This window comes from Pantoea sp. X-Soil-MYKO-1785 (genome assembly GCF_059730675.1).
On the sequence record NZ_AP036000.1, the window covers coordinates 1,145,997 to 1,259,328 of the forward strand.

A 113,332-nucleotide genomic window follows, 5' to 3' on the forward strand; every position below is an offset into this window, starting at 1 on the left:
GTGCTGGATGGCGCGGACCTGCTGGTGTTGCCTGCCGCGTGGGTTAAAGGACCGCTGAAAGAGATGCACTGGGAGCTGCTGAACCGCGCCCGGGCGCTGGAAAATACCTGCTACGTGGTGGCCGTCGGGGAATGTGGTCCGCGCAATATCGGCAACAGCCTGGTGGTCGATCCGCTGGGCGTGGTGATCGCTAATGCGGCAGAGTCGCCGACGCTGATGTTTGCCGATATTGATCCTGAACGCATCGCCTACGCCCGCCGCGTGCTGCCGGTGCTGGAGAATCGTCGTTTCGCCCGTCCCGAGCTGAACTGACACCCTGACCCTGGAGGAGGAACCATGATTAACCGCGTAACCGCCTTAACGCTGGCGCTGAGTCTGGCTGCCAGTCTGGCGCAGGCTGCCGACACCCTGCCGACCCAGACTGTCGATCAGGCTTTACATGACCGTCTGCCCGATCAGATCAAAAAAGCGGGCCGGATGATTTCGGTCAACAATGGATCTTTCCCGCCGTATGAGATCGTCAATGGCCCGCACTCGATGGAGGGCGCATCGGCGGATCTCACGACCGCACTGGCGCAGCTGCTGGGTGTGAAGATCGATCACGCCACGGTGAGTGGCCTGTCCGGCGTGCTGACCGGCATTAACGCAGGCCGCTATCAGCTGGCGATTGGCCCGATAGGCGACTATCCGGATCGTCAGCAGAAGGTGGACTTCATCGATTTTGTGCAGGAATTCGTGGTGTTCGGCGTCCAGAAGGGCAACCCGGCGCAGATCAACCAGCTTGATGATACCTGTGGCAAACGGATCGCGGTGATGGCGGCTGGCTCTGCGGAGCAGGTAATCCGTCAACAATCGGCGCGCTGTACCGCCGCCGGCAAACCGGCAGTCACGGTGCAGGCATTTACCGATCAGCCTTCGTCGATCCTCGCGGTGCGCTCGAAACGCTCAGATGCTTTTTTCTCCTCCCAGGCGCCGCTGACCTGGTTTGTTAATCAGGCCAAAGGCCAGCTCGAGCTGGCGGGCAAAGGGCATAAGAATGGCTTCGGTGACATTTTCCAGGGCACCGTGGTGCCAAAAGGATCGCCGTTAAGCGGCGTGGTGCTGGATGCTTATAAGGTGCTCTATCAGAACGGAACCTATGCCGCCATCATGAAGAAATGGCAGCTGGAGGACAACATGACCGCCGCGCCGGGGCTGAACCTGGCAAAACAGGAGGCTAAATGAGCCTGAGCCGCCACGATTCGCCGATCGGGGAACCGCAGCGTGATGAGGCGCAACTGCGCGACGTGGCTTTCGCCCGCAGCGCGCCGGCCTATGGACGCTGGATCAGCTGGATTGTGGTGCTGGTGGTCGGCTCTGACCTGCTATGGCTGGTGATGACCAACCCCAATTTTGAATGGCAGGTGGTGCTGAAGTGGTTCACCGAAGGCTCGGTGCTGAAAGGGTTGCAGGTTACGCTGGGGCTGACGCTGGTTTCGATGGTACTGGGTACGCTGCTGGGGCTGCTGTTAGGCGTCTGGCGGCTGTCGGACAACCGACTGTTGCGCGGTATTGCCGGGCTTTATATCTGGTTCTTTCGCGGAACGCCGCTGCTGGTGCAGCTGATCTTCTGGTACAACCTCTCAACTCTGTTTCCTGAGTTATCCCTGACGGTGCCGTGGACCGACATTACGCTGGCGCGCTGGAATACCAACGATCTGATTACCCCGCTGACCGCCGCCATCGCCGGGCTGGCGCTCAACGAAGCCGCCTATATGGCTGAAATTATCCGCGCCGGCCTGCTGTCAGTGGATAACGGCCAGGTTGAAACCACCCAGGCGTTTGGTATGAGCCGGGCGCGGGCGCTGCGGCGGATTATTATTCCGCAGGCGATGCGTTCGATTATCCCGCCCACCGGTAATCAGCTGATCAGCATGATCAAGGCGACCTCGCTGGTGAGCGTGATTGCCATGGGCGATCTGCTCTACTCGGTGCAGGCGATCTACAACCGCACCTTTGAAATTATTCCAATGCTGATGGTCGCGGTAATCTGGTACCTGCTGATTACCTCAATCCTCAACCTCGGTCAGTCCGCCATTGAGCGCTATTACGCGCGTGGCACCCGGCGGGTGGCCAGCGTGGCGAAGCGCCCAGGCGCGCTGGCGGCCACCGCACAGCAACAGAAGGAGGAGCAATGAGCCAGGCTGAGCCGTTAGTCTGCGCCCGTAACGTGCAGAAGCGTTATGGCGACAATCAGGTGTTGAAAGGGATCGATCTTGATGTCTGGCCCGGTGAGGTGGTGGTGATCCTCGGACCTTCAGGCTCGGGTAAATCGACCTTTCTGCGCTGCATCAACCATCTCGAAGAGATGAATGGCGGATCGATACGGGTCGGCGATCAGCAGATCGGCTACGTGCTGAAACGCAACCTGCTGCATCGCCTCTCCTCACGTCAGATCGCCCGTCAGCGCCAGAAGATTGGCATGGTGTTTCAGCAGTTCAACCTCTATCCCCACATGACGGTACTGCAAAATATTATTGAGGCACCTATCGGCGTGCATAAATTTCCGCGTCAGCAGGCTCTGGCGCATGCCCGGTCACTGCTGGCAACGGTGGGATTGAGCGATAAGGCGGATGCCTGGCCACGCCATCTGTCGGGCGGCCAGCAGCAGCGTGTGGCGATTGCGCGCGCCTTAGCCATTAAGCCGCAGTTGATGTTGTTTGATGAACCAACGTCGGCGCTGGACCCGGAACTGGTAGGTGAAGTTCTGGCGACCATGCGGACGCTGGCCGATCAGGGACTGACAATGATTGTGGTAACCCATGAGATCAGCTTCGCCCGTGAGGCGGCCGACCGGGTGGTGTTTATGGATGGCGGCGTGGTGGTGGAGCAGGGGACGCCGGAACAGGTGATTGCTAATCCGCAGCATCCGCGTACTCAGGCTTTCCTCAGCCGTTTTATCTGATAAAATCGCCGCTCCGATCTTACTCTGTTACAGATTGCAGTTGTGGCAGCACGCAAACTGCGCGTAAATAACAGTCACCGTTATTCGCTGAAGTTGAAAGGTTAAATATGGAAGGTATCAGTATTGCCAAACTGCTGATCATCGGTGCGCTTATCGTACTGCTTTTTGGCACCAACAAGTTACGCTCTCTGGGTGGCGATCTGGGCTCCGCAATCAAGGGCTTCAAGAAAGCCATGAAAGATGAAGACACCAGCGCAGCCCGCACTCCGGCTGAAGAAGTCCCGGCTGAACGCGTCGTTCATAAAGATTAATCAGTTATTCACTGAAAATAATTGTTACTTTTTATGTCAGAGCGACATTAAAAAACCAGACTGTTGTCAGTCTGGTTTTTTTGTCTTCAGGCACTGGTGCTGTCGTACATAACAGCGCAGCCGGCTTATTTAACTTCAAGCCCTTTGGCCTGCATATCCGCATGATAAGAAGAGCGGACAAACGGACCGCACGCCGCATGGGTAAAGCCCATCGCCATGGCTTCTTCTTTCATCTCGTCAAATTCCGCCGGACTGACGTAGCGCTGAACCGGCAGATGGTGACGGCTGGGCTGCAGATACTGGCCGAGCGTCAGCATGGTGACGCCGTGACGACGCAGATCGCGCATCACTTCGACGATTTCCGCATTGGTTTCGCCCAGACCCACCATCAGACCTGATTTGGTCGGAATATGCGGGTGCGCTTCTTTGAAACGCTCCAGCAGCTTCAGTGACCACTCATAGTTAGCACCCGGACGAACCTGACGGTAAACGCGCGGCACGTTTTCCAGGTTGTGGTTAAACACATCCGGCGGGGTGGCGGTCAGAATGTCCAGCGCCCGATCCATCCGGCCGCGGAAGTCAGGCACCAGCGTTTCGATTTTGATGGTCGGATTCTTTTCACGGATCGCACTGATACAGTCGGCAAAATGTTGAGCACCGCCATCACGCAGGTCGTCCCGGTCAACCGAGGTGATCACCACATAACGCAGGCCCATGTCGGCGATGGTTTGCGCCAGTTTGCCGGGCTCATTCGCATCGGGTGCGTTAGGGCGGCCATGCGCCACATCGCAGAATGGGCAACGGCGGGTACAGATAGCGCCGAGGATCATAAAGGTGGCGGTGCCGTGGTTGAAGCATTCGGCCAGGTTAGGACAGGAGGCCTCTTCACAGACTGAGTGAAGTCCATTTTTTCGCATCGCGGCTTTAATGCCCTGAATACGACTGGAGTCAGCAGGCAGCTTGATTTTCATCCATTCCGGCTTACGCAACATCTCTTGCCGTTCAACGGCCACGGTTTTCACCGGGATCAGCGCCATTTTGTCTGCGTCACGATATTTGACGCCGCGTTCCATCTGAATTGGTTTACTCATAAATCAGCAGGTTCCGGTCGGATTGCGATTTGAAAGCGTTCTCACTCAACCCGAGAAGGGTGCTTTCAACTTTATTTGAAAAAAGTGCAAAAATTATATCATCTCATCGCCCGGGAAGCAGCCACCGTCAGCGCGGATAGGTTACATATTTGTAAATTCGCATTCAGCGTTAAGGCTGAAGCGGCAAATCTTGGTCTGTCCATTGAACATTTTCATACCCTGTCAGGCGGGCAAACGCCGCTACCAGCGGGGCCTGCACCTGTTCCAGCCGTACGTCCGGCTGAAAATGCTGTAATTGGGTCATGCTCATACCGGCATAGCCACAGGGATTAATGCGCGAGAAGGGGGCCAGATCCATGGCGACATTCAGCGCCAGGCCGTGAAACGAGCAGCCTTTGCGGATCCGCAGCCCGAGTGAGCAGATTTTTTGCTCGCCGACATAAACGCCTGGCGCGTCGGCTCGTGCCCGGGCGCTGACACCAAAACCGGCCAGCGTAGCAATCACCGTCTCTTCCAGCGCCGTCACCAGCTGGCGAACGCCAATTTTGCGTCGTTTGATATCGATCAGCACGTACATCACCTGCTGACCCGGCCCATGATAGGTGACCTGACCGCCGCGGTCGCTCTGCACCACCGGGATATCGCCGGGCATCAGCAGATGTTCCGCCTTGCCCGCCTGGCCCTGGGTAAAAACCGGAGGATGCTCAACCAGCCAGATTTCATCACGGCTCAGGCTGTCGCGCCGATCGGTGTAGTGATGCATGGCATCGGAGACGGTTTGCCAGTCGCGTAAACCTGACCGGCGGACGAGAAGGGTATCAACTGACAAAACGATGGCCCGCTTTAACAAAGTAAGCTGAGAATAATGTCGGCAAACCGTCAGGAAAGGGCGCTTCGCCGACCCGGCAAATCAGAGCACCATGCGTACGATTTCGATTTTACCCAGCTCTTCATACAGGCGTTCAACCTGTTCAATATGGGTGGCGGTAATGGTGATATTGACGGAGTGATAGTTGCCCTTGCTGCTCGGCTTAACTTCAGGACTGTAGTCGCCGGGCGCATGGCGTTGCACCACTTCAACCACTTGATCAACCAGCTCCGGTTGCGCCAGACCCATTACCTTATAGGTAAACGGGGTAGGAAATTCGAGCAGTTCATTCAGTTTGGTTTTCATATTAACTCCGGTGCATAAAAAACAGACTCCCGCCTGAGCGGGAGCATCATAATAACCTGTAATGGGGGCGATGGGGCGACTTTTCAATCACCCGCCACGCTTAGCCGAACCAGTGATGGAACATCAGTTTGATGTAGTCAACGATGCGGCTGAAGAATCCGCCTTCCTGGATCTCATTCAACACCACCAGTGGGCGCTGTTCGATGGTTTTGCCATCCAGCTGGAAGTTAATGCTGCCGACCACCTGATTTTTCTTCAGCGGCGCGTGCAGTTCGGTGTTGTTCAGCACATAGCTGGCTTTCAGATCTTTCATCCGGCCGCGTGGAATGGTCAGGTAGGCATCTTTTTCAACGCCAAGCTGGACGCGATCGTTGTCGCCAAACCATACCGGCTCAGAGGCGAACTCTTTGCCCGCTTTCAGCGGTGCCACGGTTTCAAAGAAACGGAAGCCCCAGGTCAGCAGTTTTTTGCTTTCGGTCTCGCGGCCTTTGTAGGTGTGACCACCCATTACCGCAGAGATCAGACGCATCTGGCCTTCGGTAGCCGATGCCACCAGGTTGTAACCTGCTGCATTGGTATGACCGGTTTTAATGCCATCCACGTTCAGGTTGGTATCCCACAGCAGACCGTTACGGTTCATCTGACGGATGTTGTTGAAGGTGAACTCTTTCTCTTTATAGACGGCGTACTCTTCCGGTACGTCGCGGATCAGCGCCTGGCCAATCAGCGCCATGTCGCGCGCCGAGCTGTACTGACCTTCAGCATCCAGGCCGTGTACCGTCTGGAAATGAGTGTTCTGCAGGCCAATCGCTTTAACGTAGTTGTTCATCAGGTTAACGAATGCATCCTGACTGCCGGCGACATAGTCCGCCATGGCGACACAGGCGTCGTTACCCGACTGCAGCACAATCCCACGCGTCAGCTGAGAAACCGGCACCCGATCGCCTGGCTTGAGGAACATCAGCGATGAACCTTTAAACACCGGGTTACCGGTAGCCCAGGCATCCGGACCGACGGTGACCAGATCGTCCTGATGGATTTTGCCGGCTTTGACCGCCTGACCAATCACGTAGCTGGTCATCATTTTGGTCAGACTGGCGGGATCGCGGCGTGCATCAGCGTTTTTCTCGGCCAGCACTTTGCCCGAGTTGTAGTCGATAAGGACATACGCTTCGGCATCAATGTCCGGTACGCCCGGAATCATGGTTTTGAGATTGACGTCATCAGCAATAGCGGCATGGCTGAGAGAGAAGGCGATCAGTGATCCCACTGTCAGGCGTTTCAGCAAACGAGATGATTTCAGCGTGTTCATGTGTAGGACTACAACATCCGTGGTTTTGAGGTTTAAAAAGTCACTCATCATACCCAATGGCTGGTTTTCCGGCATCGGGCATGATGATTGGGTTGTTAGCAGACGTAACGGTAACCGTTCAATCAGCGAGCTGTATTGGTAATAAATGAGGCAGCCTGGCCGTCACTGCTCAGGCGCTGTTGCAGCGCGGCCGCTTCGGCACGGGTCGGATAACCGCCGAGCTGGACACGATACACATTGCCCGCCGTCTCCACTTTGCCGGGCACGCCATAACGCTGGCTCAGGCTTTCCATCAGTTGCTGCGCGCGCGCCGGATCGTTCAGCGCGCCGACCTGCACCACATAGCCGGTGGCCGTCTGCGCCGGGCTGGTAGCGGCGGGGGCGGTGCTGGCAGGCGCGGCCGTCACGGCGGGTGCGCTGGCCGCCGCTTCATTGCTTTCCAGTACGCCGCTGGCTAACGGCTGGGGTGCGCCGAGAAAACCACTGCTCTGCACCGGCGCGCCCATGTTGTCACTGCTCTGCAAGGTGCTGTTGCTGACCGCCTCAACATCTTGTGGCGGTACCGGCTGTGAAGCCGCCGCGCTGCCGCCGCTCATCACCGAGCCGCCGCTAAGATCCGGGCGGGCCGGCAGAGAATAGCTCTGTTTCGCCACCACCGTTCCGATGGTGCCGGGACCGGAGAGCGTACCATCCGGGGCGACCTTAATGTAATCGACCCGGACCCGCGAATTATTGGAGATGTTCAGACGATCGCCGGCGGCGCGCGACAGGTCGATGATACGGCCGGGCGTGTACGGGCCACGATCGTTGACCCGCACCACAATCTGGCGGCCATTGGCAATATTGGTGACGCGCACGTAGCTCGGCAGCGGCAAAGTCGGATGGGCGGCGGTCAGGGCATCAGGATCGTAAGCTTCGCCGGTGGCGGTGCGGTTGCCCTGCGCCTCTTCGCCGTACCAGGTGGCGAGGCCGACTTCGCTGTAGTTCGACGGATCTTTAATGATGCGGTAATTTTTGCCGTTGACGCTGTAATCCTGACTGGTGCCGGGATTGATTGGCTCATAGCGTGGCTCAACGCCGGGTATTTCTACCACCGGGCCATTATAGGCCGGTTGCGGCGGCGCGGTATTTTGGGGTTCGGGCGTGGTACAGGCCGCCAGAACCAGTGATGCCAGTGCAACGCCAAGCCATTCCTTACGCATCTGCAGCCTCTTAAACACTTTTAGATAACATTTTTCGGTGAGTATGGATCGACATCACAATGCCAAATCCCGCCATGAGCACGATAAGCGCGGAGCCGCCATAACTGACCAGCGGCAGCGGCACGCCAACTACCGGTAAGATACCACTAACCATACCAATGTTAACGAAAACATAAACGAATAAAATCAGCATTAAACCGCCCGCCATTACCCGGCCAAAGGTGGTCTGGGCGCGGGCTGCAACAATCAACCCCCGCATGATCAGCAGCAGATAAAGCGCCAGCAGCACCAGTACCCCAACCAGCCCTAACTCCTCCGCCAGAACCGCGAAGATAAAGTCAGTGTGGCGTTCCGGCAAAAACTCCAGCTGTGACTGGGTGCCCTGCAGCCAGCCTTTACCCCGCAGGCCGCCAGAACCAATCGCAATCTTCGACTGAATGATGTGGTAACCGGCACCCAGCGGGTCGCTTTCCGGATCGAGCAGCATCATCACGCGGTCACGCTGATAGTCATGCATCAGAAAGAACCACAGGATCGGGATAAACGCCGCCACCAGCAGCACTGCGACGCCAATCAGTTTCCAGCTCATGCCGGACAGGAACAGCACAAACAGTCCGGAGGCGGCAATCAGAATCGAAGTACCGAGATCGGGCTGAGCCGCCACCAGCAGGGTGGGCACAAAAATCAGGATCAGCGCGATGCCGGTATTTTTCAGCGTCGGTGGACAGACATCGCGGTTGATAAAGCGTGCCACCATCAGCGGCACGGCAATTTTTGCGATCTCTGACGGCTGAAAGCGGACGATACCGAGGTCAAGCCAGCGCTGAGCGCCTTTACTGATCTGCCCGAACGCATCTACCGCAATCAGCAGAATGACGCAGATGATATAGAGATAGGGCGCCCAGCCTTCGTAGACGCGCGGCGGCACCTGCGCCAGCACAATCATGATCACCAGCCCCATGGCGATCTGGCCGATTTTACGCTCCATCATGCCCGGGTCCTGGCCACTGGCGCTCCAGATCACCACGGCGCTGTAAATCAGCAGGCCGAGAATCACCAGCATAAACAGCGGATCGATATGGATGCGCATCCAGATCGATCGTTTCTGCGGACTATCGTTCATCGACATGTTTATTCACCTTCGTAGCCGGGCGGCACCGGGGCTGCGTCCGGCAGGACTGTATTGTTATCACCTAACATGATGTGATCCAGAATCTGACGCATCACGGTGCCGACAGCCGGTCCGGCGCCGCCGTTTTCCAGGATAATGGTCACCGCGACCCGAGGTTTGTCATAAGGAGCAAACGCGGTCATCAGCTTATGGTCGCGTAATCGTTCGGCAATTTTATGTGCGTTATAGGTTTCATTCTCTTTCAGGCCAAACACCTGCGCCGTCCCTGATTTGGCGGCGATTTTATACGGCGCGTCAGCAAAGCTCTTGTGCGCGGTTCCGTTAGGGCGATTCGCCACGCCATACATGCCGTCTTTGGCAATTTCCCAGTAGCCGGAATGGATGTCGCCAATCGGCGCCGCAGGCGGCTGGCGATAAGGCACCAGGGTGCGTCCTTCACGGGTGGCGCGCAGCATATGCGGCACCCGGATAACGCCATCGTTAATCAGGATCATCATCGCTTTGTTCATCTGCAGCGGCGTTGCGGTCCAGTAACCCTGACCGATGCCCACCGGGATGGTGTCGCCCTGATACCACGGCTTTTTGAAACGTCTGAGCTTCCAGTCACGGGTCGGCATGTTGCCCGCGCTCTCCTGCGGCAAATCGATGCCGGTGCGGCTGCCGTAACCAAATTTGTTCATCCACTCCGACAGCCGGTCGATGCCCATGTCATAGGCGACCTGATAGAAGAAGGTATCGGCGGACTCTTCCAGCGCTTTGGTAACGTTCAGGCGGCCGTGGCCCCATTTTTTCCAGTCGCGAAAGCGCTTCTCAGAGCCGGGCAGCTGCCACCAGCCGGGATCGAACAGGCTGGTATTGCGGTTAATCACGCCGGCGCTCAGGGCAGAGACCGCAACGTACGGTTTGACCGTTGAGGCCGGTGGATAAGCGGCCTGGATGGCGCGGTTATACAGCGGACGGTTTTCATCGCTGAGCAGGCCGCGATAATCCTTGCTGGAGATACCGTCGACAAACAGATTCGGGTCGTAGCTCGGCGTTGAAACCATCGCCAGAATTTCGCCGGTACGCGGATCGCTGACCACTACCGCGGCGCGACTGCCGGTCAGCAGCGTTTCGATATACTGTTGCAGCTTAAGATCGATGGTCAGATAGATATCACGACCGGCCTGCGGTGACTCTTCATGCAGCTGACGGATCACCCGGCCACGGTTGTTCACTTCAACCTCTTCAAAGCCGGTTTTGCCATGCAGCAGATCTTCGTAATAGGCCTCAATGCCGAGTTTGCCGATATCGTGGGTCGCAGCATAGTTAGGCCATTTTCCCTCTTTATCGAGGCGAGCAACGTCACGATCGTTAATTTTGGACACGTAACCGACCACGTGCGTCAGGGTCTGGCCATACGGATAGTAACGGCGCTGATACCCTTTGACTTCGACGCCGGGGAAGCGGTACTGATTCACCGCAAAGCGCGCGACCTGCACTTCATTCAGGCCGGTTTTTACCGGAATAGAGGTAAAGCGACGCGAGCGTTTACGCTCTTTTTGAAAGTTTTCGAGGTCGTCGTCGGTCAGTTCGAGAATCGGACGCAGGTTATCCAGCGTCTGTTGCAGATTATCGACTTTTTCCGGCACCAGTTCGGCCTGATAGATGGTGCGGTTGAGTGCCAGCGGCGTGCCGGTGCGGTCATAGATGATGCCCCGGCTGGGCGCGACCGGAACCAGCTTAATGCGGTTTTCGTTTGAGCGGGTGCTGTAATCGTCAAAGCGTAAAATTTGCAGGTGGTAAAGATTAACCACCAGCACCGAGGAGAGCAGTAAGATACCGACGAAAGCGATAAACGCCCGACGGACAAAAAGTTTCTGTTCGGCGCTGTAATCGCGAAAGGCGTTGCTTTGTAATTTCATCCGCTACTTGTCATGTCTGATGTGGGCTGATCGGTCATTCACGATGATAAGGATGATTTGTCGTTATGCTCCAGGCACGATACAGGCTTTCGGCCACCAGCACGCGCACCAGCGGATGGGGCAACGTCAATGCTGACAGTGACCAGCTCTGTTCTGCCGCCGCTTTACAGGCCGGCGCCAGTCCTTCAGGACCGCCGATCAACAGGCTGACATCGCGACCATCTAGCTTCCAGCGCTCAAGCTGCTGCGCCAGCTGTGGGGTTTCCCACGGATGGCCGGGAATATCCAGCGTGACGATGCGATTGCCTTTGCCGACCGCCGCTAACATCGCTTCACCCTCTTTTTCAAGGATGCGTTTGATATCAGCATTTTTGCCGCGTTTACCCGCGGTCACTTCGGTCAGCTCCAGCGGCATATCTTTCGGGAAGCGGCGCAGATACTCCATGAAACCGGTCTGCACCCAGTCAGGCATTTTAGTGCCGACGGCAACAAGTTGCAGTTTCACCGGTTAGCCCCAGAGTTTTTCCAGCTCGTACAGCTGGCGACTCTCTTCCTGCATCACATGCACAATGACATCACCGAGATCGACAACCACCCAATCTGCTGCGCTCTTGCCTTCAATGCCTAACGGCATCAGGCCGGCCGCACGGGACTCCTGCTCAACGTGCTCGGCGATGGAGGTGACGTGACGCGTGGAGGTGCCGGTGCAGATGATCATGAAATCGGTGATGCTGGATTTGCCCTGAACGTCGATGGTGACAATGTCCTGGCCTTTGAGATCATCAATCTTATCAATAACGAACTCTTGGAGTGCTTTACCTTGCAAAAGGTTCCCCTCTAAAACTGGTGGTGACGAGCCGGCTGTAAGCCCGGATTATGCAGCCAAAAAATTAAGCGGCGCAGTATAGCATGCCCGGATCAGTCGCGATATAAGCCTGCGCGGTCGATATAGTCGATAACCGCAGCGGGCAGCAGAGCATCGCAGGACTGGTTGTGATGGCGACGGCGACGGATCTCGGTGGCGGAGATGTCGACCAGCGGCGTTTCTGCCAGCCAGATGTGGCCGGCAGGCTGATGATGAAGCTGTTGTACGTGGTGCGCAAGATGCTGATCGAGCCAGCGCTGCATTTCGGGCGACGACATCTGCGTCGGATAGCCCGGCCGCTGACACACCAGCAGGTGGCAGAGTGACAGCAGATCCTGCCAGCGATGCCACTTTGACAGGTTCAGCAGCGAATCCTGACCGATAATGAAGCCCAGCGGCTGCTGAGCGCCGCGTTCGGCGCGCAGATTTTCCAGCGTGGTCACGGTCCAGGAAGGCGTGTCGCGTTCCAGTTCACGGGTATCAATCTCAAACAGCGGCAATCCGGCGATGGCGCAGCGCAGCATTTCTACCCGCTGGGTGGCGCTGGCTTCCGGCTGCGGACGGTGCGGCGGCACATTGTTCGGCAGCAGCGTCACTTTTTTCAGCCCGGTCTGCTGCGCCAGTGCTTCAACCGGACGCAGATGCCCGAAATGGATCGGATCGAAGGTGCCGCCAAACAGCGCGTGTAACTCAGACATGGGCGAAACTCGCGGGAAACGCGCGGCTGCTGAGCAGCAGCGTCAGGGTTTGCAACTGCGGCCATACCGGCTGGCCGTAATCCTGCTTCAGGGTGATCTCAATCTGGCTCAGCAGATGGATTGCCCGCTGCAAACGCGCCGCATCCAGCCGTTGTAGCGCTTCGGTAAACAGGGCGCGGCGGTTCTGCCAGATGCGCTGTTGATCCATCAGGTTACGCAGCGGCTGTTGCGCCTGGTGACGTTGCAGATGCAGCAGCGTCAGCAGATCGCGTTGCAGGGTACGCAGCAGGATCACTACCTCGCTCTCTTCCCGCTCCAGCTGATGCAGGATATGCAGAGCGCGGCGGCTTTTGCCCGCCAGCACCGCGTCGACCCAGTGGAAAGGGGTGAAGTGCGCCGCATCGCTGACCGCTTCTTCAACCCGCGGTAGCGTCAGTTTGCCGTCTGGCCACTGTAGCGACAGCCGCTCCAGCGCCTGTGCCAGCGCCAGCAGGTTGCCTTCATAGCAGTAGCACAACAGCTGAATGGCAGCGTCATCAACCGCCAGCTTCAGCGCTTTGGCGCGGTTCGCCACCCAGCGCGGCAGCTGCGCCTGCTCGGGAGTCTGACAGGGCACTAATACGGCGGAGGCCGAAAGCGCTTTAAACCAGGCGCTGTTTTCCTGCGCTTTGGTCAGCTTCGGCATCCGGCAAATCAGCAGAATATCGGCGTGCAGCAGTTGCGACAGCTTAACCAGCTGCTCAGCTATCGCGGCATTCGGACCATTGTCGGGGAAGTGCAGGGTGAGCGTCTGACGCTGGGCGAACAGGCTCAGCGACTGACAGCTGACAAACAGGCTTTCCCAGTCGGTCTGGGCATCGAGGGTGACGCTGAAGTGTTCTTCGAATCCCTGAGTCGTCGCTGCCGCGCGGATCGCGTCGGCGCTCTCCTGCAGCAGCAGGGGTTCGTTACCGGCCAACAAATAACAGGCGCGCAGCCCCTCACGGAGCTGCGCGCTGAGTTGTTCAGGATAAATCCTGATCATTGCAGACTGGTGGCAGAGGAAGAAGGGACTTCCTCTGAGTCCTGACCCGGCACCGGAATAGCCGACTGGCGCAGGGTATCTTTATTGTTCAGCTGTGCCGCATGGACCGTCAGCAGTTTACGCACCAGCTGCTCGGCAGCACGCTGACGCATCTCCTGCACAATCATGTCCTGCTCAGCATCTTTCGCCAGCGCCGCATTCGGGTTATCGAAGAACGAACGATAAACCGTGGTGCTGATCGGATAGATGCCTTTGCCCGGCAGCAGCACCTGGGCGGTCAGGGTCATCACCAGCTGGTACTCAGCGGTTCCGCCATTGATAAAGACCGATGCGGTGTCGCGGCCCTGCAATTCGCTACCCAGACGTAAGGTCGGGATATCGGTGCGGTTCTGCTTGCTGTCCTCAACAATGTGCACATTGTTGATACGCAGCTGCTGTCGCACGGTACGCGCCAGTGGACCGTAAGGATCGCCGGTTGAAACAATCAGGGTTTTCAGTTCGGTTGGCACCTGAGTGGTGCCGCGCGGATGAAAACCACAGCCAGCGGTGATCACCACCGCCAGCATGACAAACAGCCTGATAATCGGATGTCGCACAGTTCCTCCTGAACTTAACCTACGACCAGGTTAAGCAGTTTGCCCGGTACATAAATGACTTTACGAATCGTCACGCCGTCCAGGTACTTCGCCACCAGATGCTCCTGAGCGGCGCGTGCCTGAACCTGTTCCTGAGTGGCATCGGCCGGTACGGTAATTTTACCGCGTACTTTACCGTTTACCTGCACCACCACCAGCAGTGAATCTTCCACCATTGCGGCTTCATCAGCAACCGGCCAGCTGGCTTCATCAATCGTTCCTTCGCCGCCCAGCGTCTGCCACAGCACATAGCTGGCATGCGGAGTGAACGGATAGAGCAGACGGACAATCGCCAGCAGAGCTTCCTGCATCAGCGCGCGATCCTGCTCGCTCTCCTGCGGCGCACGTGCCAGTTTGTTCATCAGTTCCATAATGGCGGCGATGGCGGTGTTGAAGGTCTGACGACGGCCAATGTCATCCGCCACTTTGGCGATGGTTTTGTGCAGATCGCGACGCAGCGACTTCTGCTCATCATTAAGGCTGGCGACGTCGAGCGCCACGGTTGCGCCTTTCTGGCTGTGGTCGAAGACCAGCTTCCAGACGCGTTTCAGGAAGCGGTTAGCGCCTTCTACGCCCGATTCCTGCCACTCCAGCGTCATATCGGCCGGGGAAGCAAACATCATGAACAGACGCACGGTATCCGCGCCGTAACGCTCGACCATCAGCTGAGGATCGATGCCGTTGTTCTTCGACTTCGACATTTTGCTCATGCCGGCGTAAATCACTTCGCGGCCCTGGGTGTCAACCGCCTTGACGATGCGGCCTTTCTCATCGCGTTCCACGTTCACATCGACCGGCGACACCCAGTTACGCTCACCGTTGGCACCGAGGTAATAGAAGGCGTCTGCCAGTACCATCCCCTGACACAGCAGGCGCTTAGCCGGTTCATTGGAGTTAACCAGACCGGCGTCACGCAGCAGCTTGTGGAAGAAGCGGAAATACATCAGGTGCATAATGGCGTGTTCAATACCGCCCACATACTGATCGACCGGCAGCCAGTAGTTCGCCGCTGCCGGATCCAGCATGCCTTCGTTGTAGCTGGCGCAGGTGTAGCGCGCGTAGTACCAGGAAGACTCCATAAAGGTGTCGAAGGTGTCGGTTTCACGCAGCGCTGGCTGACCGTTGACGGTGGTTTTTGCCCACTCCGGGTCGGCTTTAATCGGGCTGGTAATGCCGTCCATCACCACATCTTCCGGCAGGATCACCGGCAGCTGATCTTCTGGCGCTGGCATAACCGTGCCATCTTCCAGCGTGACCATCGGGATGGGGGCGCCCCAGTAACGCTGACGTGAAACACCCCAGTCGCGCAGGCGATAGTTCACTTTACGCACGCCCACGCCTTTGGCGGCCAGCGCGTCAGCAATCGCATTGAAGCCTGCGACGTGATCCAGACCGTTAAACTCACCTGAGTTAAACAGCGCGCCTTTCTCGGTCATTGCCGCGGCGCTGACGTCTGGCTCGCTGCCGTCAAGGTTCAGCACCACCGGCTTAATCGGCAGATGGTATTTGGTGGCAAATTCCCAGTCACGCTGATCGTGTGCCGGAACCGCCATCACCGCACCGGTGCCATATTCCATCAGCACGAAGTTAGCGACCCATACCGGGATTGGCTCGCCGGTCAGTGGATGGATAGCGGACAGGCCGGTGGCCATGCCTTTCTTCTCCATGGTCGCCATTTCCGCTTCAGCCACTTTGGTGTTGCGGCATTCGGCGATAAAATCAGCCAGCGCCGGATTATTCACCGACGCCTGGGTGGCCAGCGGATGACCAGCAGCGACTGCGACATAGGTCGCGCCGATAAAGGTGTCCGGACGGGTGGTATAGACGGTTACTTTCTCTTCGCTGTCCGCGACGTCAAAGGTGATCTCTACCCCTTCAGAGCGGCCAATCCAGTTACGCTGCATGGTCTTGACCTGCTCAGGCCACTCTTCCAGCGTATCGAGATCGTTCAGTAACTCTTCCGCGTAGTCGGTGATTTTAATGAACCACTGCGGGATCTCTTTGCGTTCAACTTTGGTATCACAGCGCCAGCAGCAGCCGTCAATCACCTGCTCGTTAGCCAGTACTGTCTGATCGTTCGGGCACCAGTTCACCGCTGAGGTTTTCTTATACACCAGACCTTTTTCATACAGTTTGGTGAAGAACCACTGTTCCCAGCGATAATATTCCGGTTGGCAGGTCGCCAGTTCGCGGCTCCAGTCATAACCAAAACCCAGCAGCTTAAGCTGGTTTTTCATGTAGGCGATGTTGTCGTAGGTCCAGGGCGCCGGCGCGGTATTGTTTTTGACCGCCGCGCCTTCCGCAGGCAGACCGAAAGCATCCCAGCCAATCGGCTGTAGCACGTTTTTGCCGAGCATACGCTGATAACGCGCGATTACGTCACCGATGGTGTAGTTACGAACGTGGCCCATATGCAGGCGGCCAGAAGGATAGGGCAACATGGAGAGGCAATAGTATTTTTCTTTACCTTCCTGCTCAGTCACTTTAAACGTTTCGTTTTCATCCCAGTGCTGCTGCACGCGGGATTCAATCTCTTCCGGGCGGTATTGCTCTTGCATGGCTGCCTGTGGTCCTTAATGAATAACACTTTGCTGACGTTAAGATCCGCATAGCATACCCATAAGGCCGCGCATCAACAACATTTCCCACTTTCGCTGGCGCGATTTGTGTCGAAAGGGTCAACGCCTTCACCCTTTTGTAATTCAACTGACAGACGACACGGCAAACACCATAAAGCGACTAAACTTACTCCAGCGATGACCTACATAAAGGAGAACAAAATGAATAAAGTGGCTCAGGAATATCGCGAGTCGTTAGCGGTACTGACCGAGCGTCTGCGTCAGGGCGATCGCAATATTGATAGTCTGATTAGCGAGCGACGCAGCCAGCTGCTGGCACGTCCGGATCTGACGCCCGCTGAGGTCGATCAGGCGCTCAGCTCGGTGCGCCGCGATTTGGAAGAGTTTGCACGCAGCTATACCGATGTTGAAGAGCCGCTGGCCGATTCGCTGTTTATGCGCATCATCCGGGAAAGCGTCTGGAAAGAGCTGGCGGATATCACCGATAAAAGCCAGCTTGAGTGGCGTGAGGTGTTTCAGGATCTGCATCACCACGGCGTCTATCAGAGCGGTGAAGTGGTGGGGCTGGGCAATCTGGTGTGTGAGAAATGTCAGTTCACCCGGGCGATCTACACGCCGGAAACGCTGTCGCGCTGCCCGGAGTGTGGTCACGATCAGTTCCAGCGTCAGCCTTTCGAACCCTGAAAATCTGGCGGGCACCGGGCCTGATGCTGGGCAGTTAAGCGACGGGTGATAACGCAGTCTGGTGCCGCCCAGGGGCTGGCGGTCCTCGCGCCGCTGCGCGGTTCCTTCACTTCATTCCTCTGCCTGACGGACCGCCCGGGATGGCACATCCTGTGCCGCCCCGCCTTTCGCCCGCGTCCTGCGGGCTCTCCTGGCAGACTCATTCTGCGCAGCGCTGCGGATTGCCTGTCCCTGATCGACCCCAGCCTGCTCTGAAACTTCAGTGTGTATTGTTAAAAAGGGCACAATAGTGGAGGCCTGAGCGCCTCTGCTGCTGAAAGGGCTATCCGCAGCGCTGAGGCGTGGCGTTGGGCCAGAACTCCACGCCGGGAAGCGTAGAGAGTTCGGGGCCTGCCAGGGAGGGCCGATCCGCGAACGGTTCGTCGGCACGACGTCAAAGCCGAAGGCACGGCGTCAGCGGCGCGAGGACGGCCCGGCAGCAGCAGAGGTGCTCAGGCCCGCACCCCGGCCCGCTCGCGCAGAAAAAAAGGCTGCCACGTTTGACCGTGGCAGCCTTTGCAAATTTAACCTTAACTGACCAGCATCAGGGCAGCCGGGCCCGCCTTTTTTAGTGCAAAAGATTAGTGCAGAATTTTTGCGAGGAAGTCTTTGGCTCGGTCAGATTGCGGGTTATTAAAGAAGTCATCTTTGTTGGTGTCTTCGATAATTTTGCCTTCATCCATGAAGATCACGCGATTGGCAACTTTACGGGCGAAGCCCATTTCATGCGTCACCACCATCATCGTCATCCCTTCATGCGCCAGTTCAACCATCACATCCAGCACTTCGTTAATCATCTCGGGATCAAGCGCGGAGGTCGGTTCGTCAAACAGCATCGCAATCGGGTCCATGCAGAGCGCACGGGCAATCGCCACACGCTGCTGCTGGCCGCCCGACAGCTGACCGGGAAACTTATCGGCGTGCGCCGATAACCCCACCCGGTTGAGCAGCTTCAGCCCTTTATCCCGCGCCGCGGCTTTATCGCGCTTCAGCACTTTCACCTGCGCCAGCACCAGATTATTGATAATGCTGAGGTGCGGGAACAGTTCGAAGTGCTGGAACACCATGCCGACCTTGCTGCGTAGCTGGGCGAGATTGGTTTTTTTGTTGTTCACTTCGGTGCCGTTCACCGTGATAACCCCTTGCTGAATCGGCTCCAGGCCGTTCACTGTTTTAATCAGGGTCGATTTACCGGAACCGGACGGTCCGCATACCACCACCACTTCACCTTTTTTAACCTCGGTAGAGCAGTCGGTCAGCACCTGAAAGTGACCATACCACTTAGAAACGTTTTTCAGGCTAATCATTTAAACCGTCCTTTTTCTTTTTAGATAACTGACCAGCAGTGACGCGCTCAGGCTGATAACGAAGTAGACCAGACCGGCAAACAGAACCATTTCAACCTGGGTACCGTCGCGTTCACCAATGGTGGACGCCGTCCGGAAGAAGTCCGCCAGGCTTAAGACATAGACCAGTGAGGTATCCTGGAACAGTACGATCCCCTGAGTCAGCAGCAGTGGCACCATGGCGCGGAACGCCTGCGGCAGGATAATCAGTTTCATCGACTGCCACTGAGTCATGCCCAGCGCCAGGGCCGCGTTCCCCTGACCGCGCGAAATACTGATGATGCCGGCGCGGATAATTTCAGAGTAATAGGCCGCTTCAAACAGCGAGAAGGCCACCATGGCGGAGATCAGGCGGATATCGGTTTTCGGCGATAATCCCAGCACCTGCTGCAGGAAGCTCGGTACCACCAGATAGAACCACAGCAGCACCATTACCAGCGGCACCGAGCGGAACAGGTTGACGTACAGTCTGGCGAACCAGCTGACCGGCTTGAGGGTCGACAGGCGCATCACTGCCAGCAGCGTGCCCCAGATAATGCCGAATACCACAGCGGTAATGGTGATCTTGAAGGTGATCACCAGGCCGTTAAACAGATAGGGCAGGCTGGGGGTAATTGAACTCCAGTCAAACTCGTACATTACTTGCCTCCCCCATTGCCAGGCAGACGCACTTTGCGTTCCACCAGGCTCATTAACAACATGATCACCAGGTTAATCGCGATGTAGGCCAGCGTTATGGCGGTGAAAGATTCATAGGCGTGTGCGGAGTAGTCCAGCAGTTTGCCCGCCTGCGCCGCCATATCGACCAGCCCGATAGTCGAAGCGATGGCGGAATTCTTCACCAGGTTGAGCATCTCTGAAGTCATCGGCGGCACAATCACCCGATAGGCGTTGGGCAGCAGCACGTAGCGGTAGGTCTGTGGCAGGGTTAAGCCCATCGCCAGACCGGCATTCTTTTGACCGCGCGGCAGTGACTGAATCGCGGCACGCACCTGCTCACAGACGCGGGCGGCGGTAAACAGACCCAGGCAGATCACCGATGAGACGAAGAACTGAATGTTGGGGTCCAGCTCAGACTTAAACCACATGCCCAGCTTTTCACCCACCAGTTCCGGGGCCACCAGATACCAGAAGAAGAACTGCACAATCAGTGGAATGTTGCGAAACAGTTCGACATAGCAGGTGCCAATGGTCGCCAGCAGGCGATTAGGCACGGTACGCAGAATGCCGAAAAGTGAACCTACGCAGAAGGCAATAATCCAGGCGCAGCAGGAGACGGCAATCGTCACCTGAAAACCGGACCACAGCCAGCCGAGATAGGTCGTGTTACCGAACGGGGCCTGTTCGAGAAAAATGCCCCAGTTCCAATCGATACCCATAACGAGCTCCGGTAAAAAAGGGTAGCTAAGCTACCCTGAAGATTGATGAACGGCGTTTTATCTCCTGCACCAGGGGAACGACCCGGTTCAGTCTGTCTGTCCGCGCCGCGGTTTCAGCAATCGAGAGGGCAGCCTGGCCGCCCTTGTTATACCCGCCGTCTTTCAGGCTGCATTTTTGTTGGCTACGCTCACACCCGAATCACTTACCTGAGCAGGCTCATCGGGATTCATTCTCTTGCCGCCTCAATGCAACCTGAAATCCATTGGGTATTTTGTTGTTAGTTCAGTGCTTTATCATTCGGCGTTTTGAACAGTGCTTTCATGTCATCCGACAGTTCAAAGTTCATGTTCAGGTTCTTCGGTGGGATCGGCTGTTTGAACCAGGTGTCGAACCATTTTTCAGCCTGGCCTGAGGTCTGGGCTTTGGCGATGGTTTCATCCACTAAAGTTTTGAACTGCGGATCGTCTTTACGCAGCATGCAACCGTAAGCCTCTTTGGACTGCGGCGTGCCTAAGATTTCCCAGTTATCGGGTTTTTTCGCTTTGGCGCGTTCACCGGCCAGCAGCGCATCATCCATCATAAAGGCCACGGCACGCCCGGTTTCCAGCGTACGGAAAGAGTCGCCATGATCCTTCGCGCTGATAATGCGCATCTCCAGTTTCTGCTCGTCGTTCAGTTTGTGTAACAGTACTTCAGAGGTGGTCCCGGAGGTCACCACCACGGTTTTGCCTTTCAGGTCGGTGAAATCTTTGATCGGACCGCCTTTTTTCACCAGCAGACGGGTACCAATGACGAAAATGGTGTCAGAGAAGGCTGCCTGTTTCTGGCGCTCAAGGTTGTTGGTGGTGGATCCACACTCAAAATCGTAGGTGCCGTTTTGCAGCAGCGGGATACGGTTCTGCGAGGTAATCGGAATCATTTTGATCTGCAGGTCAGGCTTGTTCAGCTTCGCTTTAATGGCGTCCACAATGGCAGCGGAATAGGCCTGTGAGTAGCCGACGACTTTTTGCTGGTTGTCATAATAAGAAAAGGGAACTGATGATTCGCGGTGCCCGACCACAATGACGCCGTTGTCATTGATCTTCTTCAGGGTGCCGCTGAGATCTTCCGCCTGGGCCGCTCCCGCTGCTGCGCTGATCAGCAGAAGAGATAATGCCACTTTGCGTAGTTGCATGTTCCAACTCCTTCGTATGGAAAATGCACAGGATATAACCTGTGCTGATTATGATGTTGTGTGTATTTCCTGCTGCTTTTCTGGCTATCCCGTAGCGCAGCTGCGCGCAGAATAGTCACTAACATAGCGGATTGTTAACGCGATGAAACAAAAAAGTTTCTTTTTTGCGAGGTGATCCGCACCAAAAAAAGGCAATTTTTCCTGCCTGCGCGCTAACGGTGCAGGCGAAGCGATTAATTTGGTGCAACCGACCTGCTGTCAGCGTATGCAGTGCGCCTGTTTGCGAAAAACACTGAAATAATTAGCAATCATCGTGCCAGAAACGCGTTTCAGCGCGCTAACGCAGCAGAGTCTGCGGTGCGGGGAGGGGAAAATAGCGGGACAAAGCGATAAAAAAAGGCGAAGCAGCCGCTTCGCCTTTGAGCAGGATGAATCAGCGTCGGCGGCGCAGCACTGCCGCCAGAGCGGCCAGCGCCGTCAGAACCCACACCGGCCAGACGCCTGCATGGGCATAGGGAGTTTCACCAGTGGTCGGAACCACTTTGTCGGTTAACACCGCCCGGCTGAACTGCGGCAGCATCTTCTCAACCTCGCCGCTGGCGTTCACCACCGCGGTCACGCCGTTGTTGGTGCTGCGTAACAGCGGACGGCCCAGCTCCAGCGCCCGCATTCGTGCCATCTGGAAATGCTGCCATGGACCAATCGAGTGACCAAACCAGGCATCGTTAGAGACCGTCAGCAGAAAATTGGTGTCGGGATGGAAGTTGGCGCGCACCTGTTCACCCAGCACAATCTCATAGCAAATGGCGCTGGTCAGGTTGTAACCGGCCACCCTGAGCTGCGGCTGAAGGTAAGCGCCACGGCTGAAAGCGGACATCGGCAGATCGAAGAACGGAGCCAGTGGGCGCAGCAGATCGGCCAGTGGAACAAACTCGCCAAACGGCACCAGATGATTTTTCTGGTAGCGATTGCCGCTGAAGTAATTATAAGGCGCATCGCCGCCTAACACGATCACCGTGTTGTAATCGTGATAGCGGTTCTGCTCGAGGCGCGAGTCAACGATGCCGGTCACCAGAGCACTGCCGCGCGCGCGCAGCTCATCATCCAGTGAGCGCAGGAACGGCTGCTGATTACTTTCCAGATCGGTAATCGCTGATTCCGGCCAGATGATAATCGGGGTTTTGCCGATCAACGGCTGGCTGAGTCCGCTGTAAATGCGCAGCGTGTTCAGCAACTGTTGCGGGTCCCACTTCATCGACTGCGGAATGTTACCCTGTACCAGCGCGACATCGACTGCACGGGACGGTAACGGCTGAACCCACTGGATGTAGCGCAGCGGCCAGGGCAGGGCCAGCAGCAGCAGGGCCGCCGCCAGGCTTTTCACATTGCGCTGTTGCAGGGCATACACCAGCAGGCCGGCGACCACCATCAGCACAAAGGTAATGGTTTCCACGCCGCCCAGCGGTGCCACGCCTTTCAGCGGGCCGTTGATCTGGCTGTAACCAAACTGCAGCCACGGAAACCCGGTGAGGATCCAGCCGCGCAAAAACTCGGTGATCTGCCATAACGCCGGGGCCGCCAGCGCCAGACGCCATAACGTGGTGCGCGGCCACAGGCGATTAAGCAGCCCGGCAAACAGCGCCGGGTAGATCGCCAGATAGGCGGCCAGCAGCACCACCAACAAGACGTTCACCGGGCCGGGCATCCCACCAAAGGTCGCAATGCTGACGTAAACCCAGTTGATGCCGCTGCCGAACAGGCCAAACCCCCAGACGAAGCCAATCGCACTGGCCTGAGGGCTGGTGCGATTAAGGGTCAGAAGCTGTAAGCCGCACAGCGACAGCAGTGCGGCGGGCCAGAAATCATAAGGGGAGAAGGCGAGGGTGCCAGACGCACCCGTTAATAAAGCCAGCAGCAGGCGAACCCGCTGACGCGGGTAAAGTGAGGCTAAAGCCATAAACTTATTCGTCATCCAGTTGAGGTTGTGGCGAATTATCCGGAATAGTGACATGAACCTGGATGATACGGCGGCTGTCGGCCATCGCAACTTTGAACTGGTAACCGTCGATGTCGATGCTCTCACCGCGTGCGGGCAGATGGCCGAAGCCCTGCATCACCAGGCCACCAATGGTGTCGACTTCGTCATCGCTGAACTGTGTGCCGAACACGTCATTAAAATCTTCAATCGCGGTTAACGCCCGCACCGTAAAGGTGTGGCGGTTAAGCTGACGGATGTCACGATCTTCTTCATCGTCATACTCATCCTCAATCTCACCGACGATCAGCTCCAGAATGTCTTCGATGGTGACCAGGCCGGAGACGCCGCCAAACTCATCGATCACAATCGCCATGTGGTAACGCTGAGAACGGAACTCTTTCAGCATCCGGTCTACGCGCTTGCTTTCAGGTACCACCACCGCCGGGCGCAGCACTTTCTCAATGCTGAACGGTTCAGATTCGCTGCTCATAAACGGCAGTAAATCTTTGGCCATCAGGATCCCTTCAACGTGATCTTTGTCTTCGCTGATCACCGGGAAGCGCGAATGTGCCGACTCGATAATCACATCCAGACACTCTTCGAGGTTCTGATTGCGTTTCAGGGTAATCATTTGCGAGCGCGGGATCATAATGTCACGCACGCGCTGCTCCGCAATATCCAGCACCCCTTCGAGCATGTCGCGGGTATCCTGGTCAATCAGGTCTTTATGATTTGAGTCGCGGATCAGCTCCAGTAGTTCATCACGGTTTTTCGGTTCACCGTGAAAAAGTTGGTTGATCAACAGGGAAAAGAATCCCTTTTTACTACTGGGTGCATCGCTGTTTTGAGAATGGTCGTCGCTCATGGCGGTTTTTAAAGATCTCTCTGGTGAGGAATTAACGCTGCCAGCGTAGCGCTGGCAGCAGGATAGCCGGAACCCGGAGGTCAGGCGTCTTCTTTCTCCGAAATGTACGGATCAGGATAACCAAGAGCAAGCATTATCTCGGTCTCCAGTGACTCCATCTCCTCGGCTTCGTCGTCTTCAATATGGTCGTAGCCCAGCAGATGAAGCGTGCCGTGTACCACCATGTGTGCCCAGTGGGCCTCGGTGCTTTTGTGCTGCTCAGCCGCCTCCTGCTCGACCACCTGACGACAAATAATCAGGTCACCGAGCAGCGGCAGTTCGATACCAGGCGGCGCTTCAAACGGGAAAGAGAGCACGTTGGTCGGCTTATCTTTACCGCGATAAGTCAGATTAAGCTCATGACTTTCCGCTTCATCGACCAGACGCACCGTCACTTCGCTTTCCGGCTGGAAAGGGGTGACCGCCGCGGATAGCCAGCGGTGAAACTGGCTTTCAGTGGGCAGGTCGGCGCTGTTTTCACAGGCGATCTGCAGGTCAAGAATCACCTCGCTCATTTGCTCTCCTGCGTCACGCTCTGGGCGGCCAGCGCCTCGCGTTTACGCTCTTCCGCCTGCTGATCGCGGCGCTTCTGATCGGCCGCTTCCCAGGCTTCATAGGCGGTGACGATACGCGCTACCACCGGGTGGCGCACCACATCTTCACTGTGGAAGAAGTTGAAGCTGATCTCTTTCACTTCCGACAGCACTTCAATCGCATGACGCAGGCCCGATTTAACGTGGCGCGGCAGGTCGATCTGGGTGACGTCACCGGTAATGACCGCTTTAGAGTTGAAGCCGATACGCGTCAGGAACATCTTCATCTGTTCGATGGTGGTGTTCTGGCTCTCATCGAGAATGATAAACGCGTCATTCAGCGTACGGCCACGCATGTAGGCCAGCGGAGCCACTTCAATCACGTTGCGTTCCATCAGCTTCTCAACCCGCTCAAAGCCGAGCATCTCGAACAGCGCGTCATACAGCGGGCGCAGATAAGGGTCCACCTTCTGACTCAGATCGCCGGGCAGAAAGCCGAGTTTCTCGCCCGCTTCAACTGCCGGGCGGGTCAGCAGGATCCGGCGAATCTCCTGACGTTCCAGCGCATCGACCGCCGCCGCGACTGCCAGGTAGGTTTTACCGGTCCCGGCCGGGCCAACACCAAAGGTGATGTCATGGTCGAGCACGTTGGCGATGTACTGTGCCTGGTTTGGCGTGCGTGGCTTGATGACGCCGCGCTTGGTCTTGATATTGACCGCTTTGCCATATTCCGGCACGCTTTCGGCGGTCTGCTCCAGTACCCGGCTCTCTTTGATCGCCAGATGGATCTGGTCCGGCTCAATATCCGGAATGTCGCCGCGTACCGGGGCGGTATCCACATACAGTGTTTTCAGAATATCAGCCGCCGCATTCACGCAGAGTGCGCGGCCCACCAGCTTAAAGACGTTGTCCCGACGGTTGATCTCAATACCCAGACGACGTTCAAGCTGTTTCACATTGTCGTCAAATGGACCGCACAGGCTCATCAGACGACGGTTATCGGCCGGTTCAAGGGCGATTTCACGAGTTTCGATATTCAAACGAATCCTTTGGGTCACTCAGGGCCAGTTATGAGGTGTGTCTGACGCACCGTTGGGCTTAACCGGATGCACCATAACGAAATTATTTATGCCGTAACGCCTGGGCGCAAGCTTAAGAAAAGATATTTGGGCGGCACTTTCAGAAACCAAGTGCAACAAAGTGAAATTGGCGGCAATGCTGCGCGCATTGCCGCAAGTAGGGCAGGCATCAAGGCTGGAACAGACCTACGCCGATTTCGTTCTCTTTACGGGTACGGGCGATAACCGAAGCCGGGCTTTCTGCCATCCGCAGTCCCATCTCTTCTTCGGTACGCACCAGTTTGCCGCGCAGCGAGTTGGTGTAGACGTCGACGATTTCGACATCAACGAACTTGCCGATCATCTCCGGCGATCCCTCAAAGTTCACCACCCGGTTATTTTCGGTGCGGCCAGAGACTTCCATGACGTTCTTACGGGAGATCCCTTCTACCAGGATACGCTGCACCGTGCCAAGCATCCGCCGGCTGATGGCCATCGCTTGCTGATTGATGCGATCCTGCAGGATCCACAGGCGCTGCTTTTTCTCTTCTTCGCTGACGTCATCCGGCAGGTCAGCCGCCGGGGTGCCCGGACGCGCAGAGTAGATAAAGCTGAAGCTGACGTCGAAATTGACATCGGCGATCAGCTTCATGGTCTGCTCGAAATCCTGCTGGGTTTCACCCGGGAAACCGATGATGAAGTCAGAACTGATTTCGATATCCGGGCGCGCCGCACGCAGCTTACGGATAATCGCCTTATACTCCAGCGCCGTGTGTGCCCGTTTCATCAGCGTCAGGATGCGGTCGGCACCGCTCTGGACCGGCAGGTGCAGGAAGCTCACCAGCTCCGGCGTATCGCGGTAAACCTCGATAATGTCATCGGTGAACTCAATCGGGTGGCTGGTGGTAAAGCGAATACGATCGATACCGTCGATGGCCGCCACCAGGCGCAGCAGTTCAGCAAAGGTGCAGATGCCGCCATCAAAGGTGGCACCGCGATAGGCGTTGACGTTCTGGCCGAGCAGGTTAACTTCACGCACGCCCTGGGCCGCCAGCTGGGCGATCTCCAGCAGAATGTCGTCGCTCGGACGGCTGACCTCTTCACCGCGGGTATAAGGCACCACGCAGAAGGTACAGTACTTGTTGCAGCCTTCCATGATCGAGACGAAGGCGGTCGGACCTTCTGCGCGCGGCTCGGGCAGACGGTCAAATTTTTCGATTTCCGGGAAGCTGATATCCACCACCGGGCTTTTGCTGCCGCGCACGGTGTTAATCATTTCTGGCAGACGGTGCAGGGTCTGCGGGCCGAAGACGATATCGACGCAGGGCGCACGCTGGCGAATATGATCCCCTTCCTGCGACGCCACGCAACCGCCGACGCCGATGATCAAATCCGGGTTACGCTCTTTTAACTTTTTCCAGCGCCCCAACTGGTGGAAAACCTTCTCCTGCGCTTTCTCGCGAATAGAACAGGTGTTGAGCAGCAGGATATCCGCCTCTTCAGCGACCTCGGTCAGCGTGTAGCCGTGCGTACTGTTCAGCAGGTCAGACATCTTAGATGAATCATACTCATTCATCTGACATCCCCAGGTTTTGATATGCAGTTTTTTTGTCATCGAACTAGCCATTGATTCAGTGCAGTGGAGGCAGGGCGCGTATTGTAATGCTTTGATGCTGTTGTGACCAGCCTAAGGGCTTTTCTGATCGTGCCACTCTTTTTCCGGTACACTTTGCTTTAATCAGACCCGTGTTGTGCAGGCTGGCGGGAAAAGAAGAAGGATATAAGCAATGCAGGATAACCAGTTTGATGTGGTGATCGTCGGTGGTGGCATGGTGGGTGCTGCGCTGGCGTGTGGGCTGACGCAGCAGCAGTTCCGCGTGGCGGTGATTGAGCGCGCCGAACCGGCCCCTTTTGCAGCAGAGAGCGATCCCGATCTGCGGATCTCGGCCATCGGCTCGTCATCGGTAGCGTTACTCAAGCAGCTTAACGTCTGGTCGCGGGTTGAGGCGATGCGATGCGCGCCGTATCGCAAGCTGGAAACCTGGGAATGGCAAACCGCGCAGGTCAGCTTCGATGCCGCCTCGCTCGGGCTGCCGGAACTGGGCTTTATGGTGGAAAACAGCGTGCTGCAACGGGCGCTGTGGGAAGAGATGCAGGCGCTGGGGGTTACGCTCTGCTGTCCGGCCACGCTGGCGAACCTGCAGCAGGAGAATGGCGGCTGGCGCGTTGACCTGAGCGGCGGCGAGACGCTGCATACCCGGCTGGTGGTGGGTGCAGATGGCGCTAACTCTCAGGTGCGGCAGATGGCGGGGATTGGCATCCACGGCTGGAGCTATGCGCAGTCCTGCCTGCTGATCAGCGTTAGCTGTGAACATCCGGCCGGCGATGCTACCTGGCAACATTTCACTCCGCAGGGGCCACGCGCTTTTCTGCCGCTGTATGACAACCGCGCCTCGCTGGTGTGGTACGACGCGCCTGCACGGATACGCCAGCTGCAGACGATGGCGCTGACTCAGCTGGAAAAAGAGATTGCCAGCCACTTCCCGGCGCGTCTGGGGCGGTTTAAAGCCCATGCTGCGGGCGGGTTCCCGCTGGTGCGGCGTCATGCGGCGCGTTACGTGCTGCCAGGACTGGCGCTGGTCGGCGATGCGGCACATACCATCAACCCGCTGGCGGGGCAGGGCGTTAATCTCGGTTACCGCGATATTGATGCGTTGATTGAGGTACTGGTGAGCGCGCGCGGCGCGGCGGAAGACTGGGCGGCTGAGCGGATATTGCAGCGCTATCAGCGTCAGCGTCGCACCGACAATATGCTGATGCAGGGCGGGATGGATCTGTTCTATTTCGCCTTCAGCAATCAGTTGGCACCGCTGCGCTTTGCGCGTAACCTTGGGTTGATCGCCGCCGAACATTCCGGCGTGCTGAAGCGTCAGGTGTTGCGCTATGCGCTGGGATTGTAAATCAGCCTGATGGTGTAATACGGCTCGTGATAAGGCGGGCCGCTACCCTGACCGGCAACTGACCGGAAAGCACAAAAACAACAAAGCCCGCAAAAGCGGGCTTTGTTGTGCAATTTGGCTGGGGTGCAGGGATTCGAACCCCGGAATGCTGGTATCAGAAACCAGTGCCTTACCGCTTGGCGACACCCCAATAGGTGTTAATTCAAATTGTCTTTTGTGTGGCTGGGGTGCAGGGATTCGAACCCCGGAATGCTGGTATCAGAAACCAGTGCCTTACCGCTTGGCGACACCCCAATAATATGGTGGCTACGACGGGAATCGAACCTGTGACCCCAGCATTATGAGTGCTGTGCTCTAACCAGCTGAGCTACGTAGCCAAATTGTACTGCATTTCGATGCTGGCTGGGATACCTGGATTCGAACCAGGGAATGCCGGTATCAAAAACCGGTGCCTTACCGCTTGGCGATATCCCATTCGTCCACTCGCAGCCACGAGATTCATCGAAATTGGCTGGGGTACCTGGATTCGAACCAGGGAATGCCGGTATCAAAAACCGGTGCCTTACCGCTTGGCGATACCCCATCCATGCTGCCGAATAATGAAATGGTGCGGGAGGCGAGACTTGAACTCGCACACCTTGCGGCGCCAGAACCTAAATCTGGTGCGTCTACCAATTTCGCCACTCCCGCAAAAAAAGATGGTGGCTACGACGGGAATCGAACCTGTGACCCCAGCATTATGAGTGCTGTGCTCTAACCAGCTGAGCTACGTAGCCATCTTTTTTTCGCGTAACCTTCATCGGCGTTGCGGGGCGCATTATGCGGAGTTGACTTAACAGCGTCAACAAGTTTTTTGCCGTTTTTTTGCTGATAACCGCTGTTTGACTGGCTTATGACCAGGCTGGCGGTTTATTCAACAATTTTTCAGTGAATACAACGCAGATGATAAAAAAAATGGGCCTTAAACGGCCCATTTTTCATCTCTTCTGATACGGCTATTTATAGGCTGACTGATGCACACCCACCGCGCGACCGGATGGATCGTCCATGTTTTTAAACGCTTCGTCCCATTCAATCGCTTTGGCTGAGGAGCAGGCCACCGATGGACCACCTGGCACGCACTCTGCCGCACTCGGTAACGGGAACAGCTCTTCAAAAATTTCACGATACAGATACGCTTCTTTCGAACCCGGCGTGTTGAACGGGAAACGGAAGTGCGCGGTGGCCAGTTGCTGATCGCTGATTTGCTTCGCGGCAACCTCTTTCAGGGAGTCGATCCAGCTATAACCAACGCCGTCTGAGAACTGCTCTTTCTGCCGCCACGCCACGCTTTCCGGCAGGTATGAAGAGAAACATTCACGCAGGATGTGCTTCTCCATTTTGCCGTTGCTGCCACACATTTTGTCGGCCGGGTTGATGCGCATCGCTACGTCGAGGAATTTTTTATCCAGGAAGGGCACACGCGCTTCCACGCCCCAGGCTGACATCGCCTTGTTGGCACGGGCGCAGTCGAACATATGCAGTGCCTGCAGTTTACGCACGTTTTCTTCGTGGAACTCTTTGGCGTTCGGCGCTTTATGGAAGTAGAGGTAGCCGCCGAACACTTCATCTGCGCCTTCACCCGACAGCACCATCTTAATGCCCATCGCTTTAATCTTACGTGACATCAGGTACATCGGCGTGGAGGCGCGGATGGTGGTGACGTCGTAAGTTTCAATGTGATAAATCACATCGCGAATCGCATCCAGACCTTCCTGCACGGTGAAATGAATTTCGTGGTGCACGGTGCCGAGATGCTCCGCCACGGATTTGGCCGCTTTCAGATCGGGCGATCCTTCCAGGCCCACCGCGAATGAGTGCAGCTGCGGCCACCAGGCATCACTTTTATCCTGATCTTCGACCCGCTTAGCGGCAAAGCGCTTGGTGACGGCAGAAATGATTGAGGAATCGAGTCCGCCAGACAGCAGCACACCGTAAGGAACATCTGACATCAGATGGCTTTTCACTGACTCTTCCAGCGCATGCTTCAGGCCCGTAGCGTCGGTGGTGTTGTGCTCTACATTTTTGTATTCCATCCAGTCACGCTGCCAGTAACGACGGATTTCACCATCGGTGCTGGAGAGATAGCTGCCCGGCGGGAACTCTTTGATTGAACGGCAGACCGGCACCAGCGCTTTCATCTCTGACGCGACATACAGGTTGCCATGCTCATCGTTACCCATATAGAGCGGGATGATGCCAATGTGATCGCGGCCAATCAGGTAAGTGTTTTTAACGCTGTCATACAGGATAAAAGCGAACATGCCTTCCAGATCGTCGAGGAAATCGACGCCTTTTTCCTGATACAGCGCCAGGATGACTTCACAGTCAGATCCGGTCTGGAACTGATAGCGATCGCTCAGTTCTGCGCGCAGTGCCTGATGGTTATAGATTTCGCCGTTAACCGCCAGGACATGAGTGTGGTCGGCGTTGTACAGCGGCTGTGCGCCGTTGTTGACGTCAACGATTGAGAGACGTTCATGCGCCAGGATCGCATGGTCATCAGCATAGACGCCAGACCAGTCCGGGCCGCGATGACGCATTAAGCGTGAACATTCCAGCGCTTTTTTGCGCAGCTCAACAGGATCGGTTTTCAGATCCAGCACACCAAAAATTGAACACATAACTGACTCCTGAGCTCACCTTACGGCGATGTTATCTTTTGCGTTTGTCCGGCAGCCTGACGCTGCGTGATGTATAAGAAAATGCGCTATTTGGTGCATTCAATGCAAGAGGAATCGCGATTTACTGATAAAAAGATTGTTGTCATGGCAATAAAATTGAATAAACCACAATTTAACAACGTTTTTATTGTCGGATCGGTAATGAAATGCATTTTCTGGCTGAATTTTAGCCGAAAGAGAGGGCGGGTAATCGGTCGAAAAGAGGGGACGCATCACGCTTTAGCCCGATGCGTCATAAGAAAAAGGCATCAGAACAGGTCAATGTCCGCGACTGAAGGGTAGATCCAGTCAGGCCGGAATGGCATGGCATCAATATCGCTTAAGGTTGATACGCCCGACAGCACCAGCACCGTCTCCAGCCCGGCCTGAAAACCGGCCAGAATATCGGTGCGCAGATTGTCACCAACAATCACCGTCTCTTCCGAGTGCGCCTGCATCTTGTTCAGGGCGGCACGCATAATGTACGGACTCGGTTTGCCGACGTAGAACGGGCGGCGACCGGAAATCTTCTCGATGCCGGCACACAGCGCGCCACAGGCCGGCACAAAGCCGCGCGCATGGGTGTCAGGGTTGGTGGCGATGAACCGCGCGCCGTTGGCGACAAAAAAAGCCGCCTTGTGCATCATGTCCCAGTTAAACGAGCGCGTTTCCCCGACGATGACGAAATCAGGGTTGATATCGGTGATGGTAAAGCCGGCTTTGTAGAGTTCGTGGATCAGCGCACCTTCACCTATCACATAGGCTTTTTTGCCTTCCTGACGGCGCAGAAAGTCTGCCGTGGCCATCGCCGAAGTGTAGAACACCGAGTCCGGCACCTCTACGCCCGCCGAGGCGAAACGGTTGGCCAGATCCTGCGCGGTTTGCGAAGGGTAGTTAGTCAGCACCACCAGCGGCATCTCCTTCGCCAGAATGCGCTGCAAAAATTCCTGTGCGCCGGGAACTGCCGTGTTGTCGTGCATCAGCACGCCATCAATATCACAAATTACGCTTTTAATGGTCATAGTCAGATCCGATGTGGCCCGCCAGAGTGGCAGGCTGAGCTTATTCTTCGAGAAGATGTTGCAGCAGAATGCCGTTAAGCATGGCACGTTTTGCCAGCGCAAAGGCGCCGATTGCCGAACGATGATCTAAGGTCGAACGCACCACCGGCAGATTTTTGCGGAAGGCGGCGAGCGCCTGTGTGTTAATGCAGCCTTCAATCGCCGGCAGCAGGACTTTTTCTGCATCGGTGATTTCACCGGCCAGCACCACTTTTTGCGGATTAAACAGGTTGATGGCAATCGCGATAGCTTTACCGAGGTAGCGGCCGACGTATTCGATCACTTCGCAGGCCAGCGCATCACCCTGATTAGCCGCTTTACAGATTTGCGGCATCTGGCACGCCTCCAGCGTCAGCACGCTGGGATAGCCCTGATTGAGCAGATGACGCACCCGATTCTCAATCGCGCCGTTGGCGGCGATGGTTTCGAGGCAGCCAAAGTTACCGCAGTGGCAGCGTTCGCCCAGCGGATCGACCTGGATATGGCCAATCTCACCGACGTTACCGTTGCTGCCGAGAAAAATATGCCCGTTGGCGATGATACCGGCCCCGGTGCCGCGATGTAAGCGCACCAGAATGGAGTCGGCGCAGTCACGGCTTGCCCCAAAGTAGTGCTCAGCCAGCGCCAGGCTGCGGATGTCGTGACCGACAAAACTGGTCACGCGAAAGCGCTCTTTCAGGCTGGCGACCAGCGGCCAGTGACTGACAGCGATGTGCGGCATATAGCGGATCACCCCGTTAATCGGGTCAACCAGCCCGGGCAGGATCACCGAAATCGCGATCAGCTCGCGTATTTTGCGCTGGTGCTGCTCAATGAAGGCGCTGATGGCGTTGAACAGCGCATGCTGCAGCGTCTCCTGGGTGCGTTCCGGCAGCGCATAATCCTCCTGCGCCAGCGATTTTCCGCTCAGATCAAACAGCGTCAGGGTCGCATCGTTGCGTCCAAGCCGGACGCCGATGGTATGGAAATTGCGGGTTTCAGTGATGATGGAGATAGCGCGGCGACCGCCGGTAGAGGCTTGCTGGTCCACCTCTTTGATCAATCCGCGCTCTATCAATTGACGGGTAATTTTGGTGACGCTGGCGGGCGCAAGCTGGCTGAGTTCGGCAATCTGAATGCGCGATATCGGCCCCTGTTGATCAATCAGCCGGTAAACGGCCGCACTATTGAGTTGTTTAACAAGATCGACATTTCCTATTTGTGACTGGCCGCCAGTGGTCATTCAGTGCTTACTCGCTCAGGACGTCGTCTCCGTTGACAAACGTCTTAATGATTTTAAAGTCGCGCGTAAACACAGTCAGGTTCGCGATTTTTCCTGCTTCGATCGAGCCTAACTGCTTTTCCACGCCCATCGCCCGTGCCGGGTAAAGTGACGCCATGCGCAACGCTTCATCCAGTGCAATGCCAACATGTTCCACACTGTTCTGTACTGCTTCAATCATGGTGAGGGCAGAACCGCTCAGCGTTCCGTTTTCATCAACGCACAGCCCGTCACGATAATAGATTGTTTTACCAGCAAAAATAAACTCGCTAATCGCCGCGCCAGCCGGTGCTGTGGCATCCGTTACCAGGATCAGCTTGTCGCCTTTAATGCGCTTCGCATTGCGAACGTTAGCGTAATGGACATGTAAACCATCCGCAATAATGCCGCAGTATACATCAGGCGAATCAAACAGCGCACCGATAAGACCCGGTTCACGACCGGCAAAGGTCGGCATGGCGTTATACAGGTGTGTGGCGAAGCTGATGCCCGCAGAAAAGCCCGCTTTGGCTTCTTCGTAAGTGGCGTTGGAATGCCCGGCGGAGACGATGATACCCGCTTCAGTCAGCTGACGAATCACGTCGCAGCCGGCATTTTCCGGGGCCAGCGTCACTTTTGTGATCACATCCGCATTTTCACACAGGTATTGCACCAGGGCGGCGTCGGGCAGGCGGATCAGCGCCGGATTATGGGTGCCTTTCTTCGCTTTGCTCAGCCACGGACCTTCCAGATGCAGCCCGAGCGCCTGATGCTGATGTTTATGCAGGTAAGCGCGCATGGTTTCGATCGCCCGCTGCATTAATTCGTCACTGCTGGTGATCAGCGTCGGTAAAAAGCTGGTGCAGCCTGACTTTTCGTTGGCGCGCTGCATGATTTCCAGCGTCTCTACGCTGAGCGCGTCGATGTCGTCATTAAACTGAACGCCGCCACAGCCATTAAGCTGCAGATCGATAAAGCCGGGCGCAATAATGGCACCTGATACATCACGCTGCTCCACGTCTGCAGGCAGCGACTCACGTGGGATCACGCGGTCGATGCGCCCGTTGGCAATCACCACCGCGTGATTGTCCAGAATCTGGTGGCCGCTATAAATCCGGCCATTAACTAATGCGAACATCTCTTCTCTCCCGTCCTGACCTGCCGCTGCCCGGGGCAACAGCAGGTACGACAAATTTTTAGTTACACGCCTTTCATATTTTCCGCTTCCATCTCGCGGAAATATTTCACGGTTTTCACTTTCAGTTCCATGGTGGCTGGCTCGTCACACACCACCACCGATTTCGGGTGCAGCTGCAGACAGCTGATGGTCCACATGTGATTAACGTTGCCTTCGACCGCCGCCTGTAGCGCCTGAGCTTTAACGTGGCCGGTAACCAGAATCATCACTTCTTCCGCGTCCAGCAGGGTGCCGACACCCACCGTCAGCGCATATTTTGGTACCTGATCGACATCGCCGTTAAAGAAGCGAGAGTTTGCCACACGGGTGTCATGCGTCAGGGTTTTAATCCGGGTACGTGAAGCCAGCGAAGAGGCCGGTTCGTTAAAGGCGATGTGACCATCGTTGCCAACGCCACCCATAAACAGGTGAATTTTGCCCAGCGCGCGGATTCTCTCTTCATACTGGCGACATTCTGCGTCAATATCCGGCGCATTACCATTCAGAAGATTGATGTTTTCTGGTTGAATATCAACGTGATCAAAGAAGTTGCGATACATGAAACTGTGGTAGCTTTCCGGGTGCTCTTTTGGCAGGCCAACATATTCATCCATATTGAAAGTGATAACATGCCTGAAACTAACCTGGCCCGCTTTATGCATCTCAATCAGGTGCTTGTAAGCTTCAAGCGGCGTACCGCCGGTCGGTAAGCCCAGCACAAAGGGTTTGTCTGCCGTTGGGTTAAAGGCATTAATCCGGTTCACAATATGGCGTGCTGCCCATTTGCCGACCTGGGTTGGTGTAGCTAAAGGAATCAGTCTCATGTTTCACCTCAATTAGGAAAATGGAAAGGGGGGCGCGCGAATCCATTGCGTTACTCATCAGCCTAAACGGATTCTGACATCCCGCCACGGTCTGAGTGCGCCTTAATATTTCGGATCATAAAATAAGTTTGCGGCTATAGCCAGATGTTGCCGCATCAATCGATGTTTTTTGGTGATAAAAGTCACAGTTATGGTGGTTTTAATTTGCGAGGCGAATTAATTTATCATTACACTTCGCTGCGTGATATGAAGTGTCATAAGGTCTTTGCAGCCGACATAACAATATTAAGCGGCGCAGAGCGACAAGCCAGGCTCATAGGGGGAAAGGGTAAATGTTAGGTTACTTACAACGCGTTGGCCGTGCACTGATGGTGCCGGTAGCAACCCTGCCAGCGGCAGCGATATTAATGGGGGTCGGTTACTGGATTGATCCAGTCAGCTGGGGCGCAGGCAATGCGCTGGCAGCGCTGTTTATCAAGTCCGGTGCCGCGATCATCGAACACATGTCGGTGCTGTTCGCTATCGGTATCGCTTACGGGATGTCCAAAGACAAAGATGGCGCAGCGGCGCTGACCGGCTTCGTCGGGTTCCTGGTGGTGACCACACTCTGTTCGCCAGCTGCTGTGGCGATGATTCAGAAAATACCGCTGGAGCAGGTACCTGCTGCCTTTGGCAAAATTGAAAACCAGTTTGTCGGCATCCTGGTCGGTATTCTCTCGGCGGAAGTCTATAACCGCTTCAGCCACGTCGAGCTGCCTAAAGCGCTCTCCTTCTTCAGCGGACGCCGACTGGTACCGATTCTGGTGTCGTTCCTGATGATCTTAGTGGCCTTTATTCTGATGTATATCTGGCCGGTTGTCTTCAACGGTCTGGTCAGCTTTGGCGAACATATTCAGAAGCTGGGTTCAGCCGGCGCCGGTATCTACGCCTTCTTTAACCGTCTGCTGATTCCGGTGGGTTTACATCACGCGCTGAACTCCGTGTTCTGGTTTGATGTGGCCGGGATTAACGATATTCCTAAATTCCTCGGCGGCGCACAGTCACTGGCTGATGGATCGGCAACTGTCGGCATCACCGGTCGCTATCAGGCGGGCTTCTTCCCCATCATGATGTTCGGTCTGCCGGGTGCGGCGCTGGCAATTTACCAGTGTGCACGGCCGGAAAACCGCGCCAAAGTTGGTGGCATCATGCTGGCGGCAGCGGTGGCAGCTTTCTTCACCGGTATCACTGAGCCGCTGGAGTTCTCCTTCATGTTCGTGGCACCGGTGCTGTATCTGATCCACGCCGTGCTGACCGGTATTTCTGTCTTCATCGCGGCCAGCATGCACTGGATTGCCGGCTTTGGCTTTAGCGCCGGGCTGGTGGATATGGTGCTGTCGACCCGTAACCCGCTGGCGACGCACTGGTACATGCTGATCCCGCAGGGTCTGGTGTTCTTCGTCATCTACTATGTGGTGTTCCGTTTCACCATCAAAAAATTCAACCTGATGACGCCGGGCCGTGAGCTGGCGGTCGCCGGTGACGAAAGTGATGGTTATGACGTCAACGTCGATAAAACCGATAACGGTGAAAGTGCGACTGAAACGCTGGCGCGTCGTTATATTGGCGCGGTAGGCGGCTCAGACAACTTAACCAGCATTGATGCCTGTATTACCCGCCTGCGTCTTAACGTGAATGATTCAGCACAGGTGAATGAAAGCGTGGCTAAACGTCTCGGCGCGTCCGGGGTGATTCGCCTCAACAAGCAGAGCGTACAGATCATTGTCGGTACTCAGGCTGAAGGCATTGCGTCGGCGATGAAAAAAGTGCTGACCAAAGGGCCAGTAGCCGCCGCCAGCAGCAATGCAGCAGCACCGGCAGCAGCCGTTAAGCCGCAGGCAGTATTGAACAGTGAGTCGCGGGTTATCGCCACGTTGCTGGCACCGGTGAGCGGTGACGTTGTTGCGCTGGATGCGGTGCCGGACGAAGCTTTTGCCAGCAAAGCGGTGGGCGACGGTCTGGCGATCAAGCCGAGCGACAAATGGGTGGTGGCACCGATTGCCGGTACGCTGGTGAAAATCTTCAATACCAATCACGCCTTCTGTCTGGAAACCGACAACGGGGTTGAGATTGTGGTCCACATGGGGCTGGACACCGTGGCGCTGGAGGGTAAAGGCTTTACCCGTCTGGTAGAAGAGGGTGCCAGCGTGGCGGCCGGTCAGCCGGTACTGGAGATGGATCTGGATTACCTCAACGCCAATGCCCGCTCGATGGTCAGTCCGGTGGTGGTCAGCAACAGCGATGATTTTGCCGGCCTGACGTTACTGGCCAGCGGTAAGGTGGTGGCGGGTGAAACCCCACTGTACGAAGTGAAAGGCTAATCCCCGCAGCAAAACCCACAAGGCAGGAAGCGATTCCTGCCTTTTTTGTTTTAAAGCCTGAACAAACGGTTGTTTCCCTCTGGCGCTTTGTGGATCATACTCCGTTACTTCGTGGTACATATCACCCGCTATTCGTATTGAGGATTTTTGAGATGAGTGAGGCTGAAGCCCGCCCAACTAACTTTATTCGTCAGATCATCGACGAAGATTTGGCGAGCGGTAAGCACAGCAGCGTGCATACCCGTTTTCCGCCGGAGCCCAATGGCTATCTGCACATTGGTCATGCGAAATCGATCTGTCTGAATTTTGGCATCGCCCAGGATTACCAGGGGCAATGCAATCTGCGTTTCGACGATACCAATCCGGTCAAAGAGGATATGGAGTTCGTTGAATCTATCAAGCGTGACGTTAGATGGCTGGGCTTTGAGTGGAGCGGTGAGGTTTGTTACTCATCAAACTATTTTGATCAGCTCTACAACTATGCCATCGAACTGATCAATAAAGGGCTGGCTTATGTCGATGAGCTGAGCCCGGAAGCGATCCGCGAATACCGCGGCACCCTGACTGCGCCGGGCAAAAACAGCCCGTATCGCGATCGCAGCGTAGAAGAGAACCTGGCGCTGTTTGAGAAAATGCGAAACGGTGAGTTCGCCGAAGGCACTGCCTGCCTGCGCGCCAAAATCGATATGGCCTCAAACTTTATCGTGATGCGCGATCCGGTGCTTTATCGGATTAAGTTCGCTGAACACCACCAGACCGGTAACAAGTGGTGCATCTATCCGATGTATGACTTTACCCACTGCATCTCCGATGCGCTGGAAGGGATTACCCATTCACTCTGTACGCTGGAGTTCCAGGACAACCGTCGTCTGTATGACTGGGTGCTGGATAACATCACTATTCCGGTGCACCCGCGTCAGTATGAGTTCTCGCGCCTGAATCTTGAGTATGCGGTGATGTCAAAACGCAAACTGACGCAGCTGGTGACCGAGAAGCACGTTGAGGGCTGGGACGATCCGCGCATGCTGACCGTTTCTGGCTTACGCCGTCGCGGTTACACCGCTGCCTCAATCCGCGAGTTCTGCCGCCGTATTGGCGTCACCAAGCAGGACAATATTGTGGAGATGGCGTCGCTGGAATCGTGCATCCGTGACGATCTCAATGAGAATGCGCCGCGTGCTATGGCGGTGCTCGATCCAGTGAAAATAGTGATCGAAAACCTGCCGGCCGGCCACCACGAAACCATCACCATGCCTAACCATCCGTCTAAACCGGAGATGGGCACGCGTGAGGTGCCTTTCAGCCGTGAGATCTGGATCGACCGGGCGGACTTTCGTGAAGAGGCCAACAAGCAATATAAGCGTCTGGTACTGGGCAAAGAAGTTCGCCTGCGCAACGCCTATGTGATCCGTGCTGAGCGGGTGGCAAAAGATGAAGCGGGCAACATCACCTGCATCTACTGCACCAGCGATGTGGATACCCTGAGTAAAGATCCTGCTGATGGCCGCAAGGTCAAAGGCGTGATCCATTGGGTGTCGGCAGACCACGCGCAGCCAGCCGAGTTCCGCCTGTATGATCGCCTGTTCAGCGTGCCAAATCCGGGCGCAGCCGACGATTTCCTGTCGGTGATCAATCCAGAATCGCTGACTATCAAACAGGGCTTTGTTGAGCCAGGTCTGCGTGACGTGGAAGCAACCACGCCGTACCAGTTTGAGCGTGAAGGTTACTTCTGCGCTGACAGCGTCTATTCGAAGCCGTCACAGCTGGTGTTTAACCGCACCGTTGGCCTACGCGATACCTGGACTAAAGCTGGCGAATAATCGTTGGTGCTGACCTGATAAAATGGCAAAAGGGCGAGGTATCGCCCTTTTTTATTGTCCTGATTTTTGCCATCACCGAGGTTTGTGCTGTCGCCATTTTGGAGTGGTTGTTACGAAATTGTGAGAGAAATCTGAGTTTAAAAAAATTAATCAATTACCAGATGTGAATTATCCGCTTTCAGGTAGGCTATGCCGTCTCAGACATAGCTCAGCGAGTGATATAAGGAAAAAAAATGACCGTTCTCGCCCAGGAAGCCAAACACAGTGTCGTCGTTTTACATCAGCTTATTGAACGTATTTTCAATCAACCCGCCGGGTCTGATGATAGTTTTGAGCTGATGATGTCCTATTTTCATCCTGAATTTCGCATGGTTACCCCGCGCGGAACTCAACTGAACCTGAATGAAGTCGAAGATCTTTTCCGTCAGCTGCAGGGCCAGCGGGAAGGGATGCGCATCGCCACCTGCGAGCACATGGTCATTTCCCATCAGGAGAAAGAGGTCACCGTGCAGTACCGTGAGATGCAGATGCTGAACGGCAATAATCAGAGCCGCATCGCCCTGGCGATTCTGGATTACAGCACCTCGATTCCGCGCTGGCGTTACCTGCAGGAAACCCTGGTTGCCTGACTGACGGCGGAAAAAGAATAAAAAAAAACCGGTGAATTCACCGGTTTTTTTATTTCAGCCTGCGTCAGACTTACTGATCGTGCAGCGTCTCATCTTCACGGCAGTCGCCCAGCGCGCAGTGACCATACAGATAGAGGCTGTGGTTGGTCAGCTTGATGCCGTGGCGGGTAGCGATTTCACGCTGACGGGTTTCAATCGACTCGTCGCTGAACTCAATCACTTTACCGCAGTCCAGACAGATCAGGTGATCGTGGTGATGCTGCTGAGTCAGCTCAAACACCGATTTGCCGCCTTCGAAATTGTGACGGGTCACAATACCGGCATCATCAAACTGGTTCAGCACGCGGTAAACCGTGGCCAGACCAATTTCTTCGCCGATGTCGATCAGGCGTTTGTACAGATCTTCCGCGCTGACGTGATGGCACTCAGGTTCCTGAAGCACTTCCAGAATTTTCAGTCTGGGCAGCGTGACTTTCAGGCCAGCCTTCTTTAATGCGGTATTGTTGTCAGTCATGCGGATTTTGTCCTGTTACTTATATTCACTTTTGTGGCGCTTGGCCTTGAATGTCGATCTGTGCCCATTCTCATTTGCGTCTCATTATAGAACTGATGCAGTGAAATGAAAACCGAGGGGAGTGCCTAAATCACCATGGGCTGTAAGGGATACGTCACCGAGCCGGGGAGGATTTCTGCAGGAGTCTGTTAACATTTCGCTTAGTCCTATCTGCTGCCAGAGAAAATAAGCGGAAGATCGATGCGGGTATTCTACAGATTAAACGAAGAAAGTTAAAAAAATGTGGCTATTATTTCTATAGGAATTTCCGTTGCCTCAATGTGAGCTGGCGCTCACATTGAGTCGGCTATCTTCAGGCTTCGAGGATCTCTTTGAGCTGCAGTTCATCAAAAATCTGCTTAACCCATTGCTCAACGCGCGCATTAGTCAGTTCTGGCTGGCGATCTTCGTCAATCGCCAGGCCGAGGAAGTGGGTATCGTCAGCCAGGCCTTTTGATGCTTCGAAGTGATAACCTTCGGTTGGCCAGTGGCCGACGATCACTGCGCCGTGCGGCTCAATGATGTCGCGGATGGTGCCCATCGCGTCACAGAAGTACTCGGCATAATCTTCCTGATCGCCACAGCCAAACAGGGCGACCAGCTTGCCGTTAAAATCGATCTCTTCCAGCGTCGGGAAAAAGTCATCCCAGTCGCACTGCGCTTCACCGTAATACCAGGTCGGGATACCCAGCAGCAGGATGTCAAACGCTTCCAGATCTTCTTTAGTGCTTTTCGCGATGTCGTGGACTTCTGCAACGTCTTTACCCAGCTGTTTCTGGATCATTTTTGCAATGTTTTCGGTGTTGCCGGTATCGCTGCCAAAGAAGATGCCTACGAGTGCCATGAGTAAAATAACCTCTTAAATCCTGATGATGAGATGTGTGCCGCAGCACATTTCAGCGAATAATAGCAGACGAGACAAACCCGCGGAACGGTTAAAGCCTCGACATTTGCCTCTGCGTGCGTTTTGCCCGCATTAATCCAGTTTGAGTTGCGCCAGCAGCATTTGTTCAATCAATTCGCTACGGCTGAGATTGCGCTGTTCTGCCAGCGTATTGAGCGCTTCGACGGCTTCACTGTTCATTTTCAGTTCGACACGACGAAGCCCGCGCCCTTTGTCACGTTTCAGTTGATTGCGCTTATTGATGCGCAGCTGTTCATCACGCGAAAGCGGACTGGTTTTGGGTCGACCTGGGCGGCGCTCATCAGCAAACAGATCGAGCGTCGTGCGGTCAGTGTGTTCTTTTGCCATGGCTTAGTGAAACTGAATGTGCGGGCGCCAGACGCTCGCCGCGCAGATTATAAATTATTGGCCGTTACCGCGGCAAAATGACCGGCGGCAAAATTTTAGCGCGCCATCATACTCCACGCTAACTCCGGACGCCAATCCTAAACATTTGCCGCCAGGTATTTGCTTTTAAAGCGCAAAAAAGCGACGAACGCTGCGTAATACGGCATCAGGTTTTTCGGCGTGCACCCAGTGTCCCGCGCCGCTGATCACATGTGCATGGGCCGCCGGGAACTGCGTAATTAACGCGTCACGGTACTGGTTATCCAGATAGCTGGAGTCACCGCCGCGAATAAACAGTGCCGGATGCGGCCAGGCGGGAACCGGCTGCCAGCCCGAAATGGTGGCGTAGTTATCCCACAATACCGGCACGTTAAAGCGCCATTCGCCCTGCTGGAAAGATTTCAGCAGGAACTGAATCACACCCTCTTCATCAAGCAGACCACGCATCACCTGCGCGGCTTCACTGCGGGAAGTGACGCCCGCTTCCGTCACCGCGCGGATCGCCGCAAAAATGGTATCATGGCGGCGGGTCTGATAATCCACCGGGGCGATATCGATCATCACCAGTCGTTCGATACGATCGGCCGCCAGCGCACTCATGGTCATGGCAATTTTGCCGCCCATCGAATGACCGATTACCGCCACCCGATCGATGCCGTGTGCATCCAGCGTCTCTAACATATCCTGTGCCATCACAGCGTAGTTCATCTCAGCGGATCGCGGTGATAATCCATGGTTGCGGACATCAACCTGCAGCACCGGCGCGGCATCTTTTAACCCGCGAGCCAGCACGCCAAGGTTATCCAGCGTCCCGAACAGACCGTGGATCAGCAGGATGGGCAGGGAATCAGTCGGGGATTGTTCAGTTTGCAGACGGGCGTTCAAAATCATGGCAAAGTTCTTAAGTTTGAGACCTAAGCTTAGGTTATCATGGATTCACCTTTTCAGGCGCGCCGGTTCCGGCGGCATTAGGACATATTCTGACTTTTGCCCGTAAACCGTTTGATTGCTAACAACCCGCCTGAATTTAACTTTATAATCCTCATGTTAGAACCCGCTCACCCTTCGAATCGCCAAACATTGCTTAGGGCTTTTCAGGAAACAAGTGGTTCTGTCATGAGAAAGAACCGTACGGAATAAGATGAAAACGATCGAAGTTGACGAAGAGCTCTACCGTTATATTGCCAGCCACACGCAACACATTGGTGAAAGCGCATCCGACATTCTGCGTCGTATGCTGAAGTTCACGGCCGGTCAGGCAGCACCCGCTGCGCCGGCGCAAAATGCGACCCCCGGTGCGGCGAAAGAAGCTCAGCCTGCCGTGGCTGGATCACGTCCGCAGGATCGGGTACGCGCCATGCGTGAACTGATGCTTTCTGATGAATATGCGGAGCAGAAGCGGGCGGTTAATCGCTTTATGCTAATCTTGTCAACGCTCTATCGTCTTGATACTGCAGCCTTTGCTGAGGCAACTGCATCACTGCAGGGCCGTACCCGCGTCTATTTTGCAGGTGATGAGCATACGCTGTTGCAAAATGGCACCCATACTAAGCCGAAGCATGTACCCGGCACACCGTACTGGGTGATCACCAATACCAATACCGGTCGCAAATGCAGCATGATCGAACACATCATGCTCTCAATGCAGTTCCCGCAGGAACTGACAGAGAAAGTTTGCGGCACCATTTAAACTGAAGCGTCAGGGAGAAGCGCCAATGGCCAATCACCCCCGTGCCGGGCAACCCGCCCAGCAGAGCGATTTGATTAACGTTGCACAATTAACCTCACAGTATTATGTCCTGCAGCCCGACGTGGCGAACCCGGAACATGCGGTGAAATTTGGCACCTCTGGCCATCGCGGAAGCGCAGGGCGTCAAAGCTTCAACGAGATGCACATTCTGGCGATTGCGCAGGCGATTGCCGAAGAGCGTAAAAAGAACGGCATCACCGGTCCGTGCTACGTGGGTAAAGATACTCATGCGCTGTCAGAGCCGGCGATCCTGTCGGTGCTGGAAGTGCTGGCGGCGAACGGCGTGGATGTGATTGTGCAGCAGGATAATGGCTATACGCCGACCCCTGCCATCTCTAACGCCATTCTTGAGCACAACAAAGCCGGCGGCGCGCTGGCCGACGGCATTGTGATCACGCCTTCACACAACCCACCGGAAGATGGCGGCATCAAGTACAATCCACCTAACGGCGGACCGGCTGATACCAACGTCACTAAAGTGGTTGAAGATCGCGCCAATCAGCTGATCAAAGATGGCCTGAAAGAGGTTAAACGCCTGCCTCTCGATCAGGCTCTGGCCAGCGGTCACGTGGTCGAGAAAGATCTGATTCAGCCTTACGTTGAAGGTCTGGCACAGGTCATCGACTTCCCGGCAATCCAGAAAGCCGGTCTGAAAATCGGTGTTGATCCGCTGGGCGGTTCCGGTATTGCTTACTGGCAGCGTATCGCCGAGCACTACAAGCTGGATCTGACGCTGGTGAATGATGCTGTCGATCAGACTTTCCGCTTTATGCATCTGGATAAAGATGGCGTGGTCCGCATGGACTGCTCCTCTGAGTGCGCTATGGCCGGTCTGCTGGCTTACCGTGACAAGTTCGATCTGGCGTTTGGTAACGACCCGGATTATGACCGTCACGGCATTGTCACTCCGGCAGGCCTGATGAATCCAAACCACTATCTGGCCGTGGCAATCAATTACCTGTTCCAGCACCGTCCACAGTGGGGCCAGGATGTTGCCGTCGGTAAAACGCTGGTGTCCAGCGCAATGATCGACCGGGTGGTTAACGACATCGGCCGTAAGCTGGTGGAAGTGCCGGTTGGCTTTAAATGGTTTGTTGATGGCCTGTATGACGGCAGCTTTGGTTTCGGCGGCGAAGAGAGCGCAGGTGCCTCTTTCCTGCGTTTCGATGGCACGCCATGGTCAACTGATAAAGACGGTATCATCATGTGTCTGCTGGCGGCCGAGATTACGGCGGTCACCGGTAAAAACCCGCAGCAGCATTACGATGAACTGGCCGGGCGCTTTGGTGCGCCAAGCTACAACCGTCTGCAGGCGTCCGCAACCTCTGCGCAGAAAGCCGCGCTGTCGAAGCTGTCACCTGAGATGGTGAGCGCCGATACGCTGGCGGGCGACCCGATTACCGCGCGTCTGACCGCTGCGCCAGGCAATGGCGCGTCGATTGGTGGTCTGAAAGTGATGACCGACAACGGCTGGTTCGCTGCGCGTCCGTCAGGCACCGAAGACGCCTACAAAATCTACTGTGAAAGCTTCCTGGGTGCGGAACACCGCGCGCAGATTGAGAAAGAAGCGGTAGAGATTGTCAGCGAAGTACTGAAAAACGCCTGAGAAATCGGGCAATGAAAAAGGCGCCTCTGGCGCCTTTTTTTATGGCATAAAGCGATAGCCAATGCCGGTTTCCGTCAGCAGATGCATCGGCTGGGTCGGGTTAGCTTCCAGCTTCTGCCGCAGATGCCCCATATAGATGCGCAGATAGTGGCTGTGCTCCACCGCATTCGGTCCCCACACCTGGCTCAGGAGCTGGCGCTGGGTCAGCACTTTGCCGGCGTTATTCAGCAGAATACTCAACAGGCGGAACTCAATCGGGGTGAGATGAATCTCCTCACCGCCGCGCTGTACCCGGCGCGCAGCAAAATCAACACTCACATCGGCAAAGGTGACGCGGGCGTCGGGCTGCTGGCTGCTGTGCCGCCGCAGAGCCACCCGGACGCGAGCCAGCAGTTCCCCAATACCAAACGGCTTGGTCAGATAGTCATCTGCGCCGGCATCCAGCGCGGCGATTTTATCCTGCTCGTCGCTGCGTGCCGACAGCACAATCACCGGCATCGCGCTCCACTGGCGCAGGTCGCGGATAAAATCGGTGCCATCGCCATCTGGCAGGCCTAAATCGAGGATCACCAGATCGGGTTTACGGGTGGCGGCTTCAATCAAGCCACGCTGCAGGGTATCGGCATCAAACACTTTCAGTGCCTCATTTTCCAGCGCCAGCCGCACAAAACGGCGGATCTCTTTTTCATCTTCAACGATCAAAACCGTGGTCACGCAAACCTGCCTTGAATAAACAGTGATGCGCTACTTTACCAACAAATTTTTCTGCCGTCCGTGCCGGCAACGCTGGGTTGATTTAAACCTGTTCGCAACCCTGAAATAACATTCATGTAACTTAATTACAGGTCAATTCTTAAACGACACATTTTCGGGTAAATAAGTGGTCTGATGAGTAGTAAAATTACACAATCAGGCGTAATCTTAGACACAGATCACATTCGAACCTTATAACTCTCCGGGAGGCGATAACCATGTATCAGGCTTATCCACGTTCCAAAATCATTTTGCGTCGCACGCTGGTGGTCCTTCTCGGCGTTGTTGCGTTACCCGTGATGCTGTTCCGTCGCGACCGCGCCCGCTTCTACAGCTATCTGCATCGGATGTGGTGCAAAACCAGCGCCAAGCCGGTATGGCTGGCGCAAGCAGAAGCCGCTGGCGGCGCTTTCTGGTAAGACGGACATCTGCTGAATCGGCCTGGTCATTGGACCAGGCTTTTTTTTTTGCGTTTTTTCTTAAAACAACCGCGCTTTTCCCTGGCTTAACGCTGTCTTCCTGGCTGATTTACGCTACACTTAAACCTCTACAAGATTTCGGAGGTTGTACAAGTATGAGCAAAAAAATCCCGGTCGGAATCAGTGCCTGCTTGCTTGGTGAGAGCGTCAGATTTGACGGTGGACACAAGCGCCTTACTTTTGCTACCGAAGATCTCACGCCTTTTGTGCGTTTCGAGCCGATCTGCCCTGAAATGGCGATTGGCCTGCCAACGCCGCGCCCAGCCTTACGCCTGGTTAACCACGGCGATGATGAACTGCATCTGTGCTTCAGCAAAGATGGCGGGGAAGAGGTGACCGATCGGATGCGTGACTGGTCAGCCGAGCGCGTGAAATCGTTGCATCATCTATCAGGCTATATCCTGTGCGCCAAATCCCCTAGCTGCGGCATGGAGCGGGTGCGGGTTTACGAGCCGGACACCAACAACAATCGCAAAGCCGGCACCGGCATTTTTGCCGAATTCCTGCAGCGTGAAATGCCATGGTTGCCGCTGGAAGAGGATGGGCGACTGCACGATCCCGCGCTGCGTGAAAACTTCATTGGCCGGATCTGCGCGCTGCACGAATTCAATCAGATGTGGCAAAGCGGCCTGACCCGTCACCGCCTGATTGCCTTCCACAGCCGCTATAAATTACTGATGCTGGCCCATTCGCAGGAGAAATACCGCGAGCTGGGGCCGTTTGTCGCCTCGATGAGCCAGTGGGAATCGCTGGATGCGTTTGCCTTCGAGTACCGTAATCGCATGATGGCGCTGATGTCACGACCCGCCTCGCGTCGTAATCACACCAACGTTCTGATGCACGTTCAGGGTTATTTCCGCCGCCAGCTCAGCTCACCGCAGCGGCAGGAACTGGCGACGCTGATAGATCGTTACCGCCAGGGCACCCAGCCGTTGCTGGTGCCGATTACCATTCTGAAGCACTACATGGCGGAGTTCCCGCATCCATGGCTGGCTGAGCAACGCTACTTCGACCCCTATCCGGAAGCGTTGCGTTTACGTTACGGACAATAATTCAGGAGTGTTATGACCACCCATCTGGTCTGGCTGCGAAACGACTTGCGCCTCAACGACAATCTGGCGCTGCATGCTGCCTGCCGCGACAGTGAAGCAAAGGTGATTGCGCTCTATATCGCTACGCCGAAACAGTGGCAGCAGCACGACATGGCGCCGCGCCAGGCGGCATTCATTCATGCCAGCCTGCAACTGCTGGCGGCGTCGCTGGCCGAGCGGGGCATTGCGCTGCATTATCAGGCGTGCGATACCTTCGGTGATGCGGTCGATTACCTGGTCAGCTTCTGCCAGCAGCAGCAGGTCGACCAGCTTTTCTACAACTATCAGTATGAAGTCAACGAACGTCAGCGCGATGCTGACGCCGAGAAGCGTCTCGATCAGGCGGGCGTGATCTGTCAGGGTTTTGATGACAGCCTGCTGCTGCCACCTGGCAGCGTACAGAGCGGTGACCGCTCAATGTATAAAGTTTTTACCCCGTTTAGCAAAGCGTTTGTCCGCCGCCTGCAGCAAAGCCTGCCGGAGTGTGTGCCCGCGCCGAAAGCGCGTCCCGGCGCGCCGCTGGAAAACCCGGCGATTCCACCGTTTGATTATCCGACCGACAGCGTTGACCAGACGCTGTTTCCGCCCGGCGAAGCCGCAGCCCTGAAACGCCTGCGGCAGTTCGCAACCCAGCCGGTGCTGGACTATCCGGCCGAGCGCGATCTGCCGGCGCGGGATGGCACCAGCCGGTTATCGGTTTATCTGGCGACCGGCGTGCTTTCGCCACGCCAGTGCTTACACCGCGTGCTGCATGAGCATCCTGATGCGCTGGATAACAGCCGGGCGTTTAGCTGGCTGAATGAGCTGATCTGGCGCGAGTTCTATCGTCATCTGCTGGTCGCGTATCCGGCGCTGTGCAAACACCAACCCTTTATTGGCTGGACGCGAAACGTAGAATGGCAGACTGAAGCCGCCCATTTCGACGCCTGGAAAACCGGGAAAACCGGCTATCCGATTGTGGATGCAGCGATGCGGCAGCTCAACGCGCTTGGCTGGATGCATAACCGGCTACGAATGATTACCGCCAGTTTTCTGGTTAAGGACCTGCTGATTGACTGGCGCGACGGTGAACGCTACTTCATGCAGCAGCTGATAGATGGGGATCTGGCGGCGAACAATGGCGGCTGGCAGTGGGCAGCCTCGACCGGCACCGATGCCGCACCCTATTTTCGCATCTTCAACCCGACCACGCAGGGTGAACGCTTTGATCCACAGGGCGCATTTATCCGCCACTATCTGCCGGAGCTGGCAGAGGTGCCGGACAGCGATATTCATCAGCCGCTGCTGTGGGCCGCGAAAAATCACAAGAAACTCGATTATCCGCCACCGATCGTGGAACATAAGAGCGCACGTAAAAAGACATTAGACGCCTTTGAGCGCGCTAAAAGTGCGGCCTGAGGCGATCAAGGAGCCACGATGAATCATTACCAACTCGAGACGCTGATCAATCAGCAGCTGGAGAGCCACAACTTCAGTGATTACGCCCCAAACGGCTTGCAGGTCGAAGGACGCAGCGAAGTCAAAACGGTGATCACCGGCGTCACCGCCTGTCAGGCACTGCTGGATGAAGCCGTAGCGCGTCAGGCCGATGCGATAGTGGTGCACCATGGTTATTTCTGGAAAAACGAACCGGCCGCGATCAAAGGCATGAAGCGTCGTCGCCTGCGTACGCTGCTGGCCAATGACGTTAACCTCTATGGCTGGCATCTGCCGCTCGACGCCCATCCGCAGTTAGGCAACAACGCGCAGCTGGCGAAGCTGCTGGATATTGAGGTGCGCGGCGAAGTGATGCCGCTGGTGTTCTGGGGTGAACTGGCCGAGCCGCTCACCGGCCAGCAGCTGGCCGATCGCATTGCCGATAAGCTGGGACGTGAGCCACTGCACTGTGGCGACAACGCGCCGGCACTGATTCGCCGCATCGCCTGGTGCAGCGGCGGCGGCCAGGGCTTTATCGATCAGGCGGCTGCCTTTGGCGTAGATGCTTACCTGACCGGTGAAGTGTCGGAGCAGACCATTCACAGCGCGCGTGAACAGGGGCTGCACTTCTTCGCTGCCGGACACCATGCGACCGAGCGCGGTGGCGTCAAAGCGCTGGGCGACTGGCTGGCGCAACACCACGGTCTGGATGTGACCTTCATCGATATTCCTAATCCTGCCTGATCCCACTTCCGGTCCTGCGCCAGCCGCAGGACCTAAATCTGTTGACACATCTCCGTCACTTTCGCATAACTGTTTGCTTTAAGTAGATAAGCACACGGCTGAACCGTGCGCCGGAAACGGTCTGGCACGCGAGATTTCAGCTCAACGGGAGGTCGCTGTTGCAACGAGCACGTTGTTATTTACTGGGTGAACGCGCAGTGGTGCTGGAACTTGAACCACCCATCTCACTGGCCAGCCAGCAACGAATCTGGGGTCTGAACCAGCGCCTGCAGGCGGTCGATAGCGTGCAGGAGGTGATCCCCGGCATGAACAACATCACCCTGATATTGCGTGATCCACAGCAGAGCGCGCTGGACGCCATTGAGCGGCTGCAGCGCTGGTGGGAAGAGAGTGAAGTGCAGATACCGGAATCGCGTCAGGTGGCGATCCCGGTTATTTATGGCGGCGAGAGCGGCCCCGATCTGGCGGTGGTGGCCGAACATGCCGGACTCTCCATTTGTCAGGTGGTGGAGTTGCACAGCAGTACCGAATACGTGGTCTATTTCATCGGTTTTCAGCCCGGCTTTCCCTATCTGGGAGGGCTGGATCCGCGTCTGCATATCCCACGTCGGGCAGAGCCGCGCGTCACCGTACCCGCCGGATCGGTTGGTATCGGCGGCAGCCAGACCGGTGTCTATCCGCTGGCGTCACCGGGCGGCTGGCAGCTCATCGGTCAGACGCCGGTTGCGTTGTTTGATCCGCTGCAGCAACCGCCGACGCTGCTGCGACCCGGCGATACGGTGCGCTTCGTGCCACAGAAGGAGGGCGTATGTTGAGGATCCTGCGGGCCGGACTGGCGGCCACCATTCAGGATGCGGGCCGTCACGGCTGGCGACAGTACGGTATCAGCCTCGGTGGGGTACTGGATCAGCCCGCGATGACCACCGCCAACTTACTGGTAGGGAATGCGCCAGACAGCGCGGTGCTGGAGGTGGTGCTCGGCCAGTTTAAAGCGGAGTTTGCCCGTGATGGTTGGTTTGCGCTGACCGGCGCTGGCTGTAACGCGGAGCTGGATGGTCAGCCGGTGTGGACCGGCTGGCGCACGCAGGTCAAAAAAGGGCAGGTGCTGTCGCTGGCGATGCCGGTTCATGGCATGCGGAGCTATCTGGCAGTGCAGGGCGGATTCGATCTGCCAGCGATGCTCGGTTCTGTCAGCACCGATCTGAAAGCCGGATTTGGCGGGTTCCACGGGCGCAGGCTGCAGGATGGCGATTGCCTGCCGCTGGGTAAACCGACCCGCCAGTTTGCGCGCAAAGCAGGCGTCCGGCAGCTGCTGTGGGGCAACCGCATTCGCGCGCTGCCGGGCCCGGAATACCATGAATTCAGCCGCGAGGCGCAGCAGGCGTTCTGGCGTACCGCGTGGAAACTCAGTCCGCAAAGTAACCGGATGGGATACCGACTGGAGGGGCGTCAGCTCAACCGGGAAACCCCGCGTGAACTGCTGTCACACGGACTGGTTCCGGGCGTGGTGCAGGTGCCACCTAACGGTCAGCCGATTGTGCTGATGGCCGATGCTCAGACCACCGGTGGCTATCCGCGTATCGCCTGCATTATTGAGGCTGACCTCTATCACCTGGCGCAAATCCGGCTGGGTGAACCGATTCACTTTATTCATTGCACTTTGCCGGAGGCGATGCAGGCGCGTCAGCATCAGCAGCGTGCGCTGGACCAGATGGTGTGGGGACTCGCTAATGAAAATTGATTTAAACGCCGATCTCGGTGAAGGCTGCGACAGCGACCGTGCGCTGCTGCAACTGGTTAGCTCGGCCAACATCGCCTGTGGCTTTCATGCCGGCGATGCCCAGACCATGCTGCAATCAATCCGCTGGGCGAAAGACGCCGGGGTAGCGATTGGCGCACACCCGGCTTTTCCTGACCGCGAAAACTTTGGCCGCAGCGCGATGCAGCTGCCGCCGGAAACGGTCTATGCCCAGATGATCTACCAGATCGGTGCGCTAAAGAGCCTGGCAGAAAGCGAAGGCGCGCGGCTGGTTCATGTTAAGCCGCACGGCATGCTGTACAACCAGGCGGCGGCGGATGCGGTGCTGGCCGACACCATTGCCCGCGCGATTAAAGCGGTGGACAGCCAGCTGATAGTGGTCGGTCTGGCGGGCAGTGAATCGATTCGGGCGGCGGCTCACTATGGCCTGCGCACCCGTGAAGAGGTGTTTGCCGATCGCGGTTACCTCAGCAGCGGGGCGCTGGTGCCGCGCAGCCAGCCCGGTGCGCTGATTGAGGATGAACAGCAGGCGATCGACCAGACGCTGAACATGGTGCAGCAGGGCAAGGTAAAAAGTATCAGCGGGGAATGGGTCGCGGTTAAGGCACAAACCGTCTGCTTACATGGCGACGGGGCGCACGCCCTGCAGTTTGCCCGGCGGCTGCGTGATGCCTTTGCCGCCCAGCAAATCAGCGTCACCAGTGCCTGAATAATAATGCTTAGCCCGGCTGTGCCCGGGCTTTTTCATACTTTAAGGGGAAAAGATGGATAGCGTGGTAAATCTCTGGCCGCTGCTTGGCATTGCAGCCATCATTATCGGCTTCGTATTACGGTTTAATCCGGTGCTGGTGGTTATTGTCGCCGGTTTCGTCACCGGCTTAGCGGCCATGATGCCGTTAGCCGACATTCTGGAAAAGCTCGGTTCGGGCTTTCTCAACACCCGTAACCTGCCGCTGATTCTGTTGCTGCCGCTGGCGGTGATCGGCCTGCTGGAGCGTCACGGTCTGAAGGAGCGAGCGCAGGCGTGGATCGCCCAGATTAAAACCGCTACCGCTGGCCGACTGCTTATCGTCTATCTGCTGGTGCGCGAACTGACAGCAGCGCTCGGCCTGACCAGCCTCGGTGGCCATCCGCAGATGGTGCGCCCGCTGTTGGCTCCGATGGCGGAAGGGGCGACGGAAAACCGTTATGGTGAAGTTTCGCCAGAGGTGCGCCATCGTCTGCGCGCGATGTCGGCGGCGACTGATAACGTCGGCCTGTTCTTTGGCGAGGATATTTTCGTCGCCTTTGGCGCGATTATCTTTATGCACAACTTTATGCAGGAGTCGGCCGGGATTCAGACCGAACCACTGCACATTGCTCTGTGGGGTATCCCGACCGCGGTAGCGGCCTTCCTGATCCACTCGGCCCGCCTGGTACGGCTCGATCGGCGGTTAGCCCGTGAGTTACAGGTGCTGAACGGCCAGGCACTGAAAGCCAAAGGAGGGCAGTGATGTTTCAGCAACAATATCTGATGTGGCTGGCAGGGCTGATCCTGCTGGTAGTGGCGGTGCTCTCCTGGGGCGATCGCGCCAACCCGCGCCGTTTAACCACCGGCCTGTTCTGGGCGCTGTATGGCCTGATTTTCCTGGTTGGCGACTGGACCACACAACTGATGACGCAGTGGATGGGATCGGCAGCCGCCGGCAGCCGGATGCTGAACATTAGCGTCGGGGTTGCGGTGGTGGTGATGGCGCTGATTGCCGGTTTAGGCGGGGTTAAGCTTGGCCGTTATCATCAGCGTAGCGATGAGGAGAAGCAGGCCAGTGCGCTGCGCCTGCGCAATAAACTGTTCCTGCCTGCCCTGGCGATCCCGGTGGTGACGGTCGCGGGCGTGCTGGCCTTTAACCATATCCCGGGCTTACAGGATACGGTGTTTGGTCCTGGTAACCACGCGACGCTGGTGACGCTGTTTTCGATGATGATCGGCTGCCTGATCGGCTGGCTGGTGGCGCTGAAACTGACGCATGAGAAACCGGTGCAGTCGATGCAGGAGACCCGACGGCTGCTGGATGCTATTGGCTGGGCATTTATCCTGCCGCAAATCCTCGCCACTTTGGGGCTGCTGTTTACCAGCGCTGGCGTCGGCAGTGCGATCTCCCATCTGACCGAAACGTACCTGGCGGTCGACAGTCGCTTTATCGCGGTGGCGGTTTATGCCGGTGGCATGGCGCTGCTGACCATGGTGATGGGCAACGCCTTTGCTGCGTTTCCGATTATCACGGCGGGCGTCGGCATTCCGATTCTGGTGCTGCAGCACGGCGGCAATCCGGCGGTGATGGCAGCCATCGGGATGTTCTCCGGCTACTGCGGAACGCTAATGACGCCGATGGCGGCTAACTTCAACATCGTCCCGGCGGCGCTGCTGGAGCTGCCGGATCGTAACGCGGTGATCAAAGCTCAGGTCCCGACCGGTGTGCTACTGTTAATCGTTAACATTTTCCTGCTCTATTTCCTGATGTTCCTGTGAGGCTGAATGAAAACTGTCCTGATGACCGCCTTTGAACCGTTTGGCGGTGAAAGCATTAACCCGTCATGGGAAGCGGTCAGTGCGCTGGAAGGCAAAGAGATTGCTGGCGCGCGAATCGTTATCCGTCAGTTGCCGGTGGTGTTTGCCGGGGTGCTGGATGTGCTTTACCAGGCGCTGGATGAGGTGAAACCGGATGCGATTCTGTCGGTAGGACAAGCGGGCGGACGCAGCGACATTACCGTTGAACGCATCGGCATCAACGTGGATGATGCGCGTATTGCCGACAACGCCGGCCATCAGCCGGTTGATGAACCGATTGTGGCTGACGGTCCGGCGGCCTATTTCTCGCGTTTGCCGATCAAGGCGATTGTGGCCGCGCTGCGTCAGGCGGGGATTCCCGCCTCGGTGTCACAGACCGCCGGGACCTTTACCTGTAACCGGGTGATGTATGGTCTGCTGCACTGGCTGGCCCAGCAGCAGACGCCGGTGCGCGGTGGCTTTATCCACATCCCTTATCTGCCGGAGCAGGCGGCGTTGCACCCTGGTGCGCCTAGCATGTCGGTCGCCAGTGTGATTCAGGCGCTGGAAATTGCGGTCCGGGTGACGCTCGAGACCGCTGAAGATCTGAAAATAGCCGGCGGCGCCACACACTAAGAGGATGCACGATGCCTGAAGGACCAGAGATTCGCCGGGTGGCGGATCAGCTTGAGACCGCGATTGTCGGCCAGCCGTTAACCGAGGCGTGGTTTGCCTTTCCGGCGCTGAAAACTTACGAACCGGCGCTGATTGGCGAACAGGTGCAGGCGATTGAGACCCGCGGCAAGGCGTTGCTGACACATTTCAGCAATGGCCTGACGCTCTACAGCCACAATCAGCTGTATGGCGTCTGGCGCATCGTCACGCCCGAAACGGCATTACAGACCACCCGACAGTTACGGGTGCGGCTGGCGACCGCCGATCGGGCGATTCTGCTGTATAGCGCGTCGGATATTGAGTTGCTAAATGCCGATACGCTGGCGGCACACCCGTTTCTTAACCGCATCGGCCCGGATGTGCTGAGCAGCGCGCTGACGGTGGATGAGGTCAGACAGCGGCTGCTATCACCGCGCTTCCGGCGGCGTCAGTTCAGCGGACTGTTGCTCGATCAGGCTTTTCTGGCCGGTCTGGGCAACTACCTGCGGGCTGAGATCCTCTGGCTGGCGCAGCTGTTGCCGCATCACCGGGCGCAGGATCTGACCGAGGATCAGCTGACCGCATTCAGCGATGCGCTACTGTCGGTGCCGCGTCATGCTTATCGGATGCGCGGCACGATGAAGAAATATCATCATGAAGCGGCATTTCAGTTCGAGGTGTTTCACCGTCAGGGGAAAAAATGCCGGCGTTGTGGCACGGTGATTGAGAAGGGCACCTTATCGTCGCGCCCTTTTTACTGGTGTCCGGGCTGTCAGCATTGAGTGCCTGACGGCAGCCATAAAAAAAGCGGGGCCAGATGGCCCCGCTTTTTCGTTGAAAAATAACGCTTATTTATCCAGCTGCGAGTTGAATTCGCGCTCGGTATAACCGGTATAGAGCTGACGTGGACGGGCGATTTTCATCCCTTCGTCGTGCATCTCTTTCCAGTGCGCGATCCAGCCAACGGTACGCGCCATCGCGAAGATTACGGTGAACATTGAGGAAGGAATTCCCATCGCTTTCAGAATAATACCGGAGTAGAAATCGACGTTTGGATAGAGTTTGCGCTCGATGAAGTAAGGGTCGTTCAGCGCAATGTGTTCCAGTTCCATGGCCACTTCCAGCAGATCGTCCTTCATACCCAGCTCATTCAGCACTTCATGGCAGGTATCGCGCATCACGGTGGCGCGCGGGTCGTAGTTTTTGTAAACCCGGTGACCAAAGCCCATCAGACGGAAGGAGTCATTTTTGTCTTTCGCACGTTTCACAAACTCAGGAATGTGCTCAACGGTGCTGATCTCTTCCAGCATGCGCAGTGTCGCTTCGTTGGCACCGCCGTGCGCCGGTCCCCACAGGGAGGCGATCCCGGCGGCGATACAGGCAAACGGGTTAGCGCCAGAAGAACCGGCAGTACGCACGGTTGACGTTGAGGCGTTCTGCTCATGGTCAGCATGCAGGATCAGGATACGGTCCATAGCGCGTTCCAGTACCGGGTTAACCTTGTACTCTTCGCACGGCGTCGCAAACATCATGTGCAGGAAGTTACCGGCATAAGAGAGGTCATTACGCGGGTAAACAAACGGCTGACCGATGGAGTATTTGTAGCACATCGCGGCCATGGTCGGCATTTTGGACAGCAGGCGGAACGCGGCGATTTCGCGGTGACGCTCAATATTAACGTCCAGCGAGTCGTGGTAAAACGCCGCCAGCGCGCCGGTCACGCCACACATCACCGCCATCGGGTGTGAATCACGACGGAAGCCGTGGAACAGACGGGTAATCTGCTCATGAATCATGGTGTGACGGGTAACGGTGGTACGGAATTCTTCAAACTGCTTCTGATTTGGCGCTTCGCCATTCAGCAGGATGTAGCACACTTCCAGATAGTTGGAGTGGGTCGCCAGCTGGGCGATCGGGAAGCCGCGGTGCAACAGGATACCTTCATCACCATCAATAAAGGTGATTTTTGACTCGCAGGATGCGGTAGACGTGAAACCCGGATCGAAGGTAAACAGTCCACTGGAGCCGAGGGCGCGGACATCAACCACATCCTGGCCTAGCGTGCCTTGCAGCACATCCAGTTCAACGGACGTTTCATCTTGTAGGGTTAGCGTCACTTTTTTATCTGTCATTTTCGTCTCCATAGCGCCTTAGGCAGGTAAAGATCTTTAGACACCTGAAACGCGTTCATGTTGCGGTTGGCAAAACTTCACAGCATCACTCTGCTGTCTTATGGCTGGTGCAGGGTACAGAGTGAGAGGCGCGTTCCCAGCAGGAACCGTAGAGCCATGACATGCTGCATATCGCGGTTGTTAAAGATCCGGTCAGGACATAACTTCTTGGTAACCAATAACCTGATGCTTTTTAATGCTTACGTTCGCAATGTTACATAACTTGCGCTTAGGGGAAAGTGTATCCCCATAACTTTTGTGCATCATAGGAATTTGTAGCGTTAGTTTGTAACTGAATTGTTGAACTATTGTCAAATCAGATAATTAAAATTGTATCAATTGTGAAAATCGTGAGTAGGATCACTGTTCCATCTAAAATTTACCAAAGAGTTTGTAGGGGAATTGTAATCAGAATGTGATCCTCCTATACTCCTGCCAGGTCTCCGGAACACCCTGACACCAGGAGCCACCCAGCGTTTCTACCGCGTCAATTAACACTGGATGTTGCTTTTTTGGTGACGGTTAAAGTCTGCCACGCGTTGTGATTAGACTCCGCCTCAGGTCCGGAGGAAGCAAAATAAAAAAGAGCTGTGTGGGCAAAACCGTGAAAAAACAAAGACCTGTCAACTTGGATCTCTCGACGATCCGGTTTCCCGTTACTGCAATATCGTCCATTCTTCACCGCGTCTCCGGCGTAATCACCCTGGTTGCTGTTGGCATCCTGCTGTGGCTACTCGGTCTCTCACTCTCCTCTCCGGAAGGTTTCCAGCACGCCGCTACCATCATGGATGGCTTCTTCGCGAAGTTTATCATGTGGGGCATTTTAACGGCGCTGGCCTACCACGCGGTGAGCGGGATTCGTCATATGTTGATGGATTTTGGTTATCTGGCTGAAACCCTGCAGGTGGGTAAGCGTTCAGCTTATATGACTTTTGTAATCACTGTCGTGCTGGCAATTCTGGCGGGAGTCCTCGTATGGTAAGCAATGCATCCGCGTTGGGTCGCAACGGTATCCAGGACTGGCTGCTGCTGCGGGCAACCGCAATTCTGATTACGCTCTACATCGTCTATATCCTCGGTTTTGTTGTGATGACTGACACGCTGACCTATGAGTTGTGGCGTGGCTTCTTCGCTTCCGCATTCACTAAAGTGTTCACCCTGCTGACGCTGTTCTCGATTCTGATCCACGGCTGGATTGGCATGTGGCAGGTGTTAACAGACTACGTCAAATCGCTGCCAACCCGTCTGGTGTTGCAGTTTGTGATTGTGGTGGCGCTGTTGTGGTATGCGATTTATGGATTTGTTGTGGTGTGGGGTGTGTAAATGAGTTTGCCAATCAGAGAGTTTGATGCCGTGGTGATCGGCGCAGGTGGCGCAGGAATGCGAGCCGCACTGCAAATCTCCCAGGCCGGCCAGAGCTGTGCCCTGTTATCAAAAGTTTTCCCGACCCGTTCCCACACCGTATCTGCGCAGGGCGGTATTACCGTCGCGCTGGGTAATACCCATGAAGATAACTGGGAATGGCACATGTACGACACCGTCAAAGGCTCCGACTATATCGGTGACCAGGACGCGATTGAATATATGTGTAAAACCGGCCCGGAAGCGATTCTGGAGCTGGAACACATGGGCCTGCCGTTCTCGCGTCTGGATGATGGTCGTGTCTACCAGCGTCCGTTCGGCGGCCAGTCGAAGAATTTCGGTGGCGAGCAGGCGGCACGTACCGCGGCGGCAGCGGACCGTACCGGTCACGCCCTGCTGCACACGCTGTATCAACAGAACCTGAAAAATAAGACCACCATCTTTTCTGAGTGGTACGCGCTGGATCTGGTGAAAAATGCTGACGGTGCGATTGTCGGCTGTACCGCGATTTGTATCGAAACCGGTGAGACCGTCTACTTCAAAGCCAAAGCCACCGTGCTGGCAACCGGCGGGGCAGGCCGTATCTACCAGTCCACCACCAATGCGCATATCAACACCGGCGACGGCGTAGGTATGGCGCTGCGCGCAGGCGTACCGGTGCAGGATATGGAGATGTGGCAGTTCCACCCAACCGGCATCGCTGGCGCGGGCGTGCTGGTGACCGAAGGCTGCCGTGGTGAAGGCGGTTATCTGCTGAATAAACATGGCGAGCGCTTCATGGAACGCTACGCGCCGAATGCGAAAGATCTGGCGGGCCGTGACGTGGTTGCGCGCTCGATGATGATCGAAATTCGCGAAGGTCGCGGCTGCGACGGTCCGTGGGGGCCGCACATTAAACTGAAACTCGATCACCTCGGTAAAGAGGTGCTTGAATCACGTCTGCCTGGCATTCTTGAGCTGTCACGCACCTTTGCCCATGCCGACCCGATTAAAGAACCGATTCCGGTGATTCCGACCTGTCACTACATGATGGGCGGTATCCCGACCAAAGTGACCGGTCAGGCGCTGCGGGTGAATGAGCAGGGTGAAGACGTGGTGATTCCTGGACTGTTTGCAGTGGGCGAAATCGCCTGCGTATCGGTGCACGGTGCCAACCGTCTGGGTGGCAACTCGCTGCTCGACCTGGTGGTGTTTGGCCGCGCTGCGGGTCTGCATCTGCTGGAAAGCATTCAGGAGCAGGGCGAGCTGCGCGATGCCTCTGAAGATGATATTGATGCGGCGATGGCGCGCTTCAACCGCTGGGAAAATAACACCACCGGCGAAGACCCGGTTGAGATTCGTAAAGCGCTGCAACGTTGCATGCAGAATAACTTCTCGGTATTCCGTGAAGGCGATGCAATGGCGCAGGGCCTGGAAGAGCTGAAAGTGATCCGTGAACGCCTGAAATCGGCGCGTCTGGATGACCGCTCGCCGGACTTCAACACGCAGCGTATTGAATGTCTGGAACTGGACAACCTGATGGAGACGGCGTTTGCCACGGCGGTGGCGGCTAACTATCGCACCGAGAGCCGCGGTGCACATAGTCGCTTCGACTTCCCGGATCGTGATGATGAGAACTGGCTGTGCCACAGTCTTTATGTCCCGGAAACCGAGAGCATGACGCGCCGTGAGGTGAACATGCAGCCGAAACTGCGCGCGGCCTTCCCGCCGAAAGTGCGTACCTACTAATTTCGGAGACGATCATGAGACTCGAGTTTTCAATTTATCGCTACAATCCAGAGGTCGATGACAAACCGCGGATGCAGGATTACAGCCTGGAATCGGAAGATGGTCGTGACATGATGCTGCTGGACGCGCTGATTCGTCTGAAAGAGAAAGATCCGACGCTGGCGTTTCGTCGCTCATGCCGTGAAGGCGTCTGTGGCTCCGACGGCCTCAACATGAACGGTAAAAACGGACTGGCCTGCATCACGCCGGTCTCTGCGCTGGGCAACGGTAAACAGAAAATTGTTATCCGTCCGCTGCCGGGTTTACCGGTGGTGCGTGACCTGGTAGTAGACATGAGCCAGTTTTATGCACAATATGAGAAAATTAAGCCTTTCCTGTTGAATAATGGGGAAAATCCGCCGGCACGTGAGCATCTGCAGTCGCCGGATGAGCGCGAACATCTGGATGGATTATACGAATGTATTCTCTGTGCCTGCTGCTCAACCTCATGCCCATCATTCTGGTGGAACCCGGAGAAGTTTATCGGGCCTGCCGGCCTGCTGGCCGCGTACCGCTTCCTGATCGACAGCCGCGACACCGAAACCGATGCGCGTCTCGACAATCTGAACGACGCTTTCAGTGTATTCCGCTGTCACAGCATCATGAACTGTGTGAGCGTATGCCCGAAAGGGCTAAACCCGACGCGCGCCATCGGCCATATTAAGTCGATGCTGCTGCAACGCGGGGCATAAGCACCACACCATCCGGGAACCTCAGGTTCCCGGTGGTTTACGGAAGCCTCTGTAAGCGCGGTCTGGTACCACGTTTACAAAGGTTCCCTTACGGGCCACGCGCGCGCTGCGCACAGTGCTCGTATCGCTGAACTCACTACGGCAAACCGCGAAAGCGGCAACAAATGAAACCTCAAAAAAGCATAGCAATGCTTAAGGGATCACAATGCAGAACAGCGCGATGAAGCCCTGGCTGGACTCCTCCTGGCTGGCCGGCGCGAACCAGTCTTACATAGAGCAACTCTATGAGGATTTCCTGACCGATCCTGACTCTGTCGATGCAGTGTGGCGCTCGATGTTCCAACAGTTACCGGGCACCGGAATGAAACCTGAGCAGTTTCACTCCACCACACGTGAGTACTTCCGTCGCCTGGCGAAAGATGCATCTCGTTACACCTCATCCGTCTCCGATCCAGAAACCAACTCGAAGCAAGTGAAAGTGCTGCAGCTGATTAACGCGTTTCGTTTCCGCGGCCATCAGCACGCTAATCTCGATCCGCTCGGCCTGTGGAAGCAGGATCGGGTTGCCGATCTGGACCCGGCTTTTCACGATCTGACCGACGCCGATTTTCAGGAAAGCTTTAACGTCGGCTCTTTTGCCATCGGCAAAGAGACCATGAAGCTGGCCGATCTGTTCGAGGCGCTGACCCAGACTTACTGTGGCTCAATTGGTGCAGAATATATGCACATCAACAACACCGACGAGAAACGCTGGATTCAGCAGCGTCTTGAGTCGGCAGTGGGCCATGCGTCATTCAGCCGCGAAGAGAAAAAAGGTTTCCTGAAAGAGCTGACCGCGGCAGAAGGGCTGGAAAAATATCTCGGAGCTAAATTCCCGGGCGCCAAACGTTTCTCCCTCGAAGGGGGCGATGCGCTGGTTCCGATGCTGCGCGAAATGATCCGTCATGCCGGTAAAAGCGGCACCCGCGAAGTCGTGCTTGGCATGGCGCACCGTGGCCGTCTCAACGTACTGATCAACGTGCTGGGTAAAAAGCCGCAGGATCTGTTCGACGAGTTCGCCGGTAAGCATAAAGAACACCTCGGCACCGGTGACGTGAAGTACCACATGGGCTTCTCGTCTGACGTCGAAACCGAAGGTGGCCTGGTACACCTGGCGCTGGCGTTTAACCCGTCGCATCTGGAGATCGTCAGCCCGGTGGTGATGGGATCGGTACGCGCCCGTCTTGACCGTCTGGAAGAGCCAAGCAGCAACAAAGTTTTACCGATCACCATTCATGGTGATGCCGCCGTAATCGGCCAGGGCGTGGTGCAGGAAACCCTGAACATGTCTCAGGCACGCGGTTACGAAGTGGGCGGTACCGTTCGCATCGTGATCAACAACCAGGTAGGTTTCACCACCTCCAACCCGAAAGATGCGCGTTCAACGCCGTACTGCACCGACATCGGCAAAATGGTGCTGGCCCCTATTTTCCACGTCAATGCAGATGACCCGGAAGCGGTGGCGTTTGTTACCCGTCTGGCGCTCGACTATCGCAACACCTTCAAACGTGATGTGTTTATCGATCTGGTCTGCTATCGCCGTCATGGTCACAACGAAGCCGATGAGCCGAGTGCGACCCAGCCGCTGATGTACCAGAAAATCAAAAAGCATCCGACGCCGCGTAAAATCTATGCTGACCGTCTGGAAAGTGAAGGGGTAGCGACCCAGGAAGATGCGACCGAAATGGTCAATCTCTACCGCGATGCGCTGGATGCCGGCGAATGCGTGGTGCCAGAGTGGCGTCCGATGAGCCTGCACTCCTTTACCTGGTCGCCTTACCTCAATCACGAGTGGGACGAGCCGTATCCGGCCCAGGTCGACATGAAACGTCTGAAGGAACTGGCGCTGCGTATCAGCCAGGTGCCGGAAGAAGTAGAAGTTCAGTCACGCGTCGCCAAGATCTACAACGATCGCCGACTGATGGCCGAAGGCGAGAAAGCCTTTGACTGGGGCGGTGCTGAAAACCTGGCGTACGCCACGCTGGTTGATGAAGGCATTCCGGTTCGCCTGTCGGGCGAAGATACCGGTCGTGGTACCTTCTTCCACCGTCATGCGGTGATCCATAACCAGGCGAACGGCTCGACCTATACTCCGCTGCATCACGTGCACAGCGGGCAGGGTCAGTTCAAAGTCTGGGATTCCGTGCTGTCAGAAGAAGCGGTACTGGCGTTTGAATATGGTTATGCCACCGCAGAGCCACGCATTCTGACCATCTGGGAAGCGCAGTTCGGTGACTTCGCCAACGGTGCTCAGGTGGTGATCGACCAGTTCATCAGCTCCGGCGAGCAGAAATGGGGCCGGATGTGTGGCCTGGTCATGCTGCTGCCGCACGGCTACGAAGGTCAGGGTCCTGAGCACTCCTCAGCGCGCCTAGAGCGCTATCTGCAACTCTGCGCTGAGCAGAACATGCAGGTCTGCGTGCCGTCTACGCCGGCGCAGGTTTATCACATGCTGCGTCGTCAGGCGCTGCGCGGAATGCGGCGTCCACTGATTGTGATGTCGCCGAAATCGCTGCTGCGTCATCCGCTGGCGATCTCCACGCTGGATGAGCTGGCTAACGGCAGCTTCAAACCGGCGATTGGCGAAGTCGACGATCTCGATCCGCAGGGCGTTAAACGCGTCGTGCTTTGCTCCGGTAAAGTCTATTACGACCTGCTGGAACAGCGCCGTAAAAACGAGCAGACCGATGTCGCTATCGTGCGTATCGAGCAGCTCTATCCGTTCCCGCATCAAGCGGTACAGGAAGCTTTAAAAGCGTATTCCCATGTGCAGGATTTTGTCTGGTGTCAGGAAGAACCCCTGAATCAGGGTGCCTGGTACTGCAGCCAGCATCATTTCCGTGAAGTTGTGCCATTTGGTGCCACCTTACGTTATGCAGGCCGCCCGGCATCCGCTTCACCAGCCGTGGGTTACATGTCCGTACACCAAAAACAGCAGCAAGACCTGGTTAATGACGCGCTGAACGTTGATTAATTAAAAGGAAAGATAATGAGTAGCGTAGATATTCTCGTTCCCGACCTGCCTGAATCGGTTGCCGATGCCTCCGTGGCAACCTGGCACAAAAAACCAGGCGATGCAGTCACTCGCGATGAAGTGCTGGTCGAAATTGAAACTGACAAAGTGGTGCTGGAAGTGCCTGCATCCGCTGACGGCATCTTAGAAGCCGTGCTGGAAGAAGAGGGCGCAACCGTCACTTCACGCCAGATCCTCGGTCGTCTGAAAGAAGGCAACAGCGGCGGTAAAGAGAGCAGCGCGAAGTCTGAAAGCAAAGAGTCGACTCCGGCTCAGCGTCAGACCGCTTCACTGGAAGAAGAGAGCAACGATGCGCTCAGCCCGGCAATTCGCCGCCTGATCGCAGAACATAACCTTGATGCCTCGCAGATCAAAGGCAGCGGTGTTGGGGGTCGTCTGACCCGTGAAGATGTTGAAAAACATCTGGCCAACAAGCCTGCTGCGCCGAAAGCCGCCGCTGCGCCAGCCGCTGACAGTGCGCCACAGCCTGCGGTTGCTAACCGCAGCGAAAAACGCGTGCCGATGACCCGTCTGCGTAAACGTGTTGCCGAACGTCTGCTGGAAGCGAAGAACAGCACCGCGATGCTGACCACCTTCAACGAAATCAACATGAAGCCGATCATGGATCTGCGTAAGCAGTACGGCGAGGCTTTCGAGAAGCGTCACGGCGTGCGTCTGGGCTTCATGTCCTTCTACATCAAAGCGGTAGTTGAAGCGCTGAAACGCTATCCGGAAGTGAATGCTTCTATCGATGGCGAAGATGTGGTTTATCACAACTACTTTGACGTCAGCATTGCGGTCTCCACGCCACGCGGCCTGGTGACGCCGGTGCTGCGCGATGTCGATGCGCTGAGCATGGCTGATATCGAGAAGAAAATTAAAGAACTGGCGGTGAAAGGCCGTGACGGCAAGCTGACGGTTGACGATCTGACCGGCGGTAACTTCACCATCACCAACGGTGGCGTCTTCGGTTCGCTGATGTCGACCCCGATCATCAACCCGCCACAGAGTGCCATCCTCGGCATGCACGCCATCAAAGATCGTCCGATGGCGGTCAATGGTCAGGTGGTGGTGCTGCCAATGATGTATCTGGCGCTCTCCTACGATCACCGTCTGATCGATGGCCGTGAATCTGTCGGCTACCTGGTTGCGGTGAAAGAGATGCTGGAAGACCCGGCGCGCCTGCTGCTGGATGTCTGATTTTCATCGGGCGCGCCTCGCTGCGCGCCCAACCTCTTTACTCTTTTCAGACCTGAATGGATAGAACATCATGAACTTACACGAATACCAGGCGAAACAGCTGTTTGCACGGTATGGCATGCCGGCACCCACCGGTTACGCCTGTACTACACCACGTGAAGCGGAAGAAGCTGCCTCGAAAATTGGCGCCGGCCCGTGGGTAGTAAAATGTCAGGTTCATGCCGGTGGCCGCGGTAAAGCGGGCGGTGTGAAAGTGGTTAACAGCAAAGAAGAGATTCGCGCCTTTGCTGAAAACTGGCTGGGCAAACGCCTGGTGACCTATCAGACAGATGCGAACGGCCAGCCGGTAAACCAGATTCTGGTTGAAGCCGCAACCGACATCGACCAGGAGCTTTACCTGGGCGCGGTGGTCGATCGTGCAACGCGTCGCGTGATCTTCATGGCATCAACGGAAGGCGGCGTGGAAATCGAAAAAGTGGCGGAAGAAACCCCGCACCTGATCCATAAAATGGCGCTCGATCCGCTGACCGGTCCACAGCCTTATCAGGGCCGTGAGCTGGCATTCAAACTGGGCCTGTCCGGTAAGCTGGTCGGTCAGTTCACCAAGATCTTCATGGGTCTGGCGACCCTGTTCCTCGAGCGCGATCTGGCGATGGTTGAGATCAACCCGCTGGTGATCACTAAGCAGGGCGATCTGATCTGCCTGGATGGCAAACTGGGTGCCGACGGCAATGCGCTGTTCCGTCAGCCAGAGCTGCGCGAAATGCGCGATCCAAGCCAGGAAGATCCACGTGAAGCTCATGCTACACAGTGGGAACTGAACTATGTCGCCCTGGAAGGCAACATCGGCTGTATGGTGAACGGCGCAGGTCTGGCGATGGGAACCATGGACATCGTTAAGCACCACGGCGGTCAACCGGCGAACTTCCTTGATGTTGGCGGCGGCGCAACCAAAGAGCGCGTCACAGAAGCCTTCAAAATCATCCTGTCTGACGATGCGGTTAAAGCCGTTTTCGTTAACATCTTCGGCGGTATCGTACGCTGTGACCTGATTGCTGACGGCATCATCGGCGCAGTGGCTGAAGTGGGTGTGAACGTGCCAGTAGTGGTACGTCTGGAAGGTAACAACGCCGAGCTGGGCGCCCAGAAACTGGCGGACAGCGGTCTGAACATCATTGCAGCAACCAGCCTGACAGACGCCGCACAGCGTGTTGTTGCTGCCGCGGAGGGTAAATAATGTCCATTCTGATCGACAAAAACACCAAAGTCATTTGCCAGGGTTTCACCGGTGGCCAGGGGACTTTCCATTCTGAGCAGGCGCTGGCCTACGGCACCCAACTGGTTGGCGGCGTAACGCCAGGCAAAGGCGGCACCACCCATCTGGGCCTGCCGGTGTTCAACACCGTGCGTGAAGCCGTAGAAGCGACCGGCGCAACCGCCACCGTGATCTACGTGCCGGCTCCGTTCTGTAAAGATGGCATCCTTGAAGCGATCGATGCAGGCATCAAACTGATCATCACCATCACCGAAGGCATCCCGACGCTGGATATGCTGACCGTGAAAGTGAAGCTGGATGAAGCAGGCGTGCGGATGATTGGTCCAAACTGCCCAGGCGTTATCACCCCAGGCGAATGCAAAATCGGCATCATGCCGGGTCACATTCACCAGCCGGGCCGCGTCGGCATCGTCTCACGTTCAGGTACGCTGACCTATGAAGCCGTTAAGCAGACCACCGACATCGGCTACGGCCAGTCGACCTGTGTCGGTATCGGCGGTGACCCGATCCCAGGTTCTAACTTTATCGACATCCTGAAAATGTTCCAGGACGATCCACAGACCGAAGCGATCGTAATGATCGGTGAGATCGGTGGCAGCGCGGAAGAAGAAGCGGCGGCGTTCATCAAAGAGCACGTCACTAAGCCTGTGGTCGGTTACATCGCCGGTGTGACGGCGCCAAAAGGCAAGCGTATGGGCCATGCGGGCGCCATCATTGCCGGTGGTAAAGGTACGGCAGACGAGAAGTTTGCGGCACTGGAAGCGGCCGGCGTGAAAACCGTTCGCAGCCTGGCTGACATCGGTGATGCGGTGAAAGCTGTCCTGCCGGCGAAGTAAGCCAAAAGATCGAACATCAAAGCCACCTGCGGGTGGCTTTTTTTATGCCTTGTATTGCCGCAACCCACTCACGCTGTTGAATCGTCGGCTCTGCAGAATCACCACCAGAAAAACGCCCGGCGTTAATCAAAAGCAGCAAAGGTAATATATTTTAAATACTATTCAGCCCGACGATGACATCCTGATAACAAGAAACCGACCTGACCTTATCTGGAAATTTATTACGTTATTCCAGATCAATTATTCGCGAGTTATATCCAACTATTCCGCTGGCAAAGCGTAACGCTAAAGGCGTAAATTGCGCTACATCAATTCAGCCTTTCACACAAACTTTCACACGTTTGCTCTACCCGGGGTGACACCCGCTTTTCTGTTGTTTTTGCATACGTTGGGATTAGCGCTGCATTGACAGTCAGGGCTGCTTTATCCGTTATTTACCAGCAACGGGCAGCTCATCACCCTGTTCTGTTGGGTATAAAAAACTGGAATTAATAAACAGTCGTTCCTGACTCAGATTACGCGCGCCTCTGTGATGCGCGTAACGGGATAATACGAGGAGCAAGGAGTCATTATGTTAGATATCGTCGAGCTGTCGCGATTACAGTTTGCCTTAACGGCGATGTACCATTTTCTGTTCGTGCCTTTAACGCTGGGTATGGCGTTTTTGCTGGCGATCATGGAGACGGTATACGTCCTGAGCGGCAAACAAATTTATAAAGATATGACCAAATTCTGGGGCAAGTTATTCGGTATTAACTTCGCGCTTGGCGTGGCGACCGGCCTGACCATGGAATTTCAGTTCGGGACCAACTGGTCATATTACTCCCACTACGTCGGCGATATCTTTGGTGCGCCGCTCGCCATTGAAGGGCTGATGGCGTTTTTCCTCGAATCCACCTTTGTCGGCCTGTTCTTTTTTGGCTGGGATCGGCTGGGTAAAGTGCAGCATCTGGCCGTCACCTGGCTGGTGGCGCTGGGCTCAAACATGTCGGCGCTGTGGATCCTGGTGGCGAATGGCTGGATGCAGAATCCGATCGCCTCTGAGTTCAACTTCGAAACCATGCGCATGGAGATGGTCAGCTTCTCTGAGCTGGTACTCAACCCGGTTGCCCAGGTCAAATTCGTCCATACCGTGGCGGCAGGCTACACCACCGGTGCGATGTTTATTCTCGGCATCAGCGCCTGGTATCTGCTGAAAGGACGCGATATCGCCTTTGCTAAACGCTCCTTCGCCATTGCGGCCAGCTTCGGCATGGCGGCGGTGCTGTCGGTAATCGTACTGGGTGATGAGTCCGGTTACGAAATGGGTGACGTGCAGAAAACCAAGCTGGCAGCGATTGAAGCCGAATGGGAAACCCAGCCGGCGCCGGCGTCGTTTACCCTGTTTGGCCTGCCGGATCAGGAGACCCGCGAAAACAAATATGCCATTCAGATCCCGTGGCTGCTTGGCCTGATCGCCACCCGATCCACCGACACACCGGTCACCGGGCTGAAAGATCTGATGGCGCAGCATGAAGTACGCATCCGCAACGGCATGAAAGCCTACGCCTTGCTGAATGAACTGCGTAGCGGCAGCCAGGACCCGGCGGTACGCGAAGCCTTCAACAGCCATAAGCAGGATCTCGGCTATGGTCTGCTGCTGAAGCGCTATACCGCTAACGTCTCTGACGCCACCGAAGCGCAAATCCAGCAGGCGACGCAGGATTCTATTCCGCGCGTGGCGCCGCTCTATTTCGCGTTCCGCATCATGGTGCTCTGTGGTGTGCTGCTGCTGGGCGTGATTACGCTGGCCTTCTGGAGCGTCATCCGTAACCGCATCGGTAAGAACCGCTGGTTACTGAAAGCGGCACTGTTCGGTATTCCACTGCCGTGGATTGCCATCGAGTCAGGCTGGTTTGTGGCGGAATATGGCCGTCAGCCGTGGGCCATCGGTGAAGTGCTGCCGACCGCAGTCGCTAACTCATCGCTGACGGTAGGCGATCTGCTGTTCTCCATGATACTGATCTGCGGTCTCTACACCCTGTTCCTGGTGGCTGAGATGTACCTGATGTTCAAATTCGCCCGCCTTGGGCCGAGCAGCCTGAAAACCGGGCGTTACCATCATGAACAGATCACGGCGATAACTCAGCCGGTGCAGGGATAAGGAGAGCGACCATGTTTGATTATGAAGTTCTGCGCTTTGTCTGGTGGTTGCTGATAGGCGTACTGCTGATCGGTTTCGCCGTAGCAGATGGCTTTGATATGGGCGTCGGCATGCTGATGCGCATCCTGAGCCGCAACGATACCGAACGCCGCATCATGATTAACACCATCGCCCCGCACTGGGATGGCAATCAGGTGTGGCTTATCACCGCCGGCGGCGCGCTGTTTGCCGCCTGGCCGATGGTCTATGCTGCGGCCTTTTCAGGTTTCTATGTGGCGATGATCCTGGTGCTGGCCTCGCTGTTCTTTCGGCCGGTCGGCTTTGATTACCGCTCCAAAATCGAAGATAACCGCTGGCGCGGTGCCTGGGACTGGGGCATTTTCATTGGTAGCTTTGTGCCGCCGCTGGTGATTGGCGTGGCGTTCGGTAACCTGTTACAAGGCGTTCCCTTCCATGCTGATGAATATCTGCGTCTGTTCTATACCGGTAACTTCTTCCAGCTGCTGAATCCGTTTGGCCTGCTGGCGGGCGTGGTCAGCGTGGCGATGATTCTGGCGCAGGGCGCGACCTATCTGCAGATGCGCACCAGCGGTGAACTGCACCTGCGTTCACGCGCGGCGGCACAGATTGCTGCGCTGGTGATGATGGTCTGCTTCGTGCTGGCGGGCGTCTGGGTGAAATATGGTATTGATGGCTACGTCGTCACCAGCACCCTCGATCACTTCGCCGCCTCGAATCCGCTGGGTAAAACCGTGGTGCGGGAAGCGGGCGCCTGGATAGTGAATTTCCAGAACCACCCGCTGCTGTGGCTGTTCCCGCTGCTCGGCGTGCTGCTGCCGCTGCTGACAGTGATCTGCTCCCGGCTTGAGAAGGGCGCCTGGGCGTTCCTGTTCTCCTCACTGACTCTGGCCTGCGTCATCATGACGGCGGGAATCGCGATGTTCCCATTCATCATGCCTTCCAGCACGGTGCCGGGTGTCAGCCTGACGATGTGGGATGCCACTTCCAGCCTGCTAACGCTGAAAATTATGACCGTCGCTGCGGTGATTTTTGTGCCGATTATTCTGGCTTACACCAGCTGGTGTTACTGGAAGATGTTTGGCCGCATCACCAAAGATCACATCGAAAGCAACAGTCACTCACTCTACTGATTAAGGAGACGACGCATGTGGTATTTTGCCTGGATTCTTGGCACCTTGCTGGCCTGTGCCTTTGGTATCGTCACCGCGCTGGCGATTGAGCACATCGATGCGCAGGATGAGTCGCACTGATGCGCGCACCGATTCAGATGCTGTATCGTCTGATGGATAAGGGCCCGTTACGGGCCCTTTCACTGCTGCTGGCGCTGGTCACGGCCGGCGGCGTGCTGTGGGACCCGACACGCTTTGCCGATCAGGCAGGCAGGCTGCCGGCTCCGCAGGCGCTGCTGCTCATCTGGGCCATCTGTAGTGCGGTGATCCACGGGGTGGGTTTCCGGCCACAGCAAACCCGATGGCAGGCGCTGTTTTCGCCGTTACCGGCAGTCGGGGTGCTGTTTATCGCGCTTTACCGCTTTTACGCTTAATCTCCCGCCACATCGACGCTGTGAGTGAGTTTTTGTCAGCGTCCGGTCAAGAAATCTCCCTGAAATCGTTCCGTTTGTTACGGAGCGATAATTATTTTCGCCTGGCTCTGGCGACCCATTCCAAACCCGATTTGTCTTGCGTATAGTAGCAACGTTTAAAACGAGGCCGGGATGTAGAGTGAGTACAACGCTGTTTCGCTGGCCGGTTCGGGTCTACTACGAAGACACTGATGCCGGTGGCGTGGTTTATCACGCCAGCTATATCGCTTTTTATGAACGAGCACGTACCGAAATGTTGCGTCAGCACCATTTCAATCAGCAGACGCTGTTAGAACAGCAGGTCGCTTTTGTGGTGCGGCGTATGACGGTGGACTATCTGGCGGCGGCGCGTCTTGATGACCTTCTGGAGATCCAGAGTGAAGTGACATCAATGACCCGGGCTACCATGACGTTTACCCAGCGTATCGTGAATGCTGAAGGCAAAGTGCTCAATGAGGCAGAAGTCCTGATTGCCTGCATTAACCCACATCTGATGAAGCCGATTGCGCTTCCCAAGTCTATTGTCGCGGAGTTCAAGCAGTGACTGACATGAACATTCTTGATTTGTTCCTGAAGGCGAGCCTTCTGGTCAAACTTATCATGTTGATTTTGATCGGCTTTTCGATTGCCTCCTGGGCGATCATTATTCAGCGTACGCGTATCCTTAACGCGGCGGGGCGCGAAGCGGAGGCGTTTGAAGACAAATTCTGGTCCGGTATCGAACTCTCACGTCTCTATCAGGAAAGCCAGGGTCGTCGTGACGAACTCGCCGGGTCGGAGCAGATTTTCTACTCCGGTTTCAAAGAGTTTGCCCGCCTGCACCGCGCCAATAACCACGCACCGGAAGCGGTGATCGAGGGCGCGAGCCGGGCGATGCGTATCTCGATGAACCGTGAACTGGAGGCGCTGGAAAACCACATTCCTTTCCTCGGCACCGTCGGCTCCATCAGTCCGTATATCGGTCTGTTCGGTACCGTCTGGGGGATCATGCACGCCTTTATCGCGCTGGGCGCGGTGAAGCAGGCGACCCTGCAGATGGTTGCACCGGGTATTGCGGAAGCGTTGATTGCCACGGCAATCGGCCTGTTTGCAGCGATCCCGGCGGTGATGGCGTACAACCGTCTGAACCAGCGCGTGAATAAACTGGAGCAGGGCTACGACAACTTCATGGAAGAGTTCACCGCCATTCTGCATCGCCAGGCTTTCTCCAGCGATAGCGCTAAGTAAATAGAGGTTAATGATGGCCAGAGTACGTGGTCGCAAACGCCGCGACCTGAAGTCGGAAATCAACATCGTTCCGCTACTGGACGTCCTGTTGGTGCTGTTGCTGATCTTCATGGCGACGGCGCCCATTATTACCCAGAGTGTGGAAGTGGACCTGCCTGATGCGACCGATTCAAAAACCGTCGCCAGTGACGATAACCCGCCGGTGATTGTCGAAGTGGCGGGCGTGGGTCAGTACAGTCTGGTGGTGGATCACGATCGTATGGATCAGCTGCCTCCTGAGCAGGTGATCAGCGAAGCGCAGCGTCGACTGGAAGCCAATCCAAAGACCGTCTTTTTGATCGGGGGCGCGAAAGAAGTGCCTTACGACGAAATTATTAAAGCGCTCAACCTGCTGCACCAGGCGGGTGTTAAATCTGTCGGTTTGATGACGCAGCCGATTTAAAATCGAACCGTTTTTTGGGAACCGAGTGTGTCGAAGGCAACCGAGCAAAACGAGAAGTTAAAGCGCGCGATAATCATTTCGGTGATTCTGCACATTGTGCTGATCGCGCTGCTGATATGGAGCTCGTTTAATGAGCACATTGATGCCAGTAGTGCCGGCGGCGGCGGCAGCGATATTGATGCTGTGATGGTCGATCCCGGTGCGGTAGTGAGTCAATACAACCGTCAGCAGAACCAGCAGAGCGACAGTCAGCGCGCCGAGCAGCAGCGCAAAAAGCAGGCGCAGCAGCAGGCTGAAGAGCTGCAACAAAAACAGGCGGCTGAGCAACAGCGACTGAAAGCGCTGGAGAAAGAGCGTCTCGAAGCGCAGGAAACCGCTAAACAGCAGGCGAAGCAGCAAGCTGAGCAGCAGAAAGCGGCAGAAGAGGCCGCGAAGCAAGCGCAGGAGCAGCAAAAAACTGCCGAAGCTGCCGCCGCCAAAGCGAAAGCAGAGGCTAAAGCCGAAGCCGATGCGCAGGCCAAAGCCGCCGCCGAACAGGCGAAGCAGGCGGCCGCTGAGGCGAAGAAACAGGCCGATGCGCAGGCCAAAGCTGCGGCGGCCGCGGCCGCAAAAGAGAAAGCCGTAGCCGAAGCCAAAGCGAAATCTGACGCCGAGGCGAAAGCCGCAGCAGAAGCCAAAGCGAAAGCCGCGGCCGATGCGAAAGCTAAAGCAGCTGAAGAAGCCAAAGAGAAAGCGGCAGAAGCAGCCAAAGCCAAAGCAGAAGCGGCCAAAGAGAAAGCTGAAGCCGCCGCCAAAGCCAAAGCAGAAGCGGCCAAAGAGAAAGCGGAAGCCGCTGCGAAAGCCAAAGCCGATGCGGCAGCCAAAGCGAAAGCCGACGCCGCCGCGAAAGCTAAAGCTGATGCGAAGGCCAAAGCCGCTGCCGATGCAGCCAATGACAGCGATGTTGATGACCTGTTAGGCGGACTGGCTTCCGGCAAAAATGCGCCGAAAAGCGGCACCTCGGGTGGCGCGGCAGGGCAGGGTAATCAGAAGAAAGCCGGTGCATCCGGTGCGGAGATCAACTCCTATCTTGGTCAGATTACCAGTGCGATTCAAAGCCGATTCTATGATGCGGATCTGTATCGCGGAAAAAGTTGTGATTTACGGATTAAACTTGCGCCTGACGGATTGTTGATTGATGTTAAGTCAGAAGGCGGCGACCCCGCACTCTGTCAGGCAGCGATTGCCGCTGCCAAACAGGCACGTATTCCGAAGCCGCCTTCACAGGCTGTGTATGAAGTGTTTAAAAACGCGCCAATGCGTTTCAGACCGCAATAATGCAGTAACTGACGGCAAGTTGATCTAAGGTTAGCTTGCCGTATTTAAGTCGTACTCGTGGTTTCCAGGAACAGTGCCAATTATCGTGGACTGAGGTTCAGATAAGGGAGATAAAATGAAGCAAGCTCTTCGCGTTACGTTAGGCTTTTTTATCCTGCTGTGGGCAGCCGTGCTGCATGCAGAAGTTCGAATTGAGATCACCCAGGGCGTGAATACTGCACGTCCGATTGGCGTGGTGCCGTTTAAATGGGCCGGTGCTGGCGCTGCGCCAGAAGATATCGGCGGCATCGTGGCGGCTGACCTGCGCAACAGCGGTAAATTCAACCCGCTGGATCGCTCACGTCTGCCACAACAGCCAACCAGCGCGCAGGAAGTTCAGCCTGCTGCCTGGAGCGCGCTCGGCATTGATGCCGTGGTGGTGGGTCAGGTGCAGTCCAACCCGGACGGCAGCTACCAGGTCTCTTACCAGTTAGTCGACACCGGCGCTGCGCCAGGTACGGTACTGGCACAGAATTCCTATAAGGTGACCAAACAGTGGCTGCGCTACGCTGCGCACACCGCCAGTGATGAAACCTTTGAGAAACTGACCGGCATTAAAGGGGCGTTCCGCACCCGCATCGCCTATGTGGTGCAAACCAACGGCGGTCAGTTCCCGTATGAACTGCGCGTCGCGGATTACGATGGCTACAACCAGTTTGTGGTTCACCGTTCACCGCAGCCGCTGATGTCACCGGCCTGGTCGCCAGACGGCAGCAAAGTGGCGTACGTCACCTTTGAAAGCGGCAAGTCAGCGCTGGTGGTACAGACGCTGTCTAACGGTGCTATCCGTCAGGTTGCTTCTTACCCACGTCACAACGGTGCTCCGGCCTTCTCGCCGGATGGCTCTAAGCTGGCTTTCGCCCTGTCTAAAACCGGCAGCCTGAACCTCTACGTGATGGATCTGGCGTCAGGTCAGACGCGTCAGGTCACCGATGGCCGTTATAACAGCACCGAACCGACCTGGTTCCCGGACAGCCAGACGCTGGCTTACACCTCGGATCAGGCCGGTGCGCCTCAGATTTATAAAGTAGGGATCAACGGCGGCGCGCCTCAACGCATTACCTGGGAAGGCGGTCAGAACCAGGATGCGGACGTTGCCACCGATGGAAAATCAATGGTGATGATTAGCACCAGTGGCGGTGCTCAACACGTCGCCAAACAGGATCTGGAAACGGGAGCCGTTCAAACGTTAACGGACACGTTCCTGGATGAAACGCCGAGCCTGGCACCGAACGGCACAATGGTAATCTATAGCTCTACTCAGGGGATGGGTTCCGTGCTGCAACTGGTTTCAACCGACGGCCGTTTCAAAGCGCGTCTTCCGGCAACTGATGGACAGGTAAAATTTCCTGCCTGGTCGCCGTATCTGTAATGTCTGACTTAACAGACATCACAAACAATAAACAATAATGGGATTTTTGAAATGCAACTGAACAAAGTGCTGAAGGGTTTGATGCTGGCTCTGCCGGTTCTGGCAGTAGCGGCTTGTAGCTCACACAAAAACAACAACAATGACCAGACTGGCATGGGTGCTGATGGCGCTTACGGTGCAAATTCTGGCATGAACGGCAACGGCGGCAATATGTCTTCTGACGAGCAGGCGCGTCTGCAGATGCAGCAGCTGCAGCAGAACAACATCGTCTACTTCGGTCTGGACAAATATGACGTTCAGTCTGATTACGCTCAGATGCTGGATCAGCATGCAGCTTTCCTGCGTAGCAACCCATCTTACAAAGTGACTATCGAAGGTCACGCGGATGAGCGCGGTACGCCGGAATACAACATCGCCCTGGGCGAACGTCGCGCCAGCGCGGTTAAAATGTATCTGCAAGGCAAAGGCGTTTCTGCCGATCAGATGTCTATCGTTTCTTACGGTAAAGAGAAGCCAGCCGTTCTGGGTCATGACGAAGCAGCCTATTCTAAAAACCGTCGTGCCGTACTGGTCTACTAAGAGAATCACATGGTTAGTAACTTCAGACATCACCTGTTGAGTCTGTCGTTACTGATTGGCGTAGCGGCCCCCTGGGCCGCTAATGCCCAAGCGTCAATCAGTAGCGTTGGCTCCGGCTCGGTCGAAGACCGTGTCACCACTCTTGAACGAATCTCTAATGCCCAGGCACAGCTGATGCAGCAACTGCAGCAGCAGATGAGCGATAACCAGCGTGATATCGACGCGCTGCGTGGGCAAATCCAGCAAAACACGTATCAGCTGAATCAGGTGGTCGAGCGGCAGAAGCAGCTCTATCAGCAGATTGACAGCCTGAGCAGCAGCAGCGGTCAGCCGGCGGCCAGCAGCGATGCTTCAGCCGATGCAGGCGCAGCAGCAGGCGCGGGTGCGGCAGCGACGACGGGCAGCGCACCGGCCCAGACCGGCGATGCGAACAGCGACTACAATGCGGCTGTAGCGCTGATTCTGGAGAAGAAACAGTACGACCAGGCGATCACTGCGCTTCAGGCGTGGGTAAAACGTTACCCTGATTCGACCTATCAGCCGAACGCCAATTACTGGCTGGGACAGCTGAACTACAACAAAGGCAAAAAAGACGACGCGGCCTATTATTATGCCACGGTGGTGAAAAACTATCCGAAGTCGCCTAAAGCCGCAGAGGCGTTATTGAAAGTGGGCGTCATCATGCAGGAGAAAAACGACACGGCGAAAGCCAAAGCGGTTTATCAGCAGGTGATTAAACTTTATCCCAATACTGATTCTGCCAAACAGGCGCAAAAACGTCTGGCAAGTATGTAATCTGTACGGTTCAGACCGGATATCGGGTGATTTCTGGTCTTGCCGTATGAAAGGTAAGCAATTGAAGCTTTTAGCAGAAATAAGAGTTGCGCTGCCTCAGTAAATCAGTAATATATGCCGCCGTTGCCGGGACACATTGCAAACGTGTCTGGCAAGCCTGAAGATGGGTCGTTAGCTCAGTTGGTAGAGCAGTTGACTTTTAATCAATTGGTCGCAGGTTCGAATCCTGCACGACCCACCATCTCCGGTCAGACGCGCGTTTTGTTGCCGTGCCCTTTCAGGATACCCTTCAGCATTGCTTCACAACCTAAGATGGGTCGTTAGCTCAGTTGGTAGAGCAGTTGACTTTTAATCAATTGGTCGCAGGTTCGAATCCTGCACGACCCACCATCTTACTTCGGGCGCCTGGCGCAATGAAGGGTTGTAAGCCCCCAGCGGGTCGTTAGCTCAGTTGGTAGAGCAGTTGACTTTTAATCAATTGGTCGCAGGTTCGAATCCTGCACGACCCACCAATTAAGAAGAAAGCGCCTTTAAGGCGCTTTTTTCGTTTCTGCGGCACGGAGTTGAACGTGCCGGATGAGAACCTGCCGCAGGTTCGACTGAATCGCCGGGAGCGGTTCAGGCTGATGCGGTAGCATCACCCGCAGGGCGTGGCCCCGGACGGGCCACGGCTTATCCTGCACGACCCACCAATTAAGAAGAAAGCGCCTTTTAGGCGCTTTTTTCGTTTCTGCGATACCGACTATGCAGGTCAGGGTGACAATCTGCAGCCTGACATCAATCATCCAACCGTCACGGCTTTTTCTTTGCCTTTGCCACTGCCAGGCTCTCCCAGATATGCATCACCGCATAGCTGCGCCAGGGACGCCATGACTGCGATCGCGCCTCCGCTTCTTTGGATGACATGCCGCCCAGGTTGTTACGAATAGCAATATCCTCTTTGGGAAAGGCATCCGGCCAGCGCAGGGCGCGCATCGCGATATAGTGCGCGGTCCAGGGACCAATGCCCGGCAGGCTGACCAGCTTTTTTATCACCTCGTCAGGTGGCTGGGCGGCACTGAGACGCAGATCTCCGCTGGCGCAGGCTGTTGCAAAGGCGATGATAGCGCGGGAGCGCGCGGCGCTGACAATCCCCATCGGCGCAACATCGTCTTCCGTCAGTCCGGCGATGCGTTCAGGATGTGCGGTGTAGCGGGTCAGATCGGCGAACGGCGTCTCACAGGGTTCGCCAAAGGCCGCGGCAAAACGGCTGCTGACCGTGGTGGCCGCTTTGACGGTCACCTGCTGGCCGATAATGGCGCGCACGCCCAGCTCAAAGGCATCGAATGCGCCAGGCACGCGCAGACCGGGATGCGAGATCAGACTCGGAGCCAGCAGTGGGTCCTGCGCCAGACAGGCGGCGATACGCTGCGGCTGTGCGTCGAGATCGAACAGATCGCGCAGACGGCGCAGTAGCAAAGGCAGAACCGGCGTCAGCGAGGTTGAAAGCGTCACCTGCAGCGCGTTCTTTTGCGGCAGATGCGAAACAGTGACCCAGCCCCGGCAGCGGCCCAGCACTACGGTGCGACGCCAGCAGCCATCTTCCACCGCCTCGACCTCTTTCATCAAATGCGTCTGCAAAAACCAGAGCATCGCCGCCCAGTCGTAGGGAGGACGATAGGCCAGCCGCAGCGTCACGCGGTCGCCGGGCTGCGCACGCTGAGTGCCCGTTTCGTCCCTGCGCAGCGCGCCTGGCGTCATGCGGTAACGCGCCTGGAACACATCATTGAAGCGCCGCAGGCTGCCAAAGCCGCTGGCGTAGGCAACTTCAATAATCGGCAGCCGGGTTTCGGTCAGCAGCTGTTTAGCCAGCAGCATTCGTCGCGTCTGCTTCAGCTCCAGCGGCGAGACACCCAGTTCCTGCTGCACGATACGGCGCAGCTGACGCAGACTGATACCAAATTCAGCGGCAATCGCCTCCAGCCCTTCGCGTTCCTCCAGCATGCCTTCCTCGATACGCTGAATCAGCCGCTCCGCCACACGATGAGGCTGGTCAACCGGCGCATTACCGGGAGCCAGTTCGGGCCGACAGCGCAGGCAGGGCCGAAAGCGGGCTTTCTCCGCCGCTTCGGCGCTGCTGAAGAACAGGCAGTTCTTTTGCATCGGTGCTTTGACCGGGCAGACCGGACGACAATAGATACCGGTTGAGGTGACGCCAACAAAAAAAACGCCGTCAAAGCGGGTATCACGCGAGGTCAGCGCCTGATAGGCAATGTCAGGATCGAGCATGGCATTTCTCCGGTAAATAAGCGCAGCCTACACCGGTGAATCCCGGCAGACTGGCTGTTTTCGGACAGCACAACAGTTTATCGCCATGACCGAAAACAGCCAGTCAGGCTGATGAAAAGTGCGATAATAGGCGACAGAACCGTGACGGGAGAATCACCATGTACTACTTCAAACCGATAGCCACCCCGGTGGGTGAACTGAAACTGGTCGCCAGCGATAGCGGCCTGGCGGGTATTTTGTGGGAAAACGACGATCCGAAACGCACCCGGTTTTTGCCGCAAACGCGCGATGACGCTCATCCCATCCTGATCGAAACAGAGCGTCAGCTTAGCGAGTTCTTCACCGGTGCTCGTCGCCGTTTTGAGCTGCCGCTCGACTTTGTCGGCACTGATTTCCAGAAAAAAGTCTGGCAGGCGCTGCTGGCCATCCCGTTTGGTGAGACGCGCAGCTACAGCCAGATTGCGCGGGAGATCGGCCATCCGCTGGCGGTGCGTGCTGTCGGGGCGGCCAATGGTCGCAATCCACTCTCGATTGTCGCACCGTGCCACCGCGTGATTGGCGCCAATGGCAAGTTGACCGGCTTTGCGGGCGGGCTGGATATCAAAGCCTTTCTGCTGGCGCTGGAAGCACCTCAGGCCGCGCTGACGCTGGCAGATGAAACGCAGCCCGGCAGGGTCGGAGCTGTGATGCAGACAGAGTAAATATCGCACGACACAGCCAGGCTTTTCCGCTATCGTGTTTAGCATATAAAACACGATGGCGGGAACAACGCCATATGTCGCCTTAACAGGCCATTTTCGTTAATTAGATAAAACGAGAGCTGTGTCATGAGTGTGATGTTCGATCCCGAGAGCGCTGTTTACCCTTTTCCGCCCAAGCCTGCCCGACTGACTGATGATGAAAAGGCGGCCTATCGTGAGAAAATCAAAGCATTACTCAAAGCACGCAACGCCGTGATGGTGGCGCACTACTACACCGACCCGGAAATTCAGGCGCTGGCAGAAGAGACCGGCGGCTGCGTTTCCGATTCGCTGGAGATGGCGCGCTTCGGCAGCAACCACCCGGCGACTACGCTGCTGGTGGCGGGGGTGCGCTTCATGGGGGAAACCGCCAAAATTCTTAGCCCGGAGAAAACCGTGCTGATGCCGACGCTGCAGGCGGAATGTTCCCTCGATCTGGGCTGCCCGATTGAGGAGTTCAACGCCTTCTGCGATGCCCATCCCGACCGAACCGTGGTGGTCTATGCCAATACCTCCGCAGCGGTGAAAGCGCGCGCCGACTGGGTGGTAACCTCCAGCATCGCGGTTGAGCTGATTGAACATCTCGACAGCCTCGGCCAGAAGATCATCTGGGCACCGGATCGCCATCTTGGCCGCTACGTGACGCAAAAATCGGGTGCGGATGTGCTGTGCTGGCAGGGCGCCTGTATCGTGCATGACGAGTTTAAAACCCAGGCGTTGCAGCGGATGAAAGCGCTCTATCCCGCGGCGGCGGTACTGGTGCATCCCGAGTCGCCGCAGGCGATTGTCGATCTTGCCGACGCGGTGGGGTCTACCAGCCAGCTGATCCAGGCGGCGAAATCGCTGCCGCATCCGCAAATGATCGTCGCGACCGATCGCGGCATCTTTTATAAAATGCAGCAGGCGGTTCCGGAGAAAGAGCTGCTGGAAGCGCCGACCGCCGGAGAAGGAGCAACCTGTCGCAGCTGCGCACATTGCCCGTGGATGGCGATGAACGGCCTCAGGGCGATTGCAGAAGCGCTGGAGTCGGGTGGGGCAGATCATCAGGTTCAGGTTGCCGATGACCTGCGAGAGGCCGCATTGCTGCCGCTTAATCGCATGCTATCCTTTGCAGCAGATCTTAAACTCAACGTGAAAGGAAACGCCTGAGGCGTTTCTTTGACAGGTGCCAGCCATGGACTTCTTCAGCACGCACAATATCCTGCTGCATATTCCGCTTGGTGCGGGCGGTTACGACCTCTCGTGGATTGAGGCGATTGGCACGCTGGCGGGTTTGCTCTGCATCTGGCTCGCCAGCCTGGAAAAGATCGTCAATTATCCGTTTGGCCTGATTAACGTCACGCTGTTTGCGGTGATCTTCTTTCAAATCCAGCTCTACGCCAGCCTGCTGTTGCAGCTGTTCTTTTTCGTCGCCAATCTCTATGGCTGGTACGCCTGGAGTCGGCAGACGGATGACCATCAGGCGGCGCTGAAGATTCGCTGGCTGCCGTTACCCAAAGCACTGGCCTGGGCAGCCGGCTGTATCATCGCGATTGCGCTGATGACGCGCTACATCGATCCGGTGTTTGCGCTGTTGACGCGGGCGGCGGTCACGTTGCTGAACGGTCTCGGACTGGCGGTTGCGATGCCAGCGCTGCAACCGGATGCGTTCCCGTTCTGGGATTCCTGCATGATGGTGCTGTCGATTGCGGCGATGATCCTGATGACGCGCAAATATGTCGAGAACTGGCTGCTGTGGGTGATCATCAACGTGATTAGCGTGATGATCTTTGCGCGCCAGGGCGTGTATGCGATGTCGCTGGAATATGTGATTCTGACGCTGATTGCGCTAAACGGTTCACGGATGTGGATTCGCAGCGCGCGGCAACAGGGTTCCCGCGCGCTGTCGTCTTAGTGAGCGTGATGCTCACCCGGTGCGTGACTGTGGTCATGATGGACGTGACCGGCTGCTGAGCCACTGTTGATGCCGAGTTCACACTCGGCACCGGCACACGGCTGGTACTCCATCTGCACGGTGGCGTGCGCAATCTGATAGTGCTGCTGCAGATAATCATGAATACGGTGCAGCAGCGCGTCATGATCGTAAGGCGGGATCACCTGCACGTGCAGCGTCAGCAGCGGTTTCTCACCGACCTGCCACAGATGAACATGATGCACATTTCGCACTTCGGCAATATTGAGCGTCAGATCGCGGATCAGTCGGGTGACGTCCAGCGAACGCGGCGCGCCTTCCAGTAACTCCTGCAGGCTTTCGCGCAACAGCGCCCAGGCGCTGCGCAGCACCAGCAGCGACACCAGCAGCGACAGGATCGGGTCAATCGGCGTCCAGCCGGTCAGCATAATAATCACCGCCGCCACGATAGCGCCCACCGACCCCAGCAGATCGCCCATCACATGCAGCGCCGCGGCGCGCACGTTCAGATTCTTCTCTCCGCTGCCGTGATGCAGCAACCAGAACGACAGGATATTCGCCAGCAGGCCCGCGATTGCGACACCCAGCATCAGTCCGCCGGTCACCGGTTGCGGATCGGCAAAACGACGCAGCGCTTCCCAGACGATCAACGCGGTAATCGCCAGCAGGGCCAGCGCATTGACAAACGCGGCCAGCGTGGTCAGGCGAAGCAGGCCAAAGGTATGTCGGGCATTGGGTTTACGGCGAGCAAACTGCACCGCCAGTAGCGCCATCAGCAGCGCGGCGGCATCGGTCAGCATATGACCGGCATCGGCCAGCAGCGCCAGCGAACCAGACAGCCAGCCGCCAATCACTTCGGCGACCATAAACAGAGTGGTGACGCCAAACGCGGCCGCCAGACGGGTGCGATTGCTATCCTGCCCGCTATGAGTGTGGGTGTGTGCCATAAGAATCCAGTTTTTTCAGTAACCTGTTAGTCAATAATATCAGTAATCGCCACGTTTCAGACGTGTCCTGATGCTGTTTTGCCTGTTCCGCCAGCTGCTGACTAAGCTGCGCGCCTTCCTCCAGTCCCACCAGTAACCAGCTGCCTTTCATCCGGTGAGCGGCTTCCGCTAATCCGTGCGGGTCCGACTGCTCGCGCGCGGTGGTGAGCCGCGCCAGATCCTGGCTCACCGTGTCGCGCAGCGTCTGGCTCAGGCGGCCGAGAAACCTGTCGTTGTGCTGCGCCAGCCGCAGCAGATTGTCATCCAGCGCCGCCAGCGGATCGGCCTGCCACTCGGCCAGTAGCGCGCTGAGGTCGGATAACTGCACCGGTTTGATCAGCACCCGTTCGCCCGCCGCCAGCTGTTGTGTCAGCAGCTGGGCGTCGGCTGAACAGAGCACCCGCATCGCCTGGCGGCCACGCTGGCGGTCACGACGGCGCAGCAGCCGCAGCAGCAGCGTACCGTCAGGGCGCGGCATCATCTGGTCGATAAACAGCAGGTCATAGGGCTGATGCGCATCGGCCCGCAACAGATCGCGTCCCTGTTCGAAGATGTCAGCCTGGATAGCAAAGCGCGCCAGCTGCTGCTGCATCACCAGCAGATTGGTGGGATGATCATCCACAATCGCCACGCGCAGCTGGGGATAACCGGGCAGGGGGGCCTCACTGCTGTGGCTGACCGGTTCGCAGGGGTGCAGCGGCAGTGTGACGGTCACCTGAGTGCCGTGGCCGGGCTGAGAGCGGAGCCGGATATCGCCTCCCATGCGCAGCACCATCTCACGGCAGATAAACAGTCCAAGACCGCTGCCCTGCACCGAAACCGATCGGCCGGACGGCGCCTGGTACCACGGATCGAACAGTTTCTGCTGCTCATCAGCTGGAATACCGCTGCCGCTGTCGCTGACCGTCAGCTCCAGCTGCTGCCGGGCTGCCAGAGTCAGGCGAATCTCACCGTGGCGGGTAAACTTCAGCGCATTGGTCATCAGATTATTCACCACCTGCTGCAGGCGATCGGCATCGATCAGGATCGCCTCAGGCAATGGCGTCAGCGCGTCAACCACCAGCCGCGGTCCGTCAGCGCGCATTAACGGATGGTAAAAATGCTGCTGCTGATCGAGCCACTGCGGCAGCGCCAGCGGACGCGGCGACAGGGTGAAGCTGTTGCTCTCAATCCGCGCGTGATCCTGCAGGTCATTAAGCAGGGTCAGCAATGACTGCGCGCTGCTGTGCAGCAGCGTCAGATTCTGGCTGCTGTGCTGCTGTTTTTCCAGCTCCAGCAGTCCGAGGATCGCCTGCATCGGGGTGCGCAGCTCGTGGCTGACGGTCGCCAGAAACTGACTTTTCATCGCATTGGCGCGCTCGGCCTGCTCGCGCTGCTGACGTTCACGGCGCTGTTGCCAGTAACGGCGGGCCAGTAACAGCAGCAGCAAGGCGATCGCCGCTCCGGCAACGCCCAACACCATCATCGGTAAAGAGCGCATCACCATCACGCTGCCCGGCTGCGGTGGCGTCGACCAGCTGTCGCGCATCTGACTCTGGGTTTCTGCCGGGATCTGCTGCAGCGCCCGATCCAGTAGCGCACGCAGCACCGGCTGGTCTGGTGTAACCCCCAGCGCGATCGGCCAGGCAATATCGCTGGCGGCAAAGGCAAGATGGATACGTACGTCGTTGCGGCTGGCGATGCGCCAGCGGGCCGAGAGCACATTATCGACCAGCGCATCGATTTGTCCTTTAGCCAGCGCATCATACAAACTGCTGCGGTCGGCAAAGCGCTGCGGCTGCAAATCGTCAGGCAGCAGGCGCTGCGCCAGATCGTCCTGCAGCACCCCGACCCGTTTACCGCGCAGGTCGCGCCACTGGGTCAGGGTATCAGGCTGGATGCTGTAGATCCCCCACAGCGCGCGCCATACCGGCAGTGAGGTGCTCTGCATGGCATCGCCGTTAAGCGGTTGCATCAGCTGCAGCATCGCCTGCTGCTGACCGAGCAGCGTGGCGGCCTGGCGGGGATTACTGACCCACACCGGCTCAAATTGCAGCCCGGTACTCTGGGCAATCACTTTCAGCAGTTCTACGCCATAGCCGCGCGCCGTGCCGGTGCTGTCACGATAGCTCCACGGATAGTTATCCGGCTCGGCGGTGTAGAGCACGCGCGGATGGGCGGCAATCCACGCCCGCTCATCCGGGCTGAGCATCAGCGTCTGGGTATCCTGATAGCGCGGCAGAGTGCTGCTCCAGCGCGCCTGAAGGGTACTCATCAGTTCGGCGGGCAGCTGGCGCAGACTCTGATTAATCCAGCCAATCAGCTGCGGATCGCGGCTGACCGCACGCAGGTTGACCTGTCCGGCCTCTATCCGCGAGGCGATCTGATAAATCTGACCCTGTTGCAGCTGGCTCAACAGAAAGCCGGCGCTGGTTTCATCCGCCACCACGTAATCGTTCTGCTGATTGAGCAGGGTGTAAAGGGCCTGCAGGTCGCTGCTGTATCGCCGCCAGTGATGACGCGCCGCCAGCGCCGGCGGCAGCTGTGCCAGCGTTGTGTCACCGATCGCCAGCTGGGCATTCTGGCTGTTAAACATCACCGCGCGCTGATTCTGCTGATTACGGTAGATGCGCAGCGGGCTGCTGAACCAGTTATCACTGCTGAGGATGCCGTCCGGTAACGGTGCGGCCAGCATGCCGAGGGCGAAGTCGATCTGGCCATCGTTCAGCGCCTGCAGCAGGTGTGCCTGGTCGGCATACAGCGTCAGGCTGAACTGGGCGCCGGTCAGCTGGCGCAGCGCCGAGAGATAATCGGCATTGATGCCGTAGAGGTCGTTGCCGATGCGCATCGCCCACGGCGCGTTATTCTCTTCCAGCAGGCCGACGCGCAGCATCCGACCCTGCATGGTTTCAGCGCGATTCACCGGCAGCATCATCGGCAGGTTAACGCTGCTGACCGGACGGACTTCCGCCCCGGCTCCGCCCCACAATAACAGCAAAATCAGCAGCCAGTATTTCACTGCTGCGCCTTCCACAGGTCGGCCAGTTCCACCACCGAACGGGCGCCGGTTTTTTCCAGAATATTCTTTTTATGGGTGCTGACGGTTTTGTTGCTGATGTGCAGCTGCTCGGCGATTTGCAGATTGGATAAACCGCTGGCCAGTAACGCCAGCACCTGACGCTCTTTCTGAGTCAGTGGCAGCTCAGGGCGATCTTCAATGGCGGGAAAGGCGGTGTGGCCACCCAGTACCGCCAGAATGGCGCTGAGTAACTGCTCCATCCGCTGACTTTTCACTACATAGCCTGCCGCACCTAGCGCCTGCGCGCGTCGCATAGTGTGATGGGTTTGCTGGGCCGAGTAGATCAGCACCGGGCAATCCGGCAGATGAATTTTCAGGCGACGCAGAATTTCCAGCCCGTCACCATCCGGCAGGCCAATATCCAGCACGATAATATCCAGCGGTAATGACAGAAAGGCGCGCGCCGCCTGTTCGCTGCTGGCGGAGTAGAGCGTAACCGGAATCGGCGATCGGGTCAGTGCAGCCTCAAGGGCAACCTCGACCAGTGGATGATCATCAATCAGAAGCAATGCGGCCATGAACGTTTCCCTGTTAATTTCACCGGCTCAGCATAGCGGAAGAGAAGAGAGGAGGGGAGAAAAACACAGGAGAGCAGAGGCTCTCCTGATCGGACAGAATTACTGCGAAGTGCCGTCGGTCTTGGTATTAACCTCACCGCCACCTTCTTTAGTCTGTACTTTCTTATTAATGTTCGGGCATTTGCCGTCTTTACACTGACTATTCTGGTCAATTTCATTTGCAGACATATTGCCGCTGCTGGTGTTGCTGCCAGAAGTCGCCGGATTGGTGTTGGTGCCGGTATTATTAATATTGCTGTTATCAACGTTATTCGGTGGCAGATTTTCTTTTGCACCGCCCGCCGCTGCGCCCGCATCGGCAGCCTGGTTAGCCGTACCATTGTTGTTGCTCGCCGCCATGGCCGCGCCGCTGCTCAGAGTCATCGCTGCTGTTAAAAAGAGTAAGGCAAACTTTTTCATCATTATGCTCCCGTTAATTAATCAAGTTGCTGCTTCAAGCCCAGAGGTGCAGTTTTTGGATAAAAGGGTCCCTGACGAAATAAAATTCGCCGGTTGGCTTAAACAGGGTGATTTAATCATGTAAGCAGTCCATTCCTCAGTGCTTACCATTAAAAAGTCTAGACGCTTACCCGATTAATGCAAATATCACCCGCACATTTAACCGCCACATTTAACCCGCAGCGGGAATTTACACCCCTGGCGCTTCGGGCTACATTGGACGGGTTGTGCCCGGCGCGCGCTGGGCCAGAAATAATATGGAATCAGTATGAATTACCAGAACGATGATTTACGCATCAAAGAGATTAAAGAACTGTTACCGCCGGTAGCGCTATTCGAGAAATTTCCGGCAACCGATCGGGCGGCAGAAACCGTTTCGCAGGCCCGTCAGGCGATTCACCAGATTTTGCAGGGGCAGGACGATCGCCTGCTGGTGGTGATCGGTCCGTGCTCGATTCATGACACCGAAGCGGCAAAAGAGTACGCCGCCCGCCTGCTGACGCTGCGCAATGAGCTGAAAGGCGAGCTGGAAATCGTGATGCGGGTCTATTTTGAAAAGCCCCGCACCACGGTGGGCTGGAAAGGGCTGATCAACGATCCCTACATGGACGGCAGCTTCCAGCTGAACGACGGCCTGCGTCTGGCGCGTAAACTGCTGCTGGACATCAACGACAGCGGCTTACCGGCGGCGGGCGAGTTTCTGGATATGATCACTCCGCAATACGTGGCCGATCTGATGAGCTGGGGGGCGATTGGTGCCCGTACCACCGAGTCACAGGTTCACCGTGAGCTGGCGTCGGGACTCTCCTGTCCGGTGGGCTTCAAAAATGGCACCGACGGCACCATCAAAGTGGCTATCGACGCCATCAACGCCGCCGGTTCACCGCACTGCTTCCTGTCGGTCACCAAATATGGCCATTCGGCGATTGTCGAAACCAGCGGTAACGCCGATTGCCACATCATTCTGCGCGGTGGCAAAGAGCCAAACTACAGTGCGCAGCACGTCAGCGAGGTCAAAGCCGGACTGGCGAAAGCCGGTCTGCCGCAGCAGGTGATGATCGACTTCAGCCACGCTAACAGCAGCAAGCAGTTCCAGAAGCAGATGCAGGTAGCGGACGATGTGGCGCAGCAGATGATCAACGGTGAGCGGGCGATTATCGGCGTGATGATTGAAAGCCATCTGGTGGAAGGCAACCAGAGCCTGGAGAGCGGTGAGCCGCTGGTCTACGGCCAGAGCATCACTGATGCCTGCATCGGCTGGGATGACACCGATAAAGTGTTACGCCAGTTAGCGGCAGCGGTAAAACAGCGTCGCGGCTGAAGGCAGCGCGCATAAAAAAGGCCAGACTCGCGTCTGGCCTTTTTGCGTTTTAGCACAAAATTATTTGGCTTTACCCTGGTTAGCGACGGCCGCGGCTTTCGCTGCGATCTCGTCGGCATCACCCAGGTAGTAACGCTTCAGCGGTTTGAAGTTTTCATCGAACTCATACACCAGCGGCACGCCGGTTGGGATGTTCAGTTCGAGGATCTCATCTTCGCTCAGGTTATCCAGGTATTTCACCAGCGCACGCAGTGAGTTGCCGTGGGCGGCGATAATCACTTTCTCACCGCTTTTGATGCGCGGCAGAATGGTGTCATTCCAGTAAGGGATCACACGATCGATGGTCAGTGCCAGGCTCTCAGTGGTCGGCAGCTGCTCAGGCGTCAGTGACGCATAGCGAGGATCGTGGCCAGGGAAACGCTCATCAGAGCGGTCCAGTTCTGGTGGAGTAACGGCAAAGCCGCGACGCCATTGCTTAACCTGCTCATCACCATACTTAGCGGCGGTTTCTGCTTTATCCAGGCCCTGCAGCGCACCGTAGTGACGCTCGTTCAGACGCCAGGTTTTTTCGACCGGCAGCCAGGCCTGATCCAGCTCATCCAGCACGTTCCACAGGGTGTGGATAGCGCGCTTCAGTACTGAGGTGTAAGCAAAATCAAAAACAAAGCCTTCTTTCTTCAGCAGTTGACCCGCTGATTTGGCTTCGCCACGACCTTTTTCAGAAAGGTCAACATCATACCAACCGGTAAAGCGGTTTTCGTTGTTCCACTGGCTTTCGCCGTGTCGCACCAGAACCAGCTTAGTTACAGCCATAGCTTAACTCCTTAATACTGTGATGTTTCTGTGAGAATGGAAACCTGCTGCTGCCAGCCCGTTCAACGAGCCAATTGCGCCATACCATAACGGAAAAGCGGGCAGCGCGTAAGCCTGTCGGTAACGCACTGCGCGTTTTTCAGCCGGTGACTCAGCGCGGCGTGAAGCGATAACGCGTCACCGATTCCCAGCGATCTCCCGGCTGCAGCCAGCAATCGGCCTGCGGCCATTCCGCATGATTAGGCGAGTCCGGCAAAAACTCACTCTCCAGCGCAATGCCCTGAAAAGCAGTATAGCTCTCCTGCTCACGAGCACGGGTCCCTGCCAGATAGTTAGCCGAATAGAACTGCAGCGCCGGTGCCGAGGTGGTGACACTGAGCTGCAGTTTGCCATCTTCTGACCAGAGTTCCGCCGCGGGCTGACTGGCGTCGCCGGCGCTGTTCAGCAGAAACGCGTGGTCATAGCCCTTCACCGCACGCTGATCGTCGTCGGTGAGGAAATCCTGCGCCACCGGTTTGGCCTGACGAAAATCGAAACTGGTGCCCGCCACCGCTTTCAGCGGCGCGTTCGGAATACCTTCGCTGTCGACCGGCAGATAACTGTCGGCATGCAGTTGTAAGCGATGCTGACGCGCGTCGCCATGATGCGCATCAAGGTTAAAGTAAGCATGGTTGGTCAGGTTGACCGGACAGGCCCGATCGCAGCGCGCCTCATACTGAATGCTCAGGCAGTTATCGTCATCCAGCTGATAGCGCAGATCGGCGATCAGATTGCCCGGATAACCCTGATCACCATCGGGTGAATCCAGCCGATAGTGCACCTCAGTTTCCGACTGGCTGACGATCTGCCAGCGGCGCTTATCAAACCCTTCCGGGCCGCCGTGCAGCTGATGCGGACCCTGATTGGCCGCCAGCTGCCGGTTGATTTTATTCAGCTTCGCCCCGGCGATACGGTTGGCGTAGCGTCCGACCGTGGCACCCAGGTAGGCATCCTGATGCAGGTAATCTGACGGTGTAGCGCAGCCGAGCAGCGCCTCACGCACCGTGCCATCCTGCATCGGAACACGGGCCGACAGCCAGGTTGCGCCCCAGTCCATAAAGGTCACCAGCATGCCGTTCGCATTACGCAACACGGTGATGCGCCACGGCTGGCCGTCCGGCGCGTGAGAATTGACGTCGTTTAACATGGGCCTGCTCCCACTGAGGCTTTACAGACGTAGAAGGTCTCTTTGATGCCGGTCTGCGCTTCATACTGCTCCGCCACCGCAGCTTTCACCTGATCGACCAGATCGAGCGGCATCAGCGCCACGATACAGCCGCCAAAGCCGCCGCCGGTCATGCGCACACCGCCGCGCTCGCCGATTTGGGCTTTAACAATCTCCACCAGCGTATCGATCGGCGGCACGGTGATCTCGAAATCATCACGCATTGAGGCGTGAGATTCCGCCATCAGCTGGCCCATCCGCGTCAGGTCACCGCGAGTCAGCGCATCTGCTGCTTCCAGGGTGCGGGCATTTTCCGTCAGCACGTGACGAACGCGCTTCGCCACCTGCGGATCAAACTGCGACTGCGCCGCCTCAAATTCAGCCAGCTCGACGTCACGCAGCGCCGGCTTGTTGAAGAAGCGCGCGCCGGTTTCACACTGCTGGCGGCGGGTGTTGTACTCGCTGCCGACCAGGCTACGGCGGAAGTTAGAGTTGATGATCACCACCGCGATATCTTCCGGCATCGAGACCGGGCGGGTGCTTAGCGTGCGGCAATCAAGCAGCATGGCGTGATCTTTCTGACCGAGCGCCGAGATCAGCTGGTCCATGATGCCGCAGTTACAGCCCACAAACTGGTTCTCAGCTTCCTGACCGTTGACCGCAATTGCTGCGCCGTCCAGCGGCAGATGATAGAGCTGCACCACCACGGTGCCGACCGCCACTTCCAGCGAGGCAGAGGAACTCAGGCCTGCGCCCTGTGGCACATTGCCGCTGATCACCATATCGATGCCGCCGAAATCGGCGTGGCGCTGTTGCAGATGTTTCACCACGCCGCGCACATAGTTGGCCCACATCGGCTGCTCAAGGCTGACGATCTCTTCATCCAGCGAGAAGCTGTCTTCGGCGTTGTCATAATCGACCGCCACCACCCGAACCTGACGATCGTCACGACGGGCGCAGGCGATTACGGTCTGATAGTCGATGGCGCACGGCAGCACAAAGCCATCGTTGTAGTCGGTATGTTCGCCAATCAGATTAACGCGACCCGGTGCCTGAATGGTGTGGGTAGGCGCATAGCCGAAGGTGTCAGAGAAAACCTGCTGCGTGATGGTTTTTAAGCTCATTATTGTGCCTCACGGAAGTGAACGTCGCTGACAGAACGCAGACGTTCCGCCGCCTGTTCCGCCGTTAAATCGCGTTGGGTTTCGGCCAGCATTTCATAGCCAACCATGAATTTACGCACCGTTGCCGAACGCAGCAGCGGCGGATAGAAGTGAGCATGCAACTGCCAGTGATCGTTGGCTTCGCCGTTGAACGGCGCGCCGTGCCAGCCCATCGAGTAGGGGAAAGAGCACTGGAACAGATTGTCGTAGCGACTGGTCAGCAGCTTGATCGCTTTGGCCAGATCGCTGCGCTGCGCCTGATTAAGATCGGTCAGGCGTTTAATGTGCGCTTTGGGCAGCAGCAGGGTTTCGAACGGCCACGCCGCCCACCATGGCACCACGGCCAGCCAGTGATCGGTTTCGACCACGGTGCGGCTGCCATCCTGCTGCTCACGCGCGAGATAATCGACCAGCATCGGCGAACCGTGTCGGTCAAAGTAAGCACGCTGATGGTCCTCTTCGCGCTGTGCTTCATTGGGCAGGAAGCTGTTGGCCCAAATCTGGCCGTGCGGATGCGGGTTAGAACAGCCCATCGCCGCGCCTTTGTTTTCAAACACCTGCACCCACGGATAGTGCTGACCGAGATCGGCGGTCTGCTGCTGCCAGGTGCGAACCACCTCTTCCAGCGCGCTGAGCGACATCTCCGGCAGGGTTTTGCTGTGATCCGGTGAAAAGCAGATCACCCGGCTGGTGCCGCGTGCGCTTTCACAGCGCATCAGCAGATCGTCGCTCTCGGGCGCGTCTGGCGTGTCGGTCATCAGCGCAGCAAAGTCATTGGTAAAGACATAGGTGCCGGTGTAATCAGGGTTTTTGTCGCCGGTAATGCGGGTGTTGCCGGCGCACAGGAAGCAGTCAGGATCGTGCGCCGGCAAGGTATTAACCGCCGGCGTCTCCTGCGCGCCTTGCCATGGGCGTTTGGCACGATGAGGTGAAACTAAAATCCATTGATCAATCAGTGGATTGTAACGGCGATGCGGGTGATCGACCGGGTTAAATTTTTCCATGTGGAATCCTGGTAAGCGTCAAAAGCCAGAAAGGCATCGGTAAAAAGTAGCACATCAGCGCGCCCGAAAGCGTGATCAAGTCTGGATAAATGGTATCGTTTACACAAGCTGAATATTCTCATTTAGTGGCATTGTGTCGACATCACTGGCAGAAAAGGGCGAAGGTAATGGTAGCGCTTACATCTGGGTGTAAAGCAGACGCCGACCGGGCGGCGTCTGGCGGGATTATCCGAGCTGTTGCTGCTGGTAGTGGTAACCTCCGTCGCTGGCAACAAAGCTCAGACGGTGCGTGATGCACTGCGGTGCATCCTCGGCGTGGTGCGAAACAAACAGCAGCTGAGTACGGCCTTCGCCGATCAGCACATCGACAAAGCGCCGCACCAGCTGGCGGTTGATCGGATCAAGTCCCTGCAGCGGCTCATCGAGGATCAGCAGCGTCGGATGTTTCACCAGCGCGCGGGCAATTAACACCAGCCGCTGCTGTCCCCACGAAAGGCTGTGGAAGGGGGCATCGGCCTGCGCAGGGGTCATGCCAAGCAGCGCCAGCCACTGCCGGGCCAGCGCCTTCTGGCGGTCAGACGCCGCCTGGTAGAGACCAATCGAATCGAAGAAGCCTGACAGGATCACCGTGAGCACATTGACGCTAACGCGATAGTCGAGATGCAGGCTGCTGCTGACATAGCCGATATGCTGCTTAATCTCCCAGATGGTTTCACCGCTGCCGCGTTGGCGGCCAAACAGCGTCAGATCGTTGCTGTAGCCTTGCGGATGGTCACCGGTAACCAGGCTGAGCAGAGTTGATTTGCCCGCCCCGTTCGGACCGATAATCTGCCAGTGCTCGCCGGCATTCACCTGCCAGCTAAGACCGTCGATCACCGGCCGATCGTGATAAGAGACGACGCCGTTGCGCAGTATCACGCGCGGCGCATCATTGGCCAGCGACGGCAGCTGGTCCGGCGCATCGGCTTCCGGCAGCGCCATGCCCAGCAGTTGTTCACTGTGCGCCAGCTGCGCCACCAGCGCTTCGGCTAAAATCGCCTGCCGTGGGCCAATATGGGTCAGGGTACACTCTGCCAGCACCCCGATTTGCTGAATATAGTCAGGGATATCATCAAACCGGTTGAGCACCAGCACCAGGGTAAATTCGGGCTGCTGCAGGCTGCGTAAGGTTTCGGTCAGGCTGGCGCGTGACGCCACATCCAGCCCGTCAAACGGCTCATCCAGAATCAACAGATCCGGCTGCTGCATCAGCGCCTGACAGAGCAGAGTCTTGCGGCTTTCGCCGGTAGAGAGGTATTTAAAGCGGCGCGACAGCAGGTGATCGATGCCGAACTGGCTGGCCAGTTGCTCACAGCGTGCGGGCTGCTGCACCTCCGCCTGAATCACCTCTGCCACGGTCAGGCCGGTATCCTCTTCACCTTCGCTGAGCAGGTCAGTGTTGTTGCGCTGCCACTCATCGGCCACCAGCTTTTGCAACTGCTCAAGCGACAGCCGCGTCGGACGCTGAAAATCACTGCTGACCGAGCCGGCAAGCGGCGCCAGTTCGCCGGAGAGGGCGCGGGCCAGCGACGACTTGCCGCTGCCGTTGGCACCGACAAAAGCCCAGCTTTCGCCACGCTGAAGCTCAACCTGATTCAGGGTCAGGACCCGGGTATCGCTAAGACGAAACGTGCCTTGCGAAATCTGCAATGAAGCCATGATCTGTTCCATTTTTTGCATCGTGTTACTGAGTTGTAACCACTGGACGCGATGAAGTCAAATCAGGCGGGGTAAATCACAATAAGGTCGCGACGATCGCCTGGTCAGCATTAAAACTGGCGATCACCACGTCGCCCGGCTGCAGCGCCTGCTGGTGTATCGCGTCGTTGCTCAGGGTGGCGCACAGGGTTTCACCGCTGGGCAACTGCATTAACAGTTCGCTGAACGTCTCGCCGGGTTCAATCGCGCTGACGGTGGCGGCCAGCTGATTATCGTGGTCTGCGGCGTCACGGCGCACCTGAATCCATGGCGCTTTGATTAACACCAGCACCTCTTTACCAGCAGCCAGCTGCAGCCGATCGGCGCTGCGCTGTGTCAGCGCGACCTTAAGCCGGGTCACCCCGTCAGCCAGTAGCACCTGCAGATGTTGCAGCACCGGCTGCGAATCGTTGCTTATCACCGTACCAAACAGCTGGTTGCGGGCGCTGGTCTGTAAAGAAAAGCGGGCGATGGCGGCCAGCAGGCTGTCGAGCGGCAGAGCGTCCTGCTGCAGCGCATCAAACGCTTTTTGCTGGATCTGCTCCATCAGGTGAAACAGCTGAATCAGTCGCTCGCCGTATCGCGTCAGGGTGGCACCGCCGCCGCCTTTGCCGCCGGTCGCGCGCGCCACCAGCGTCTCATCAGCCAGCTGGTTCATCTCATTGATCGCATCCCAGGCGCTTTTGTAACTGATGCCCGCCAGCTTTGCGCCCTGACTGATCGAGCCGGTTTGCTGTACCCGTTTCAGCAGCTCGATGCGACGCGGATCGGCAAACAGTTTTTGCTGTAAACGAATATGGAGGGAAAGTTCGGCTTGCATGGCGACTCCGGCAAAGGGTTAAGGCGTATCTGCGCGATGATAGCGGCGTTTCGGGGCCAAAGTAAAAGCACGAAAAGGGCTGCGCAAATTTTTGCTGACCCGTTACAATCACTTTTTTGTTCGCAGAGTGAGACGCTCCATGCTGGAATTACTTAAAAGCCTCGCCGTGGCTATCATTATGGTCCCTATCGTGATGGCAATCATGCTGGGTCTGATCTATGGCCTGGGTGAAGTCTTTAACGTCATCTCAAAATTTGGCCATCGCGAAAAATCGTCAGCCCGTTCGCATAACTAATCTCCCCGACCACGCTCGCTAATCAGGCGGGCGTGGTGCTTTCTGCCGCTGCGCAAACTTCTGCTCATCCTTCTGCTAAAACTGCCGATAATTTTCTGACACTGCCGGAAAGGGCGTTGTATCATTCGCTACACAACGAATAACCGGAGAACATCATGTCTTTAACACACTATCGCTGGGGAATAGCTGCGCTGGTCACAGCTTCCCTGGCAGGTCAGGCGGTGGCAGCGGATAAAATTACGGTCTTTGCGGCGGCGTCACTGACCAACGCTCTGCAGGAGATCGGCAGCCGTTATCAGCAGGAAAAAGGGGTGACGGTAGTCGCTTCGTTCGCTTCTTCCTCGACGCTGGCCCGGCAGATTGAGCAGGGCGCACCGGCCGACCTGTTTATCTCCGCCGATCAGCAGTGGATGGATGAGGCGGTGGCGAAAAAAAGCGTCATCGACCGCAGCCGTTACACCCTGCTGGGTAACGATCTGGTGCTGGTCGCACCGCGCAGCGCATCGGCAAAGCCGGTCGAACTGAACCCGCAGACTGACTGGAAAACGCTGCTGCACGGTGAACGTCTGGCGGTTGGCGATCCGGATCATGTCCCGGCCGGCATTTACGCCAAAGAGGCGCTACAGAAGCTGGGCGCCTGGCAGACGGTTGAACCGTCGCTGGCTCCGGCAAACAATGTGCGGGCCGCGCTGGCGCTGGTGGAGCGCAACGAAACGCCGTATGGCATTGTTTACGGTTCAGATGCGGTCGCCAGTGAGCGGGTGCAGGTGGTGGGGCGGTTCCCGGCCTCCAGCCACAAACCGGTGGAATATCCGATGGCGATCGTTAAAGATCGCGATAATGCCGCCGTTAACGCTTTTTATAACTACCTGAAAGGGCCGCAAGCAGCGGTCGTGTTTAAACATTACGGATTCACACCAACCAAATGATACTCAGCGATCCCGAATGGCAGGCGGTTCTGCTCAGCCTGAAAGTCTCTGGCATTGCCGTCGCTGGCAGTCTGCCTTTCGGCATCCTGATGGCCTGGATTCTGGTGCGCTGCCGCTTTCCTGGCAAAACGCTGCTCGACAGCCTGATTCATCTGCCGCTGGTGCTGCCGCCGGTGGTGGTGGGCTATCTGCTGCTGATCGGCCTGGGACGACGCGGCATCATCGGTGAAAAGCTCTACGACTGGTTCGGCTTCAGCTTCGCTTTTAGCTGGCGCGGGGCGGCGCTGGCGTCGGCGGTGATCGCGTTTCCGCTGATGGTGCGCGCCATCCGGCTGGCGCTGGAGGCGGTGGATATCCGGCTGGAGCAGGCCGCCCGCACTCTGGGGGCCGGTCGCTGGCGGGTGTTCTTCACCATTACCCTGCCGCTGACCCTGCCGGGCGTGATCGTCGGCACCGTGCTGGCCTTCGCCCGCTCGCTGGGGGAGTTTGGTGCCACCATTACCTTTGTTTCAAATATTCCCGGCGAGACGCGCACCATCCCGCTGGCGATGTACAGCCTGATTGAAACGCCCGGTGCGGAAGGCGCGGCCGCCCGGCTGTGTGTGATTGCCATTGTGCTGGCGCTGGCGTCGCTGCTGGCGTCAGAATGGCTGGCCCGTCTGGGTCGTCAGCGAATGGGGGCCTGATGCTGTCACTCAATTTTGCCCAGCAGCAGGGCGATTATCAGCTGGAGATCGACCTGCAGATACCGGCCAAAGGGATCACCGCTATTTTCGGCGTCTCCGGTGCCGGAAAAACCTCGCTAATTAACGCCATCAGCGGACTGACGCAGCCGCAGCGCGGCCGGATTCAGTTGCACAATCGTCTGCTGTTTGACGCGGAACAGCAGATTTCCCTGCCGCCGGAAAAGCGCCGGATTGGCTATGTCTTCCAGGATGCCCGGCTGTTCCCGCACTATCGGGTGCGCGGCAACCTGCAATATGGCATGGCACCTGAGATGAAATCTCAGTTTGATAGCCTGGTCTCCCTGCTGGGCCTTGAGGCGCTGTTGTCGCGCTTTCCGCTGTCGCTGTCGGGCGGGGAAAAGCAGCGGGTGGCGATTGGCCGGGCATTACTGACCGCGCCGGATATGCTGCTGCTGGATGAGCCGCTGGCCTCGCTGGATTTGCCGCGCAAACGCGAGCTGATGCCGTATCTGCAAAAGCTGGCGAAGCAGGTGGATATCCCGATGCTCTACGTTTCGCACAGCCTTGAGGAGATCCTGCATCTGGCGGATAACGTGCTGGTGCTGGATGGTGGCAAAGTTAAAGCGTTCGGTCCGCTGGAGCGGGTCTGGAGCAGCAGCGCAATGCGGCCATGGCTGCCGGTCAGTGAGCTGAGCAGCGTGCTGCGGGTACAGGTGCTGGAGCAGCATCCCGACTATCCAATGACCGCGCTGTCGCTGGGTGACCAGCACATCTGGGTCAGCCGGGTTAATCAGCCGCTTAAAACGCCACTGCGGATCCGTATTGCTTCGGCCGATGTCTCGCTGGCGCTGCAACCGCCGCACAACACCTCTATCCGCAATATCCTGCCTGCGCAGGTGGTTGAGCTGGTGGAGGTCGGGGATCAGGTGGAAGTGAAGCTACGCATCGGCATCAGTGAACTGTGGGCGCGCATTACGCCGTGGGCGCGTGATGAGCTGGGCATTCGGCCGGACCAGTGGCTCTATGCCCAGATTAAAAGCGTCTCGGTCACGCCCTGATGACTAAAGGTCCTGATAATGCGTTATTTTTTAATGAAATTATTTAATGGGTCTCTTTTTTTCTGCCTTGTTTCGAATGTTTTATTGAGTAGGCTTCTGACACCTCTGAACAGAGAGCGTGGGTTCTTGCTTTCGTCTCTGGTTGTCGTGAAGAGAAGAAGTGGAAAGCCGACATCAATAATCTGATGAGTATTGATATTCAATTCCCTGTCAGGAAGGGTGATATCTCCCAGAAGTTTAAGCAAAATTAAAATTTGAAGCCTTTTGGTGGCCCTGAACCGTTACCAGAGGGATTCTGCAACACTTTCTGTGGTTCAGGGCAACGCCCTATAAAATGGCTTTCACCGTGCTTCTGTTTGGCTGGCCTGGATGACATCACTATGCATCAATCAAAGAAGCGTTTGATTCGGGTGACAGAGCAGCGTGGTCAATAGCGCTATATGTTCCAGAATCGGCTATAACTTCAATCCATGCTCTTTGCAGTATTTAACACTATATACTTCTGATAAAAGATTTTCGACTTCAGGTACGGTCAGTGCAAATACGGCATCACGGAAGAAATATCCAAAATGACGCACGACTAAAAATACTGGCTCTTGTGTTTTCAGATCATTCTCTTCACCGTATTCCAGAATATCATTGTAACGTCCACCAATGACCTTTTGCTTTGTTTCCTGACGCTGAATAAAGGGTTGTTTAGACCACTCCAGAAATTCATAAAAGGGGGCGGTATTTTCCGTGATTCGACTATCTGTATAGATAAAGGGAAGCGCAACATAGTCGTAGCCCAGGTCAACGACAAATTGTACAAAGGAGAGGTCGTCCGGAACTTTCATGGGGTAAACTTTAGGTGCGTAGGGAGCAACGATTGAGCCATCCAGGAAAGAATAATAATGCACATCACTGGCATAGCGGGTTAAATGACCAACCTGTAACGATGTACAACCCGTGAGCATCAATGATAATAAAAGCAGAGCCTTGTTGAATATTTTTTTAAACATATCTCATACCTACAGATAAATAAGGGTTATCGGCAGGTGAAAGATAAGCTTTAGCGTTGTTTGATTGAAAATGGTGGGCGGCCTGATATCAAATAGCTTTATATCACTCTTATGGCAGCACTGTTTTTTTGATATCTTTTCCGTCATCAATGCTGGAGTCAGCTTTAATGATTGTTTATGTCATATTGGTTTATATCAATGCCAGGTTTTGAAAAGTTAAGAATGAATAATAAAGTGCAGCGCTCATTTTATAAAAGATTAAAAAAGGCTTTAATGTATACAGACCCTCCTCAGAGTCATGTTGCGTTATCTATTTTTTATCCCTGCGTTAAAATTTGCTTTTTGCTTCTCAACGCATTAAATGAAACAGACCCTCTTCATTGGGTCAATGCCGGGCGCGCATTACGCCGTGGGCGCGTGATGAGCTGGGCATTCGGCCGGATCAGTGGCTCTATGCCCAGATTAAAAGCGTCTCGGTCACGCCCTGATTACAGCACGTACTGATAGAGCGTCTCGGCAATGCCGGTTTCGAGGTTGGTGCCGATCACTTTTTTGGCGCGCGCTTTGATCGCCTCATCGGCATTGCCCATCGCCACGCCCAGACCGGCGGTTTCCAGCATGCTGAGATCGTTGTAGTTATCCCCGAACGCGATCACATCTGACATGCTCAGTCCCAGCGAGTCGACCCACTGCGCCAGACGCTTGCCTTTGCTGTTGCCGCCTTTGGCGATATCGACCTGATCGTGCCACGACCATTCGCAGGCCAGGCCCAGTTTCGCCTCGACCCGGCTGGCAAACTGCTGCAACTCAGGAATGTTGGGATGCGACAGGGCGAATTTCCAGATGGCACCCGCCTCGCGTGCGGCCTCGGCTAAATCGGGCACCTGCCTGAACAGCGGACGCTGGTGCGGCGGCAGAGATTCGGCCCAGTTGAGGGTGCGAGTAACATGGCCGGTCGGGGTCTGATACAGCATGGCATCATCGACATACAGCAACCCATGAATCCGCTGCTGATCCAGCATCTCAATCACCTGCAGCGCCAGCTGAGTATCAAGCGGATCGGCCGCCAGCACCTTTTTGTTTTGGTAATCATACAAATAAGTGCCGTTACAGCAGATGGCTGGCGTATTGAGTTCTAATGCCTGATAAAAAGGATGGATGGCGCAGTGATGGCGTCCGGTCACGATAGCGACGTGAATGCCCGCCTGACGCGCCTTCTTTAGCGCCTCGACTGACTGCGGCAGAATGGTTTTTGCGGGTGTTAACAGCGTGCCGTCGAGATCGAGGGCAATGACACGGTAGCTCATTAATCCTTCCGTTGGGGTAGGTTAGCGAAGCCCCAAGTCTACACCTGACTGCCCTTGTGAGACAAAAAACCGGGCACAAATGATTCCAGCATGGCTAAAACGCGCTACAGTGACTCACAGATCATCATCAGGCAGCCAAAAAGGAGAATGCATGAAACAAGTTGTCTACACCGCCAGTCCCGAGAGCCAGCAGATTCACGTCTGGCAAATGAATGAAGAGGGGGCGCTGACGTTGCTTCAGGTGACCGATGTCGCCGGCCAGGTTCAGCCAATGGTGGTGAGTCCGAACCGCGATTTTCTCTATGTCGGCGTGCGCCCCAATTTTCGCGTGCTGGCGTTTCGCATCGCGGCTGATGGCACCCTGACCGAAGCTGGCCAGGCACCGCTGCCGGGCAGCCCGACCCATATTTCCACCGATCGCAGCGGTAAATTCCTGTTCTGTGGCTCCTACAATGACGCCTGCGTCAGCGTCAGCCCGATTGGCGAAGATGGCGTGCCACAGGCACCGCTGCAGGTGATCCACGGACTGGAAGGGTGCCACTCAGCCAATATTGATAATGCTAACCAGACGCTCTACGTGCCGGCCCTGAAGCAGGATCGCATCTGCCTGTTCGCATTGGGTGATGACGGCCAGCTGACGCCGCGTCCGCAGGCGCAGGTTACCACCGTCGAAGGCGCCGGTCCGCGCCACATGCAGTTCCATCCCAACGGTCGTTACGCCTACTGTGTGAATGAACTCGACAGCACGGTTGACGTCTGGGCGTTAAATGAAGGCAACGTGGCAAGCGTGCAGACGCTGGATATGATGCCGCCTGACTTCAGCGGCACCCGCTGGGCCGCGGATATTCATCTGACGCCCGATGGCCGCTTCCTCTACGCCTGCGACCGCACCAGCAGCACGCTGGCGGTGTTCAGCGTCAGCGAACAGGGTGATCAGCTGACGCTGCAAGGTTTCCAGCCGACCGAAACTCAGCCGCGCGGCTTTAATATCGATCACAGCGGACAGTATCTGGTGGCGGCGGGGCAGAAGTCTCATCACATCGAAGTCTATCGCATTACCGAACCGCAAGGGCTGTTACAACCGCTGGGACGTTATGCGGTCGGACAGGGACCAATGTGGGTAGTAGTGCATCAGCTGCAGGCATAACGCAGCTTCGCACGCCTCCCCGTACGGGGAGGCGTGGCGGGATTATTGATAGTTCACGGTCAGTGACGCGCTCGCCAGCGCGTGAAAATGGACGTTAAAGCCGACCATTGCGCCACTCGCGCCTTCATCCACCTCAATCTTGTCCACATCCAGCGCATGCACGGTGAAAATGTAGCGATGGGTTTCCCCCTGCGGCGGTGCCGCGCCACCGTAGCCAGCCTGACCAAAATCAGTGCGGGTCTGTAGCGCTCCTGAAGGCAGTTCGGCTTTGCCGGAACCCGCGCCCTGCGGCAGAGAGGTGGTGGAGGCCGGAATATTGGCAACCAGCCAGTGCCACCAGCCGGAGCCGGTTGGCGCGTCGGGATCGTAGCAGGTCACCACAAAACTTTTGGTGCCTTCCGGAGCCGCTTCCCAGGCCAGATGGGGAGAGATATTCTCGCCCTGATAGCCCATGCCGTTGAAAACATGCTTCTCAGGCATCTTATCGCCGTCGTTAAAATCCTGACTATAAACGCGCATTGCCTCTCCTCACGTGTCGATGAATAGCCTGTCATCATAACTAAACGCGCAGCCAGTTCCAGCGCTTAGCCCACTTCAGTCGGCAAAATGTGAAGAATGCTCAAGCGCTGCCGCAATCGCCTGCACCAGTTTGCTCAGCGCCTGCGGCGTGATGATGTACGGCGGCATCAGATAGATCAGCCGGCCAAACGGTCTTATCCATACGCCCTGCTCAACGAAGAACTGCTGCAGCGCCGCCATGTTGACCGCCCGATGGGTTTCGACCACGCCAATCGCCCCCAGCACCCGCACATCCGCCACCTGCGGCGCGCTGCGCAGCGGCAACAGTTCCGCCCGCAACTGCTGTTCGATAGCGGCCACCTGGCTTTGCCACTCGCCTTCGGCCAGCATCGTCAGGCTTTCGACCGCCACCGCGCAGGCCAGCGGATTGCCCATAAAGGTCGGGCCGTGCATAAAACAGCCGGCCGGACTGCGGCTGATGGTGTCCGCCACCTCACGGGTGGTCAGGGTGGCCGCCAGCGTCAGGGTCCCGCCGGTCAGTGCTTTGCCAACACACATAATATCGGGCGTAATACCGGCATGTTCACAGGCAAACAGTTTGCCGGTGCGGCCAAAGCCGCTGGCGATCTCATCGGCAATCAGCAACAGCCCGTAGCGATCGCACGCTTCTCGCACCCGCTGCAGATAGCGCGGATGGTAGAAACGCATCCCGCCTGCGCCCTGCACAATCGGCTCAAGAATTACCGCGGCCAGCTGCTGATGATGCTGCTCCAGCAGGCGGGCAAAATCGTCGAAGTCGCGCTCATCCCACCGGTCGTCAAAACCACAGGCCGGCGCCTCGGCAAAGTGATGTTCAGGCAGGTAACCGCGCCACAGGCTGTGCATCGAATTATCCGGATCGCACACCGACATCGCCGCAAACGTATCGCCGTGATAGCCGCGCTTCAGCGTCAGGAACTGCTGACGGACTTCTCCGCGTCCCAGCCAGTATTGCAGCGCCATCTTCATCGACACTTCTACTGCGACCGAGCCGGAATCGGCGAGGAAGACGCACTCCAGCGCCGCGGGCGTCATGGTCAGTAGCTGACGACAGAGCGCCACGGCAGCGGGATGGGTTATGCCGCCAAACATCACGTGCGACATCAGCGTCATCTGCTGGGTCAGCGCCCGGTTCAGTCGCGGATGGTTGTAGCCGTGGATCGCCGCCCACCACGAGGACATGCCGTCGACCAGCTCACGGCCATCGGCCAGTTGCAGCTGGAAACCGTGTGCAGCAACCACCGGATAACAGGGCAGAGGATTTTGCATCGAAGTGTAGGGATGCCAGAGGTGCTGGCGATCAAAGCGGGCGTCTTCAGAAGTGAACATGAGCGTCGTAAACCGGAGTTGTAAACCAAAATAAAAAAATATAGTTTACAAGTATAACCACGTTAATCGTCGGGATGACACCCTTTTTTTGGAGCACGTAATGGCACAACGCTGGACAGTCGCACAGGCTCAGGCCCTGTTTGATCAACCTTTTCTTGAACTGATGTTTGAAGCGCAGCGGGTGCACCGTCAGCACTTCGATCCGCGCCAGGTGCAGGTCAGCACTCTGTTGTCGATCAAAACCGGTGCCTGCCCGGAAGACTGCAAATACTGCCCGCAGAGCGCGCGCTACAAAACCGGTCTGGAATCGGAACGTCTGATGGAGGTCGAAGAGGTGCTGGCCTCGGCCCGGCAGGCCAAAGCGGCAGGCTCCACCCGTTTCTGCATGGGTGCCGCCTGGAAAAACCCCCATGATCGCGACATGCCTTACCTGGAAAAAATGGTTGAAGGGGTCAAGGCGATGGGGATGGAAACCTGTATGACGCTGGGTACGCTCAGCGATCGGCAGGCACAGCAACTGGCCGGTGCCGGCCTCGATTTTTATAACCATAACCTCGATACCTCGCCGGAATTTTACGGCAGCATCATCACCACCCGTAGCTATCAGGAACGGCTTGATACGCTCGGCAAAGTGCGTGATGCCGGCATTAAAGTCTGCTCTGGCGGCATCGTCGGGCTGGGGGAAACGGTCAACGATCGCGCTGGACTGCTGGTGCAGTTAGCCAATCTGCCGACGCCGCCGGAAAGCGTGCCGATCAACATGCTGGTAAAGGTCAAAGGGACGCCGCTGGCGGATAACGATGACGTGGAGCCGTTCGATTTTATCCGCACCATCGCGGTGGCGCGCATCATGATGCCGACCTCGCACGTCCGGCTGTCGGCGGGCCGTGAGCAGATGAGCGAGCAGACCCAGGCGATGTGCTTTATGGCCGGTGCTAACTCGATTTTCTACGGTTGCAAATTGCTGACTACGCCAAACCCGGAAGAGGATAAAGATCGGGTGCTGTTCCGTAAGCTGGGCCTGAATCCGCAGCACAGCCATACCGACCACGGCGATCATCAGCAACAGCAGCAGCTTAGTGAACAACTGCTGCACGCCGACACTGAACAGTTCTACAACGCGGCGCTGTAATGAGCTGGCAGCAACGACTGCAGCAGGCGCTCGCGCAGCGGCGGGCGGCCGATGGCTGGCGGCAGCGACCGGTGATCGATCACCAGACCACCCGCACGTTGCAGAGTGGCGGACGGACCTATCGCCACTTTTCCAGCAACGACTACCTCGGTTTAACGCAGCATCCGGCGGTGATTGCCGGCTGGCAGCGCGGCGCAGAGCAGGCGGGAGCCGGGGCCGGTGCATCCGGTCACGTCACCGGTTATCACCGGCAGCATGCGGAGCTGGAAGCGCAGCTGGCGGACTGGCTCGGTTATGACCGGGCGCTGCTATTTATCTCTGGTTTTGCCGCCAATCAGGCAGTGATCCATCTGCTGGCAGAGGCTGACGATCGCATCCTGGCGGATAAGTTAACCCACGCTTCGCTGCTGGATGCCGCCAGCCACAGCCCGGCGCAGCTGCGCCGTTTTACACACAACAGCCCGGCGAGTCTGGCGGCGCGGCTGTCCTCGCCCTGCAGCGGTGAAACGCTGGTGGTAACCGAGGGCATTTTCAGCATGGATGGCGACAGTGCGCCGCTGGCGGCGATAGCGACCCAGACCCGGCAGGCCGGGGGCTGGCTGCTGGTAGACGATGCGCACGGTATCGGCGTGGTAGGCGAGCAGGGGCGCGGCAGTTGCTGGCAGCAGGGAGTCAGGCCTGAGTTGCTGGTGGTCACCTTTGGCAAAGCCTTTGGCGTCAGCGGAGCCGCACTGCTGTGCGATGCACAAACCGCCGACTATTTCCTGCAGTTCAGCCGTCATCTGATCTACTCGACCGCCATGCCCGCCGCCCAGGCGTCGGCGCTGCAGGCGTCCCTCGGCCAGGTGCAGCAGGGCGATGCGCTGCGTCAGCGGTTGCAGCAGAATATTCAGCGCTTCCGGCGCGGCGCGGCCTCGTTGCCGTGGCAACTGATGGATTCCGCCAGCGCGATTCAGCCGTTAATCGTCGGCGGCAATGCGGAAGCGATAGCGCTCTCCGCCCGGCTGGCGGACGCGGGCTGCTGGGTCAGCGCGATCCGGCCGCCAACTGTCCCGCCCGGCACCGCCCGGCTGCGTATTACCCTGACGGCGGCGCATCAGCCGGATGACATCGACATTCTGCTGGAGGCGCTGCATGACGCTGCAGGTTGATAAACGCGCCGTGGCGCGGGCCTTTGGCCGGGCGGCCGGGCACTACGATGCGCATGCTGCCCTGCAGCGGCTGAGCGGTGACGCGCTGCTGGCCCGCGCCCCCGCGCGCAGTGGTCCGCAGCTGCTCGATGCCGGTTGCGGCACCGGCTGGTACAGCAAGCAATGGCGGGCGCGTGGTAAGCAGGTGACGGCACTGGATCTTTCACCGCAGATGCTGCAACAGGCGCGCGCCAATGATGCGGCGCAGCACTACCTCGCCGGGGATATCGATGCTCTGCCGCTGGCGGATGCCGGTTTTGATCTGGTATGGAGCAACCTGGCGGTGCAGTGGAGTGACGATCTGTCACAGGCGCTGAGCCAGTTCCGGCGGGTGCTGCGGCCCGACGGCGCGCTGCTGTTCTCGACCCTGAGCGCCGGATCGTTGCAGGAGGTGCATCAGGCCTGGTCGCATCTTGATGAACATCCTCACGCCAACCGGTTTCTCAGCGAGCAGCAGATCGCGGCAGCCTGTGCGGCCCACCGGCTGAGCTGTGAGTCAGCGCTGATCACCCTGCATTTTCCCGATGCGCTCAGCGCTATGCGTTCGCTGAAGGGGATTGGCGCCACCCATCTGCATCAGGGACGTGACGGTCCGCTGCTGACCCGACAACGGCTGGCACAGCTGGAGGCGCATTGGCCGCGCGATCGGCACGGTTTCCGCCTCAGTTATCATTTAATCTATGGAGTAAGTTCATCATGAAGCGCTGGTTTATCACCGGCACCGACACCGAAGTCGGTAAAACGGTCGCCAGTGGCGCACTGTTACAGGCGGCCCGGGCCGCAGGTTATCGCTGCGCCGGCTACAAGCCTGTCGCCTCCGGCTGTGAAATGACGCCGCAGGGGCTGCGCAACAGTGACGCGCTGGCGCTGCAGCGTTACAGCAGCGTGCCGTTAGACTATCAGCAGGTTAATCCGCTGGCGTTCCTTGAACCCACGTCACCGCACATCGTCAGTGCCGAAGAGGGCCGGCCGATCACCCATCAGGCGCTGTCGGCCGGACTGGCGGCGCTGGAACCGCTGGCTGACTGGATTCTGATCGAAGGGGCGGGCGGCTGGTACACCCCGTTATCCGCCACGCACACTTATGCCGACTGGGTCAGCACTGAACAGCTGCCGGTTATTTTGGTGGTTGGCGTTAAACTGGGCTGCATCAATCACGCCATGCTGACCGCAGATGCGGTGCGGGCGCGGGGGTTGCGGCTGGCTGGCTGGATCGCCAACACCGTGGTGCCGCCCGGTCACCGTTATCAGGAATATCTCACCAGCCTGCAGCAGCGACTGCCCGCGCCCTGTCTCGGCACCATTCCGTATCTGACCGGGGCAGCGCAACTGGACAGCTGTGGCCAGTATCTGACCTTACCTGACTAAAGTCTCAGGCCACCGTCAGCCATTTGTTGACGGTGTGATCATCCAGCTGCGCCATTTTGCCCTGCGCCACGTTACGCCCGCGATGCAACAGCAGAAAATAGTCCGCCACGCGGCGTATCAGCGACAGTCGCTGCTCCAGCAGCAGGATGGTCAGGCCGTAGTCGAGATTCAGGCGGCGAATCAGATTCCCCATCTCCTCCTCCAGCCACGGTGACATCCCGTCGGTCGGCTCATCCAGAATTAGCAGCTTAGGCTGCAACACCAGCGCCCGCGCCAGGGCCAGCTGCTGCTGTTGATCGATCGGCAGATCGCCGCTGCGCTGCTGCCGCAGCGAATAGAGCGCCGGAAACAGGTCAAACACCATTTCGGGGATGGCGCGATGGCGGTCAGCCTGATTTGCCCCGGCCAGCAGGGCGATCAGCAAATTATCTTCCACGCTCATCTGGGTAAAAATATGGCGACCCTGCGGCACATAGCCAATCCCCATCTGCGCCCGCTGCTCCGCCGGTTGCAGCAGCAGGTCGGCGGGCGGTGAGCCATCCTCTTTCCAGGAGATCGATCCACTGTTGATCGGCAGCCTGCCCATGATGCAGTTCACCAGGGTGGTTTTCCCCATCCCGGGCCGGCCGAGAACGCCGGTGCAGGTGCCAGGCGACAGATCGAGATCGACATCCCACAGAATATGATTTTGACCGTAAAATTGATTTACCGAACGTAAACTCAGCATCTGACACTCTCCTTCCCGATCATTAGCCTGAATGCTTCCGCTCTGTGTCGTCTGGCAAACAAGTTATCAGCAAGGGCATGCTCCCCTTGCAGTACAGTGCGCTTGTGGCGCGATGACGCCACCCATTCTTGCAATTCCCAGGCCAGATCCCACCGCAGACTTTTTTCAGCCAGTAGCGCGGTGCGGCGGCGCTAAAAGATGAGCAGTGCTTATCAATTTCAACCGGTGATAACATTGCTGCACTTTTGTAGTGCCAGCGGGCGGCGTTTCTGGTGCAGAGGGACGATGACGAGGCAGCTATTCTGATTAAGAATGGGCAGCTAATGTAGCGGATTAGCGGGCGGAGTAAAGAAACTGGTAAAAAAAGCAGAACAATAGTGCAGCGACAGCGGCTAAATTTAGCGGAAAAAAAATTATTTTTAGCGAACCCGAGCGGCAGGGAAAAATTATACACAGCCGATGGCGGCGGGGCTGCCATCACTTATCCACCATTCCTGTGGATAACCTTGTGCATTAGGTAATGAAAACAGGTTGGAAGCGAGGAAATACGCGGCCTGGTTACATAATGTCGAGATTCTGGGCTTTTAGACATAAGTCAGTAAATTCAACTGCTTATTAAAAAACAAGCCTGCGAATTATCTGTCAGTTCATCGAACTGTAATTTTGTGACGGTCTATTGACAAATGTTAAATCCGATCCCCGCCTGGGGATAACCTTGCGCAACGGCCTGTGCGATGAAGCAAGCGGCAATCGACGGTGAAAAAGTATCCCGACAGTGACGATCACTCTGCCTTAATACTGTTTTTATATCCAGTATTATTTTCTGGCAAAATCACCATAGCAGAGTAAAATAGTGGGCTGCCCGCCGACTTCTTCAGCAGGAACTGCATTCATGAGTAAAGCCTTTAAATTGAATTCCGCTTTCAAACCTTCTGGCGATCAGCCAGAGGCGATTCGTCGTCTGAAAGAGGGGCTGGAAGATGGACTGGCCCACCAGACCTTATTAGGCGTAACCGGCTCGGGGAAAACCTTCACCGTCGCCAACGTGATTGCCGATCTCAACCGTCCAACCATGGTTTTAGCGCCCAACAAAACGCTGGCGGCGCAGTTGTACGGTGAAATGAAGGAGTTTTTCCCGGATAACGCAGTAGAATTTTTCGTCTCTTACTACGACTACTACCAGCCGGAAGCCTATGTGCCGAGCTCCGACACCTTTATCGAAAAGGATGCCTCGGTTAACGAACACATTGAGCAGATGCGTCTGTCGGCGACCAAAGCGCTGCTGGAGCGGCGCGATGTGATTGTGGTCGCCTCGGTTTCGGCGATCTACGGTCTGGGCGATCCCGATCTCTACCTGAAAATGATGCTGCACCTGACCCGCGGCATGATTATCGACCAGCGCAGCATTCTGCGCCGACTGTCGGAGCTGCAGTACACCCGCAACGATCAGGCGTTCCAGCGCGGTACGTTCCGGGTGCGCGGCGAAGTGATCGACATCTTCCCGGCCGAATCGGACGATATCGCCCTGCGCGTTGAACTGTTCGACGAAGAAGTAGAGCGCCTGTCGCTGTTTGACCCACTCACCGGCCAGATTGACTCGGTGGTGCCGCGCTTTACCATCTACCCGAAAACGCACTACGTGACGCCGCGTGAGCGCATTCTGCAGGCGATGGAAGATATCAAACTGGAACTGGCGGATCGCCGTCGGGTGCTGCTGGAGAACAATAAACTGCTGGAAGAGCAGCGTATTACCCAGCGTACCCAGTTTGACCTGGAGATGATGGGCGAGCTGGGCTACTGCTCCGGCATCGAAAACTATTCGCGCTATCTTTCCGGGCGCGGACCAGGCGAAGCGCCACCAACGCTGTTTGACTATCTGCCAGCCGATGGCCTGCTGGTGGTCGACGAATCGCACGTCACCATCCCGCAGATTGGCGGCATGTATAAAGGCGACCGGGCGCGTAAAGAGACGCTGGTGGAGTACGGTTTCCGTTTGCCGTCGGCGCTGGATAACCGTCCGATGAAGTTTGAAGAGTTTGAAGCACTGGCACCCCAGACTATCTACGTGTCGGCCACGCCGGGTAAATATGAGCTGGAAAAATCGGGCAGCGAAGTGATCGACCAGGTGGTGCGTCCTACCGGGCTGCTCGACCCGATTCTCGAAGTGCGTCCGGTGGCGACCCAGGTCGACGATCTGCTGTCGGAGATCCGTCAGCGGGTGGCGATCAATGAACGTGTGCTAGTGACGGTGCTGACCAAGCGTATGGCGGAAGATCTGACCGAATATCTGGAAGAGCACGGTGAGAAAGTGCGTTACCTGCACTCCGATATTGATACCGTTGAACGCATGGAAATTATCCGCGATTTACGTCTGGGTGAGTTTGATGTGCTGGTGGGCATTAACTTACTGCGTGAGGGGCTGGATATGCCGGAAGTGTCGCTGGTGGCGATTCTGGACGCGGATAAAGAGGGCTTCCTGCGCTCCGAACGCTCACTGATTCAGACCATCGGTCGTGCGGCGCGTAATATCAACGGCAAGGCGATTCTCTACGGCGATAAAATTACCCCGTCAATGGCGCGGGCGATTGAAGAGACCGAACGCCGCCGCGAGAAGCAGCAGCAGTACAATGAAGAGAACGGCATTGTGCCGCAGGGCCTGAATAAGAAAATTACCGATATTCTGGAACTGGGCAACAACGTGGTGAAAACCCGGGGCAAAGCCAAACCCGCCCGTCGCGGTGCGGCCGAGGCCGAAGCGGATTACCTGGCGCTGTCGCCGCAGGCCCTGCAGAAAAAGATCCACGAGCTGGAAGGGCAGATGCAGCAACATGCGCAGAACCTGGAGTTCGAACAGGCGGCCAGCGTGCGCGATCAGCTGCATGAGCTGCGCACGCTGTTTATTGCCACCTCATAACTCAGCTAAAGCCCTGAATGGCGTGTTCCAGCGCCACCCGCAGCAGCTGGCGGTCGTGACGATATTTGATATCGGCGGCCTCCAGCGGCTCGCGGACGATCAGCCGGTTATCCACCTGACTGATGTCGGCGGAGGGACTGACCACAATCGCGTCAATTACCCGTTTGCCAATGTAGCGCTCCATCATCGCCAGTTTGTCGGCGACCGTCAGGCTGGCTGCCGCCGGGCTGAGTTCGCGTCCCAGATTGCCGATAAAGACCATGGTGGCGGGCGTCCGGCGCAGAGCCTGCGCCATCTCTTCCATCAGCAGAATCGGCATCAGGCTGGTGTAAAAGCTGCCTGGCCCGATCAGGATTAAATCCGCTTCGCCAATCGCATCCAGCGCTTCCCGCGTCGGCTGGACGTTGGGATGCAACATCATCTCCTGCGGCGGCTGTTTCATCTCATCAATCGCGGTTTCGCCGTAAACCATGTTGCCTTCCACATCGAGCGCCACCAGATCCACCGGTTGCTCCGACATCGGAATCAAAAAGGCATCGACCTTCAGCAGGTTACGAATGATATTGATCGCTTCCAGTGGACGCACGCTCAGGTGATCGAGCGCTTTCAGCATCAGGTTGCCAAGGTTGTGTCCGGCCAGTTCGCCGTTCCCGGCAAAGCGATACTCAAACATCGCTGAAGCCACGCTCGGTTCGGCGATCAGCTGGTTAAGGCAGTTACGCATATCGCCCCAGGCGATGCCGCCTTCTGAGCGGCGAATACGGCCGGTTGATCCGCCATTATCGGTGGTGGTTACAATGCCGGTGAGGCGTGAGCCGAGCGGCGACAGGGCAGACATCACGCGGCCTAAGCCATGTCCGCCACCCAGTGCCACCACGCGATCGAGGTCGGCCAGTGTGCGATTCATACTTCTCCTTAACATCGTCTCGCGTGACGTCGCTCTAAACGCTAAACCCGCGCGGATGACTTGCGTCAAAATCTGAAACGCATTTTACCGTATCCTGTAGCGAAAATGCGGTGAAAATTCGATATGTATCAGAATATATAACGAAAACGGCGAATGGAAGAGTCGCGTAAATCGCGCTACCATCTTGATTAACCGCGCTGATCAACGGGTCAGCGTACACTCTAGCCTGATTGCCTACGTCTGCGGATAGGGGAGTCAGGCCGTAGCCATTGAGCTACCAGGGTGCAGGAAGAAATGACTGCATCTCCCAATCTGGAAAGGTGTTCTGGTGTCACAATTTACTGATGCATACGCGCGTAAGTTCTATTACCTGCGCCTGTCGGTCACGGATGTGTGTAACTTCCGCTGTACCTACTGTCTGCCCGATGGCTACAAGCCGCACGGCATTCGCAACAAAAGCTTTCTCTCTCTGGATGAAATCCGCCGCGTGACGCGGGCTTTCGCCGCGGCCGGCACGGAAAAAGTGCGGCTGACCGGCGGCGAGCCGTCGCTGCGCCGCGATTTTACCGACATTATCGCGGCGGTGCGTGAGAACCGCTCGGTGCGTCATATCGCCGTCACCACCAACGGTTACCGGCTGGCGCGCGACGTGAAGCAGTGGCGTGAGGCGGGATTAACCGCACTGAACGTCAGCGTCGACAGCCTTGATGCCCGTCAGTTCCACGCCATTACCGGTCAGGATAAATTCCATCAGGTGATGGCGGGCATCGACGCCGCCTTTGACGCCGGTTTTCAGCAGGTGAAAGTCAATAGCGTGCTGATGCGCGATCTCAATAGCCGTAATCTGGCCACCTTCCTCGACTGGATCCGTACCCGTCCGATTCAGCTGCGCTTCATCGAACTGATGGAAACCGGTGACGGCGGAACGCTGTTTCGCCAGCAGCACGTCTCCGGCACGGTGATCCGTGACCAGCTGATTGCGCAGGGCTGGCAGCGGCGGGAGAGCGGCCGCAGCGACGGCCCGGCCCAGGTGTTTTACCATCCCGATTATGTCGGTGAGATCGGCCTGATAATGCCCTATGCCAAAGATTTTTGTGCCAGCTGCAACCGTCTGCGCGTCTCGGCGCAGGGCAATCTGCACCTCTGCCTGTTTGGCGACGGTGGCGTGCCGCTGCGGGATCTGCTGGCCTCTGACGATCAGCAAGCGGAACTGCAGGCGCGCATTGCCAGTAGCCTCGGGCAGAAAAAGCAGACCCATTTTCTGCATCAGGGCAACACCGGCATCACGCAAAATCTTTCTTATATTGGCGGTTAATTTCAGGAGGCGTTATGGGCAAACCAGTCAGCGAATTTCAGGCGTTACAGATTGCGGTGATGACCGTGTCAGATCGCCGCGAGGCCAGCGAGGATACATCGGGCGACTATCTGCGCGGTGCCGCCCTTGAGGCGGGTCATGAGGTGGTCGATCACGCCATCGTGCCGGATAATCTCTACCGCATTCGCGCC

The 113,332-nt window shown here is 56.8% G+C and carries 108 protein-coding genes, 10 tRNA genes, 1 pseudogene and 1 riboswitch (2 of these 120 only partly in view); of the genes and pseudogenes, 62 read left to right on the forward strand and 57 right to left on the reverse strand.

Annotated elements, in window-relative coordinates; translation table 11 throughout:
• The 5 genes from AC6I8D_RS05285 to tatE all read left to right on the forward strand — a co-directional run.
• On the forward strand, positions 1-312 hold the final stretch of the coding sequence (locus tag AC6I8D_RS05285) for a deaminated glutathione amidase (protein WP_497820655.1). The gene continues 477 nt to the left of window position 1, outside the view; 312 of the gene's 789 nt are visible here — the last part of the coding sequence; its start codon lies beyond the left edge, outside the window; the stop codon is at positions 310-312.
• Between the two features lie 24 nt (positions 313-336).
• Positions 337-1,224: an ABC transporter substrate-binding protein gene (locus AC6I8D_RS05290; protein ID WP_312053655.1), complete on the forward strand. Its 888-nt coding sequence runs from the start codon at positions 337-339 to the stop codon at positions 1,222-1,224.
• Positions 1,221-2,177, forward strand: a complete 957-nt coding sequence (locus AC6I8D_RS05295) for an amino acid ABC transporter permease (protein WP_312053657.1) — start codon at positions 1,221-1,223, stop codon at positions 2,175-2,177. Before AC6I8D_RS05290 ends, AC6I8D_RS05295 begins: the two co-directional genes overlap by 4 nt.
• On the forward strand, positions 2,174-2,944 hold the full coding sequence (locus AC6I8D_RS05300) for an amino acid ABC transporter ATP-binding protein (protein WP_031377755.1): 771 nt from the start codon (positions 2,174-2,176) through the stop codon (positions 2,942-2,944). The genes AC6I8D_RS05295 and AC6I8D_RS05300 overlap by 4 nt, the downstream gene beginning before the upstream one ends.
• A gap of 107 nt (positions 2,945-3,051) precedes the next feature.
• A complete protein-coding gene (tatE, locus tag AC6I8D_RS05305; RefSeq protein ID WP_031377756.1) occupies positions 3,052-3,255 on the forward strand; it encodes a twin-arginine translocase subunit TatE in 204 nt (67 codons plus the stop codon).
• 125 nt (positions 3,256-3,380) lie between these two features.
• Here the strand turns inward: tatE and lipA are convergent, their stop codons facing one another.
• The 13 genes from lipA to leuS all read right to left on the reverse strand — a co-directional run bounded on the left by lipA (position 3,381) and on the right by leuS (position 16,850).
• Positions 3,381-4,346 carry a lipoyl synthase gene (gene lipA / locus AC6I8D_RS05310; protein ID WP_046288462.1) on the reverse strand — a complete coding sequence of 322 codons (966 nt, stop codon included), beginning with the start codon at positions 4,344-4,346 and terminating at the stop codon, positions 3,381-3,383.
• Positions 4,347-4,515: 169 nt separating this feature from the next.
• Positions 4,516-5,175 (reverse strand): lipoyl(octanoyl) transferase LipB, encoded by a 660-nt coding sequence (gene lipB / locus AC6I8D_RS05315; RefSeq protein ID WP_497819756.1) that lies wholly within the window; start codon positions 5,173-5,175, stop codon positions 4,516-4,518.
• Between the two features lie 81 nt (positions 5,176-5,256).
• The gene (ybeD, locus tag AC6I8D_RS05320) at positions 5,257-5,520 is read right to left on the reverse strand and encodes a DUF493 family protein YbeD (protein WP_031377758.1); all 264 of its coding nucleotides are present in this window, start codon (positions 5,518-5,520) and stop codon (positions 5,257-5,259) included.
• A 100-nt stretch (positions 5,521-5,620) separates the two neighbouring features.
• On the reverse strand, positions 5,621-6,832 hold the full coding sequence (dacA, locus tag AC6I8D_RS05325; RefSeq protein ID WP_031377759.1) for a D-alanyl-D-alanine carboxypeptidase DacA: 1,212 nt from the start codon (positions 6,830-6,832) through the stop codon (positions 5,621-5,623).
• A 122-nt stretch (positions 6,833-6,954) separates the two neighbouring features.
• Positions 6,955-8,034 (reverse strand): endolytic peptidoglycan transglycosylase RlpA, encoded by a 1,080-nt coding sequence (gene rlpA, locus AC6I8D_RS05330; protein WP_497819757.1) that lies wholly within the window; start codon positions 8,032-8,034, stop codon positions 6,955-6,957.
• A gap of 10 nt (positions 8,035-8,044) precedes the next feature.
• Positions 8,045-9,157 (reverse strand): peptidoglycan glycosyltransferase MrdB, encoded by a 1,113-nt coding sequence (mrdB, locus tag AC6I8D_RS05335; protein ID WP_046288546.1) that lies wholly within the window; start codon positions 9,155-9,157, stop codon positions 8,045-8,047.
• An 8-nt stretch (positions 9,158-9,165) separates the two neighbouring features.
• Positions 9,166-11,070: a peptidoglycan DD-transpeptidase MrdA gene (gene mrdA / locus AC6I8D_RS05340; protein ID WP_312053668.1), complete on the reverse strand. Its 1,905-nt coding sequence runs from the start codon at positions 11,068-11,070 to the stop codon at positions 9,166-9,168.
• 34 nt (positions 11,071-11,104) lie between these two features.
• Positions 11,105-11,575, reverse strand: coding sequence for a 23S rRNA (pseudouridine(1915)-N(3))-methyltransferase RlmH (rlmH, locus tag AC6I8D_RS05345; protein WP_031377197.1), 471 nt, complete (start codon positions 11,573-11,575; stop codon positions 11,105-11,107).
• Between the two features lie 3 nt (positions 11,576-11,578).
• Positions 11,579-11,896: a ribosome silencing factor gene (rsfS, locus tag AC6I8D_RS05350; protein ID WP_031377198.1), complete on the reverse strand. Its 318-nt coding sequence runs from the start codon at positions 11,894-11,896 to the stop codon at positions 11,579-11,581.
• Positions 11,897-11,988: 92 nt separating this feature from the next.
• The gene (gene nadD / locus AC6I8D_RS05355) at positions 11,989-12,633 is read right to left on the reverse strand and encodes a nicotinate-nucleotide adenylyltransferase (protein WP_312758086.1); all 645 of its coding nucleotides are present in this window, start codon (positions 12,631-12,633) and stop codon (positions 11,989-11,991) included.
• Positions 12,626-13,657 (reverse strand): DNA polymerase III subunit delta, encoded by a 1,032-nt coding sequence (gene holA / locus AC6I8D_RS05360; RefSeq protein WP_312053673.1) that lies wholly within the window; start codon positions 13,655-13,657, stop codon positions 12,626-12,628. Before holA ends, nadD begins: the two co-directional genes overlap by 8 nt.
• A complete protein-coding gene (lptE, locus tag AC6I8D_RS05365) occupies positions 13,654-14,253 on the reverse strand; it encodes an LPS assembly lipoprotein LptE (RefSeq protein ID WP_312053675.1) in 600 nt (199 codons plus the stop codon). Before lptE ends, holA begins: the two co-directional genes overlap by 4 nt.
• Before the next feature lie 14 nt (positions 14,254-14,267).
• Positions 14,268-16,850, reverse strand: coding sequence for a leucine--tRNA ligase (gene leuS / locus AC6I8D_RS05370; protein WP_497819758.1), 2,583 nt, complete (start codon positions 16,848-16,850; stop codon positions 14,268-14,270).
• Positions 16,851-17,072: 222 nt separating this feature from the next.
• Here leuS and AC6I8D_RS05375 point away from each other — a divergent pair, with 222 nt between their 5' ends.
• Positions 17,073-17,555: a zinc ribbon-containing protein gene (locus AC6I8D_RS05375; RefSeq protein WP_312053678.1), complete on the forward strand. Its 483-nt coding sequence runs from the start codon at positions 17,073-17,075 to the stop codon at positions 17,553-17,555.
• 620 nt (positions 17,556-18,175) lie between these two features.
• On the opposite strand, the gene AC6I8D_RS05380 is transcribed toward AC6I8D_RS05375, so the two are convergent.
• From AC6I8D_RS05380 to miaB, 9 genes are all read right to left on the reverse strand, one after another.
• A complete protein-coding gene (locus AC6I8D_RS05380; protein WP_031374788.1) occupies positions 18,176-18,901 on the reverse strand; it encodes an amino acid ABC transporter ATP-binding protein in 726 nt (241 codons plus the stop codon).
• Complete coding sequence (gltK, locus tag AC6I8D_RS05385; protein WP_312053679.1) at positions 18,902-19,579, reverse strand: glutamate/aspartate ABC transporter permease GltK; 678 nt, start codon at positions 19,577-19,579, stop codon at positions 18,902-18,904.
• Positions 19,579-20,319 (reverse strand): amino acid ABC transporter permease, encoded by a 741-nt coding sequence (locus tag AC6I8D_RS05390; protein WP_312053681.1) that lies wholly within the window; start codon positions 20,317-20,319, stop codon positions 19,579-19,581. Before AC6I8D_RS05390 ends, gltK begins: the two co-directional genes overlap by 1 nt.
• Positions 20,320-20,597: 278 nt before the next feature.
• The gene (locus tag AC6I8D_RS05395; protein ID WP_312053682.1) at positions 20,598-21,494 is read right to left on the reverse strand and encodes an amino acid ABC transporter substrate-binding protein; all 897 of its coding nucleotides are present in this window, start codon (positions 21,492-21,494) and stop codon (positions 20,598-20,600) included.
• A 433-nt stretch (positions 21,495-21,927) separates the two neighbouring features.
• The gene (gene lnt, locus AC6I8D_RS05400) at positions 21,928-23,451 is read right to left on the reverse strand and encodes an apolipoprotein N-acyltransferase (RefSeq protein WP_497819759.1); all 1,524 of its coding nucleotides are present in this window, start codon (positions 23,449-23,451) and stop codon (positions 21,928-21,930) included.
• 4 nt (positions 23,452-23,455) lie between these two features.
• On the reverse strand, positions 23,456-24,337 hold the full coding sequence (gene corC / locus AC6I8D_RS05405; RefSeq protein WP_312053686.1) for a CNNM family magnesium/cobalt transport protein CorC: 882 nt from the start codon (positions 24,335-24,337) through the stop codon (positions 23,456-23,458).
• 80 nt (positions 24,338-24,417) lie between these two features.
• A complete protein-coding gene (gene ybeY, locus AC6I8D_RS05410) occupies positions 24,418-24,891 on the reverse strand; it encodes an rRNA maturation RNase YbeY (RefSeq protein ID WP_031374793.1) in 474 nt (157 codons plus the stop codon).
• Positions 24,888-25,949 (reverse strand): PhoH family protein, encoded by a 1,062-nt coding sequence (locus tag AC6I8D_RS05415; protein ID WP_497819760.1) that lies wholly within the window; start codon positions 25,947-25,949, stop codon positions 24,888-24,890. Before AC6I8D_RS05415 ends, ybeY begins: the two co-directional genes overlap by 4 nt.
• A gap of 208 nt (positions 25,950-26,157) precedes the next feature.
• Positions 26,158-27,582: a tRNA (N6-isopentenyl adenosine(37)-C2)-methylthiotransferase MiaB gene (gene miaB / locus AC6I8D_RS05420; RefSeq protein ID WP_312053690.1), complete on the reverse strand. Its 1,425-nt coding sequence runs from the start codon at positions 27,580-27,582 to the stop codon at positions 26,158-26,160.
• Between the two features lie 172 nt (positions 27,583-27,754).
• Here miaB and ubiF point away from each other — a divergent pair, with 172 nt between their 5' ends.
• The gene (ubiF, locus tag AC6I8D_RS05425; RefSeq protein ID WP_312053692.1) at positions 27,755-28,927 is read left to right on the forward strand and encodes a 3-demethoxyubiquinol 3-hydroxylase; all 1,173 of its coding nucleotides are present in this window, start codon (positions 27,755-27,757) and stop codon (positions 28,925-28,927) included.
• Between the two features lie 115 nt (positions 28,928-29,042).
• Here the strand turns inward: ubiF and AC6I8D_RS05430 are convergent.
• From AC6I8D_RS05430 to nagB, 12 genes are all read right to left on the reverse strand, one after another.
• Positions 29,043-29,117, reverse strand: a tRNA-Gln gene (locus tag AC6I8D_RS05430).
• Positions 29,118-29,146: 29 nt separating this feature from the next.
• Positions 29,147-29,221, reverse strand: a tRNA-Gln gene (locus AC6I8D_RS05435).
• Positions 29,222-29,227: 6 nt separating this feature from the next.
• Positions 29,228-29,304: transfer RNA gene (locus AC6I8D_RS05440), tRNA-Met, on the reverse strand.
• Positions 29,305-29,326: 22 nt separating this feature from the next.
• Positions 29,327-29,401: transfer RNA gene (locus AC6I8D_RS05445), tRNA-Gln, on the reverse strand.
• Positions 29,402-29,435: 34 nt separating this feature from the next.
• Positions 29,436-29,510: transfer RNA gene (locus AC6I8D_RS05450), tRNA-Gln, on the reverse strand.
• Between the two features lie 22 nt (positions 29,511-29,532).
• Positions 29,533-29,617: transfer RNA gene (locus tag AC6I8D_RS05455), tRNA-Leu, on the reverse strand.
• Positions 29,618-29,626: 9 nt separating this feature from the next.
• Positions 29,627-29,703, reverse strand: a tRNA-Met gene (locus AC6I8D_RS05460).
• 219 nt (positions 29,704-29,922) lie between these two features.
• Complete coding sequence (gene asnB / locus AC6I8D_RS05465) at positions 29,923-31,590, reverse strand: asparagine synthase B (RefSeq protein WP_497819761.1); 1,668 nt, start codon at positions 31,588-31,590, stop codon at positions 29,923-29,925.
• Positions 31,591-31,898: 308 nt separating this feature from the next.
• Positions 31,899-32,651, reverse strand: coding sequence for an HAD-IIA family hydrolase (locus tag AC6I8D_RS05470; protein ID WP_031374799.1), 753 nt, complete (start codon positions 32,649-32,651; stop codon positions 31,899-31,901).
• A gap of 40 nt (positions 32,652-32,691) precedes the next feature.
• Positions 32,692-33,912 (reverse strand): DNA-binding transcriptional regulator NagC, encoded by a 1,221-nt coding sequence (gene nagC / locus AC6I8D_RS05475; RefSeq protein ID WP_312053696.1) that lies wholly within the window; start codon positions 33,910-33,912, stop codon positions 32,692-32,694.
• A 7-nt stretch (positions 33,913-33,919) separates the two neighbouring features.
• A complete protein-coding gene (gene nagA / locus AC6I8D_RS05480; protein WP_497819762.1) occupies positions 33,920-35,068 on the reverse strand; it encodes an N-acetylglucosamine-6-phosphate deacetylase in 1,149 nt (382 codons plus the stop codon).
• 62 nt (positions 35,069-35,130) lie between these two features.
• Positions 35,131-35,931, reverse strand: coding sequence for a glucosamine-6-phosphate deaminase (gene nagB, locus AC6I8D_RS05485; protein ID WP_031374802.1), 801 nt, complete (start codon positions 35,929-35,931; stop codon positions 35,131-35,133).
• A 332-nt stretch (positions 35,932-36,263) separates the two neighbouring features.
• On the opposite strand from nagB, the gene nagE reads away from it, so the two are divergent.
• The 3 genes from nagE (at position 36,264) to AC6I8D_RS05500 (ending at position 40,740) form a co-directional block, all read left to right on the forward strand.
• Positions 36,264-38,291: an N-acetylglucosamine-specific PTS transporter subunit IIBC gene (nagE, locus tag AC6I8D_RS05490; RefSeq protein ID WP_312758071.1), complete on the forward strand. Its 2,028-nt coding sequence runs from the start codon at positions 36,264-36,266 to the stop codon at positions 38,289-38,291.
• 152 nt (positions 38,292-38,443) lie between these two features.
• Positions 38,444-40,111, forward strand: a complete 1,668-nt coding sequence (glnS, locus tag AC6I8D_RS05495) for a glutamine--tRNA ligase (protein WP_312053702.1) — start codon at positions 38,444-38,446, stop codon at positions 40,109-40,111.
• A 233-nt stretch (positions 40,112-40,344) separates the two neighbouring features.
• Complete coding sequence (locus tag AC6I8D_RS05500; RefSeq protein WP_312053703.1) at positions 40,345-40,740, forward strand: hypothetical protein; 396 nt, start codon at positions 40,345-40,347, stop codon at positions 40,738-40,740.
• 70 nt (positions 40,741-40,810) lie between these two features.
• Here the strand turns inward: AC6I8D_RS05500 and fur are convergent, their stop codons facing one another.
• From fur to ybfF, 4 genes are all read right to left on the reverse strand, one after another.
• On the reverse strand, positions 40,811-41,254 hold the full coding sequence (gene fur, locus AC6I8D_RS05505; protein WP_031374805.1) for a ferric iron uptake transcriptional regulator: 444 nt from the start codon (positions 41,252-41,254) through the stop codon (positions 40,811-40,813).
• Between the two features lie 352 nt (positions 41,255-41,606).
• Positions 41,607-42,137, reverse strand: coding sequence for a flavodoxin FldA (gene fldA, locus AC6I8D_RS05510; RefSeq protein WP_094119655.1), 531 nt, complete (start codon positions 42,135-42,137; stop codon positions 41,607-41,609).
• Positions 42,138-42,269: 132 nt separating this feature from the next.
• Positions 42,270-42,545: a LexA regulated protein gene (gene ybfE, locus AC6I8D_RS05515; RefSeq protein WP_069728027.1), complete on the reverse strand. Its 276-nt coding sequence runs from the start codon at positions 42,543-42,545 to the stop codon at positions 42,270-42,272.
• A 165-nt stretch (positions 42,546-42,710) separates the two neighbouring features.
• Positions 42,711-43,475 (reverse strand): esterase, encoded by a 765-nt coding sequence (gene ybfF, locus AC6I8D_RS05520; RefSeq protein WP_312758068.1) that lies wholly within the window; start codon positions 43,473-43,475, stop codon positions 42,711-42,713.
• A 250-nt stretch (positions 43,476-43,725) separates the two neighbouring features.
• Between ybfF and seqA the strand changes: the two genes are divergently transcribed.
• Together seqA and pgm are read left to right on the forward strand one after the other, a co-directional pair.
• Positions 43,726-44,274, forward strand: a complete 549-nt coding sequence (gene seqA, locus AC6I8D_RS05525) for a replication initiation negative regulator SeqA (protein WP_312758066.1) — start codon at positions 43,726-43,728, stop codon at positions 44,272-44,274.
• A 25-nt stretch (positions 44,275-44,299) separates the two neighbouring features.
• A complete protein-coding gene (pgm, locus tag AC6I8D_RS05530; RefSeq protein ID WP_312758064.1) occupies positions 44,300-45,940 on the forward strand; it encodes a phosphoglucomutase (alpha-D-glucose-1,6-bisphosphate-dependent) in 1,641 nt (546 codons plus the stop codon).
• Between the two features lie 39 nt (positions 45,941-45,979).
• Here pgm and kdpE read toward each other — a convergent pair whose 3' ends face one another.
• On the reverse strand, positions 45,980-46,654 hold the full coding sequence (kdpE, locus tag AC6I8D_RS05535) for a two-component system response regulator KdpE (RefSeq protein ID WP_312758062.1): 675 nt from the start codon (positions 46,652-46,654) through the stop codon (positions 45,980-45,982).
• A 257-nt stretch (positions 46,655-46,911) separates the two neighbouring features.
• Between kdpE and AC6I8D_RS05540 the strand changes: the two genes are divergently transcribed.
• The 11 genes from AC6I8D_RS05540 to nei all read left to right on the forward strand — a co-directional run bounded on the left by AC6I8D_RS05540 (position 46,912) and on the right by nei (position 56,145).
• Positions 46,912-47,112 carry a DUF2517 family protein gene (locus AC6I8D_RS05540; RefSeq protein ID WP_031374812.1) on the forward strand — a complete coding sequence of 67 codons (201 nt, stop codon included), beginning with the start codon at positions 46,912-46,914 and terminating at the stop codon, positions 47,110-47,112.
• Positions 47,113-47,267: 155 nt separating this feature from the next.
• Complete coding sequence (locus AC6I8D_RS05545; RefSeq protein WP_312053712.1) at positions 47,268-48,224, forward strand: YbgA family protein; 957 nt, start codon at positions 47,268-47,270, stop codon at positions 48,222-48,224.
• A gap of 12 nt (positions 48,225-48,236) precedes the next feature.
• Complete coding sequence (gene phrB / locus AC6I8D_RS05550; RefSeq protein ID WP_497819763.1) at positions 48,237-49,661, forward strand: deoxyribodipyrimidine photo-lyase; 1,425 nt, start codon at positions 48,237-48,239, stop codon at positions 49,659-49,661.
• Positions 49,662-49,679: 18 nt separating this feature from the next.
• Complete coding sequence (locus AC6I8D_RS05555) at positions 49,680-50,423, forward strand: type 2 GTP cyclohydrolase I (RefSeq protein ID WP_312758058.1); 744 nt, start codon at positions 49,680-49,682, stop codon at positions 50,421-50,423.
• A 158-nt stretch (positions 50,424-50,581) separates the two neighbouring features.
• Positions 50,582-51,238, forward strand: coding sequence for a 5-oxoprolinase subunit PxpB (gene pxpB / locus AC6I8D_RS05560; RefSeq protein ID WP_312758056.1), 657 nt, complete (start codon positions 50,582-50,584; stop codon positions 51,236-51,238).
• The gene (pxpC, locus tag AC6I8D_RS05565; protein WP_497819764.1) at positions 51,232-52,164 is read left to right on the forward strand and encodes a 5-oxoprolinase subunit PxpC; all 933 of its coding nucleotides are present in this window, start codon (positions 51,232-51,234) and stop codon (positions 52,162-52,164) included. The genes pxpB and pxpC overlap by 7 nt, the downstream gene beginning before the upstream one ends.
• Positions 52,154-52,891 (forward strand): 5-oxoprolinase subunit PxpA, encoded by a 738-nt coding sequence (gene pxpA / locus AC6I8D_RS05570; RefSeq protein ID WP_312758052.1) that lies wholly within the window; start codon positions 52,154-52,156, stop codon positions 52,889-52,891. Before pxpC ends, pxpA begins: the two co-directional genes overlap by 11 nt.
• 55 nt (positions 52,892-52,946) lie before the next feature.
• Positions 52,947-53,675 (forward strand): DUF969 domain-containing protein, encoded by a 729-nt coding sequence (locus AC6I8D_RS05575; protein WP_312758050.1) that lies wholly within the window; start codon positions 52,947-52,949, stop codon positions 53,673-53,675.
• Positions 53,675-54,691 (forward strand): DUF979 domain-containing protein, encoded by a 1,017-nt coding sequence (locus AC6I8D_RS05580; RefSeq protein WP_312053726.1) that lies wholly within the window; start codon positions 53,675-53,677, stop codon positions 54,689-54,691. The genes AC6I8D_RS05575 and AC6I8D_RS05580 overlap by 1 nt, the downstream gene beginning before the upstream one ends.
• 6 nt (positions 54,692-54,697) lie before the next feature.
• Positions 54,698-55,345 (forward strand): pyroglutamyl-peptidase I, encoded by a 648-nt coding sequence (gene pcp / locus AC6I8D_RS05585; protein ID WP_312053728.1) that lies wholly within the window; start codon positions 54,698-54,700, stop codon positions 55,343-55,345.
• Positions 55,346-55,356: 11 nt separating this feature from the next.
• A complete protein-coding gene (nei, locus tag AC6I8D_RS05590; protein ID WP_312053729.1) occupies positions 55,357-56,145 on the forward strand; it encodes an endonuclease VIII in 789 nt (262 codons plus the stop codon).
• A 66-nt stretch (positions 56,146-56,211) separates the two neighbouring features.
• Here the strand turns inward: nei and AC6I8D_RS05595 are convergent, their stop codons facing one another.
• Positions 56,212-57,495: a citrate synthase gene (locus AC6I8D_RS05595; protein ID WP_233984890.1), complete on the reverse strand. Its 1,284-nt coding sequence runs from the start codon at positions 57,493-57,495 to the stop codon at positions 56,212-56,214.
• A 631-nt stretch (positions 57,496-58,126) separates the two neighbouring features.
• On the opposite strand from AC6I8D_RS05595, the gene sdhC reads away from it, so the two are divergent.
• From sdhC to AC6I8D_RS05705, 22 genes are all read left to right on the forward strand, one after another.
• Positions 58,127-58,516, forward strand: a complete 390-nt coding sequence (sdhC, locus tag AC6I8D_RS05600) for a succinate dehydrogenase cytochrome b556 subunit (RefSeq protein ID WP_312053731.1) — start codon at positions 58,127-58,129, stop codon at positions 58,514-58,516.
• Positions 58,510-58,857 (forward strand): succinate dehydrogenase membrane anchor subunit, encoded by a 348-nt coding sequence (sdhD, locus tag AC6I8D_RS05605; protein WP_031374822.1) that lies wholly within the window; start codon positions 58,510-58,512, stop codon positions 58,855-58,857. The genes sdhC and sdhD overlap by 7 nt, the downstream gene beginning before the upstream one ends.
• Entirely contained in the window at positions 58,858-60,624 is a 1,767-nt protein-coding gene (gene sdhA, locus AC6I8D_RS05610; RefSeq protein ID WP_312758044.1) for a succinate dehydrogenase flavoprotein subunit, read from the forward strand.
• Between the two features lie 14 nt (positions 60,625-60,638).
• Positions 60,639-61,355 carry a succinate dehydrogenase iron-sulfur subunit gene (locus AC6I8D_RS05615; protein WP_312057627.1) on the forward strand — a complete coding sequence of 239 codons (717 nt, stop codon included), beginning with the start codon at positions 60,639-60,641 and terminating at the stop codon, positions 61,353-61,355.
• A gap of 205 nt (positions 61,356-61,560) precedes the next feature.
• The gene (gene sucA, locus AC6I8D_RS05620) at positions 61,561-64,368 is read left to right on the forward strand and encodes a 2-oxoglutarate dehydrogenase E1 component (RefSeq protein WP_312057626.1); all 2,808 of its coding nucleotides are present in this window, start codon (positions 61,561-61,563) and stop codon (positions 64,366-64,368) included.
• A 15-nt stretch (positions 64,369-64,383) separates the two neighbouring features.
• On the forward strand, positions 64,384-65,607 hold the full coding sequence (gene odhB / locus AC6I8D_RS05625) for a 2-oxoglutarate dehydrogenase complex dihydrolipoyllysine-residue succinyltransferase (protein ID WP_312057625.1): 1,224 nt from the start codon (positions 64,384-64,386) through the stop codon (positions 65,605-65,607).
• Positions 65,608-65,677: 70 nt separating this feature from the next.
• Entirely contained in the window at positions 65,678-66,844 is a 1,167-nt protein-coding gene (gene sucC / locus AC6I8D_RS05630) for an ADP-forming succinate--CoA ligase subunit beta (protein ID WP_046288453.1), read from the forward strand.
• Positions 66,844-67,719: a succinate--CoA ligase subunit alpha gene (gene sucD / locus AC6I8D_RS05635; protein WP_021508535.1), complete on the forward strand. Its 876-nt coding sequence runs from the start codon at positions 66,844-66,846 to the stop codon at positions 67,717-67,719. Before sucC ends, sucD begins: the two co-directional genes overlap by 1 nt.
• A gap of 571 nt (positions 67,720-68,290) precedes the next feature.
• Positions 68,291-69,862, forward strand: coding sequence for a cytochrome ubiquinol oxidase subunit I (cydA, locus tag AC6I8D_RS05640; protein ID WP_312758039.1), 1,572 nt, complete (start codon positions 68,291-68,293; stop codon positions 69,860-69,862).
• Between the two features lie 11 nt (positions 69,863-69,873).
• Positions 69,874-71,013: a cytochrome d ubiquinol oxidase subunit II gene (cydB, locus tag AC6I8D_RS05645; RefSeq protein WP_497819765.1), complete on the forward strand. Its 1,140-nt coding sequence runs from the start codon at positions 69,874-69,876 to the stop codon at positions 71,011-71,013.
• Between the two features lie 15 nt (positions 71,014-71,028).
• Positions 71,029-71,133, forward strand: coding sequence for a cytochrome bd-I oxidase subunit CydX (gene cydX / locus AC6I8D_RS05650; RefSeq protein ID WP_069728038.1), 105 nt, complete (start codon positions 71,029-71,031; stop codon positions 71,131-71,133).
• Entirely contained in the window at positions 71,133-71,426 is a 294-nt protein-coding gene (gene ybgE / locus AC6I8D_RS05655) for a cyd operon protein YbgE (RefSeq protein WP_312758035.1), read from the forward strand. The genes cydX and ybgE overlap by 1 nt, the downstream gene beginning before the upstream one ends.
• 178 nt (positions 71,427-71,604) lie before the next feature.
• Complete coding sequence (gene ybgC, locus AC6I8D_RS05660) at positions 71,605-72,009, forward strand: tol-pal system-associated acyl-CoA thioesterase (protein WP_031374830.1); 405 nt, start codon at positions 71,605-71,607, stop codon at positions 72,007-72,009.
• Positions 72,006-72,692, forward strand: coding sequence for a Tol-Pal system protein TolQ (tolQ, locus tag AC6I8D_RS05665; RefSeq protein WP_031374831.1), 687 nt, complete (start codon positions 72,006-72,008; stop codon positions 72,690-72,692). Before ybgC ends, tolQ begins: the two co-directional genes overlap by 4 nt.
• 13 nt (positions 72,693-72,705) lie before the next feature.
• A complete protein-coding gene (gene tolR, locus AC6I8D_RS05670) occupies positions 72,706-73,134 on the forward strand; it encodes a colicin uptake protein TolR (protein ID WP_010260764.1) in 429 nt (142 codons plus the stop codon).
• Positions 73,135-73,161: 27 nt separating this feature from the next.
• A complete protein-coding gene (gene tolA / locus AC6I8D_RS05675; RefSeq protein ID WP_497819766.1) occupies positions 73,162-74,451 on the forward strand; it encodes a cell envelope integrity protein TolA in 1,290 nt (429 codons plus the stop codon).
• A gap of 115 nt (positions 74,452-74,566) precedes the next feature.
• Positions 74,567-75,862, forward strand: coding sequence for a Tol-Pal system beta propeller repeat protein TolB (gene tolB, locus AC6I8D_RS05680; RefSeq protein WP_031374833.1), 1,296 nt, complete (start codon positions 74,567-74,569; stop codon positions 75,860-75,862).
• 51 nt (positions 75,863-75,913) lie between these two features.
• Positions 75,914-76,441: a peptidoglycan-associated lipoprotein Pal gene (pal, locus tag AC6I8D_RS05685; RefSeq protein ID WP_031374834.1), complete on the forward strand. Its 528-nt coding sequence runs from the start codon at positions 75,914-75,916 to the stop codon at positions 76,439-76,441.
• 9 nt (positions 76,442-76,450) lie between these two features.
• On the forward strand, positions 76,451-77,236 hold the full coding sequence (gene cpoB / locus AC6I8D_RS05690; protein ID WP_312057575.1) for a cell division protein CpoB: 786 nt from the start codon (positions 76,451-76,453) through the stop codon (positions 77,234-77,236).
• Between the two features lie 165 nt (positions 77,237-77,401).
• Positions 77,402-77,477, forward strand: a tRNA-Lys gene (locus AC6I8D_RS05695).
• 73 nt (positions 77,478-77,550) lie between these two features.
• Positions 77,551-77,626, forward strand: a tRNA-Lys gene (locus AC6I8D_RS05700).
• Between the two features lie 46 nt (positions 77,627-77,672).
• Positions 77,673-77,748 (forward strand) — tRNA-Lys (locus AC6I8D_RS05705).
• A 280-nt stretch (positions 77,749-78,028) separates the two neighbouring features.
• Here the strand turns inward: AC6I8D_RS05705 and AC6I8D_RS05710 are convergent.
• Positions 78,029-79,504: an AlkA N-terminal domain-containing protein gene (locus AC6I8D_RS05710; RefSeq protein ID WP_312052983.1), complete on the reverse strand. Its 1,476-nt coding sequence runs from the start codon at positions 79,502-79,504 to the stop codon at positions 78,029-78,031.
• Positions 79,505-79,662: 158 nt separating this feature from the next.
• Here AC6I8D_RS05710 and AC6I8D_RS05715 point away from each other — a divergent pair, with 158 nt between their 5' ends.
• The 3 genes from AC6I8D_RS05715 to pnuC all read left to right on the forward strand — a co-directional run bounded on the left by AC6I8D_RS05715 (position 79,663) and on the right by pnuC (position 82,138).
• Positions 79,663-80,205 carry a methylated-DNA--[protein]-cysteine S-methyltransferase gene (locus AC6I8D_RS05715; RefSeq protein WP_312756312.1) on the forward strand — a complete coding sequence of 181 codons (543 nt, stop codon included), beginning with the start codon at positions 79,663-79,665 and terminating at the stop codon, positions 80,203-80,205.
• Positions 80,206-80,331: 126 nt separating this feature from the next.
• Positions 80,332-81,393, forward strand: coding sequence for a quinolinate synthase NadA (gene nadA / locus AC6I8D_RS05720; protein ID WP_312052979.1), 1,062 nt, complete (start codon positions 80,332-80,334; stop codon positions 81,391-81,393).
• A 25-nt stretch (positions 81,394-81,418) separates the two neighbouring features.
• Entirely contained in the window at positions 81,419-82,138 is a 720-nt protein-coding gene (gene pnuC, locus AC6I8D_RS05725; protein WP_312052977.1) for a nicotinamide riboside transporter PnuC, read from the forward strand.
• Here pnuC and zitB read toward each other — a convergent pair.
• From zitB to AC6I8D_RS05745, 4 genes are all read right to left on the reverse strand, one after another.
• The gene (gene zitB, locus AC6I8D_RS05730) at positions 82,135-83,103 is read right to left on the reverse strand and encodes a CDF family zinc transporter ZitB (protein WP_312052976.1); all 969 of its coding nucleotides are present in this window, start codon (positions 83,101-83,103) and stop codon (positions 82,135-82,137) included. The two genes, pnuC and zitB, sit on opposite strands and share 4 nt — an antisense overlap.
• Entirely contained in the window at positions 83,081-86,155 is a 3,075-nt protein-coding gene (locus AC6I8D_RS05735) for a hybrid sensor histidine kinase/response regulator (RefSeq protein ID WP_497819767.1), read from the reverse strand. The genes zitB and AC6I8D_RS05735 overlap by 23 nt, the downstream gene beginning before the upstream one ends.
• Positions 86,137-86,718 (reverse strand): LuxR C-terminal-related transcriptional regulator, encoded by a 582-nt coding sequence (locus tag AC6I8D_RS05740; protein ID WP_312052973.1) that lies wholly within the window; start codon positions 86,716-86,718, stop codon positions 86,137-86,139. Before AC6I8D_RS05740 ends, AC6I8D_RS05735 begins: the two co-directional genes overlap by 19 nt.
• A 99-nt stretch (positions 86,719-86,817) precedes the next feature.
• Complete coding sequence (locus AC6I8D_RS05745) at positions 86,818-87,180, reverse strand: YbgS-like family protein (protein ID WP_312052971.1); 363 nt, start codon at positions 87,178-87,180, stop codon at positions 86,818-86,820.
• Between the two features lie 304 nt (positions 87,181-87,484).
• On the opposite strand from AC6I8D_RS05745, the gene aroG reads away from it, so the two are divergent.
• Positions 87,485-88,537 carry a 3-deoxy-7-phosphoheptulonate synthase AroG gene (aroG, locus tag AC6I8D_RS05750; RefSeq protein ID WP_312052969.1) on the forward strand — a complete coding sequence of 351 codons (1,053 nt, stop codon included), beginning with the start codon at positions 87,485-87,487 and terminating at the stop codon, positions 88,535-88,537.
• 60 nt (positions 88,538-88,597) lie between these two features.
• Here the strand turns inward: aroG and gpmA are convergent, their stop codons facing one another.
• From gpmA to modE, 6 genes are all read right to left on the reverse strand, one after another.
• The gene (gpmA, locus tag AC6I8D_RS05755; protein WP_089561134.1) at positions 88,598-89,350 is read right to left on the reverse strand and encodes a 2,3-diphosphoglycerate-dependent phosphoglycerate mutase; all 753 of its coding nucleotides are present in this window, start codon (positions 89,348-89,350) and stop codon (positions 88,598-88,600) included.
• Positions 89,351-89,501: 151 nt separating this feature from the next.
• A complete protein-coding gene (gene galM / locus AC6I8D_RS05760; RefSeq protein WP_312052967.1) occupies positions 89,502-90,536 on the reverse strand; it encodes a galactose-1-epimerase in 1,035 nt (344 codons plus the stop codon).
• Positions 90,530-91,678, reverse strand: coding sequence for a galactokinase (gene galK / locus AC6I8D_RS05765; protein ID WP_497819768.1), 1,149 nt, complete (start codon positions 91,676-91,678; stop codon positions 90,530-90,532). The genes galM and galK overlap by 7 nt, the downstream gene beginning before the upstream one ends.
• Positions 91,678-92,721, reverse strand: coding sequence for a galactose-1-phosphate uridylyltransferase (gene galT, locus AC6I8D_RS05770; protein ID WP_497819769.1), 1,044 nt, complete (start codon positions 92,719-92,721; stop codon positions 91,678-91,680). The genes galK and galT overlap by 1 nt, the downstream gene beginning before the upstream one ends.
• A 225-nt stretch (positions 92,722-92,946) precedes the next feature.
• Positions 92,947-94,419 carry a molybdate ABC transporter ATP-binding protein ModF gene (modF, locus tag AC6I8D_RS05775; protein WP_497819770.1) on the reverse strand — a complete coding sequence of 491 codons (1,473 nt, stop codon included), beginning with the start codon at positions 94,417-94,419 and terminating at the stop codon, positions 92,947-92,949.
• A gap of 76 nt (positions 94,420-94,495) precedes the next feature.
• Positions 94,496-95,278: a molybdenum-dependent transcriptional regulator gene (gene modE, locus AC6I8D_RS05780; RefSeq protein ID WP_497819771.1), complete on the reverse strand. Its 783-nt coding sequence runs from the start codon at positions 95,276-95,278 to the stop codon at positions 94,496-94,498.
• A 139-nt stretch (positions 95,279-95,417) separates the two neighbouring features.
• Here modE and AC6I8D_RS05785 point away from each other — a divergent pair, with 139 nt between their 5' ends.
• From AC6I8D_RS05785 to modC, 4 genes are all read left to right on the forward strand, one after another.
• Positions 95,418-95,573 (forward strand): AcrZ family multidrug efflux pump-associated protein, encoded by a 156-nt coding sequence (locus tag AC6I8D_RS05785; RefSeq protein WP_031376840.1) that lies wholly within the window; start codon positions 95,418-95,420, stop codon positions 95,571-95,573.
• A 155-nt stretch (positions 95,574-95,728) separates the two neighbouring features.
• Positions 95,729-96,502 (forward strand): molybdate ABC transporter substrate-binding protein, encoded by a 774-nt coding sequence (gene modA / locus AC6I8D_RS05790; protein ID WP_497819772.1) that lies wholly within the window; start codon positions 95,729-95,731, stop codon positions 96,500-96,502.
• Positions 96,499-97,188, forward strand: a complete 690-nt coding sequence (gene modB, locus AC6I8D_RS05795) for a molybdate ABC transporter permease subunit (RefSeq protein ID WP_497819773.1) — start codon at positions 96,499-96,501, stop codon at positions 97,186-97,188. Before modA ends, modB begins: the two co-directional genes overlap by 4 nt.
• Positions 97,188-98,246, forward strand: coding sequence for a molybdenum ABC transporter ATP-binding protein ModC (gene modC, locus AC6I8D_RS05800; RefSeq protein WP_497819774.1), 1,059 nt, complete (start codon positions 97,188-97,190; stop codon positions 98,244-98,246). The genes modB and modC overlap by 1 nt, the downstream gene beginning before the upstream one ends.
• Before the next feature lie 455 nt (positions 98,247-98,701).
• On the opposite strand, the gene AC6I8D_RS05805 is transcribed toward modC, so the two are convergent.
• The gene (locus AC6I8D_RS05805; protein ID WP_031376844.1) at positions 98,702-99,247 is read right to left on the reverse strand and encodes a hypothetical protein; all 546 of its coding nucleotides are present in this window, start codon (positions 99,245-99,247) and stop codon (positions 98,702-98,704) included.
• 395 nt (positions 99,248-99,642) lie between these two features.
• Here AC6I8D_RS05805 and AC6I8D_RS05810 point away from each other — a divergent pair.
• Positions 99,643-99,735 (forward strand): annotated as a pseudogene (locus AC6I8D_RS05810) (TOBE domain-containing protein); the annotation flags it as partial.
• Here AC6I8D_RS05810 and AC6I8D_RS05815 read toward each other — a convergent pair.
• The gene (locus AC6I8D_RS05815) at positions 99,736-100,554 is read right to left on the reverse strand and encodes a pyridoxal phosphatase (RefSeq protein WP_312052954.1); all 819 of its coding nucleotides are present in this window, start codon (positions 100,552-100,554) and stop codon (positions 99,736-99,738) included.
• Between the two features lie 151 nt (positions 100,555-100,705).
• Between AC6I8D_RS05815 and pgl the strand changes: the two genes are divergently transcribed.
• A complete protein-coding gene (pgl, locus tag AC6I8D_RS05820; RefSeq protein WP_497819775.1) occupies positions 100,706-101,701 on the forward strand; it encodes a 6-phosphogluconolactonase in 996 nt (331 codons plus the stop codon).
• Positions 101,702-101,743: 42 nt separating this feature from the next.
• Here the strand turns inward: pgl and AC6I8D_RS05825 are convergent, their stop codons facing one another.
• Both AC6I8D_RS05825 and bioA read right to left on the reverse strand, forming a co-directional pair.
• On the reverse strand, positions 101,744-102,220 hold the full coding sequence (locus AC6I8D_RS05825) for a kinase inhibitor (RefSeq protein WP_497819776.1): 477 nt from the start codon (positions 102,218-102,220) through the stop codon (positions 101,744-101,746).
• 75 nt (positions 102,221-102,295) lie between these two features.
• Entirely contained in the window at positions 102,296-103,588 is a 1,293-nt protein-coding gene (bioA, locus tag AC6I8D_RS05830) for an adenosylmethionine--8-amino-7-oxononanoate transaminase (RefSeq protein WP_497819777.1), read from the reverse strand.
• Positions 103,589-103,688: 100 nt separating this feature from the next.
• On the opposite strand from bioA, the gene bioB reads away from it, so the two are divergent.
• The 4 genes from bioB to bioD are packed head-to-tail and all read left to right on the forward strand — an operon-like array spanning position 103,689 to position 107,278.
• Positions 103,689-104,720, forward strand: a complete 1,032-nt coding sequence (bioB, locus tag AC6I8D_RS05835) for a biotin synthase BioB (RefSeq protein WP_312052947.1) — start codon at positions 103,689-103,691, stop codon at positions 104,718-104,720.
• On the forward strand, positions 104,720-105,871 hold the full coding sequence (bioF, locus tag AC6I8D_RS05840; protein ID WP_497819778.1) for an 8-amino-7-oxononanoate synthase: 1,152 nt from the start codon (positions 104,720-104,722) through the stop codon (positions 105,869-105,871). The genes bioB and bioF overlap by 1 nt, the downstream gene beginning before the upstream one ends.
• Entirely contained in the window at positions 105,855-106,610 is a 756-nt protein-coding gene (gene bioC / locus AC6I8D_RS05845) for a malonyl-ACP O-methyltransferase BioC (RefSeq protein WP_497819779.1), read from the forward strand. The genes bioF and bioC overlap by 17 nt, the downstream gene beginning before the upstream one ends.
• The gene (gene bioD, locus AC6I8D_RS05850) at positions 106,607-107,278 is read left to right on the forward strand and encodes a dethiobiotin synthase (RefSeq protein ID WP_497819780.1); all 672 of its coding nucleotides are present in this window, start codon (positions 106,607-106,609) and stop codon (positions 107,276-107,278) included. The genes bioC and bioD overlap by 4 nt, the downstream gene beginning before the upstream one ends.
• Before the next feature lie 4 nt (positions 107,279-107,282).
• On the opposite strand, the gene AC6I8D_RS05855 is transcribed toward bioD, so the two are convergent.
• Positions 107,283-108,005, reverse strand: coding sequence for an ABC transporter ATP-binding protein (locus AC6I8D_RS05855; protein ID WP_031377433.1), 723 nt, complete (start codon positions 108,003-108,005; stop codon positions 107,283-107,285).
• An 892-nt stretch (positions 108,006-108,897) separates the two neighbouring features.
• Here AC6I8D_RS05855 and uvrB point away from each other — a divergent pair.
• On the forward strand, positions 108,898-110,919 hold the full coding sequence (gene uvrB, locus AC6I8D_RS05860; protein ID WP_312052941.1) for an excinuclease ABC subunit UvrB: 2,022 nt from the start codon (positions 108,898-108,900) through the stop codon (positions 110,917-110,919).
• 1 nt (position 110,920) lies between these two features.
• Here uvrB and AC6I8D_RS05865 read toward each other — a convergent pair whose 3' ends face one another.
• Positions 110,921-111,826: a gluconeogenesis factor YvcK family protein gene (locus AC6I8D_RS05865; RefSeq protein ID WP_031377430.1), complete on the reverse strand. Its 906-nt coding sequence runs from the start codon at positions 111,824-111,826 to the stop codon at positions 110,921-110,923.
• Positions 111,827-112,031: 205 nt separating this feature from the next.
• Positions 112,032-112,165, forward strand: a riboswitch (molybdenum cofactor riboswitch).
• Here AC6I8D_RS05865 and moaA point away from each other — a divergent pair.
• Both moaA and moaB read left to right on the forward strand, forming a co-directional pair.
• Positions 112,155-113,141, forward strand: a complete 987-nt coding sequence (gene moaA / locus AC6I8D_RS05870; RefSeq protein ID WP_312052940.1) for a GTP 3',8-cyclase MoaA — start codon at positions 112,155-112,157, stop codon at positions 113,139-113,141. It overlaps the preceding riboswitch by 11 nt.
• Before the next feature lie 14 nt (positions 113,142-113,155).
• Positions 113,156-113,332 carry the 5' portion of a molybdenum cofactor biosynthesis protein B gene (gene moaB, locus AC6I8D_RS05875; protein WP_312052938.1) on the forward strand. 339 nt of this gene lie beyond the right edge of the window, so the window shows 177 of its 516 coding nt (coding positions 1-177); it begins with the start codon at positions 113,156-113,158; its stop codon lies off the right edge, out of view.

Excerpts from the sequence above, each read along its gene's own strand:
- AC6I8D_RS05290 (WP_312053655.1), top strand. The coding sequence starts at position 337 with ATGATTAACCGCGTAACCGCCTTAACGCTGGCGCTGAGTCTGGCTGCC.
- AC6I8D_RS05295 (WP_312053657.1), top strand. The coding sequence starts at position 1,221 with ATGAGCCTGAGCCGCCACGATTCGCCGATCGGGGAACCGCAGCGTGAT.
- AC6I8D_RS05300 (WP_031377755.1), top strand. The coding sequence starts at position 2,174 with ATGAGCCAGGCTGAGCCGTTAGTCTGCGCCCGTAACGTGCAGAAGCGT.
- tatE (WP_031377756.1), top strand. The coding sequence starts at position 3,052 with ATGGAAGGTATCAGTATTGCCAAACTGCTGATCATCGGTGCGCTTATC.
- lipA (WP_046288462.1), bottom strand. The coding sequence starts at position 4,346 with ATGAGTAAACCAATTCAGATGGAACGCGGCGTCAAATATCGTGACGCA.
- ybeD (WP_031377758.1), bottom strand. The coding sequence starts at position 5,520 with ATGAAAACCAAACTGAATGAACTGCTCGAATTTCCTACCCCGTTTACC.
- dacA (WP_031377759.1), bottom strand. The coding sequence starts at position 6,832 with ATGAACACGCTGAAATCATCTCGTTTGCTGAAACGCCTGACAGTGGGA.
- rlpA (WP_497819757.1), bottom strand. The coding sequence starts at position 8,034 with ATGCGTAAGGAATGGCTTGGCGTTGCACTGGCATCACTGGTTCTGGCG.
- mrdB (WP_046288546.1), bottom strand. The coding sequence starts at position 9,157 with ATGAACGATAGTCCGCAGAAACGATCGATCTGGATGCGCATCCATATC.
- mrdA (WP_312053668.1), bottom strand. The coding sequence starts at position 11,070 with ATGAAATTACAAAGCAACGCCTTTCGCGATTACAGCGCCGAACAGAAA.
- nadD (WP_312758086.1), bottom strand. The coding sequence starts at position 12,633 with ATGTCTGAGTTACACGCGCTGTTTGGCGGCACCTTCGATCCGATCCAT.
- holA (WP_312053673.1), bottom strand. The coding sequence starts at position 13,657 with ATGATCAGGATTTATCCTGAACAACTCAGCGCGCAGCTCCGTGAGGGG.
- leuS (WP_497819758.1), bottom strand. The coding sequence starts at position 16,850 with ATGCAAGAGCAATACCGCCCGGAAGAGATTGAATCCCGCGTGCAGCAG.
- AC6I8D_RS05375 (WP_312053678.1), top strand. The coding sequence starts at position 17,073 with ATGAATAAAGTGGCTCAGGAATATCGCGAGTCGTTAGCGGTACTGACC.
- AC6I8D_RS05380 (WP_031374788.1), bottom strand. The coding sequence starts at position 18,901 with ATGATTAGCCTGAAAAACGTTTCTAAGTGGTATGGTCACTTTCAGGTG.
- gltK (WP_312053679.1), bottom strand. The coding sequence starts at position 19,579 with ATGTACGAGTTTGACTGGAGTTCAATTACCCCCAGCCTGCCCTATCTG.
- AC6I8D_RS05390 (WP_312053681.1), bottom strand. The coding sequence starts at position 20,319 with ATGGGTATCGATTGGAACTGGGGCATTTTTCTCGAACAGGCCCCGTTC.
- AC6I8D_RS05395 (WP_312053682.1), bottom strand. The coding sequence starts at position 21,494 with ATGCAACTACGCAAAGTGGCATTATCTCTTCTGCTGATCAGCGCAGCA.
- lnt (WP_497819759.1), bottom strand. The coding sequence starts at position 23,451 with ATGGCTTTAGCCTCACTTTACCCGCGTCAGCGGGTTCGCCTGCTGCTG.
- corC (WP_312053686.1), bottom strand. The coding sequence starts at position 24,337 with ATGAGCGACGACCATTCTCAAAACAGCGATGCACCCAGTAGTAAAAAG.
- ybeY (WP_031374793.1), bottom strand. The coding sequence starts at position 24,891 with ATGAGCGAGGTGATTCTTGACCTGCAGATCGCCTGTGAAAACAGCGCC.
- miaB (WP_312053690.1), bottom strand. The coding sequence starts at position 27,582 with ATGACAAAAAAACTGCATATCAAAACCTGGGGATGTCAGATGAATGAG.
- ubiF (WP_312053692.1), top strand. The coding sequence starts at position 27,755 with ATGCAGGATAACCAGTTTGATGTGGTGATCGTCGGTGGTGGCATGGTG.
- asnB (WP_497819761.1), bottom strand. The coding sequence starts at position 31,590 with ATGTGTTCAATTTTTGGTGTGCTGGATCTGAAAACCGATCCTGTTGAG.
- AC6I8D_RS05470 (WP_031374799.1), bottom strand. The coding sequence starts at position 32,651 with ATGACCATTAAAAGCGTAATTTGTGATATTGATGGCGTGCTGATGCAC.
- nagC (WP_312053696.1), bottom strand. The coding sequence starts at position 33,912 with ATGACCACTGGCGGCCAGTCACAAATAGGAAATGTCGATCTTGTTAAA.
- nagA (WP_497819762.1), bottom strand. The coding sequence starts at position 35,068 with ATGTTCGCATTAGTTAATGGCCGGATTTATAGCGGCCACCAGATTCTG.
- nagB (WP_031374802.1), bottom strand. The coding sequence starts at position 35,931 with ATGAGACTGATTCCTTTAGCTACACCAACCCAGGTCGGCAAATGGGCA.
- nagE (WP_312758071.1), top strand. The coding sequence starts at position 36,264 with ATGTTAGGTTACTTACAACGCGTTGGCCGTGCACTGATGGTGCCGGTA.
- glnS (WP_312053702.1), top strand. The coding sequence starts at position 38,444 with ATGAGTGAGGCTGAAGCCCGCCCAACTAACTTTATTCGTCAGATCATC.
- AC6I8D_RS05500 (WP_312053703.1), top strand. The coding sequence starts at position 40,345 with ATGACCGTTCTCGCCCAGGAAGCCAAACACAGTGTCGTCGTTTTACAT.
- fur (WP_031374805.1), bottom strand. The coding sequence starts at position 41,254 with ATGACTGACAACAATACCGCATTAAAGAAGGCTGGCCTGAAAGTCACG.
- fldA (WP_094119655.1), bottom strand. The coding sequence starts at position 42,137 with ATGGCACTCGTAGGCATCTTCTTTGGCAGCGATACCGGCAACACCGAA.
- ybfE (WP_069728027.1), bottom strand. The coding sequence starts at position 42,545 with ATGGCAAAAGAACACACTGACCGCACGACGCTCGATCTGTTTGCTGAT.
- ybfF (WP_312758068.1), bottom strand. The coding sequence starts at position 43,475 with ATGATTTTGAACGCCCGTCTGCAAACTGAACAATCCCCGACTGATTCC.
- seqA (WP_312758066.1), top strand. The coding sequence starts at position 43,726 with ATGAAAACGATCGAAGTTGACGAAGAGCTCTACCGTTATATTGCCAGC.
- pgm (WP_312758064.1), top strand. The coding sequence starts at position 44,300 with ATGGCCAATCACCCCCGTGCCGGGCAACCCGCCCAGCAGAGCGATTTG.
- AC6I8D_RS05540 (WP_031374812.1), top strand. The coding sequence starts at position 46,912 with ATGTATCAGGCTTATCCACGTTCCAAAATCATTTTGCGTCGCACGCTG.
- AC6I8D_RS05545 (WP_312053712.1), top strand. The coding sequence starts at position 47,268 with ATGAGCAAAAAAATCCCGGTCGGAATCAGTGCCTGCTTGCTTGGTGAG.
- phrB (WP_497819763.1), top strand. The coding sequence starts at position 48,237 with ATGACCACCCATCTGGTCTGGCTGCGAAACGACTTGCGCCTCAACGAC.
- AC6I8D_RS05555 (WP_312758058.1), top strand. The coding sequence starts at position 49,680 with ATGAATCATTACCAACTCGAGACGCTGATCAATCAGCAGCTGGAGAGC.
- pxpC (WP_497819764.1), top strand. The coding sequence starts at position 51,232 with ATGTTGAGGATCCTGCGGGCCGGACTGGCGGCCACCATTCAGGATGCG.
- pxpA (WP_312758052.1), top strand. The coding sequence starts at position 52,154 with ATGAAAATTGATTTAAACGCCGATCTCGGTGAAGGCTGCGACAGCGAC.
- AC6I8D_RS05575 (WP_312758050.1), top strand. The coding sequence starts at position 52,947 with ATGGATAGCGTGGTAAATCTCTGGCCGCTGCTTGGCATTGCAGCCATC.
- AC6I8D_RS05580 (WP_312053726.1), top strand. The coding sequence starts at position 53,675 with ATGTTTCAGCAACAATATCTGATGTGGCTGGCAGGGCTGATCCTGCTG.
- pcp (WP_312053728.1), top strand. The coding sequence starts at position 54,698 with ATGAAAACTGTCCTGATGACCGCCTTTGAACCGTTTGGCGGTGAAAGC.
- nei (WP_312053729.1), top strand. The coding sequence starts at position 55,357 with ATGCCTGAAGGACCAGAGATTCGCCGGGTGGCGGATCAGCTTGAGACC.
- AC6I8D_RS05595 (WP_233984890.1), bottom strand. The coding sequence starts at position 57,495 with ATGACAGATAAAAAAGTGACGCTAACCCTACAAGATGAAACGTCCGTT.
- sdhD (WP_031374822.1), top strand. The coding sequence starts at position 58,510 with ATGGTAAGCAATGCATCCGCGTTGGGTCGCAACGGTATCCAGGACTGG.
- sdhA (WP_312758044.1), top strand. The coding sequence starts at position 58,858 with ATGAGTTTGCCAATCAGAGAGTTTGATGCCGTGGTGATCGGCGCAGGT.
- AC6I8D_RS05615 (WP_312057627.1), top strand. The coding sequence starts at position 60,639 with ATGAGACTCGAGTTTTCAATTTATCGCTACAATCCAGAGGTCGATGAC.
- sucA (WP_312057626.1), top strand. The coding sequence starts at position 61,561 with ATGCAGAACAGCGCGATGAAGCCCTGGCTGGACTCCTCCTGGCTGGCC.
- odhB (WP_312057625.1), top strand. The coding sequence starts at position 64,384 with ATGAGTAGCGTAGATATTCTCGTTCCCGACCTGCCTGAATCGGTTGCC.
- sucC (WP_046288453.1), top strand. The coding sequence starts at position 65,678 with ATGAACTTACACGAATACCAGGCGAAACAGCTGTTTGCACGGTATGGC.
- sucD (WP_021508535.1), top strand. The coding sequence starts at position 66,844 with ATGTCCATTCTGATCGACAAAAACACCAAAGTCATTTGCCAGGGTTTC.
- cydA (WP_312758039.1), top strand. The coding sequence starts at position 68,291 with ATGTTAGATATCGTCGAGCTGTCGCGATTACAGTTTGCCTTAACGGCG.
- cydB (WP_497819765.1), top strand. The coding sequence starts at position 69,874 with ATGTTTGATTATGAAGTTCTGCGCTTTGTCTGGTGGTTGCTGATAGGC.
- cydX (WP_069728038.1), top strand. The coding sequence starts at position 71,029 with ATGTGGTATTTTGCCTGGATTCTTGGCACCTTGCTGGCCTGTGCCTTT.
- ybgE (WP_312758035.1), top strand. The coding sequence starts at position 71,133 with ATGCGCGCACCGATTCAGATGCTGTATCGTCTGATGGATAAGGGCCCG.
- tolR (WP_010260764.1), top strand. The coding sequence starts at position 72,706 with ATGGCCAGAGTACGTGGTCGCAAACGCCGCGACCTGAAGTCGGAAATC.
- tolB (WP_031374833.1), top strand. The coding sequence starts at position 74,567 with ATGAAGCAAGCTCTTCGCGTTACGTTAGGCTTTTTTATCCTGCTGTGG.
- pal (WP_031374834.1), top strand. The coding sequence starts at position 75,914 with ATGCAACTGAACAAAGTGCTGAAGGGTTTGATGCTGGCTCTGCCGGTT.
- cpoB (WP_312057575.1), top strand. The coding sequence starts at position 76,451 with ATGGTTAGTAACTTCAGACATCACCTGTTGAGTCTGTCGTTACTGATT.
- AC6I8D_RS05710 (WP_312052983.1), bottom strand. The coding sequence starts at position 79,504 with ATGCTCGATCCTGACATTGCCTATCAGGCGCTGACCTCGCGTGATACC.
- AC6I8D_RS05715 (WP_312756312.1), top strand. The coding sequence starts at position 79,663 with ATGTACTACTTCAAACCGATAGCCACCCCGGTGGGTGAACTGAAACTG.
- nadA (WP_312052979.1), top strand. The coding sequence starts at position 80,332 with ATGAGTGTGATGTTCGATCCCGAGAGCGCTGTTTACCCTTTTCCGCCC.
- pnuC (WP_312052977.1), top strand. The coding sequence starts at position 81,419 with ATGGACTTCTTCAGCACGCACAATATCCTGCTGCATATTCCGCTTGGT.
- zitB (WP_312052976.1), bottom strand. The coding sequence starts at position 83,103 with ATGGCACACACCCACACTCATAGCGGGCAGGATAGCAATCGCACCCGT.
- AC6I8D_RS05740 (WP_312052973.1), bottom strand. The coding sequence starts at position 86,718 with ATGGCCGCATTGCTTCTGATTGATGATCATCCACTGGTCGAGGTTGCC.
- AC6I8D_RS05745 (WP_312052971.1), bottom strand. The coding sequence starts at position 87,180 with ATGATGAAAAAGTTTGCCTTACTCTTTTTAACAGCAGCGATGACTCTG.
- aroG (WP_312052969.1), top strand. The coding sequence starts at position 87,485 with ATGAATTACCAGAACGATGATTTACGCATCAAAGAGATTAAAGAACTG.
- gpmA (WP_089561134.1), bottom strand. The coding sequence starts at position 89,350 with ATGGCTGTAACTAAGCTGGTTCTGGTGCGACACGGCGAAAGCCAGTGG.
- galM (WP_312052967.1), bottom strand. The coding sequence starts at position 90,536 with ATGTTAAACGACGTCAATTCTCACGCGCCGGACGGCCAGCCGTGGCGC.
- galK (WP_497819768.1), bottom strand. The coding sequence starts at position 91,678 with ATGAGCTTAAAAACCATCACGCAGCAGGTTTTCTCTGACACCTTCGGC.
- galT (WP_497819769.1), bottom strand. The coding sequence starts at position 92,721 with ATGGAAAAATTTAACCCGGTCGATCACCCGCATCGCCGTTACAATCCA.
- modF (WP_497819770.1), bottom strand. The coding sequence starts at position 94,419 with ATGGCTTCATTGCAGATTTCGCAAGGCACGTTTCGTCTTAGCGATACC.
- modE (WP_497819771.1), bottom strand. The coding sequence starts at position 95,278 with ATGCAAGCCGAACTTTCCCTCCATATTCGTTTACAGCAAAAACTGTTT.
- AC6I8D_RS05785 (WP_031376840.1), top strand. The coding sequence starts at position 95,418 with ATGCTGGAATTACTTAAAAGCCTCGCCGTGGCTATCATTATGGTCCCT.
- modA (WP_497819772.1), top strand. The coding sequence starts at position 95,729 with ATGTCTTTAACACACTATCGCTGGGGAATAGCTGCGCTGGTCACAGCT.
- modB (WP_497819773.1), top strand. The coding sequence starts at position 96,499 with ATGATACTCAGCGATCCCGAATGGCAGGCGGTTCTGCTCAGCCTGAAA.
- modC (WP_497819774.1), top strand. The coding sequence starts at position 97,188 with ATGCTGTCACTCAATTTTGCCCAGCAGCAGGGCGATTATCAGCTGGAG.
- AC6I8D_RS05805 (WP_031376844.1), bottom strand. The coding sequence starts at position 99,247 with ATGTTTAAAAAAATATTCAACAAGGCTCTGCTTTTATTATCATTGATG.
- AC6I8D_RS05815 (WP_312052954.1), bottom strand. The coding sequence starts at position 100,554 with ATGAGCTACCGTGTCATTGCCCTCGATCTCGACGGCACGCTGTTAACA.
- pgl (WP_497819775.1), top strand. The coding sequence starts at position 100,706 with ATGAAACAAGTTGTCTACACCGCCAGTCCCGAGAGCCAGCAGATTCAC.
- AC6I8D_RS05825 (WP_497819776.1), bottom strand. The coding sequence starts at position 102,220 with ATGCGCGTTTATAGTCAGGATTTTAACGACGGCGATAAGATGCCTGAG.
- bioA (WP_497819777.1), bottom strand. The coding sequence starts at position 103,588 with ATGTTCACTTCTGAAGACGCCCGCTTTGATCGCCAGCACCTCTGGCAT.
- bioB (WP_312052947.1), top strand. The coding sequence starts at position 103,689 with ATGGCACAACGCTGGACAGTCGCACAGGCTCAGGCCCTGTTTGATCAA.
- bioF (WP_497819778.1), top strand. The coding sequence starts at position 104,720 with ATGAGCTGGCAGCAACGACTGCAGCAGGCGCTCGCGCAGCGGCGGGCG.
- bioC (WP_497819779.1), top strand. The coding sequence starts at position 105,855 with ATGACGCTGCAGGTTGATAAACGCGCCGTGGCGCGGGCCTTTGGCCGG.
- bioD (WP_497819780.1), top strand. The coding sequence starts at position 106,607 with ATGAAGCGCTGGTTTATCACCGGCACCGACACCGAAGTCGGTAAAACG.
- AC6I8D_RS05855 (WP_031377433.1), bottom strand. The coding sequence starts at position 108,005 with ATGCTGAGTTTACGTTCGGTAAATCAATTTTACGGTCAAAATCATATT.
- uvrB (WP_312052941.1), top strand. The coding sequence starts at position 108,898 with ATGAGTAAAGCCTTTAAATTGAATTCCGCTTTCAAACCTTCTGGCGAT.
- AC6I8D_RS05865 (WP_031377430.1), bottom strand. The coding sequence starts at position 111,826 with ATGAATCGCACACTGGCCGACCTCGATCGCGTGGTGGCACTGGGTGGC.